122 protein-coding genes, 1 other RNA gene and 1 pseudogene are annotated in these 104677 nt (G+C 70.2%); 47 read left to right on the forward strand and 77 right to left on the reverse strand.

The window, feature by feature from the left end; all coding sequences use genetic code 11:
• Window positions 1-364, forward strand: a 364-nt coding sequence (locus tag Mth01_RS07935) for an HNH endonuclease signature motif containing protein (protein WP_204013770.1), incomplete at its 5' end; no start/stop codon positions are given.
• A gap of 106 nt (window positions 365-470) precedes the next feature.
• Here Mth01_RS07935 and Mth01_RS30100 read toward each other — a convergent pair.
• The 3 genes from Mth01_RS30100 to Mth01_RS07945 are packed head-to-tail and all read right to left on the reverse strand — an operon-like array spanning window position 471 to window position 4063.
• Window positions 471-596: a hypothetical protein gene (locus Mth01_RS30100; protein WP_275408901.1), complete on the reverse strand. Its 126-nt coding sequence runs from the start codon at window positions 594-596 to the stop codon at window positions 471-473.
• Between the two features lie 12 nt (window positions 597-608).
• The gene (locus tag Mth01_RS07940) at window positions 609-1481 is read right to left on the reverse strand and encodes an ABC transporter permease (protein WP_308440774.1); all 873 of its coding nucleotides are present in this window, start codon (window positions 1479-1481) and stop codon (window positions 609-611) included.
• Window positions 1478-4063, reverse strand: a complete 2586-nt coding sequence (locus Mth01_RS07945; RefSeq protein ID WP_204013773.1) for an alpha/beta fold hydrolase — start codon at window positions 4061-4063, stop codon at window positions 1478-1480. Before Mth01_RS07945 ends, Mth01_RS07940 begins: the two co-directional genes overlap by 4 nt.
• Window positions 4064-4184: 121 nt before the next feature.
• Between Mth01_RS07945 and Mth01_RS07950 the strand changes: the two genes are divergently transcribed.
• Window positions 4185-5444, forward strand: a complete 1260-nt coding sequence (locus Mth01_RS07950) for a hypothetical protein (protein WP_204013776.1) — start codon at window positions 4185-4187, stop codon at window positions 5442-5444.
• A gap of 85 nt (window positions 5445-5529) precedes the next feature.
• Here Mth01_RS07950 and Mth01_RS07955 read toward each other — a convergent pair whose 3' ends face one another.
• The 6 genes from Mth01_RS07955 to Mth01_RS07980 form a co-directional block, all read right to left on the reverse strand.
• The gene (locus Mth01_RS07955; protein WP_204013777.1) at window positions 5530-6864 is read right to left on the reverse strand and encodes a sensor histidine kinase; all 1335 of its coding nucleotides are present in this window, start codon (window positions 6862-6864) and stop codon (window positions 5530-5532) included.
• A gap of 333 nt (window positions 6865-7197) precedes the next feature.
• Window positions 7198-8262 carry a copper resistance D family protein gene (locus Mth01_RS07960; RefSeq protein ID WP_204013778.1) on the reverse strand — a complete coding sequence of 355 codons (1065 nt, stop codon included), beginning with the start codon at window positions 8260-8262 and terminating at the stop codon, window positions 7198-7200.
• Window positions 8259-8855, reverse strand: coding sequence for a copper resistance CopC family protein (locus tag Mth01_RS07965; protein WP_204013779.1), 597 nt, complete (start codon window positions 8853-8855; stop codon window positions 8259-8261). The genes Mth01_RS07960 and Mth01_RS07965 overlap by 4 nt, the downstream gene beginning before the upstream one ends.
• A 304-nt stretch (window positions 8856-9159) precedes the next feature.
• A complete protein-coding gene (locus tag Mth01_RS07970; RefSeq protein ID WP_239089471.1) occupies window positions 9160-11739 on the reverse strand; it encodes a chitinase C-terminal domain-containing protein in 2580 nt (859 codons plus the stop codon).
• 372 nt (window positions 11740-12111) lie between these two features.
• Window positions 12112-14058, reverse strand: a complete 1947-nt coding sequence (locus Mth01_RS07975; RefSeq protein WP_204013780.1) for an alpha/beta fold hydrolase — start codon at window positions 14056-14058, stop codon at window positions 12112-12114.
• A gap of 55 nt (window positions 14059-14113) precedes the next feature.
• On the reverse strand, window positions 14114-15124 hold the full coding sequence (locus Mth01_RS07980; RefSeq protein WP_204013781.1) for a LacI family DNA-binding transcriptional regulator: 1011 nt from the start codon (window positions 15122-15124) through the stop codon (window positions 14114-14116).
• A 129-nt stretch (window positions 15125-15253) separates the two neighbouring features.
• Here Mth01_RS07980 and Mth01_RS07985 point away from each other — a divergent pair, with 129 nt between their 5' ends.
• Window positions 15254-15430 (forward strand): carbohydrate binding domain-containing protein, encoded by a 177-nt coding sequence (locus Mth01_RS07985; RefSeq protein ID WP_204013782.1) that lies wholly within the window; start codon window positions 15254-15256, stop codon window positions 15428-15430.
• A 211-nt stretch (window positions 15431-15641) separates the two neighbouring features.
• Window positions 15642-16838: an NAD(P)/FAD-dependent oxidoreductase gene (locus Mth01_RS07990; protein WP_204013785.1), complete on the forward strand. Its 1197-nt coding sequence runs from the start codon at window positions 15642-15644 to the stop codon at window positions 16836-16838.
• Here the strand turns inward: Mth01_RS07990 and Mth01_RS07995 are convergent.
• From Mth01_RS07995 to Mth01_RS08015, 5 genes are read right to left on the reverse strand one after another with little or no spacing between them, the layout of a single operon-like run.
• Window positions 16801-17733: a hypothetical protein gene (locus tag Mth01_RS07995; protein WP_204013788.1), complete on the reverse strand. Its 933-nt coding sequence runs from the start codon at window positions 17731-17733 to the stop codon at window positions 16801-16803. The genes Mth01_RS07990 and Mth01_RS07995 overlap by 38 nt on opposite strands.
• A gap of 24 nt (window positions 17734-17757) precedes the next feature.
• Entirely contained in the window at window positions 17758-18774 is a 1017-nt protein-coding gene (locus tag Mth01_RS08000; RefSeq protein WP_204013791.1) for an SCO2521 family protein, read from the reverse strand.
• A 22-nt stretch (window positions 18775-18796) separates the two neighbouring features.
• On the reverse strand, window positions 18797-19729 hold the full coding sequence (locus Mth01_RS08005) for an SCO2522 family protein (RefSeq protein WP_239089477.1): 933 nt from the start codon (window positions 19727-19729) through the stop codon (window positions 18797-18799).
• Window positions 19730-19734: 5 nt separating this feature from the next.
• Window positions 19735-20649: an SCO2523 family variant P-loop protein gene (locus tag Mth01_RS08010; protein WP_204013796.1), complete on the reverse strand. Its 915-nt coding sequence runs from the start codon at window positions 20647-20649 to the stop codon at window positions 19735-19737.
• Complete coding sequence (locus tag Mth01_RS08015) at window positions 20650-22485, reverse strand: SCO2524 family protein (protein WP_204013799.1); 1836 nt, start codon at window positions 22483-22485, stop codon at window positions 20650-20652.
• Window positions 22486-22749: 264 nt separating this feature from the next.
• On the opposite strand from Mth01_RS08015, the gene Mth01_RS08020 reads away from it, so the two are divergent.
• Window positions 22750-23760, forward strand: coding sequence for a 2-hydroxyacid dehydrogenase (locus Mth01_RS08020; protein ID WP_204013802.1), 1011 nt, complete (start codon window positions 22750-22752; stop codon window positions 23758-23760).
• Between the two features lie 73 nt (window positions 23761-23833).
• Entirely contained in the window at window positions 23834-25441 is a 1608-nt protein-coding gene (locus Mth01_RS08025) for a 5-guanidino-2-oxopentanoate decarboxylase (protein WP_204013805.1), read from the forward strand.
• 15 nt (window positions 25442-25456) lie between these two features.
• Here the strand turns inward: Mth01_RS08025 and Mth01_RS08030 are convergent, their stop codons facing one another.
• Together Mth01_RS08030 and Mth01_RS08035 are read right to left on the reverse strand one after the other, a co-directional pair.
• Window positions 25457-26824, reverse strand: a complete 1368-nt coding sequence (locus Mth01_RS08030; protein WP_204013808.1) for a sensor histidine kinase — start codon at window positions 26822-26824, stop codon at window positions 25457-25459.
• A gap of 66 nt (window positions 26825-26890) precedes the next feature.
• Window positions 26891-27997 carry a M20/M25/M40 family metallo-hydrolase gene (locus Mth01_RS08035; RefSeq protein WP_204013811.1) on the reverse strand — a complete coding sequence of 369 codons (1107 nt, stop codon included), beginning with the start codon at window positions 27995-27997 and terminating at the stop codon, window positions 26891-26893.
• 97 nt (window positions 27998-28094) lie between these two features.
• Here Mth01_RS08035 and Mth01_RS08040 point away from each other — a divergent pair, with 97 nt between their 5' ends.
• From Mth01_RS08040 to rnpB, 4 genes are all read left to right on the forward strand, one after another.
• Entirely contained in the window at window positions 28095-28955 is an 861-nt protein-coding gene (locus Mth01_RS08040; RefSeq protein WP_204014078.1) for a Nif3-like dinuclear metal center hexameric protein, read from the forward strand.
• Window positions 28952-29692, forward strand: coding sequence for a zinc ribbon domain-containing protein (locus Mth01_RS08045; protein WP_204014080.1), 741 nt, complete (start codon window positions 28952-28954; stop codon window positions 29690-29692). The genes Mth01_RS08040 and Mth01_RS08045 overlap by 4 nt, the downstream gene beginning before the upstream one ends.
• Window positions 29693-29697: 5 nt before the next feature.
• On the forward strand, window positions 29698-30882 hold the full coding sequence (locus Mth01_RS08050; protein ID WP_204013814.1) for a bifunctional RNase H/acid phosphatase: 1185 nt from the start codon (window positions 29698-29700) through the stop codon (window positions 30880-30882).
• Between the two features lie 48 nt (window positions 30883-30930).
• Window positions 30931-31323, forward strand: an RNA gene (rnpB, locus tag Mth01_RS08055) — RNase P RNA component class A.
• A 297-nt stretch (window positions 31324-31620) separates the two neighbouring features.
• On the opposite strand, the gene Mth01_RS08060 is transcribed toward rnpB, so the two are convergent.
• Entirely contained in the window at window positions 31621-32262 is a 642-nt protein-coding gene (locus Mth01_RS08060) for a nucleotidyl transferase AbiEii/AbiGii toxin family protein (RefSeq protein WP_204013817.1), read from the reverse strand.
• On the reverse strand, window positions 32262-32582 hold the full coding sequence (locus tag Mth01_RS08065; protein ID WP_204013820.1) for a hypothetical protein: 321 nt from the start codon (window positions 32580-32582) through the stop codon (window positions 32262-32264). The genes Mth01_RS08060 and Mth01_RS08065 overlap by 1 nt, the downstream gene beginning before the upstream one ends.
• Window positions 32583-32704: 122 nt before the next feature.
• Between Mth01_RS08065 and Mth01_RS08070 the strand changes: the two genes are divergently transcribed.
• The 3 genes from Mth01_RS08070 (at window position 32705) to Mth01_RS08080 (ending at window position 35622) form a co-directional block, all read left to right on the forward strand.
• The gene (locus tag Mth01_RS08070) at window positions 32705-33043 is read left to right on the forward strand and encodes a hypothetical protein (RefSeq protein ID WP_204013823.1); all 339 of its coding nucleotides are present in this window, start codon (window positions 32705-32707) and stop codon (window positions 33041-33043) included.
• 297 nt (window positions 33044-33340) lie between these two features.
• On the forward strand, window positions 33341-33496 hold the full coding sequence (locus Mth01_RS08075; RefSeq protein ID WP_204013826.1) for a hypothetical protein: 156 nt from the start codon (window positions 33341-33343) through the stop codon (window positions 33494-33496).
• A 617-nt stretch (window positions 33497-34113) separates the two neighbouring features.
• The gene (locus Mth01_RS08080) at window positions 34114-35622 is read left to right on the forward strand and encodes a DUF2079 domain-containing protein (RefSeq protein WP_204013829.1); all 1509 of its coding nucleotides are present in this window, start codon (window positions 34114-34116) and stop codon (window positions 35620-35622) included.
• 241 nt (window positions 35623-35863) lie between these two features.
• Here Mth01_RS08080 and Mth01_RS08085 read toward each other — a convergent pair whose 3' ends face one another.
• The 7 genes from Mth01_RS08085 to Mth01_RS08115 form a co-directional block, all read right to left on the reverse strand.
• Entirely contained in the window at window positions 35864-36172 is a 309-nt protein-coding gene (locus tag Mth01_RS08085; RefSeq protein WP_204013832.1) for a hypothetical protein, read from the reverse strand.
• Window positions 36169-36468, reverse strand: coding sequence for a type II toxin-antitoxin system Phd/YefM family antitoxin (locus Mth01_RS08090; protein WP_204013835.1), 300 nt, complete (start codon window positions 36466-36468; stop codon window positions 36169-36171). Before Mth01_RS08090 ends, Mth01_RS08085 begins: the two co-directional genes overlap by 4 nt.
• A gap of 127 nt (window positions 36469-36595) precedes the next feature.
• Window positions 36596-37342 (reverse strand): aminoglycoside N(3)-acetyltransferase, encoded by a 747-nt coding sequence (locus Mth01_RS08095; protein ID WP_239089472.1) that lies wholly within the window; start codon window positions 37340-37342, stop codon window positions 36596-36598.
• Between the two features lie 191 nt (window positions 37343-37533).
• On the reverse strand, window positions 37534-38565 hold the full coding sequence (locus tag Mth01_RS08100) for a Rossmann-fold NAD(P)-binding domain-containing protein (RefSeq protein WP_204013842.1): 1032 nt from the start codon (window positions 38563-38565) through the stop codon (window positions 37534-37536).
• A 76-nt stretch (window positions 38566-38641) separates the two neighbouring features.
• Entirely contained in the window at window positions 38642-40339 is a 1698-nt protein-coding gene (locus tag Mth01_RS08105; protein ID WP_204013844.1) for a hypothetical protein, read from the reverse strand.
• Between the two features lie 183 nt (window positions 40340-40522).
• Entirely contained in the window at window positions 40523-41068 is a 546-nt protein-coding gene (locus Mth01_RS08110) for a YbhB/YbcL family Raf kinase inhibitor-like protein (RefSeq protein ID WP_204013846.1), read from the reverse strand.
• An 11-nt stretch (window positions 41069-41079) separates the two neighbouring features.
• Complete coding sequence (locus tag Mth01_RS08115) at window positions 41080-41268, reverse strand: ABC transporter permease (protein ID WP_204013848.1); 189 nt, start codon at window positions 41266-41268, stop codon at window positions 41080-41082.
• Between the two features lie 28 nt (window positions 41269-41296).
• On the opposite strand from Mth01_RS08115, the gene Mth01_RS08120 reads away from it, so the two are divergent.
• The 4 genes from Mth01_RS08120 (at window position 41297) to Mth01_RS08135 (ending at window position 44083) form a co-directional block, all read left to right on the forward strand.
• Window positions 41297-41818 carry a PH domain-containing protein gene (locus tag Mth01_RS08120; protein WP_239089473.1) on the forward strand — a complete coding sequence of 174 codons (522 nt, stop codon included), beginning with the start codon at window positions 41297-41299 and terminating at the stop codon, window positions 41816-41818.
• Window positions 41815-43443: a PH domain-containing protein gene (locus tag Mth01_RS08125; RefSeq protein WP_204013850.1), complete on the forward strand. Its 1629-nt coding sequence runs from the start codon at window positions 41815-41817 to the stop codon at window positions 43441-43443. Before Mth01_RS08120 ends, Mth01_RS08125 begins: the two co-directional genes overlap by 4 nt.
• Window positions 43444-43631: 188 nt before the next feature.
• A complete protein-coding gene (locus Mth01_RS08130; RefSeq protein WP_204013852.1) occupies window positions 43632-43853 on the forward strand; it encodes a type II toxin-antitoxin system HicB family antitoxin in 222 nt (73 codons plus the stop codon).
• A complete protein-coding gene (locus tag Mth01_RS08135) occupies window positions 43850-44083 on the forward strand; it encodes a type II toxin-antitoxin system HicA family toxin (protein WP_204013854.1) in 234 nt (77 codons plus the stop codon). Before Mth01_RS08130 ends, Mth01_RS08135 begins: the two co-directional genes overlap by 4 nt.
• 1275 nt (window positions 44084-45358) lie before the next feature.
• Here the strand turns inward: Mth01_RS08135 and sepH are convergent.
• The 3 genes and pseudogenes from sepH to Mth01_RS08150 form a co-directional block, all read right to left on the reverse strand.
• Window positions 45359-46147, reverse strand: a pseudogene (gene sepH / locus Mth01_RS30360) (septation protein SepH); the annotation flags it as partial.
• A 406-nt stretch (window positions 46148-46553) separates the two neighbouring features.
• On the reverse strand, window positions 46554-47867 hold the full coding sequence (locus Mth01_RS08145; protein ID WP_204013857.1) for a D-arabinono-1,4-lactone oxidase: 1314 nt from the start codon (window positions 47865-47867) through the stop codon (window positions 46554-46556).
• 94 nt (window positions 47868-47961) lie between these two features.
• Entirely contained in the window at window positions 47962-49158 is a 1197-nt protein-coding gene (locus Mth01_RS08150; protein WP_204013859.1) for an MFS transporter, read from the reverse strand.
• A 159-nt stretch (window positions 49159-49317) separates the two neighbouring features.
• Here Mth01_RS08150 and Mth01_RS08155 point away from each other — a divergent pair, with 159 nt between their 5' ends.
• Window positions 49318-50535, forward strand: a complete 1218-nt coding sequence (locus Mth01_RS08155; RefSeq protein WP_239089475.1) for a lytic transglycosylase domain-containing protein — start codon at window positions 49318-49320, stop codon at window positions 50533-50535.
• Here Mth01_RS08155 and Mth01_RS08160 read toward each other — a convergent pair.
• Window positions 50526-51566, reverse strand: coding sequence for a ferrochelatase (locus Mth01_RS08160; protein WP_204013862.1), 1041 nt, complete (start codon window positions 51564-51566; stop codon window positions 50526-50528). The genes Mth01_RS08155 and Mth01_RS08160 overlap by 10 nt on opposite strands.
• Before the next feature lie 79 nt (window positions 51567-51645).
• On the opposite strand from Mth01_RS08160, the gene Mth01_RS08165 reads away from it, so the two are divergent.
• Together Mth01_RS08165 and Mth01_RS08170 are read left to right on the forward strand one after the other, a co-directional pair.
• On the forward strand, window positions 51646-53658 hold the full coding sequence (locus tag Mth01_RS08165; RefSeq protein WP_204013865.1) for a S9 family peptidase: 2013 nt from the start codon (window positions 51646-51648) through the stop codon (window positions 53656-53658).
• Window positions 53651-54499 carry an inositol monophosphatase family protein gene (locus Mth01_RS08170; RefSeq protein ID WP_204013868.1) on the forward strand — a complete coding sequence of 283 codons (849 nt, stop codon included), beginning with the start codon at window positions 53651-53653 and terminating at the stop codon, window positions 54497-54499. Before Mth01_RS08165 ends, Mth01_RS08170 begins: the two co-directional genes overlap by 8 nt.
• Before the next feature lie 27 nt (window positions 54500-54526).
• Here Mth01_RS08170 and Mth01_RS08175 read toward each other — a convergent pair whose 3' ends face one another.
• Window positions 54527-54691, reverse strand: a complete 165-nt coding sequence (locus Mth01_RS08175; RefSeq protein ID WP_204013871.1) for a hypothetical protein — start codon at window positions 54689-54691, stop codon at window positions 54527-54529.
• 209 nt (window positions 54692-54900) lie between these two features.
• On the opposite strand from Mth01_RS08175, the gene Mth01_RS08180 reads away from it, so the two are divergent.
• From Mth01_RS08180 to Mth01_RS08200, 5 genes are all read left to right on the forward strand, one after another.
• Entirely contained in the window at window positions 54901-55554 is a 654-nt protein-coding gene (locus Mth01_RS08180; RefSeq protein ID WP_204013874.1) for a response regulator transcription factor, read from the forward strand.
• Window positions 55555-55567: 13 nt separating this feature from the next.
• A complete protein-coding gene (locus Mth01_RS08185) occupies window positions 55568-56842 on the forward strand; it encodes a sensor histidine kinase (protein ID WP_204013878.1) in 1275 nt (424 codons plus the stop codon).
• Between the two features lie 261 nt (window positions 56843-57103).
• Complete coding sequence (locus Mth01_RS08190; protein WP_030454398.1) at window positions 57104-57403, forward strand: DUF4193 domain-containing protein; 300 nt, start codon at window positions 57104-57106, stop codon at window positions 57401-57403.
• A 25-nt stretch (window positions 57404-57428) separates the two neighbouring features.
• A complete protein-coding gene (locus Mth01_RS08195; protein ID WP_239089476.1) occupies window positions 57429-58169 on the forward strand; it encodes a hypothetical protein in 741 nt (246 codons plus the stop codon).
• A 175-nt stretch (window positions 58170-58344) separates the two neighbouring features.
• Window positions 58345-59742, forward strand: coding sequence for an alpha,alpha-trehalose-phosphate synthase (UDP-forming) (locus Mth01_RS08200; protein WP_204013881.1), 1398 nt, complete (start codon window positions 58345-58347; stop codon window positions 59740-59742).
• A gap of 18 nt (window positions 59743-59760) precedes the next feature.
• Here Mth01_RS08200 and Mth01_RS08205 read toward each other — a convergent pair whose 3' ends face one another.
• Window positions 59761-60054, reverse strand: coding sequence for a DUF4235 domain-containing protein (locus Mth01_RS08205; RefSeq protein WP_204013884.1), 294 nt, complete (start codon window positions 60052-60054; stop codon window positions 59761-59763).
• Window positions 60055-60200: 146 nt separating this feature from the next.
• Here Mth01_RS08205 and Mth01_RS08210 point away from each other — a divergent pair, with 146 nt between their 5' ends.
• From Mth01_RS08210 to Mth01_RS08230, 5 genes are all read left to right on the forward strand, one after another.
• Entirely contained in the window at window positions 60201-61448 is a 1248-nt protein-coding gene (locus tag Mth01_RS08210; RefSeq protein ID WP_204013886.1) for an AI-2E family transporter, read from the forward strand.
• Between the two features lie 67 nt (window positions 61449-61515).
• The gene (gene dut, locus Mth01_RS08215) at window positions 61516-61953 is read left to right on the forward strand and encodes a dUTP diphosphatase (RefSeq protein WP_204013888.1); all 438 of its coding nucleotides are present in this window, start codon (window positions 61516-61518) and stop codon (window positions 61951-61953) included.
• A gap of 31 nt (window positions 61954-61984) precedes the next feature.
• On the forward strand, window positions 61985-62659 hold the full coding sequence (locus tag Mth01_RS08220; RefSeq protein ID WP_204013890.1) for a DUF3710 domain-containing protein: 675 nt from the start codon (window positions 61985-61987) through the stop codon (window positions 62657-62659).
• Between the two features lie 29 nt (window positions 62660-62688).
• Window positions 62689-63081 (forward strand): OB-fold nucleic acid binding domain-containing protein, encoded by a 393-nt coding sequence (locus tag Mth01_RS08225; RefSeq protein ID WP_204013892.1) that lies wholly within the window; start codon window positions 62689-62691, stop codon window positions 63079-63081.
• 16 nt (window positions 63082-63097) lie between these two features.
• On the forward strand, window positions 63098-63772 hold the full coding sequence (locus Mth01_RS08230; RefSeq protein ID WP_204013894.1) for a DUF3159 domain-containing protein: 675 nt from the start codon (window positions 63098-63100) through the stop codon (window positions 63770-63772).
• 51 nt (window positions 63773-63823) lie between these two features.
• Here the strand turns inward: Mth01_RS08230 and Mth01_RS08235 are convergent, their stop codons facing one another.
• Entirely contained in the window at window positions 63824-64483 is a 660-nt protein-coding gene (locus Mth01_RS08235) for a potassium channel family protein (protein ID WP_204013896.1), read from the reverse strand.
• Window positions 64483-65151: a potassium channel family protein gene (locus Mth01_RS08240; protein WP_204013898.1), complete on the reverse strand. Its 669-nt coding sequence runs from the start codon at window positions 65149-65151 to the stop codon at window positions 64483-64485. Before Mth01_RS08240 ends, Mth01_RS08235 begins: the two co-directional genes overlap by 1 nt.
• A gap of 103 nt (window positions 65152-65254) precedes the next feature.
• On the opposite strand from Mth01_RS08240, the gene Mth01_RS08245 reads away from it, so the two are divergent.
• The 3 genes from Mth01_RS08245 to Mth01_RS08255 all read left to right on the forward strand — a co-directional run bounded on the left by Mth01_RS08245 (window position 65255) and on the right by Mth01_RS08255 (window position 69175).
• Window positions 65255-67306, forward strand: a complete 2052-nt coding sequence (locus Mth01_RS08245; protein WP_204013900.1) for an APC family permease — start codon at window positions 65255-65257, stop codon at window positions 67304-67306.
• Complete coding sequence (locus tag Mth01_RS08250) at window positions 67306-68559, forward strand: class I SAM-dependent RNA methyltransferase (protein WP_204013903.1); 1254 nt, start codon at window positions 67306-67308, stop codon at window positions 68557-68559. The genes Mth01_RS08245 and Mth01_RS08250 overlap by 1 nt, the downstream gene beginning before the upstream one ends.
• Before the next feature lie 196 nt (window positions 68560-68755).
• Complete coding sequence (locus tag Mth01_RS08255) at window positions 68756-69175, forward strand: hypothetical protein (RefSeq protein ID WP_204013906.1); 420 nt, start codon at window positions 68756-68758, stop codon at window positions 69173-69175.
• A gap of 64 nt (window positions 69176-69239) precedes the next feature.
• Here the strand turns inward: Mth01_RS08255 and Mth01_RS08260 are convergent, their stop codons facing one another.
• From Mth01_RS08260 to Mth01_RS08275, 4 genes are all read right to left on the reverse strand, one after another.
• Window positions 69240-69725 carry a GntR family transcriptional regulator gene (locus Mth01_RS08260; RefSeq protein WP_204013908.1) on the reverse strand — a complete coding sequence of 162 codons (486 nt, stop codon included), beginning with the start codon at window positions 69723-69725 and terminating at the stop codon, window positions 69240-69242.
• Between the two features lie 242 nt (window positions 69726-69967).
• Window positions 69968-70363 (reverse strand): hypothetical protein, encoded by a 396-nt coding sequence (locus Mth01_RS08265; RefSeq protein ID WP_204013910.1) that lies wholly within the window; start codon window positions 70361-70363, stop codon window positions 69968-69970.
• Window positions 70360-71451, reverse strand: a complete 1092-nt coding sequence (locus tag Mth01_RS08270; protein ID WP_204013913.1) for a hypothetical protein — start codon at window positions 71449-71451, stop codon at window positions 70360-70362. The genes Mth01_RS08265 and Mth01_RS08270 overlap by 4 nt, the downstream gene beginning before the upstream one ends.
• 6 nt (window positions 71452-71457) lie before the next feature.
• Entirely contained in the window at window positions 71458-71688 is a 231-nt protein-coding gene (locus Mth01_RS08275) for a hypothetical protein (protein ID WP_204013915.1), read from the reverse strand.
• 196 nt (window positions 71689-71884) lie between these two features.
• Here Mth01_RS08275 and Mth01_RS08280 point away from each other — a divergent pair, with 196 nt between their 5' ends.
• Genes Mth01_RS08280 through Mth01_RS08295 form a run of 4 tightly spaced genes read left to right on the forward strand, consistent with a single transcriptional unit; the run spans window position 71885 to window position 72655 of the window.
• A complete protein-coding gene (locus tag Mth01_RS08280) occupies window positions 71885-72157 on the forward strand; it encodes a hypothetical protein (protein WP_204013917.1) in 273 nt (90 codons plus the stop codon).
• A complete protein-coding gene (locus Mth01_RS08285) occupies window positions 72154-72309 on the forward strand; it encodes a hypothetical protein (RefSeq protein WP_204013920.1) in 156 nt (51 codons plus the stop codon). Before Mth01_RS08280 ends, Mth01_RS08285 begins: the two co-directional genes overlap by 4 nt.
• Window positions 72306-72467: a hypothetical protein gene (locus Mth01_RS08290; protein ID WP_204013924.1), complete on the forward strand. Its 162-nt coding sequence runs from the start codon at window positions 72306-72308 to the stop codon at window positions 72465-72467. The genes Mth01_RS08285 and Mth01_RS08290 overlap by 4 nt, the downstream gene beginning before the upstream one ends.
• Complete coding sequence (locus tag Mth01_RS08295; protein ID WP_204013926.1) at window positions 72464-72655, forward strand: hypothetical protein; 192 nt, start codon at window positions 72464-72466, stop codon at window positions 72653-72655. The genes Mth01_RS08290 and Mth01_RS08295 overlap by 4 nt, the downstream gene beginning before the upstream one ends.
• A 7-nt stretch (window positions 72656-72662) precedes the next feature.
• On the opposite strand, the gene Mth01_RS08300 is transcribed toward Mth01_RS08295, so the two are convergent.
• Window positions 72663-73070: a GntR family transcriptional regulator gene (locus Mth01_RS08300; RefSeq protein ID WP_204013928.1), complete on the reverse strand. Its 408-nt coding sequence runs from the start codon at window positions 73068-73070 to the stop codon at window positions 72663-72665.
• Window positions 73071-73172: 102 nt separating this feature from the next.
• Between Mth01_RS08300 and Mth01_RS08305 the strand changes: the two genes are divergently transcribed.
• From Mth01_RS08305 to Mth01_RS30105, 10 genes are all read left to right on the forward strand, one after another.
• Window positions 73173-73397, forward strand: a complete 225-nt coding sequence (locus Mth01_RS08305) for a hypothetical protein (protein WP_204013930.1) — start codon at window positions 73173-73175, stop codon at window positions 73395-73397.
• Window positions 73394-73687, forward strand: a complete 294-nt coding sequence (locus tag Mth01_RS08310; protein ID WP_204013932.1) for a hypothetical protein — start codon at window positions 73394-73396, stop codon at window positions 73685-73687. The genes Mth01_RS08305 and Mth01_RS08310 overlap by 4 nt, the downstream gene beginning before the upstream one ends.
• 80 nt (window positions 73688-73767) lie before the next feature.
• A complete protein-coding gene (locus Mth01_RS08315; protein WP_204013934.1) occupies window positions 73768-74703 on the forward strand; it encodes a DUF2637 domain-containing protein in 936 nt (311 codons plus the stop codon).
• Window positions 74700-75005, forward strand: a complete 306-nt coding sequence (locus Mth01_RS08320; RefSeq protein ID WP_204013936.1) for a hypothetical protein — start codon at window positions 74700-74702, stop codon at window positions 75003-75005. Before Mth01_RS08315 ends, Mth01_RS08320 begins: the two co-directional genes overlap by 4 nt.
• The gene (locus Mth01_RS08325; RefSeq protein WP_204013940.1) at window positions 75002-77161 is read left to right on the forward strand and encodes an FtsK/SpoIIIE domain-containing protein; all 2160 of its coding nucleotides are present in this window, start codon (window positions 75002-75004) and stop codon (window positions 77159-77161) included. The genes Mth01_RS08320 and Mth01_RS08325 overlap by 4 nt, the downstream gene beginning before the upstream one ends.
• Window positions 77162-77468: 307 nt before the next feature.
• The gene (locus tag Mth01_RS08330; protein WP_204013944.1) at window positions 77469-77711 is read left to right on the forward strand and encodes a hypothetical protein; all 243 of its coding nucleotides are present in this window, start codon (window positions 77469-77471) and stop codon (window positions 77709-77711) included.
• A gap of 17 nt (window positions 77712-77728) precedes the next feature.
• Window positions 77729-77896: a hypothetical protein gene (locus Mth01_RS08335; RefSeq protein ID WP_204013947.1), complete on the forward strand. Its 168-nt coding sequence runs from the start codon at window positions 77729-77731 to the stop codon at window positions 77894-77896.
• A gap of 81 nt (window positions 77897-77977) precedes the next feature.
• Entirely contained in the window at window positions 77978-78205 is a 228-nt protein-coding gene (locus Mth01_RS08340; protein ID WP_204013950.1) for a hypothetical protein, read from the forward strand.
• The gene (locus Mth01_RS08345; protein WP_204013953.1) at window positions 78202-78849 is read left to right on the forward strand and encodes an NUDIX domain-containing protein; all 648 of its coding nucleotides are present in this window, start codon (window positions 78202-78204) and stop codon (window positions 78847-78849) included. Before Mth01_RS08340 ends, Mth01_RS08345 begins: the two co-directional genes overlap by 4 nt.
• An 85-nt stretch (window positions 78850-78934) precedes the next feature.
• The gene (locus Mth01_RS30105) at window positions 78935-79063 is read left to right on the forward strand and encodes a hypothetical protein (RefSeq protein ID WP_275408905.1); all 129 of its coding nucleotides are present in this window, start codon (window positions 78935-78937) and stop codon (window positions 79061-79063) included.
• Between the two features lie 64 nt (window positions 79064-79127).
• On the opposite strand, the gene Mth01_RS08350 is transcribed toward Mth01_RS30105, so the two are convergent.
• From Mth01_RS08350 to Mth01_RS08540, 39 genes are all read right to left on the reverse strand, one after another.
• Entirely contained in the window at window positions 79128-79349 is a 222-nt protein-coding gene (locus Mth01_RS08350; RefSeq protein WP_204013956.1) for a holin, read from the reverse strand.
• A 44-nt stretch (window positions 79350-79393) separates the two neighbouring features.
• Window positions 79394-80179, reverse strand: coding sequence for a peptidoglycan recognition protein family protein (locus Mth01_RS08355; RefSeq protein WP_204013959.1), 786 nt, complete (start codon window positions 80177-80179; stop codon window positions 79394-79396).
• 2 nt (window positions 80180-80181) lie between these two features.
• Window positions 80182-80499: a hypothetical protein gene (locus Mth01_RS08360; RefSeq protein ID WP_204013962.1), complete on the reverse strand. Its 318-nt coding sequence runs from the start codon at window positions 80497-80499 to the stop codon at window positions 80182-80184.
• Entirely contained in the window at window positions 80496-80714 is a 219-nt protein-coding gene (locus Mth01_RS08365; protein WP_204013966.1) for a hypothetical protein, read from the reverse strand. Before Mth01_RS08365 ends, Mth01_RS08360 begins: the two co-directional genes overlap by 4 nt.
• Window positions 80711-81049, reverse strand: coding sequence for a hypothetical protein (locus Mth01_RS08370; protein ID WP_204013969.1), 339 nt, complete (start codon window positions 81047-81049; stop codon window positions 80711-80713). The genes Mth01_RS08365 and Mth01_RS08370 overlap by 4 nt, the downstream gene beginning before the upstream one ends.
• Window positions 81046-82995 carry a hypothetical protein gene (locus Mth01_RS08375; protein WP_204013972.1) on the reverse strand — a complete coding sequence of 650 codons (1950 nt, stop codon included), beginning with the start codon at window positions 82993-82995 and terminating at the stop codon, window positions 81046-81048. Before Mth01_RS08375 ends, Mth01_RS08370 begins: the two co-directional genes overlap by 4 nt.
• 1 nt (window position 82996) lies before the next feature.
• Window positions 82997-83416, reverse strand: a complete 420-nt coding sequence (locus tag Mth01_RS08380; RefSeq protein ID WP_204013975.1) for a hypothetical protein — start codon at window positions 83414-83416, stop codon at window positions 82997-82999.
• 69 nt (window positions 83417-83485) lie between these two features.
• The gene (locus tag Mth01_RS08385; RefSeq protein ID WP_204013978.1) at window positions 83486-83962 is read right to left on the reverse strand and encodes a hypothetical protein; all 477 of its coding nucleotides are present in this window, start codon (window positions 83960-83962) and stop codon (window positions 83486-83488) included.
• A gap of 10 nt (window positions 83963-83972) precedes the next feature.
• The gene (locus Mth01_RS08390; protein ID WP_204013981.1) at window positions 83973-84890 is read right to left on the reverse strand and encodes a hypothetical protein; all 918 of its coding nucleotides are present in this window, start codon (window positions 84888-84890) and stop codon (window positions 83973-83975) included.
• The gene (locus tag Mth01_RS08395) at window positions 84887-87613 is read right to left on the reverse strand and encodes a hypothetical protein (RefSeq protein WP_204013984.1); all 2727 of its coding nucleotides are present in this window, start codon (window positions 87611-87613) and stop codon (window positions 84887-84889) included. Before Mth01_RS08395 ends, Mth01_RS08390 begins: the two co-directional genes overlap by 4 nt.
• Before the next feature lie 2 nt (window positions 87614-87615).
• Complete coding sequence (locus tag Mth01_RS08400; RefSeq protein WP_204013987.1) at window positions 87616-89469, reverse strand: phage tail tape measure protein; 1854 nt, start codon at window positions 89467-89469, stop codon at window positions 87616-87618.
• 131 nt (window positions 89470-89600) lie between these two features.
• Window positions 89601-90038 (reverse strand): hypothetical protein, encoded by a 438-nt coding sequence (locus Mth01_RS08405; RefSeq protein WP_204013990.1) that lies wholly within the window; start codon window positions 90036-90038, stop codon window positions 89601-89603.
• A gap of 5 nt (window positions 90039-90043) precedes the next feature.
• The gene (locus tag Mth01_RS08410; protein ID WP_204013992.1) at window positions 90044-90541 is read right to left on the reverse strand and encodes a hypothetical protein; all 498 of its coding nucleotides are present in this window, start codon (window positions 90539-90541) and stop codon (window positions 90044-90046) included.
• Window positions 90541-90957, reverse strand: a complete 417-nt coding sequence (locus Mth01_RS08415; RefSeq protein ID WP_204013994.1) for a phage tail protein — start codon at window positions 90955-90957, stop codon at window positions 90541-90543. The genes Mth01_RS08410 and Mth01_RS08415 overlap by 1 nt, the downstream gene beginning before the upstream one ends.
• A gap of 29 nt (window positions 90958-90986) precedes the next feature.
• Window positions 90987-91730 (reverse strand): hypothetical protein, encoded by a 744-nt coding sequence (locus tag Mth01_RS08420; protein ID WP_204013996.1) that lies wholly within the window; start codon window positions 91728-91730, stop codon window positions 90987-90989.
• A 15-nt stretch (window positions 91731-91745) separates the two neighbouring features.
• On the reverse strand, window positions 91746-92177 hold the full coding sequence (locus Mth01_RS08425; protein WP_204013998.1) for a hypothetical protein: 432 nt from the start codon (window positions 92175-92177) through the stop codon (window positions 91746-91748).
• Window positions 92177-92761 carry a phage head-tail connector protein gene (locus tag Mth01_RS08430; RefSeq protein ID WP_204014000.1) on the reverse strand — a complete coding sequence of 195 codons (585 nt, stop codon included), beginning with the start codon at window positions 92759-92761 and terminating at the stop codon, window positions 92177-92179. The genes Mth01_RS08425 and Mth01_RS08430 overlap by 1 nt, the downstream gene beginning before the upstream one ends.
• Complete coding sequence (locus Mth01_RS08435) at window positions 92761-93021, reverse strand: hypothetical protein (RefSeq protein WP_204014002.1); 261 nt, start codon at window positions 93019-93021, stop codon at window positions 92761-92763. The genes Mth01_RS08430 and Mth01_RS08435 overlap by 1 nt, the downstream gene beginning before the upstream one ends.
• A gap of 12 nt (window positions 93022-93033) precedes the next feature.
• Complete coding sequence (locus Mth01_RS08440) at window positions 93034-94428, reverse strand: hypothetical protein (protein WP_204014004.1); 1395 nt, start codon at window positions 94426-94428, stop codon at window positions 93034-93036.
• A gap of 120 nt (window positions 94429-94548) precedes the next feature.
• Window positions 94549-95316: an HK97 family phage prohead protease gene (locus Mth01_RS08445; RefSeq protein ID WP_239089478.1), complete on the reverse strand. Its 768-nt coding sequence runs from the start codon at window positions 95314-95316 to the stop codon at window positions 94549-94551.
• Window positions 95317-95318: 2 nt separating this feature from the next.
• On the reverse strand, window positions 95319-96488 hold the full coding sequence (locus Mth01_RS08450) for a phage portal protein (RefSeq protein WP_204014010.1): 1170 nt from the start codon (window positions 96486-96488) through the stop codon (window positions 95319-95321).
• Entirely contained in the window at window positions 96485-96640 is a 156-nt protein-coding gene (locus Mth01_RS08455; protein ID WP_204014013.1) for a hypothetical protein, read from the reverse strand. The genes Mth01_RS08450 and Mth01_RS08455 overlap by 4 nt, the downstream gene beginning before the upstream one ends.
• 22 nt (window positions 96641-96662) lie before the next feature.
• A complete protein-coding gene (locus tag Mth01_RS08460) occupies window positions 96663-98201 on the reverse strand; it encodes a hypothetical protein (RefSeq protein WP_204014016.1) in 1539 nt (512 codons plus the stop codon).
• Window positions 98167-98388 carry a hypothetical protein gene (locus tag Mth01_RS08465; protein WP_204014019.1) on the reverse strand — a complete coding sequence of 74 codons (222 nt, stop codon included), beginning with the start codon at window positions 98386-98388 and terminating at the stop codon, window positions 98167-98169. Before Mth01_RS08465 ends, Mth01_RS08460 begins: the two co-directional genes overlap by 35 nt.
• Before the next feature lie 7 nt (window positions 98389-98395).
• The gene (locus Mth01_RS08470) at window positions 98396-98599 is read right to left on the reverse strand and encodes a hypothetical protein (RefSeq protein WP_204014022.1); all 204 of its coding nucleotides are present in this window, start codon (window positions 98597-98599) and stop codon (window positions 98396-98398) included.
• Window positions 98599-98823, reverse strand: a complete 225-nt coding sequence (locus Mth01_RS08475; RefSeq protein WP_204014025.1) for a hypothetical protein — start codon at window positions 98821-98823, stop codon at window positions 98599-98601. The genes Mth01_RS08470 and Mth01_RS08475 overlap by 1 nt, the downstream gene beginning before the upstream one ends.
• A gap of 203 nt (window positions 98824-99026) precedes the next feature.
• A complete protein-coding gene (locus tag Mth01_RS08480; protein ID WP_204014028.1) occupies window positions 99027-99314 on the reverse strand; it encodes an HNH endonuclease in 288 nt (95 codons plus the stop codon).
• A gap of 325 nt (window positions 99315-99639) precedes the next feature.
• The gene (locus tag Mth01_RS08485) at window positions 99640-100449 is read right to left on the reverse strand and encodes a hypothetical protein (RefSeq protein WP_204014031.1); all 810 of its coding nucleotides are present in this window, start codon (window positions 100447-100449) and stop codon (window positions 99640-99642) included.
• Complete coding sequence (locus tag Mth01_RS08490; RefSeq protein WP_204014034.1) at window positions 100446-100625, reverse strand: hypothetical protein; 180 nt, start codon at window positions 100623-100625, stop codon at window positions 100446-100448. The genes Mth01_RS08485 and Mth01_RS08490 overlap by 4 nt, the downstream gene beginning before the upstream one ends.
• A 133-nt stretch (window positions 100626-100758) precedes the next feature.
• Window positions 100759-101034, reverse strand: a complete 276-nt coding sequence (locus Mth01_RS08495) for a hypothetical protein (RefSeq protein ID WP_204014037.1) — start codon at window positions 101032-101034, stop codon at window positions 100759-100761.
• The gene (locus Mth01_RS08500) at window positions 101034-101432 is read right to left on the reverse strand and encodes a hypothetical protein (RefSeq protein ID WP_204014040.1); all 399 of its coding nucleotides are present in this window, start codon (window positions 101430-101432) and stop codon (window positions 101034-101036) included. The genes Mth01_RS08495 and Mth01_RS08500 overlap by 1 nt, the downstream gene beginning before the upstream one ends.
• Window positions 101425-101625, reverse strand: coding sequence for a hypothetical protein (locus Mth01_RS08505; protein WP_204014043.1), 201 nt, complete (start codon window positions 101623-101625; stop codon window positions 101425-101427). Before Mth01_RS08505 ends, Mth01_RS08500 begins: the two co-directional genes overlap by 8 nt.
• Complete coding sequence (locus Mth01_RS08510) at window positions 101618-102076, reverse strand: hypothetical protein (RefSeq protein WP_204014045.1); 459 nt, start codon at window positions 102074-102076, stop codon at window positions 101618-101620. Before Mth01_RS08510 ends, Mth01_RS08505 begins: the two co-directional genes overlap by 8 nt.
• Window positions 102069-102407 (reverse strand): hypothetical protein, encoded by a 339-nt coding sequence (locus tag Mth01_RS08515; protein WP_204014048.1) that lies wholly within the window; start codon window positions 102405-102407, stop codon window positions 102069-102071. The genes Mth01_RS08510 and Mth01_RS08515 overlap by 8 nt, the downstream gene beginning before the upstream one ends.
• Window positions 102400-102690, reverse strand: coding sequence for a hypothetical protein (locus Mth01_RS08520; RefSeq protein WP_204014051.1), 291 nt, complete (start codon window positions 102688-102690; stop codon window positions 102400-102402). The genes Mth01_RS08515 and Mth01_RS08520 overlap by 8 nt, the downstream gene beginning before the upstream one ends.
• Window positions 102691-102731: 41 nt before the next feature.
• A complete protein-coding gene (locus Mth01_RS08525) occupies window positions 102732-102929 on the reverse strand; it encodes a hypothetical protein (RefSeq protein WP_204014054.1) in 198 nt (65 codons plus the stop codon).
• A gap of 139 nt (window positions 102930-103068) precedes the next feature.
• Window positions 103069-103317 carry a hypothetical protein gene (locus Mth01_RS08530; protein ID WP_204014057.1) on the reverse strand — a complete coding sequence of 83 codons (249 nt, stop codon included), beginning with the start codon at window positions 103315-103317 and terminating at the stop codon, window positions 103069-103071.
• Window positions 103314-103889 (reverse strand): zinc finger domain-containing protein, encoded by a 576-nt coding sequence (locus Mth01_RS08535; RefSeq protein ID WP_204014060.1) that lies wholly within the window; start codon window positions 103887-103889, stop codon window positions 103314-103316. Before Mth01_RS08535 ends, Mth01_RS08530 begins: the two co-directional genes overlap by 4 nt.
• A 1-nt stretch (window position 103890) precedes the next feature.
• The coding region (locus tag Mth01_RS08540) for a hypothetical protein (protein WP_204014063.1) at window positions 103891-104677 on the reverse strand (787 nt) is incomplete at its 5' end.

Here is a 104677-nt window from a genome sequence, read left to right on the forward strand (position 1 = left end):
TTCTCTCATCCGCCTGATCATGAACGCCCAAGGGCAGGTCCTGGACATGGGCCGCAAGGTCCGCCTGGCCACTCCCGCCCAACGCCGGGCCATCGCCGCCCGTTACGCCACCTGCATGGTGGACGGCTGCCCCCTTCCCGCGAGCATGTGCCAGGTCGATCATGTTGACAACTGGAGCGAGGGCGGCCGCACCGACCTGGCCAAACTCGGCCCCATGTGCCAGCACCACAACCGCGACCGCTACCGGCGCCCCGACCACTACCAACGCCGCCGGATCGGCCCCGATCGCTGGGCCTTCACCTATGTCGGCCCCTCTCGCGCCGGAACACGTGGCATCCGGTCCGCGGGGAGCCGAGCCAGGTGAGCACATCGCACACGATGTGTTGATGATCTTAAGGTAGGCGACCGTTGCCGCATGACGGCGAAACTTCAGCTAGCACGGCAACTTCCGCGGTATGGCCCGCGCAGCCTCACCGAGTCGGCGGACGAGCCGTACGCAGGCGCGGGGCCAGTGGCTCTTCTCCCGCGCAGTGCGGCGTTGCGACGGTCTGGTTGAGGTCCACGTCGATCTTCTCGACCTGCGTGCTCGCCTGCATCACCACCAGGCGCTAGGAAACTACGTCCTTGCGGCGGAAGCGGCGGAAGGCGAGGGCGATCAGGATCACCGAGTACGTCACGGAGACCGCCACGCCCTTGATCATTCCGCTGTAGTCGGGCTGCGGGGCGAGCGCGTCGAGCCAGGCGGCGTTCCAGAACGTGGGCAGGAACTCACGCAGCGAGCCGAGCGCCTCCACCGCCTGGAGGATGCTGCTCACGATGACCAGGCCGACCGCCCCGCCGACCGCGCCGAGCGGCGAATCGGTGCCCACCGAGAGCAGGAAGGCCAGTGACGCGACCACGAGCTGGCTGACCAGGGCATATCCGATGACGACGGCGAACTTCGGCAGCACGTCGGCGGCCGGGATCAGCTCTCCCGTGCCGGGCACCCGGATGTCGTGCCAGCCGAAGGCCAGCGTGCCGGCCAACAGGGCCATCAGCGGGAGCACGGTCACGGCGGCAGCGGAGTAGCCCAGCGCCACGATCAGCTTCTGCCGCAGCAGCCTGCTCCTGGGCACCGGCGCGGCCAGCAGGTAACGCAGCGACGACCAACTCGCCTCGCTCGCCACCGTGTCGCCGCAGAACAACGCCACCGCGACGACCAGCAGGAAGCTCGCCGACACCGACAGTGCGAAGGCCGCGAAGTTGAGCCCGCCCTGGGTGGCGAGGTCCGACAGCCGCAGCGAGCCCTGGTCGCCGCGCTGTGGACCGAGCTGGAAGGCCACGACGAGGAGCCACGGCAGCGCCAGCAGCAGGCCGAACATCACGAGTGTCCGGCGTCGTTTGAACTGGCGCAGGATCTCCACCCGCAGCGGCAGCGTCCGCCCGGGAGCGTAGCCGGGCGCCTGCCCGAGGTCCTGGGACTTCTGCGTCAACGGGCTCAACGGCTCTCTCCGATCAGGTCGAGGAACACGTCCTCCAGCCGCGGACCGGAGCCGTTGGCCGCCCTGGCCGCGCCGAGCAGGTCGCCCACCGGCCCGGCGGAGACCAGCCGGCCGCGGTGCATGACCACCACGTGGCTGCAGGTCTGTTCGACCTCCGCCAGCAGGTGGCTGGAGACGATGACGGTGCGCCCGTGCTCGGCGTACGCCCTGAGCACCTTGCGCATCTCCGCGATCTGCGGCGGGTCGAGGCCGTTGGCCGGCTCGTCGAGCACCAGCAGGTCCGGCAGGCCGAGCATGGCCTGGGCGATGGCCAGCCGCTGCCGCATGCCCTGGGAGTAGGTGCGGACGGCGCGGTCGAGTGCCGCGCCGAGCCCGGCGATCTCCAGCGCCTCCTCCAGATGGGCGTCCTGCGCCGGCCGTCCGGTGGCCCGCCAGTAGAACTCGAGGTTGGCCCGGCCGGTGAGGTGCGGCAGGAAGCCGGGTCCCTCCACGAACGAGCCCAGCCGCGACAGCACGGGGGCGCCGGGCACCACCCGGTCGCCGAAGATCCTGATCTCGCCCTCGTCGGGCAGGATCAGGCCCATCAGCATCCGCATCGTGGTGGTCTTGCCCGCGCCGTTGGGACCGAGCAGGCCGAGCACCTGGCCCTTGTCCACCCGGAAGGACAGGCCGTCCACGGCCTTCTCACCGTTCCGGTAGCGCTTGCCCAGACCGCTGATCACGAGCGGCACCTCGGCGAGGTCCGTCCGGCGGCCGTCACGGGCCCGGGCCTGTGTCCCGGCACGGCCGGCGAGCAGCAGCGCGGCGGCGACCGTGACCGCGGCGAGCGGCAGCGCCCATACCCACCAGGCCGGGCCGGTCCGTGGGGCGGCCAGCGCCGTGTCCCGGGGCAGCGTCAGGTCCGGTGAGTCCAGGCCGATGCGGTAGACGGCGGGGGCGGCCGGCGTCGCGTACGCCAGGTCGGTGGTCGAGACGACCACCCGCAGCCGGTGTTCGGCGTCGAACCGCCGGTCGATGGCCGGCAGCGTGACCGTGACCGGGGTCCCGGCCTCGGTGGCGGTGACCCGCAGCGGTGCGACGAGTCCGGACGGAAGCACGGCCGGCGCCCCGCCGGAGGAGTCGTAGAGCTTGGCGAACAGCGTCGCCTCGCCCTCGCCGTACACCCGGATCCGGACCGTCGGGCCGCCGGTGACCTGGAGCGGCGCGGTCAGCGGCGCGGACTCGAAGACGGCGGCCTGGCCCGGCATGTCCAGCGCGGCCGAGACGCTGCCGCCCAAGCCGCCCAGCAGGCCGCCGAAGCCGGGCACGGATGAGATGGACGGGGGAGATCCGCCGGGCGGGTTGGCGACCGGCTGGTCGGGGCCCGAGATCGTGACCGTGGCCGGGTCGGTGCCGGACAGGCCGGGGTAGCGGTCCGCCACCGTGTGCACCAGCACGCGCTGCCGCGTCCCCGGGTCGCGTCCCCCGTCCCTGGAGACGGTGAAGGCTCCGGCTTCGGCGGCGCCGCCCGGCTCCCCGTCTCCCTTCAGCCAGCGGTCGAACCAGCCGGCCGTACGGTCGAAGACCCAGTCGGGCTCGCCGTCGCCGCCGTCGTGTCCGCCGCTCAGCCAGGCCACCTCCACGGGGGCGCCGGTGGCGGCGATGGCCCGCGCGTTGGCGTCGGCGTGGGAGAGCGGGAACAGCGAGTCGCGCTGTCCCTGGATCAGCAGTGTGGGGATCTTGATCTTCCCCGGCACCGAGATCGGACTGGAGCGGCGCAGGAGGTCGATCGCGGCCTGGGTGGCCCGCCCGGTCTCGGCCACCTCCTGGTACATGTCGCAGATCTCCGGAAGGAACCGCCCGCACCGCACCTGTTCGGCGGTCGGCACCCGTGCTCCGCCGCCCGCACCCGGGTCGGCGGCGGCGATTTCCGGGAGGCCTCGACCCGAGGCGAAGGCGCCGCCGCCGGACCCGAAGAAGATCCCGGCCCACATCTTCTTGAACACACCGTTCAGCGGTCCCTGTCCGGTGGCGTCGGGGAACAGCGCGTCGGCCAGGTCGTGCCAGGTGATCTGCGGGACGATCGCGTCGATCCGGCCGTCGTAGGCGGCCGTCATCAGCGCGATGGCCCCGCCGTACGAGCCGCCCGCGACGCCCACGCGCGGGTCGCCGGTGGCGTCGAGGCGCACCTCGGGCCGTTTCGCGAGCCAGTCGACGAGTTGGCGGACGTCCTTGACCTCGTAGTCGGGCGAGTTGAGCGCGATCTGTCCGGTCGAGCGGCCGAACCCGCGGGCCGACCAGGTCAGCACCGCGTAGCCCCGCTCGGCCAGCCGGGCGGCCGACGATCGCATGTCCTCCTTGCTTCCGCCGAACCCGTGGGCGAGCAGCACCGCCGGGGCCGCACCACCCGAGGCCGGCGGGAAGAAGGCGGCGTCGAGGGTCACTCGCTGGTCGCCGGCCGGCCCGTCCATGACGGGGATCGCGACGTCCTGGCCCCTGACAGGTGGTGGGGACGGCCACAGCGCCCAGGCCAGCACACCGGCCCCGAGGAGAACGAGCGCGACCAGCGCCGCCAGGGGCCGTCGCCCGTCCGGAAGTCTCATGCGGCGATGCTACTGGCCCGGACAGACAGTGCCTCCGATGCCGGCGCGTGCCGAATCGTGATGATGCATCGGGGAAGTCCCTGATTGCGTGGCCAGTCACGGGACCGGCATCATTTCGGGCGTGGCAACAGGAACGATGTTCAGGCTACTCACCGCACCCGTCCGCAGGTGGGGGTACGCCGTTCGCGCGCTGGTGCTCCGCGTTCTCGCGTGGGCGCTTCCCTACTGGACCCGTGGGGAGGCGGGCCGGGAGACCCCGGCCGACCTGTTCCGGGTCCTCTACCTCGGCTGGCTGGCGGCGTTCCTGCTGAAGGTCCTCGGATCGAGCTGGGACGTGTCGTGGCACTTCAAGTGGCTGCGCGACGACCTGGCTCCGCCGCACCTGCTCAACACGGTGGGCACGGTCATCGCGGTCGGTCTGGCGCTGGTGCACTGGTACACCGGTTACGGCGTGGACCGGACGGCGTCCCGCCTGATCGTGTGGGGCACCGGGATCTTCCTCATCGCGATCCCGCTCGACCTGATCAACCACCGGGTGAACGGGCTCGACATCACCGCATGGAGCCCCTCGCACGCGCTGCTCTACATCGGGACCGCGCTGATGCTCGCCGGGGCGATCCGGGGATGGTTCGTCGGCGCCGGGCCGTACACCGGGGTCTCGGCGCGGCGGCGCACGCTCGTGCTGGGCGGCCTGTTCGCGTTCTTCCTGGAGAACGTCCACTTCGCGCAGCAGCAGCAGGAGTACGGCGTGCTGGAGATCGCCTCATGGGACCGGGGCGACCCGTACGCCGAGCCCAGCCTGCTCGAGTTCGCCGCCCAGCAGATGGGCCGGGCGGTGGACCGTACGATGGTCGTCAAGTTCTCCCTGCCGATCCCCGAGTGGGTTTACCCGGTCTACGCCGTGGTGGTGGGCATGGCCGTCGTGGTCTTCGCCCGTCTCATGGTCGGGCGGCGCTGGACGGGTACGGCCGTGGCGGCGGCGTACGTCGGGTACCGCTGCGTGATCTGGCCGCTGCTCGTCGGGGGCGATTTCCCGGCGTCGGCCGTGCCGTTCTTCCTGGTGCTGGGCGGGCTCTGCGTCGATCTGGCGTTCCTGGTGCGGGTGCCGTACCTGCGACCGGTGCTCGGCGCCGTGCTCGTGACGGGCGGGGTGTACGGCGGTCTCGCCGTACAGGCCCGCCTGCAGACGCCGCCGTACGCCGTCGAGTCGTGGCCGGTCGCCCTCGCCGGGCTGGCGGTCGCCTGGCTGGCGATCGAATGGTTCGCCGGCAGACACCGCCTCACGGCCCCTGAGCCGGGCGCGATGCCGCCCGAGACGCAGGCCGCCCCGCAGTCGGAGGCCCCGCAGCCGGAGGTGGTCGTGCCGGCCGCCGGAACCTGAGCTTCCGGACCCTGCGAACCCTCCGAAACCTCCGAACCTCCCAGGCCTACGAAGCCTGAGTCCCGCAGCCGGCCCGGTCCCGTGATCAGGATCGCGCCGGCTGCAGCTCTTCGTCCGGCTGAGGGCTCGGCCGTAGGTCCGTGAGCGGCAGGCGGAGCACGAAGCGCGCTCCCTGCGGCGAGTCCTCGACCGCGAGGGAACCATGGTGGGCCCTGGCGGCCTCGCGGCAGATCGCCAGACCGAGCCCGCTGCCCCCCGGGTCGCGGCGCAGTCCGTCCGCCAGCCGGACGAAGGGTTCGAAGACCCGCTCGCGGTCCTCCGGCGCGATGCCGTCGCCGTCGTCCTGGACGATCAGCACGGCCTGGTCGCCGGAGCGTTCGACGGTGACATCGACGCGGGAGTGCGCGTGCCGCTGTGCGTTGGCCAGCAGGTTGCTCAGGACGCCCAGCAGATGCAGCCGGATGCCGAACACGGTCAGCCGTTCGGAGGCGGCGTGCAGCAGGACCGGCTTGCCGTGAGGGGGCCGCGTGCCGAGCTCCGCCCGCACCATCGCGGTGAGGTCGACGGGTTCGGGAGCCGACGTGCCGGTCCGCTTCACCCGGGTGTAGGCCAGCAGTTCGTCGATGATCCGCTGAAAGCGTTCCGTCGAACGCAGAGCCCCACGGAGGGCCTCGTGCGGATCCACATCGTCGGGATAGAGGAGCGCCTCCTCGACCTGGGCGCGCAGAGCGGCGGCGGGGGACCGGAGCTCGTGGGAGACCATGGAGGCGAAGCGCCGCTGATCGGACACGAGCTTGTCCAACTGGTCGAGAAACCGGTTGCTCGCGCGGGCGAGCCTGGCGATCTCGTCGTCGCCGGGCGGCTCGGGCAGTCGCAGGCTCACGTCCCGCACCGTGGCCTCGGAGACCTTCTCCCGTATCGCCGCCACCGGCCGCAGCGTCCGCCCCACCACCAGCCAGATGATCCAGGCCGAGAAGGCGGAGGTGAGCAGGACCAGGGCGGCGGTCGCGGCTTCCAGGCGGATCCCGGCCAGGACGCCGGGCTCGTCCGCCCCCGAGTAGACGTAGTGGGGCTCGCCGCTCCAGAGCAGGGAGGCCGCCTGCGGAGTAGGCCGCATGGCCGTGAGAAGGACGCATCCGCCCGGCGAGGAGCACGTTTTCAGGTACTGGATCCGGTCGTGGACGGGTGGCCGGATCGTGCTCAGCGGCGGCCTGTCCGCCGCCGCTGAGCTGGCCGCCACCACACGCCCTCGGGAATCGACGAGTTGGAGGAGCCGGGCTCGATCGGCCGGACCATCGGCCCGCGGCGTCCCGTCGGGCCGCATCGACGACATCCAGTCCATGGCGGCCTGCTGCGTCGTGTTGAAGACGTGCGACTCGATGGTCTTGCGGATCACGAAGTCGGAACCGGCGCCGATCACCGCGAGAATGATCAAAGAGACCAATCCCGCGGTGAGCGTGAAGCGACCCCTGATGGAGCGCGGGCGCGGCAGGCGCACCCCCCTGACCTTCAAGGTAGATCCCCCGTGTCCAATAAAAGAGCCAAGTGCACTAAATATTACTTAACGGCACCCCATGTCCGGGCTCTATGGAAATTTTGGGCTAGATCTATATTGAAACCTGGGAGAGGTATTACGTTCTCTTTATTCGAGGTTTTCCGAGTGATGAGAATTAGGTGGAGATAGTGGCCGATGTGTGCATCGGTGCCGCGGATGCTCCTGGTTTTGCAGGGAGCACCCGGGCATGCCGATCCATCAGATCACGGGGGTTCTGGTGATGACGACGGCGACGCCGTACGCGAGGCCCATGATGGTCAGCTCGAACACGGCCCAGGCCGCGAACGCGGTGCGCGACCGGCGCTCGATCGCCGGCATGAGACGCCATCGAATGTTGGCCCCGAGCAGCGCGATGATCCCGCTGAGGACGGTCTTGGCCACGATCAGCCAGCCGTACCGGGTGGTCAGCAGCGACCCCGGGAAGCTCTCGCCGGGCGTGAGCAGCAGCACCACCACCCCGTTGAAGATCCCGGACAGGCTGACGATGATGAGCGCGTAGGTGGCGAGCCGGGAGAAGCGCGGCAGCGTGGCCGCGAGGAGGTCACGCCGGCGGACCAGCAGCACGGCGAGCGCGACCAGTCCACCCGTCCAGGCCGAGGCCCCGATGACGTGCAGTTCCATGGCGACCATGCTGAGGTCGTGCCAGTACCAGTTCGAGGCGTGGCCGGTGACCGGGAGCGGCAGCAGCCCGAACCCGGCGACCAGCACCCGCAGCTCGGCCGGGACCTTCTCGCCGAACCGCACGGCGAGCATGCCCACGGCGGCACTGAGCAGGGCGAAGGACGTGCTGATGATCAGGCCTCGGCCGGACGGGATGCGGGCGACATAGGTCGCGATGTCGGGCATCTGCCCGGGGGTCAACTCGGCCGCGCTCAACACGGTCGACACCAGCGCGGCGGCGCCCCAGACGAGCGAGGCGAGCACGGCCCAGTGGCGGGCGCGCGCGGCCACCGGTTCGGTCCGCTCGGGGTCGTCGAAGCCGAGCAGCTTGGGCAGGAGACTGAGGCCGAGGGCCGCCGTCGCGGCCAGATCGAGCACCAGCCGGACGATCGGCAGGCCGTAGTCGACGGCCAGGCTCGGCATGGGGATGCCCGGGGCGCGTCCCGGCAATGTCAGCCACGTGGCGATCACCGCGGCGAGCAGGCCGGCCGTGATCAGTCCGGCGATCGGGAACCGCGGCCGGTCGGCAGGCGACGTGCGCTCCGACGTGCGCTCCAACGGCGTGGGGTCCGGCGGCGTGCGCCGTACCGTGGTCGAGGTCATGCCGCGCTCCGCTGCCGATGGTCATGCCGCACCAGCACGTAGGCGCACAGCGCGAGCAGCGAGGCGGTCATGGTCAGCAGGACCCACACCCAGCCCCCGCCGCCGGACTTCGACACGGGAGCTCCCGGCGGGGCAGCGCCGGGCGGGGGCGTGCCGGGCGGGGACGCTGTCACCGGCGGCCCGCCCGTCGCCGCGGCGCCGTCGCCCGTCACGGTGCCGTCGCCCGTCACGGTGAAGTCGATGGTGCCGGTGATGGGATGCCCGTCGTTCGACACGATGCGGTAGCCGATGGAGTAGGCGCCCGCCGGCGCCGGGGACCGGACGCCGATGAAGACGGTGGTGCCGTTCACGGCCACCTCGCCCTGCTCGTAGCGGGCGCCGTCGGGACCGGTGACGGCCATCCTGGCGAAGTCGGGACGTACGGGCTGATCGAAGGTGAGCGTCACCCGGGCGGGCATGGCCGCGAGTGTCGCACCGTCCTTGGGATCGCTGCCGGTCAGCACGTTGTGCGCTCGCGCGGGCGCCGTGAGCAGCAGCAGGGCCGCGCACACGGCCAGCGGGACCACCAGCGCGCGTATAGCCGCCCGCCTCATCTCCAACACCTGCTTTGCCTCCAATTGGCGGGGTCTTGCCACGCAATGGTCCCACTGATCACGGCTGATCGGTCCCCCGGCGTCTCAAGTGCAAGATCACGCGGAGGGGAGGGACAGGGAAGCGGGGGTGGACATGAGGGCGCCCGGCGGTCCCTTGTGGGACCGCCGGGCGGCGGTTGGGCTCCGGACCGCGAGAGTGTCACCGGTCTCGCGCGGTCCGGAGGTTTGTGGGCCGGGCGGCTGGGGGGTCTTACGCACCGCCCGACCACGTCTCAGATCGCGACCTCGGGGCCGGGGCCTCGGGTCACAACTTCTTCCACAGCGCCGCCACGTTCGGCGGCTCCCACCCGGCGAGTGCCGTGTGCGCCTGGAGGCACTGGTAGTTCGAGCCGCCGTAGCTCACCTTCGCCCCCGCGGTGTAGCTCGTGCCGGCCTTCCAGGCGGGGTTGTCGCCGCCGGGTGAGCTCGGGCTCGGTGAGGGGCTGGGCGACGGGCTCGCGCTCGGGCTGGGCGACGGGCTCGGGCTGGCGCTCGGTGAGGGGCTGGGGGAGGGGTTGTCGTTCCCGCAGGTGCCCCTGTCCTCCCAGACTCCCGCCGTGCCCGGGGTGTCGCCCTGGGTCCACCACTTGGCCCGCCAGGTGTGGCCGTTGTGGGAGACCAGGTTGCCGCCCGTGTAGACGGTCGTGGCGGACCAGGGGGCGGCCGCGCAGGGGGTCCCGGACGGCGACGGGGACGGTCCTCCCGGCGAGCTCGACGGGGACGGCGACGGCGAGGCGACGGTGCCGCCGCGGGCGAGGTCCTGGAGGATGCCGTAGGAGTTGCCGCCGAACGTGACCGTCCAGTTCGACGGGGTCGAGGTCGGCAGCTGGTACACGAAGGCGAGGTCAACCGAGCCGCCCGGCGCGAGCGTCTGCCAGCTCGGGAGCTTGAACGACACCCGGTTGTAGTCGCCCTTGAGACCACCGACGTTGTTGGGCGCGTTGTGGTCCTTGCGGATCACCGTCATCCCGAAACCGGACTGGTCGGAGGCGGTGCCCGGAGCCGAGCTCGCGTAGTCGAACTGGAACTCCGTGCCGCCCGGCAGGGTCATCGACGACTTGTTGGTGATGTGGATCTTCGGGTTGATCGGGTAGTTGTTGTCGCCGAGCGCGAAGTCCCGGAACTCGACCGAGAGGTCCAGCTTCTGCGCCGGGATCGCGGTGGTCGCCCGCACGTTCGTGTACGGCGTGGCCGTCTTGAACTTGTCGTACATGAGCGTGGTCAGCGTCGTGCCGGGCTCGTACTGTCCCTTGGCGGCGTTCCAGCCGTAGTCGCCGGCGAGCTCCCAGATCATGGTGCCGCCGAGGCCCTTGTCGATCACGTAGTCGGCCTTGGCGCCGACCGACTGCTCGTCCTCGGTGGACAGGAACACCCTCTTGGTGGAGTTCCACAGCCAGGGGGCGGTGAGCGTCGAGCTGTAGTTGCGGGTGTAGGTGCCGGTCAGCGTGGCGTCCCCGAGGCCGTAGGAGGCCAGGTAGTCGCCGAGGATGCCCTTCTCCAGGTTCTTGGCGTGCCACATCGGGTTGGAGCCGGCGGGGGACTCCTTGCCGTTGTCGTCGAGGTCGTGCCAGAGGTTGTCGATGCCGACCGCGCCGTCACCGCAGCTGGTCAGGCCGGAGCCCGCCGGGCAGGTGGTCCCGGGGGCCGTGCCCCACAGGCCGTTGGTGCCGCCGTTGACGTTCTTGAACCCGCGTGTGTAGTACGGCAGGCCGATGTTGATCCGGCCGGGCTGCATCGCCCCGCGGAAGTAGTGGTAGGCCCAGTCGGTGTTGAGGTAGCCGATGCCGCCGTACTGCCCGGCCCCGTAGACGCCGCCGGCGGCGAGCTCGCCGTCCTTGCCGTCGTCGTACAGGGAGGCGTTGGGGCCGACGTACTGGTTCCAGGCGCCGTGCAGGTCGTACGACATGATGTTGAGGTAGTCGAGGTACTGCGTGACCTGGTAGGTCTCCATGCCGCGCAGCAGCCAGCCGGAGGCGGGCGCGGCGACGGTGAGCATGTAGTACCTGCCGTCGGCGGCGGAGGCGCGGTCCAGCTTCTCGCGCAGCGTCTTCATCAGCGCGACGTAGCCCTTCATGAGGGTGCCGCGCTTGCCGTTGGCGATCGGCCAGTCGAGGGGGTTGCCCGCGTCCTTGTTCGACGTCGCGTACTCGTAGTCGATGTCGACGCCGTTGAAGCCGTACGTCCGAAGGAACGACACGACGGAGTCGGCGAACGTGTCGATGCTCGCCTGGCTCGCGGTCATCGTGTAGAAACCGCCGCTGGCCTGCCGCTTGCCGGAGTCGTCGAAGTAGCCGCCGGTCTCCGCCCAGCCGCCGACGCTGACCAGCGTCTTGGTGTTCGGGTACTGCTTCTTGAACTTGCTGAGCAGGTTGAAGTGGCCCTTGTAGGAGTAGGCCGGGTCCATCTCGGCGCCGGCGACGCCCGGCCAGGTCATGCCGATTGCCGCGTTCTCCGGCCTGTTGGACCCGACCGAGATCTTGTTGTCCGCTCCCACGTGGGCGAACGCGTAGTTGATGTGGGTGACCTTGCCCCAGGGGATGTCGCTCGCCAGGTAACGGGTCTGCCCGTTGCCGCCGTCACGCCAGCCGGTGAAGTATCCGATGATGCGGCGCGCGTGGTCCGCGCCCATCTTCTCCCGCCCCTCCCCGTCATAGGTGAGGCAGTACGGAACGTCCACACCGGGGGTCCGGTAGAGGCCGTCGGGGCGGCAACTCTCGTTGTCGGCCGCCGCGACCGCGCCGGTCGCGCCGCCGACCGCGGCGAAGCCGGCCGCCACTCCCGTGAGGAGGGCGAGTAAGGCCGCTCCCGACGCCGCGCGCAGGCGCACGGCATTGCCCTTCAGCACAGGGCCACCTCCATAGGCGAAGTGCCAAGTCGTACGAACACCCCGGCCGCCAGGGGCTTGACCCGGAAACTAATCCCGCTGGAGCAGGGCAGTCAATGGGTTCTATTAATAAAGTTTCCTGTTAATTGCTTCTTAAGCCTCGCCTGACCCTGCTCTCAGCCTCATCAGCGGAGAGTGAAAAGGTCGTGACGTCACGTGGTATCGCTGAGAGCATCCATCCATGCGTGAGCACCTCTTGAGTGACGCGGGCGTGGACGGTGAAGGCCCGCGGCCCGGCGTGGACCCGGCTGACCATGACGAGATGCGGGAGCTCGCGTACGGCGACCGCCTGTGATCGCTGCTTTGAAAGTTTCGGAGGAGGGGGTGAGGTCTTCAGGCGACCAGCCAGCCGTAGAACCAGGCGAGGCAGGCCAGTCCCGTCAGGACGGGGACGATCCGTACGGCCCTGGCGTGCAGCCGGAAGGCCTCGATGCCGGACAGCACGGTGGCCACGACGATGAGCAGGCCGTACCACGCGACCGCCGGCGGCACCCCGATGGCGAGCATGGCCGGCTCGGCCCGGCCGGACACATCCAGCGCGGACAGGCCGCCGAACGCGACCCCGGCCAGCCCGGCGAGCACCGACAACGCGGCCGGTGCGCCGCGCCGCCGGGCCGTGTTTCGGGCGGCCCTCCGGACCGGAGCGACCAGTCCGGCGAGCAACTGCACGGCCGCCACGATCACGAACACGACGCCCGGCGCGAGCAGCGCCGGTGTCACGGTCGCCTGATAGGCCGACGGCGTCAGCAGCACGTCCCCCGGCCGCACCAGCGGACGGGGCGCCTTCCCGGGCTCGCAGGCCGCCGCGCCCGTCGACGCGGGATCGTCGAAGAACGCGGCGATCGTACGGCGGCCGCAGTCGCTCGACAGGAACACGGCGTGGCCGACGCCGGCGAACTCCGTGAAGCGGGCGCCGGGGAGCGCGGCGGCGGTCCTGCCCGCTGACTCGGGAGGGGCGGCCGGGTCGAGTTGCCCACCGACGACGAGGACCGGCGCGGCGACCTGTGCGGCCGCGTCCTGCTGCGCCCAGCCGTTCCGCGACGGGGGCAGCCGCCATGCCCCGCACACGGCGGCGTCGGCCACGACGGCGGACAGCCGCGGCCGGGCGTCGCCGGGGAAGTCGTTGAACGGCGCCTCGTCCTGGCACTGGACGGCATAGTAGAGCCCCCAGTCACGTGAGGTCAGCCTCTCACCCATGCGGTCCACGAGCGGCCGGAGCAGGCCGGTACGGCCGTCGGCCAGGCCGTCGACCAGGGCAGGGACGATCGGGACGAGGTCGGCGTCGTGGAGTGCCTCCTCGACGAGCGTCGCCACGTCGTCGCCGGTCAGCCGTAAGGAGATCCGCCTGCCGTTGATCGGGTCGCGGGTGTCGAAGACGGCCGGGACGGCGTTGAACCGGGTCACCATCGCCGCGAAACGCGCCGTGCCGCCCAGCTTGGCGATGGTCGCCGCGAGGTTGGGCGCGGCGTCGTCGTACCGCTTGGCCTCGGCAGGCGGGAACGAGTCGAGCACCACCGCCCGGGTGCCCTCCGGGTCCAGCGCGGCGGCTCGGAGCGTCGGACGGGTGGAGTAGCCCACGCCGAACAGGTTCCACCGCTGATAGCCCAGCGCCCGGCGCAGATCCACGACGTCGCCGGCGATCTCGGCGGTGCGGTAGCCGCGCAGGTCGACCCCCTCGCGCTGGAGGCGGACCAGACAGGCCTCGGCCTCATCGAGGATCCCCGGATAGATCTCGGTGGCAGCCCCGTCTCCGGCCTCGCCGGTGTCTTCGGGCATGTCTTTCTGCGTGTCTTTCTGCGTGTCTTTCGGCGTGTCCGTGGGCGTGCCCTTGGGGGGCGCCGTCAGTGTCGCCACCATGCCCCGGGCGATCTCCGGGCAGCTCAGCCGAGGCTCGGAGTAACGGCCGCCGCGCTGCTCGATCACCACCACGTCACGGTCCGGGAACATGCCGGCGAGCAACCCGGTGAGCGGTGACGACGGAGAGCCGGGGCCGCCGCCGGTGAAGACGACGGGATCTTCGGAGTCGCCGGAGGGGGGCGTCGCACGGCGGACGGCGAACCCCACCTTGATCGTCCTGCTGTTCGGCACGTCACGCCGCTCGGGGACGAGGAGGAACCCGCAGGTCGTGCCCGATGGCATCGCGACCGGGCACGGCCGCTCCTCGACGCCGCCCCATGCGTCGATTGCATCGACGGCCTGGGCCGTCGCCGGGACCCCGAGGAAGGTCAGTACGAAGGCCGTCACCAGGGCCGTGACGGCCGCCCCATGCCAACTGCGCAACCGTCAGCCCCGTCCCGCGAACCCGGCGATATCGGCAGAAACCTTAGCGCGAATATCACCGCGGCGGTGCGGTGCTCTCGCGGATCACCAGGTCGGTGGCGAGTTCGACCCGGCGCGCCTCCGCGCCCTCGCCGCGGCCCATCGCCAGCACCATGCGGGCGGCGAGCGCCGCCATCTCCTGGAGCGGCTGCCGCACGGTGGTCAGCGGCGGCCAGGCCGAACTCGACAGCGGCAGGTCGTCGAAGCCGACCACGCTGAGGTCCTCCGGCACGCGCAGGCCGCGCTGGCGCGCCGCCTCGAACACGCCGAACGCCTGCAGGTCGCTGCCCGCGAAGATCGCCGTCGGCGGGTCGTCGAGCGAGAGCAGTTCGTGCCCGTAGTCATGGCCCGAGTTGACCAGGAAGTCGCCGTGCTTGATCAGGGCGGGGTCGATGGCGACCCCGGCGGTCTCCAGGGCGGCCCGGTAGCCGTCGATCCTGGCCCGGCTGCACAGCATGTCGGGCGGTCCCCCGATCATGCCGATGCGGGTGTGGCCGAGATCGAGGAGGTGCCGGGTGGCGGCCAGGCCCCCGTGCCAGTTCGTCGCCCCCACCGAGGCGACCCCCGGCGGCGGCTCACCCTCGGGGTCGACCACCACGAACGGGATCGATCTCGCGCTGAGCTGCCCCTGCTGACGCACCGACAGACGCGAGGTCACGATGATCACACCGTCCGTGCGTCGCGCCGCGATCCGTTCCAGCCAGTCGCGTCCCGGACCGGCGTGGGTGTGCAGCACGGAGATCACGACGCTTGCCGCCGCCTCGTGCGCCGCGGACTCGGCGCCGCGTACCAGTTCCATCGCCCAGGGGCTCTCGATCTCCGAGAAGACCAGGTCGAGCAGCCCGACGGGGCCGTCGCCATGCCCGGTCCTGCGCTGGTAACCGTGCTTGTGGAGGAGTCGTTCGACCCGCTGCCGGGTCTCCGGGGCCACCTCGGGTCGGCCGTTGATCACTTTGGACACCGTTGGGACGGAAACCCCCGCCTCCTCGGCGATCAGGGCGATCGTCACCCGCCTTTTCCCTGCCATGAGACCACAGGATATCCGAAACTTTCGGATCCATCGTGTGCAGGGTCTCCCTGGAAGCTCTTGCCGCCCCACCGCGGTTCTCTCGATCCTCCGGGCCTCGAAACATTCGAATTTGTAGCGAAAATTTCATTGAACGGGGTCGATCAGCGGCTCACGCCGGTGCAGCCGGCAAGGGCGACGCGCGCGTCGGCCTCGCTCGCCACGACCACGGAAGTGGCGCACGGGGGCTCGCGCAGCCTCGCGGTGACCGACCGGTCGGCCTCCTGGGACGGCCCGGCAGTGTCCTGGCATGACGTCCTGGCATGACGTCCTGGCCTGACGTCCTGGCCTGATGTCCCGGCGTGAGCGGAGCCGTCGCCGCGGCTGCGACGGCTCCGCCTGAATGGCGCGGAGATCCACCGGTGAGGCGCTCATGGGAGATACCCTTCCCCTCAGGCCACTCCTGTGTGACCTTTTGGAACGTCCCGGCCTCGCCTACTTTCGAATAGGGGGTCCGGTGGAGCATTGGGAGTCACGCGTGCTTGAAACCTGCGATGTCGCGATCATCGGTGGCGGCGTGATCGGATGCGCGATCGCCCACCGGCTCGGCTCAGAGGGCCGGACCGTCCTCCTCGTCGAGGCGGAGTCACGCCTGGGCCAGGGCGCCTCCAACGCCGCGATGGGCGGCATCCTCACCCAGACCGAGCCCTCCTGCCTGGGGCCGCTGACCCCTGTGATCAAGCGCAGCCGGGATCTGTATCCGGACTGGGTGGCCGAGATCGCCGAGATCTCCGGTGTGACGGTCTCCCTGCTCGAAGGGGGCGACCTGCAGGTCGCGGTCGACGACGCGGAGATGGATCGCCTGAAGAACCAGGTCCTGCCGAGGTGGCGGGAGTCGCCGTTCCCCGTCGAACAGCTCACCGGAGCCGAGGCCAGAGAGCTGGAGCCGATGCTGAGCGAGGCGGTCGTCGGCGGGTTCCTGCTGCCGGACGAGCTCGCGCTCGACCCACGTGAGCTGATGGGGGCCCTGTGCGGGGCGCTCGACGGCATGGCCGCGGCGATCCGCGTCCGGACCGGCGTACGGGCCGAGCACCTGGCGGAGCTGCCCGGCTCCGCCGAGGTGCGCCTCGACGACGGCACCCGGGTCTCGGCCGGGACGGTGATCGTCGCGGCCGGCTGCCTCAGCGGTGGATTCCTGCCCGACCACCACCGGCATCTCTATCCCATCAAGGGCGAGGCCTTCGACACCCGTCCCCCCGGAGGAACCGGATATCCGCTGCGCCACCACATCTTCGCGGAGATCAGGGACGGCGACTTCGAGGGCTACCCGTACCTGGTGCCCAGGCGCGACGGCAGGGTCGCGATGGGCGTCACCTACGAGCCTCACGTGGGAGACGTGACGGTCACCGCCCGCGCCCGCGAGGAGATCCTGCGCGGGGTGGGCATCGTGATGCCGCAGGCCGCGACCTGGCCGATCGAGCGGAGCTGGGCCGGGCTGCGGCCGGGCAGCACCGACCACATCCCGATCATCGGTTACACCGGCGAGCGGGTGCTCGCCGCCACCGGCCACAGCGGGCTGGGCATCACGCTCGCTCCCGTCACCGCCGAGCTGGTCTCGGCCGTCCTCAACGGGAACGCCGACGACGGGACGCGGCAGCTGCTGGGTGTGTGCCGCCCCGACCGGGAGTTCGTCCCCGTCATGCCGGGGGAGACGCCATCTCCCACAGCTCCTTGAATCGTTCGATCCGCTGCCGCACCCTGGGCTGCTCCAGCACCAGCAACGTGTGCACGAACGTGTGGGTGGTGATCTCGCCCACCTGTGGAGCGGAGGGGGTCACCTCGTAGCTGAGCACCTCGTCGAAGACGATGAAGTCGAACAGCCCCAGCGGGCTCGCGAGCTGCTCGGGCGTGAGGATGCGCACCTGGACGCCGATCTCCGAGTGCATCTTGCAGACTCGCCGGAATATCTCCGCGCCCAGGCGTTCCGAGCTGTCGACGAAGAAGATCCGGCGGATCCGGACGCCTTCCCGGATCCGGTCGCGCTGCGCGTCCAGATATCGCTGACCCGCGTCGGTGGTCCAGAACCCCCCGTCGAACTCGCTCGGCCCCTGGTCCACGACGTTGAGGCTGAGCGCGTCCAGGCTGTGCTGCGTGTTGTGGGTCAGGCCGAGCAGCCAGTCCCGATCCTCTCCCTCGTAGATGACGTTGCCCTCCCCGAGCTCCCGCAGGAGCGTGGAGATCCTCGCGATCTCCCACTGGGCGAAGGCCTGGACCAGGGTGGGCATCTCCTTGTCGACCCGCGTCGCGTTGCGGACGAGCTGGGTGACCACGTCGGCCTGTACCGCCGACTCCTCCACCAGCCCGAACAGCTCGGTCGCCTCGTTGATCCGCGACAGGCCCGACCCGACCTCCTCGCGCAGCGTCTCCAACTGCCTGTCGACCTCGATGAGGTACTGCACCACGAAGACCACGGCACTGATGAAGACCGTGAGGATGATGCCCCACGCTTTACGCGGCTCGCCGGTGCCGATGAAGGGGCCGTCGTCGTCGGTCAGGAGGTACGTGGGAACGCCGACTGCCGCCGTGATGAGGAACTTGCGAAGGGTGCGCGGAATCAACTCGCGGTTCACTCGGGATCCCTCCGGAGTCGTCATCTACCACCCGCCTTTTCTGATGAGGAGGGTCAGCATGTTGACCGAGATCTGGTCGCGGATGCGGTCCACCAGCGACTGCCACTGCCGGGTGAACCCGGGATATCGCTCCAGGCTCTCCCACAGCGGGGTGAGCGTCTCGTCGACCCGTGCGGCGGGCATCCACAGGTGCAGGAGGTGGTCGACGGCCGGGGTCAGCTTGGCGACCGCCTCCGGCCCCGGCGCGCCGCCGGTCAGTGCCCGTTCGACGATCACCAGCAGCGTCGTCAGCAGCCAGTCGTGCAGTGCCAGGTCCTCGCACAGCTCGGCGACGGCGGGCGTGAACTCCCCGTCATGGACCAGGCGCAGTGTGCGCAACTGATCGTTGTGGAGGGTGAAGCGGATGGCCGGGGCGCCGCTTTCGGACGCGCTCTCCGCCACCCAGCGCAGGCGGGTCCGCGGGATCTTGAAAGGAGCTCTGCGATCGAGCAGCGGCGACGACTGGACCAGGTCCACGAACCTGCCGCTGATCGCGCCGAGATCGAGGGGAGCCGAGCCCGACCAGCCCGGGCCCCGGTCCCCGCGAGCAGGGTCCGGGCGAGCAGGGTCCGGGCGGGTCCGGCCAGCGGACGCGCCGCTCAGACGGTCGCCGGGGAGGTCATCGGTGAACCCGTCGGAGAGGTCCCGGGGCTTCGCCTTCCCGAGCACCTCCATCACCCCCGGACGGGCCAGATAATGCGACCACGGCAGGCGGCGGTCGACGGCGGCGCGCACGATCCGGACATAGGACGAGCCCTGGACCACCCGGCCACCGGTGATCGAGCACCGGGTCAGCACCGTCCCTACGCCCCTGACCCGCGACTGGGATGCGGAGGGAAGGCGGCAGTCCACTCCGGTCAGCCGGTCCGGTGACACCGCGTGGACGATCGGACGACGGGAGACCCGTACCGTCTGTCCCGCGAGCAACCCGAGAAGCCGCCGGCAGGTGGATGCGGCGACCTCCCCCGAGTTCTGCAGCAGCCCTGTGTGGACTTCCCCCATGACCAGCATCGAATGCGCTTCCCTAAATGAATACGTAGGAGATGCGGTCGACGAGCTCTTCCTCCAGCCGGATGCCCTCGCCCTCACTACGGCCGGCCACCTGCTCCAGGACCTCGGCGTCCACCGCGACCTGGCTGAGGATCGTGCGCACGGCCAGTTCGACGGGCAGGAACCGGGGGGACAGGACGGACATGGTGGTGTAGGCGGCGAACGGTGGAGCATGATCGCCCAACTGGACGATGGGGGACAGCGCGTCCCAGTCGGTGGGCCAGGCCTGCGGCCGGAGCTCCGGTCGTAACGGCAGCCGGCCCCCGTCGCGCAGTAGCCCGAGCCGCAGGAGCTGCCAGACGGCCGCCAGGAACGGACACGACCAGGTGCGGTGCGGTCCGGTCTCATCCCACAACTCCACGTCCACGAAGATCGAGTGCCCGCGTTTGGCGTTCTGGGCCGGCGGCGCCCACCGCTGCGCCCTGCCCATGGCCTGTACGGCTCCCGCCTGCGAAGAGCGCATGCCGTTGCAGAGCCAGCCCGTCTCCTTGACGGGCGGACGCGAACCGTTGGCGCCCGGTGGCGGGTCGTCGACGAGCCGATCCTCGACCAGTCCGGCCGGCTCGGCGCAGGCCGACTCCCGCGCGAGGTAGTCGATGGTCAGGTCGCTTTCCGCCGCCGCCTCGAGAACCATCGGCACCAGTTCCGCGGGAGAGCTGAACCGGCTGAAGTAGTCATCGATGAGGAAGCACGTGCTGACTCTCGCCCGCCGCCCGGGCACCTGCTCCTCCCAGGTCGACCGGACGGCGCCGGCCCAGGGGGCGACCCGGCGGAACATCCGGCGCAGCCGGTCGGGGCCGGCCTCGAAATCCTCCATGTAGAGGTGCCCGAGCTCGATGGACACATGGGACAGGGGCGCGGCGGCGATCCGCCGCTCCGCGGTGACCTCGCCGAACATCGCGTTCATCGGCGTCACAGTCCCTCCCATGCGCTGTCGTCCATGATCTTTTTGGCCAGGTCCTCGAAAGCGGCGGCCGTCTCCGCATTCGCGATCTTGGTGGCCAGCACGTCCTCGTCGGAGATGAGCTGCTCGCGCCACTGCAGGATCGGGTCGAGCGGAACCTTGCCGAGCATCGCCGTACGGCCGACGCCGTGGCGGCCGGCGAGTTCGCGCAGCTCGCCGTCGTAGGCGCTCAGCCAGGCCCGCTGTTCGTCGCGCAGGCCCACGAGCTCGGCCGCCTCGGATTCGAGCACCGCCGTGCGGACGAAGCGGATCCGCTCGCGCAGGACCTCCGGGTCGTGCCCGAACCGGGCGCCGACGTCGAGCAGCCCGTCGGCTCCGTTGACGAGGCCGTCGGCCGCGATGATGTGCTGACGCGTCCAGCGGTGGTAGACCAGCCAGCGGAACGGCACCGCGGGCAGCCGTACCGTGGCCTGCAGGATCATCTCGGCGGTGAACGAGCGCCCCGCGCTCACGTCCACCACGCACAGATCGAACTCCTCCTCCAACCGGCTGAAGAGCTGAACGCACCTGTTCGCCATCTCGTCGTCCACCGTGGACAGCTCGCCCCCGCCCTCGCTGCCCGGGAGCAGCACGAGCCGTCCCGCGCCGGGGGGCTTGACCCGCAGCCCCTCCCTGTCGGACTCCGCCCACACGTCGATGCGCTGCGGTTCGGTGAGCTCGCCCCGCAGGTACTCGTGCAGTCCGCCGGCGCGGGTGCCGCGTGCCACCGAACTCACGCTGAAGATCGCACCGGCTGTCGGAGAGCCGAAGTCGAAGTCCAGGTAACAGGCGTCGTTGCCCTGGAGGGCGTGCCGATAGGCGATGTTCGTGCTCGTGACCGAGCGCCCTGTCCCGCCCTTGTCGGAGATCGCGAAAACCAGCATCTAGATGGCCTCCGCCGCGTTGTCGCGGGCGGCGGCCAGCCGCTCGAGGTCGAGCAGGGCATCGTAGACCAGAGCTTGGGCCGTCGCGGGCCGCTCGTCGATGATCGCCCTGGCCCGCTGGAGCGCGGCCTGAATGCCGCGCAGCTTGGGCTGGATCGTCTGCCCGGCCGTCAACGGCCGTAGGACCAGCTCCTGATCCAGCAGGTGCTCGGCCTCGCCGAGCATCTCGTACGCCATCTCGACGAGCCGTGGGTTGCGCAGCGGCGGATCGCTCCTGGCCTGGGTCGCCGCCACGAGGAACTCGACAACCCGTTCGCTGAAATACCACGACGGGTCCTCCGAATGCGCGTCGAGTCCGGCGAACACGTTGCCCGGCTGGTCCCACAGCCCGCGTGCCCGGCCGCTCGTGCACCGGCGAGCCGAAACGTGCCGCCAGATCTGGTCGGCGAGCCCGAGCAGCTTCTCTTTGGTATGGGTGTTCTGCACGATCGACGCGGCCCAGATCGTCCGCTTGAGCAGCGTGATCGCGAAGTCGGAGACGATCCAGATCAGGTTCGGGCCGAGATCCTCCGCGCCGCGCATGTTGATCGCGACTCCGGGGGAGTGCATGGAGACCGAAGGGTCCCCGGGCACCGCCCTGCGGATGATCCTGGCCCGCACGGCCAGCTCTTCCAGCACGTCCGCGACCCGGCCGAGGTCGACGTCGGCCGCCCGGCTGTTGACGAGGCTCTGCACCACCATCGCGGTGACGCCGAGGCTGTAGTATTCCGACTCCTTCTCGTCTGTCGTCTTCCACGGGATGTCCTGCAGCGGCCATTGGCCCCGGCCGTACATGGCGATCGTCCGCCAGTAGATCTGGGTGAGGTCCCAGCGGCGCTGGATGGCCTGTGCGAGGGTCTGCTGGGGGTCGTTGAGCAGGCCGAGCACGCGGGTGCGCTCGGAGAACAGGTCGGCGATGCCGACGAGGGCGTTCACGGTGAAGTAGAGGAAGGGCGTCTCCTTCGCCACGCCCTTGGGCTGCGGGCCGATGTCGTGCGGAGTGGCGACCTCGGGGGAGTCCTTCACGATGCCCCAGGTCCATCCGCATTCGAACAGCAGGTTCTCGTTGTCGAGGTCGACCTGGCTGCCGGATCCGATCGTGAGGTCTCGCAGTCCCGCCCGTACCGGACGCAGCTCACGCCGCAGATCGTCGAGGACCCGGCGGTCCGGGGCCCCCGCCTGGTTGACGGTCCGCACCAGCGCGCGGCCGGAGGGCGAGCCGGGATCGAATGCGTTGACCGTGAAGCTGCGCAGCATGCCCACCATGGCGGCCGTCAGCCGTTTGCTCGCGAGATCCTCCAGCTCCCGGATCTCGGCGCGCAGCGACTGCCTTCGCACGCTCTGCCGGAAGACCTTGAGGAAGCCGAGCGTGGACAGCGCGAGCGTGACCGACATGGAGAAGGAGTCGACCACGTCGAGCTGGAGCTGTTCGGGAGCGGGCTTGCCGTCGGGGGCGGCGGCGCGGAAATAGCTTCCGCCCGAGAAGATCGGCCGCCCGTCGTCCGCCGTGTACTTCCGCAGGTACTGACCGATCACCTGCAGGAGCAGCTTCGGGATCTCGACGGAGTCGCCCAGCCGGGCCAGCGCGGCCAGGACGTCGTCGGCGGTCTCGTCCGGCGTGTCGAGCCGGAGGCCCGGCAGCTCCGCCGCCGGGTAAAGGAAGCACAGGAGTTGCTCGGCGTCCGAGATGGAGTTCGACCCGTCTCGCCCACCCCACGTCCACACTCCGTCGCGGTACGAAGCTCGGGCGGCCGCCTCCCAGACATCCAGGAGCTGCTGGCGCGGCTGAAACTTCATCTACGAGAGCCTTTCTGTACGGTCGGACCCTTTCCGCACGGTTCAATGACCCGATGGCTGGCGGGAAGATGTACAAGGGGCTACACGACCCTTATATCATTGAGACGCTGCTCCGTCGCCTGGATGACCGGTGAGATTTCGCGTTGTCTGCTCATCGTGCTAGCACAGATGCAGATGAGCAGAATCAACATAAATGCCTAATTCCTGAGAGATCAAATGTCCCAAACAGCGGCGTTCAGGGATATATCGGACCATCTCGTGGCGGTGCGGGACTTCGTCGGAGAGACGGCGGCGATGGACGGGACGATCCTGGTCACGGGGGCGGGCATCGACATGTCGCTGCTCGAGTCGCTGCGTGAGCATGGGCTGCGGATCCCGGACAGGCCGATCCAGCCGCTGACGGAGGAGGAGCTGATACGCGGGCTGCGCGGTGCGGTGGCCTACGTGCACGGGGGCGAGGAGCGGGCGACGGCCGGGGTGTTGGCGAGCGCGCGGGAGACGCTCAAGGTCGTCGCTTTCCTGGGTGTGGGCTATGAGAACTTCGTCGACGTGGCTGCGGCGGACGGGCTCGGGATCGTCGTCACCAGCACGCCGGGTGCGGCGACGGACTCGGTGACCGAGCTCACCATCGGTCAGATCATCAATGCCAACCGGCATATCGGACAGTTTCTCGGCGACCGATATCCCGGCTGGCGGAGCCCGGAAGAACTGCCGCACGAGCTGAGGTCACGCAGGGTCGGCATCGTCGGACTGGGCGCGAACGGCACCCGGATCGCGGAGGTCCTGCGGGCGTTCCACACGGACGTCGCCTACTTCAGCCGCACGCGGAAACCCGACGTCGAGGAGCGGCTGGGCCTGTCTTACCTGCCCCTGCCCGAACTGGCGGGCCGCAGCGACATCCTCGTCGTCATGGTCCCCTGCACCGCGGAGACCAGGTTCATGATCGATGTCGACGTCCTGAAGCGGTTGCGCCCGGGGGCGGTCTTGATCAACACCGCACGCCCGGCCGTCGTCGACCCCCACGCGCTGCATGAGGCCATGAGCGCGGAGCGTGTGGGCATGGCCGTTTTCGATGGATTCTATGACCGAAATTCAGAGATCGCGGCTAAATTGCTGAGTGACTTCGGTGACCGGCTCCTCGTCACCGGTCATATCGCCTCCCACACCCGGGAGGCCATGGACCGCATGGTGAGCCAGGCCGTCGGTTCCATCAAGAACGTGCTGTCCACGGGGGCCGACGAGTACGCCGTCGGAAAACACGGCGGAATTTCCTGACTTCAAAAGGCGTATGAGATTACAGGGAAGGGCAAACGTATTGTGAAGCCCTCTCCCGACCCCCGGATGGATCATGACGCCCAACGGAGCCCGGATCCTCGTCGAGGCACTCCGGCTGCACGGCGTGGACATCGTCTTCGGCATCCCGGGCACGCACAACCTCGCGATCTACCGTGAGCTCGGCCGAGCGGATATCCGGTGCGTCACCCCGCGCCATGAGCAGGGCGCGGGGTACGCGGCCGACGGGTACGCCAGGGTGACCGGCCGGCCGGGGGTGGTGCTCACCACGACGGGTCCCGGGCTGGTCAACGCCTACACCGCCATGGCGCAGGCCTACTCCGACTCCTCGCCGGTCCTGGTCGTCTCGCCGGGCGTTCCCGGCGACCACCCCCGTCACGGCCGCGGCTACCTGCATGAGAGCAAGGACCAGTCGGCCGCGGCCGACGCGCTGTGCGAGTGGAGCCACCGGGTGAGCTCGGTCCGGGAGATCCCGGCGGCCGTGGCACGCGCGTTCGGCCGTTTCGCCGAAGGACGTCCCCGGCCGGTCCACATAGAGATCCCGGTGGACCTGCTCGAGGCCGAGGACGACGTCAGGATCGCCCCGCCGTACCGGATCATGCCCCGCGTCCCCGATCCGGGCGTGCTGGACGAGGCGGCGCGGCTGCTGGGCGACGCGCGGCGCCCCGGGCTCGTGCTCGGCGGCGGCGTCCAGCGGCCGGGTGACGACGAGTCGCCCGTGGGCCGTACGGCCATGCGTCTGGCCGAGCGGGTGGGCGCCGCCGTGGTGACGACGGTCAACGGCAAGGGATCGGTGCCGGAGAGCCACGACCTGGTGCTGGGGGCCACGCTGCACCTGGAAGCCGTACGGCACTGGCTCGCCGGGTGCGACGTCGTGCTGGCCGTCGGCACCGAGTTGGGCCCGGCCGATCTCTGGGACGACGAGTTCGCCCTGACCGGAAGCCTGATCCGGGTGGACGTGGACCCCGGTCAGATGTATGGCGATCATGTCGCGGACGTCGCGATCGTGGCGGACGCCGCACTCGCCCTGGAAGGTCTGAGCGAACGGCTCGACGGAGCGGAACGGCAGCCCGTTCCGCCGCCTGGCGCGGCAGCCGTACCCCGGCCTCGCCACGACCGGGAGCTGGGCGAGCTGACCCGCCGGTGGACGGGACACCTGGCGGCGCTGCGCCGGGCCCTGCCGCCGGAGGCGATCCTCGTCGGCGACAACTCGATGATCGTCTATCACGGGGCGCTGCTCGCCGTCCCCGTGGACCCGCCGGGCCGGTTCCTGTTCCCGACCGGGTTCGGCACGCTGGGATTCGCGCTGCCGGCCGCGATCGGCGCCAAGCTGGGCAGGCCGGACCGGCCGATCGTGGTCCTGGCCGGGGACGGCGCATTCCAGTTCAGTGTGCAGGAGCTGGCCACCGCCGTGGAGCTGGGGCTCAACCTGCCCATCGTGGTGTCGGTCAACGGCGGCTTCGGGGAGATCAGGGAGGAGATGGCCAGGCAGGGCACGACCCCCGTGGCCGTCGACCTGCACGGGCCGGACCTCCCGGCGCTCGCGCGGGCCTATGGGGCGCTGGGGCGGGCCGTCAGGACGCCGGACGAGCTCGAGGACGCCGTGGCCGAGGCGCTCGGGGCTCCGCTCCCGACGGTGATCGCCCTGCCTGAGGACGGGTGAGGCCCAGGCGGCCGCTTACTCGGCGGCGGCCGGTCCGGTGGGCGCCACCGGCAGCCGCAGGACGAAGCGGGCGCCGACCTCGCTGTCCTCGATGGTCAGGGCGCCGTTGTGAGACTGGGCGACCTGGCGGGCGATCGACAGGCCGAGACCGCTGCCGCCGGCATCCTTCTTGCGCGCCTGCTCCAGCCGGGTGAAGCGCTGGAACACCACCTCCCGATATTCCGGGGGAATGCCGGACCCGTCGTCCTGCACCTCCAGGACCGCGTCCGGATCCTCGAGGCGGACGGCGACCCGCAGCATGGACGCGGCGTGGCGCTCGCCGTTGTCGAGCAGGTTGCCCAGCAGCCGGGCCAGACTCAGCCGGTCCCCGATCACGATCACCCCGGACGCCAGCTCCCGTACCACGTCCACCTTGCGCGGGCGGCGGTCCAGCTCCCGCGCGGCGAGCTCGGCCAGGTCGATGCGCTCCAGCGTCGGCCGGGTCGCCCCGGCGTCCAGCCTGGCGAGATGGAGGAGGTCGGCGACCATGGCCTGCAGCCGGTCGAGGCTTTCCAACAGGGCCTCGCCGGTGGCGCGCCAGTCGGCGTCGTCGGGGTGCAGCATCGCCCCTTCGATCTCGGCGCGCATCGCCGTCAGCGGGCTGCGCAGGTCGTGGGACACGTCGGAGGCGAATCTCCGCTGCTGTTCGACCGCGAGCTCCGCCCGGGCGAGGGTCTGGTTGGCGGCCTCGGCCAGCCGCCGCAGCTCGTCCCGGAACTTCGACACCGGCACGCGTCGGCTCAGGTCGGTGGAGGAGATCATGGCGAGCCTCTCGGTGATGGCGCCGACGGGTGCGAGGGCTCTGCGCACGGTCTGGTACATGCCGAAGGCGGTGAGGGCCGTCAGCGCCGACGTGATGCAGACGAGCGTGGTCAGCAGCCGGTTGTCGACGTGCCAGGGCACGTCGTAGTCGGCCGCGTAGACCGTCCACACGCCGTCCCGTCGCGGGATGCGGAATGCCGCGACGGTCACGCATCTGCCGGGGAAGGCGGGCGACCGGCACTCGGACCGCCGTGCCTGCGTGCCGGACCCGTTCGGCTGGAAGTCGGCCATCCTCGGCCGCCCGGCGATGCCCGCCGTCGTCGACGCGATCCGGCCTCTGGGGTCGATCACCTGCACGCCCGCCACCGCCTCGTCCAGCATCACCGGCGGCAGCCGCTCGTGCGCGGCCGCGTACCCCAGCCGCTCGGCCGTGTCCACGATCGCCTGGGTCGTGTACGTCTGTGCCGTTATGCGTACGGTGAACAGCACGGCCACCGACGCGGCGACGCACATCAGTCCCATCACCACGCTCGCGATGACCGTCAGGCGAGTCCTGACGGACCGGCCCTGCCACAATCTCACCCGATCCCCCCGGTGACCAGATGATCACATTAGGTCAACCTGTCGCCAATCCAGGGAGATCCCGTTTTAAAACTGGACAAACCTCCGGACGAGCTCCGAGACCAGCCGGGCCCTGGCCGGCATCTCCGCCACGATCACGTGCTCCCCGGCCGCGTGCGCGCCTCCGCCGACCGCGCCCAAACCGTCCAGCGTCGGGCAGCCGGCCCCCGCGGTGAAGCAGCCGTCGGAGCCGCCGCCCACCGTCGCCCCGCGCAGCGGCCCGATGCCGAGTTCCTCGGCGATCCGGACGGCCGCTTTGAACAGGTCGGCCGAGGACGCCGGGTCGAGGGGCGGACGGCCCGGACCCCCACGCAGCTCCAGGCGAGTGCCCGGGACGCGGGGGACCAGCTCGCGCATCAGCTCGTCGACGCGCGCCTGGGCGGCCGCGTCCGGCACCCGTACGTCGATCGCGACCCGGCCCAGCGCAGGCACCGTGTTCGTGCTGGTCCCGGCCGACAGCATGGTCGGCGTCACCGACACCATGCCCGCCTCGGAGGACGACCGGATCCGCGCCGCGATATCGGCGATCGCGATGATCTGGTGGGCCAGCTCGACGCCGGCGTTGGCGCCCAGTTCGGGTTCGAGGCCCGCGTGGGCGGCCCTGCCGTACACGGCGAGCTCGTAGCGTGAGATGCCCTTGCGCGCGGTCTTGAGCGCGCCGCCGTCGGCGCTGGCCTCCAGCACGAACGTCGCCGCGCAGCCCGCCGCGATCTCCTCGGTGAGCGGCCGGGACGTCGGCGAGCCGAGCTCCTCGTCGCCCACGACCAGCACGCTCAACCCGTCGCGGGACGGCAGCGCGGCGGCCGCGTGGAAGAGCTGCACGAGCCCGGCCTTCATGTCGAAAACGCCGGGCCCCCGCGCCACTCCGTCGCGCAGCGACCACGGGTGGTCGCGGAGCGAGCCGATCGGCCAGACGGTGTCGTGATGGCCGAGCAGCAGCACCCGCGGCCTGCCGAACGTCCAGCGCAGATGCGGCACGCCCCCGATCACGATCGTCTCCGGCTCGGCCCCCAGCAGCCGGCGCCCCTGCTCGGCCACCACCCGGGCGCTGCGGGCGAGTGCGGCATGGTCGGAGGAGTACGACTCGCAGAGCACCAGCTCCTCGAGGTCGGCCAGCATCGCGTCCAGGTTCACCCTATGGGCCCGTCCTTGTCCGGAGAGGTGTCGTCACAGGGACGGTACCCGGCTCCACGCTCCGGGACGCGCCGCGCGATAGTGTGCGCGGGTGGCAATGATCTCCTGCACTCTCGCCGAGGTCGTCGCGGAGATGGAGGCGATGTACGACCCCGCCTGGGCCGAGCCCTGGGACGCGGTCGGGCTCGTCTGCGGCGACCCGGACCAGCCCGTACGGAAGGTCCTGTTCGCGGTGGACCCGGTGGCGGCAGTGGTCGACGAGGCGCTCGACTGGGGAGCCGACCTGGTCGTCACGCACCATCCGCTGTACCTGCGCGGCACCACGAGCGTCGCCGGCACCACCTTCAAGGGCCGGGTCGTCCACCGCCTGATCCGCGGCGGCGTCGCCCTCCACACGGCGCACACCAACGCCGACGTCGCCGACCCAGGCGTGTCCGACGCGCTCGCCCGCGCGGTCGGCCTCACATCCGAGCTGCGCCCCCTCCAGCCGTCCGCCGACGATCCCCGGCGGGGACTCGGCCGCGTCGGCACGCTCCCGGCGCCCGTTCCGCTGCGCGAGTTCGCCGTACGGGCCGCCGCCGGGCTGCCCCGTACGGCGGGGCCGCCGCGCGTGGCGGGAGACCTGGAGCGGATGGTGCGGACGGTGGCGGTCTGCGGCGGATCGGGAGACTCCCTGCTGGGCACGGCCCGGGCCGCCGGGGCCGACGTCTTCCTCACCGCAGACCTGCGGCACCACCCGGCCAGTGAGCACATGGAGGCCGCCGACGGTCCGGCCCTGATCGACGCCGCCCACTGGGCCACCGAATGGCCATGGCTCGCCGACGCCGCCCGGCGGCTGACGTCGGCAATGGAGAACAAGGGCATTACTGTTGAGGCGCGTGTCTCCGACACCGTCACGGACGCGTGGACGGCGACGACCACCGACTTGGACCCCCGAGCATTTGAGGGATGGGGATGAAGGCCGCACCGGAAGCACAGAAGCGTCTGCTCGACCTGGCGGAGATCGACGCGGGTCTCGACCGGCTCAGGCACCGCCGCCGGTCCCTGCCCGAACTCGCCGAGATCGACGACCTGTCCAAGCAGCTCGCCGCGCTCGCGACCCGGGTCATCGCCGCCGAGACCGACGCCGGTGACCTCGCCCGCGACCAAGCGAAGGCCGAGTCGGACGTGGACACCGTACGGACCCGGGCCGAGCGCGACCAGAAACGCCTCGACTCCGGGCAGATCTCCTCGCCCAAGGACCTGGCGAGCCTGCAGTCGGAGATCGCGTCACTGCGCCGACGTCAGGGCGACCTGGAAGAGGTGGTGCTGGAGATCATGGAACGCCGGGAGGCGGCCGAGGCCCAGGTCGCCACGTTCAAGTCGGAGCGGGACAAGGTGACCGCCGAGCTGCGCGCGGCCGAGGACCGGCGCGACGCCGCCCTGGCGGAGATCGACAAGGATGCCGCCGAGCTGCGGGATAGGCGGCCGCCGATCGCGGCCGACATCCCCGCCGACGTGCTCGCGCTGTACGAGAAGCTGCGCGAGCAGTCGGGCATCGGGGCCGCGATGCTGCACGGCGGCCGGTGCCTCGGCTGCCGTACCAGCCTGTCGATCGCCGACCTGAGCCGCATCCGGGCCGCCGCCCGCGACGAGGTGGTCCGCTGCGAGGAGTGCCGCAGGATCCTGGTCCGCACGGCCGAGTCCGGCCTGTGACGGCCATGACCTGTGTGAGATTCGTCGTCGAGGCCGACGGCGGATCCCGGGGCAACCCGGGACCCGCCGGATTCGGCGCGGTGGTCAGGGACTCGGCGGGACGGGTGCTCGCGGAGGTCGCCGAGTCGATCGGGACCGCGACCAACAACGTGGCCGAGTACCGCGGCCTGATCGCCGGCCTGCGAGCCCTGCACGATCTCGGCGCCGAGGGCGAGCAGGTCGAGGTACGGATGGACTCCAAGCTGGTCATCGAGCAGATGGCCGGCCGCTGGAAGGTCAAGCACGAGGGCCTGCGGCCGCTCGCCGCCGAGGCGGCCGCCCTGGCCGGGAGCTTCCGGGTGACGTGGCGGTGGATCCCGCGCGAGCAGAACAGCCACGCCGACCGGCTGGCCAACGAGGCCATGGACGCGGCGGCCCGGGGCGAGACCTGGCAGGCGAAGACCGTCTCCTCCGAGCCCGCGCCCGGCGGCCCGGAGGTCCTGAGCCCCTCGGCCGAACCCCCGAACGTGGACGCCGGCCCGGCCCCCGTGAAGGACCTCCGGCGGGGGCCCGGCTGGATGCCGTCTCCGGCCCGGACGCCCACCTCACTGCTGCTGCTGCGACACGGTCAGACGCCGCTGTCGATCGACAAGCGGTTCTCCGGACTCGGCGACCCCCTGCTCACCCCGGCCGGCATGGCCCAGGCGGAGGCCGCGGCCGCGCGGCTGTCGCGTGAGCCGTACGAGATCGACGTGATCGTGAGTTCGCCGCTGAAGCGTGCCAGGCAGACGGCTGAGGCGGTCGCCGTACGGACCGGTCTGACGGTGGAGGTGGACGAGGACCTGCGCGAGACCGACTTCGGCGTGTGGGAGGGGCACACGTTCGCAGAGGTCCAGCAGCGGTGGCCCGACCAGCTCGCGGCGTGGCTGGCCGACCCGGACGTGGCCCCGCCGGACGGGGAGAGTTTCGCGGCCGCCGCCCGCCGGGTGGATCGGGCGAGGGAGCGGATCGTCAAGGCGTACGAGAGCCGACACGTCCTCGTGGTCTCCCACGTGACACCGATCAAACTGCTCGTCCGTTTCGCGCTGAACGCCCCGCCGGAGGCGCTGTACCGGATGCATCTCGACCTGGCCTGCCTGTCGGCGATCGACTACTACGCCGACGGCCCGGCCGTCGTACGAACCCTGAACGACACCGCCCATCTGCATTAGCTCGGCGGGAATGCATGGGGGAGCCGCTAGGGTTATGGATACGGCAGACGAGTCGGCCGGGCGGCCGCGTCAGGATCTTCGGATCCTGCCGAGGAAGGTCCGGGCTCCACAGGGCAGGGTGGTCGGTAACGCCGACCCGGGGCGACCCGCGGGAAAGTGCCACAGAAAGCAGACCGCCCCCTGTTCGCAGGGGGTAAGGGTGAAAGGGTGGTGTAAGAGACCACCAGCGCCCACGGTGACGTGGGTGGCTCGGTAAACCCCACCCGGAGCAAGGTCAAGAAGGGGCGTTCTCCGGAACGCCCCGCGCGCGACGTTCGAGGGCGGCCCGCCCGAGCCGCGCGGGTAGACCGCACGAGGCCGTCGGCAACGACGGCCCTAGATGGATGGCCGCCGGTCAGCGACAGCTGATCACAGAACCCGGCCTACAGGCCGACTCGTCCGCCCTCATCCCGGTTGAGCTGGGCCGACTTCCGGCTCACTCCTGATCGGGGCACATCGGGGGCACATTGAGTGCGAAACGGAACGCGGCATCCAGCGCCGTACGAGCCCGTTCGGAGGCCTCCGGCACGAGGTGCCCGTAGAGATCGACGGTCGTCGTGATGTACTTATGGCCGTCAGCGGGGCGGTACGGCAGTGCCGGACGGCAAACGACGTGCGGCGCTATCGCGGGGCGACGCCTGGGAAATGCGGCCTGGGCTGCGCGAAGAGTCGTCAGTGGGCAGTGTCGCCAGGTCTTGATCAGTCGTTGGTCAGTGCCGCTCGCCAGTCGTTGAACCGGGATCGGAGCCGACGGACCTCGGGCTCGGTCAGGCCGTAGGCGACGAATTCGCCATCCGGGTATAGCTCCAGAGCTGAGAGCATCTCAGCGAAGACGGTTCTGTCGAAGCCGAGGTCGCGGGATGCGGCGAGGTCGAGCAGTTGTTCGCGGGTGAACCTGCCGGTGGTCAGGAGGGCGTCGATGTCTATGAAGTCGCGGACCTCGGCTCGGGTGAACAGGGCTTCGACCTTGCCTCCCGCGACGTCGTCGAGGTGGACAACCGGACCGATCTCCATCGTGACCGGTGGGTGTGAGCGGAGGTCGGCGGCCAGTTCCACCTTGCTTGTCCGGCCTGTGGCGGGATCGGAGACGCTGAGCCGTACGAACTGAGGACTGTCCACGTCAACTTTGATCATCAGGCCGTATTCAATGTAGGCGTTGGAGATCTTCGCGACTCCTTCGGTGAAGTCGTCGCGAACACTGGAGGTGAACAGGTCGATGTCCTCGCTGGGCCGCTGGAGCACGCCGTGAGCTTGCACGGCGTAGCCGCCCGCCAGGGCGAAACCGTGATCGCTGGCTGCCGTCAGGGCGATGCGGGCCAGACGACGATGGAAGTCGTCCATCAGGCGGCTTGACGCTGAAGCTCGGGGAATCGGTTGTGCCACAGGGCGCGGACGCGTGGGGGCAGGACCAGTTCGGGCCAGAGCTTGCGCAAGAGCGATGCGTTGAGGAAGCGTCGCAGGTCGTCAGGTGTGGCGCTTTCCCGGATTACCCGCATGTACAGCAGTCGCGCGTCGGCGATCTGGTCCAGGTGGTAGCTGCGCTCCGGCCCCCAGTCGAGATGCTTGGGCAGCATGATGACGCCCCTGACTGGTCCGGTGAGCTCTTCCAGAGTCGCGGGAACGACGTAAGGGCGGAGCGCGCCATATCCCCTGGCATCCATGCCTCCAGTGTGACCGATCCAGCGCTGATCGTCAGGTCGATCTCTCTAACGCGGTTGCTGACTGCAGCCTTGGACAGCCATCGAATCCCGCGGTATCCGCATCACCGACGCACTCCGCAACGATGGCCCGTTCGTCCGAGTCCACGACGGAACGCACCTGCTGTAGCCGTCTCAAAGATCACCACCGGCTGACCTGTTACGGATTTCCCTACGGGTTCAAGCCGCCGCCCGATGGGCGGCGGCGGCGCGGCGCGTTCGGACGCGGCCGGGCATGCGGCCTCTTCGGGCCGGTCCCGACCGCGCCGCCGCCAGCCGCGCCCAACGGGCAGACGCATGACAACTGCGGAAAGCTCGACCACCAGGACGACGACCGCGACACCGGCCACCGCGACCAGAAGGACGCGCCGCAGCGGGCCGAGGTCTTCTTTTGCCTCCGGCGGGGATCTCCGGCCCCGAGGTGATCGCGGAAAGTCGAGGTTCGTGGGTGGCTGGGGGAGCCCTGATCGCCTCGCACGCCATCGACCCAGGCGAGCCCAGCAGACCGGCTCCTACGGCTCAAGCCCGGCCGTGCAGGTTGGCATCCAATGACCGAGGAACGACGACCGGTTGACGTACACGCGAGGCCGGGCTTGCTCCTCCGTCGTCGGCCCGCTGCCGCTCCGCGGTGGGTCGACGGCGTACGAGGTGATCAGTGCAGGGAGAGCACGTGCGGAGAGGGCAACTGGCAAGCGTGAAGAGATCGACGGGAGCATCTACACGTGATCGACGGCTTACCTGCAGGCGTCCGGCTCGGCACGGTCGCGGCTGCCCGAAGGGGGACGATGGAAGAAAAGGTGGATCTTGCCAGAAGTTACCTATCGAGTCAAGATCTTGAAAAAGATTATCGCATCAGACAGGATTTAGAACGCAATTGACCGATTAGGGCCACGGGCGGGACTTTGCCCAAGACCATCGCCCGTGACCCGACTTCAGCAAGGAGAATTTTACTCCAATGCGTCACAAGCTGGCTACAGTCATCGCGGCCTGTTCGCTGACCGCGCTTGGCTTCGCTGCGACCCCGGCCTCTGCGGCCTCGCTTTCGGACACTGCCCCGATCTCGAACGAGCCGGGTAGCAGCGCACCGAGCGACATCACTCCTCTCGGAGGGAACGGGAGGTGCTACACCAACTGGACGACCAGCACCCAGGCCAACGTCTGGTGCGATGGGACCGGACCAGAGCGGTACGGAGCAAGCATCGTCTGCGCGAAGGGGTCGAAGACAAAGCAGATCGACTATAGTAACGGTCCGTGGTTCGGAGATCGTCGAGGCATTACGATGACCTGTCCGTCGGGCTGGACGCGTGCGACGCAGTGGGGCTGGCCCGCTTGACCTAACCGTGAACACGTCAAGGCCTGACTAGGGCTTTGGAACGTTCTCGCTATTGGCGGGAAACCAGAAGCGCCCTCGGGCGCCGGCTTGTCATCGCGGCAGGACGGACCGAGGGCGCTTTCTCCTCGCTGGTGAATACCGGCCAGACACCGGGAAGCGCGCATGCTCCGTCTTGTTCCTCAGCGGCGATTTCCTGCCGGTTTCCGTCATGGATATGCGGTGGGAGCACTCGGTGCACTGGCATTTCTGGCATATTCGCTACTCGGGCTGGTCAAGTTCGCGACGTTACGGACTGGCATCTACGACCTGGTCATCTTCGATCAAGGCATCCGAGGATATGCGAACTTCGAGCTACCGATGTCGTACGCGAAGGGAAACTGGCAGGAACTCGGATCGGCGTTCTCTCTGCTGGGGGATCACTTCTCGCCGATCCTCGTGTTACTGGCCCCGCTGTACTGGATCCATGACGGCCCCGAGACGCTCATCGTGGTCCAGGCCGCTCTTTTCGCCCTTGCGGTGCTGCCGCTGTGGGTCTACGTGCGACGGCAGCTCGGCGCCGAGGCCGCATATCTGCTTGGCACCGCCTACGCCCTGTCTTGGCCGGTCGCTGAGGCGGTGAACTTTCATTTCCATGAGTATGCGTTCGTCCCGTTGCTCACGGGGATCCTGTTCGAACGGTTGCAGGCGGGACATCGAGGCCATGCCCTGGCGGCGGCCGCAGCCTTGCTCTTGGTCAAGGAGGACTTGGGGATCTTTGTGGCTGGTCTGGGGGTCGGTCTTCTATTCATCAGCCGATGGCGCCGTATCGGGACCCTGATGGTCGTCGGGGGAGCGGGCTTCCTGCTGCTGGCCAGTCATGTGATCATCCCTGCGTCCGGCGGTGATCCCGATCGTTACTGGTACTTCAACGGATGGGGCCGGACCCCGGGTGAGGCGATCGAGCGCATCGTGACGCGGCCGCAAGAGGTGCTGAGCGTTCTCGCCACGCCTGACACGAAAGTGTGGACGATCCTGCTGCTCTTCGCTCCGTTGCTCTTCCTCCCACTGCTCTCGCCGTATGCGCTGGCGCCCGTGGCCTTGCTGGCCGAACGCATGCTCGCCACCGACCCCGGTGCGGCCGGCTGGTGGGGAACGCGTTACCACTACAACGCCGCGATCATCATGGCTCTCTTCTGCGCCGCTGTGGATGGTGCGACACGGCTTCGCCGGATGATTAAAGGTCGGCGAGTGCGGCAGTTCACCCGCTCCTGGGCGGCCGTCACGGCGATCGTGACATTGGGGATCATGCCGTTCTTCGCGCTGGGTGACTTGCTCAAGCCGAGTTGGTACCAAGCGGGTCCCCGGTTCGCCATGGCCACGGAAGCTATGCGCCGGGTGCCGGACGGCGTCCTCGTGGAGGCGGCCAATGCTCTCGGTCCGAACATTTCGGCGCGGGCCAAGGTCGTGGCCTGGGCAGCGAAGACCGCCGAGCGCCCCGCCCGTGCACCGTGGATTCTGGCCGATCTCCGGGACAGACAACCGCACTTCGACTCGCTTCAGGACCAGGTTGCGGACGTGGAGCGGCTTCGGCGGCGCGGATACCGTGAAGTCTTCGCGCGAGATGGATATGTCGTCCTATGCGATCCATCCTCGGTGTACCAACTGGCACAGGACAAGCTGTGCCCAAAATGAGTCCTGGGCCTCACCACGGAAACGCGTTGAAAGCCCAACGCCGTTCATGGTCTGGGTAGCAGCCGCAGGCCAGCCATACGGGCGGATTAGACGGGATCGATCTTGTTAACGTCATCACCGATCAGACCACAGCCGAAGCCATTCAGCTCGCTATCGAGTACGACCCGCAGTCGCCCTTCGACGCCGGATCCCCAGCCAAGGCGTCGCAGGATGCCAAGGACCTTCTTGCACGCGGGTTCGGTTAAGGCCGATAGATGTTGTGATATCCGATGGCCAGCCAGGTGACTATCGGTTGGCCGGCTTCGTCGTCCTCCACGATGAAGGTGAACAGCGCTCGCCCGTCAGGAGAAGCGAAACTCCAGGTCAGTGAATAGACCTCGTCGACTCTGTGGATCCGCAGCCGCCGCGGCCAGGGGACCCTCCCGGTATGCGCGCCCTGTTCCAGCGCGGGGAGGAAATGGTCGAAGACCACCTGCTGGAACATCTTGCGGTGCTCGGCCGGCAGTTTGCGGTAGTCGTTGTCGAACTGGGCGGTGCGGCGATATTTCACCCCTCGGTCTCCAGATCGGCGAACATCTCGTCCATCGAGCCGAAGGTTTTGGTGCGCCCCTCGGTGATGTCGTCCTTCGCTCGCGCGAGCTTCTCCTGCCACTGTGGGGTGTAGAACCAGGCATCCTCTTCCGGGATGATCCGGGCGAGACGCCGTCCGTCCCTGGTCAGGATCGTGTGCACGTGGCCGTAGACCGCCTGGTTGACAAGTTCGGCGAGGTCCTTGCGGGCCTGGGTGGTGCTGATTTCCTGGACCGTGTAAGGCGGCGGTGGGAACTCGGGTGCGGGCTCACTCATGTACGTAGTGTACGTCCTGTACATCCGGGGAGAGAAGGGCTCGCGAAACGCTGTGCTCCCGGCGGCCTGCGAACCACCAGGCATGAGGGACGTCTGGTCTGCCTGACGTACGGACAAGGACATGGCTTCAGCGCGCTGTTGCCGCCGCGGGACGGTGGGCAGCCATCCAGGCGGTCGCGAAGTCGACCAGCGCGCGCTGACCCATCAGACGCGCGGGCGCGTCACCGACCCGGCCGATCACTGCCGCGCCCGTGGCCTCGAAGTCGGCCCCGAGCTGATCGAAGTCATCTTCGTCGGGGACCACGTCGACCCAGGTGGTCCACTGGCTCGCTCCGTCAGGCCGCAGGATCGCCGAGCCCGTGCGGGCGCGTGGCGGCGACACCTGCCGCCACTCGGCCAGGTGCAGCGACGTATTCGACGCGTGCCCACACCCCAGCAGCAGCACCCGTCCATCCAGCCGGTACACCGCGCCGAGCGGTGAACGCTCGCCGAGTGCGTCGTCGAGTTGGTGCCCGCCCACGATTTCCGAGGCATGCCGTCCGACCGTGGCGAAGGAGACCTGCGGGTGACCGCTGCGCAGGGCGCCAGGCCATGTGCGGGCCGTCTCGGCGATGACGCCCATCCATCGACTCGGGGTGCGTAACGGGTCGAAGCCGGGCGTCCCCTCACGTATCACCGGCCACCATGCCTCGGGGACGGGTGGATGCCGCCAGTCGGCGGGATCGGTGTTCTCGGGCGTGTGGGTCGGAACGACGAGAGTGCCCCCGGGACCGAGCACATCCAGCAACGCCTGCACGACACCCTGGGCGCCGCCGGCGACGAAGCCGAGGCTTCTCATCGATGAGTGCAGCAGCACGACGTCGCCCGCCGTCAAACCGAGCGCATGCAGGTCCGCCGAAAGAGACCGAACCGTGTGAGGGAGAGACCGATCCACTCGGCGGAGTCTACCCAGCGAGACGGCATCCGCCCGAGGCGCGGCTCGGACTCGAGGCTGCGTGGTGCGGCCGCAGGCCGGGGGCCAGGGCGAGGGCGTGGCGATCCGGACCGGCAGGTGCCGGTGCTCGGTCATTCATGAGCCGATGCGCTCCATTCCGCCAGGACGTGGGCCTCCTTGTCGGGGTCGATGCCGTGGCGCAGGTTCCGTACCCCGAAGCTGCGCCGCTCCTCCGGGATGTCCTTCAGCCACTCCCACGTGTCGCGTACGGTCTGCGACATCGGGCGGCAGGTCAGGCCGGCGGCCAGCGCCTTGGCGGAGGAGGTGGCCCAGACGTCATCGCTTGTCGACCACAGGGGAAGCTCGGTCCACTGCCCGACGCCGTGATCGATCAGGAACGCGTCGTCGATCCACACCAGTTCGGCGTCGGAGCCGGTGACCTCGACGCATTCGCGCAGCCAGCTTCCGTAGGTCTCCCTGCCCGGCACGCCGCCGGTCAGGAAGCGGCCTGTTGTGCTCTCGGCGACCTTGTCGAGGGTGAAGGCCGCGATGTCGCGGGCGTCGATGAGCTGGATCGGCCGCTCGGGGTCGCCGGGCGCGACCACCCTGCTTCCGGGGGCGGGCGCCCGGCCTCCGCGGGCGATGCGGGTGAGCCACCAGGGCAGGCGGCCGACGTTCTCGTGCGGCCCGAGGATCAGGCCAGGCTGGATGACCAGGACCGGACCGTCGAAATGCTCCTCGACCGCCCGCTCGCACCCTGCCTTCAGCACGCCGTAGTCGCCGTAGTCCGCGTCGGCGTCCGGCGGGCACTCGAATCGGGCGAAGCTCTCGTCGATCCCCGGCTTCTCACCGAAGTCGGCATAGGCGGAGATGCTGGAGATGAACGTGTAGTGCCCGACGTGTCCGGAAAGCCGCCGCACCGAGTCGAGGACGACCCGCGGGGTGAAGCCGCAGACGTCGATCACGGCGTCCCACCACTCGCCGTCCACCAGCCGGTCGAGGTCGGCGGAGACCTCACGGTCGCCGCGGACCGCCGCCACGCCCGGCAGGTCCTCCCCGCTCCGGCCGCGGTTGAACGTCGTGACCTCGTGCCCCCGGCGCAGCGCCTCCGCCGCGATCGCCCGGCCGAGGAAGACCCCACCACCGATGATCAGAAGTTTCATGGGGCCATCCTCGGCCGGATCGGGTGATCCGTCACCGCCGTTTCACCCTTGGCGGATCCTCGCTGAGCGAACGGGATCAGCGGTAATAGTCGGGGTAGTCGGTCTCCGGTTCGCTCCGGTGGCTGCCCCGGCGCGCGGTGGTCGGCTTCTGCGTGTCGCCGTACATCTCGTCGTAGGTGGGCCAGTTTCCGCCGGTGTTCTGCTCCTGCCAGGACGACGACGCGGCCTGCTCGGTGCCGTACCCGCCCTGCTGCTGCTCATAGCCGTAGTAGTTGCTCTGTCCGGAGGGGACGTCATACCCGGCCGACTCGTACGGCGAGGCCGTCGGCACCGCACCGGTAACGGTGTCGGACTCGTCTATCGTCGCCCAGCCCGCACTCACCTCGTACGACGAGGGCGTCGACGGCGGCACGGAGCCGTAGGCGACGCCGTCGCCGGGTGCGGCGGCGGTGGCCGAGTAACCGTCGTAGGCCGACGGGACCGGTGACGGCGGTGGTGTCTGAGTCTGGGGCATCTGGTACGTCTCCACCGCCGGCCAGGACGAGGAGGCGGGGCGCGGCGGCTCCGGCTCGTCGAGCACGTCGCGCATGCTCGGCCAGCCAGGTGACGTGGTGGAAGCCGGGTTGGAGCCGGCCTCGTGGTTCGCGGAGGTCGGAGGGGTCACGGGGTAGGACGGACCGGTGTCGGCAGGGGAGAACGGCCCGGTCGCGTTCCGGGACAGGTCGTAGGCGTCACCGTGGGGCGAGTCGTAGGCCGACGGTTCGTACGCCGACGGCCAGGTCGACGCCGAGCCGGTCCCGGCTGCGGGGGTGGCCGCGGTGGGGGGTGTGGCCTCGAACGGGCCGGTGCCGAGCGGGGTCTCATAGGAGCCGGCGCTGAACGCCCCGGTTGTCGGCATCGGAGTGGCGGGGCTCGTCATCGGAGCGGATGGTGCCTCGAAGGAGCCGCTGGCACTCGTACGGCCCGCCTCGGCGGCCGCGGCCGAACGCCGCCCGCCGGACCGCGTTGATCGGGACCCGGCGCGTGAGGACCGGCCGCGCGAGGGACTGGTCCCCAGCGCATCCGGTGTCGGCGTGGGCGCGGAGAACGTCACGGTCTTCTGCTCGGCCAGTGCCGAAGCGGACATGGAAGCGGAGGCGGTGGACGTGGAGGCCGCAGGAGTCTGCTTGGCCCTGCCCCTCGAGGTGCCGGCCGCGGTCTGGGAGGTCTCCACCAGGTCGGCGAGCCCGGCGGGGACCGGACGCTGCGGCAGCGGAACCTGCATGGTCGCCGCGTTGGGGTCGGCGGCCGCGCCGGTCGTCGCCTCGGCCTCGGCGGGCTGCTCGGCCGGCCGCGGGGTGGCTACCCGGGCGGCGATGCTGCCGCCGAAGCCGCCGTCGTCGGCGCGGACGCGGGACCAGTAGTCGTCGTCGTAGTCGTCGTGCTCGCCCCATTCGTCGACGCCGCGCTTGCCGCGCGCTCCGGCAGCGGCGGCCTGTTTGCCGCCACGCTCCGCGGCGCGCGCCTGCCGGCCACCGCCCTGGCGGGCGGATCCGGGGCGCGGCTGCTTGGCCGGTTCGGCGGGCTCCTCGAAGGCGTCGAAACCCTGGGGGAAGCTCTCGAAGAACGTCTCCTCCGCCGGCCGCCGAGGCTTGGGGCCCTTGTTCTCGGCCATCGCCTTGATGCGCTCGGCGGACAGAGCGCTCTCCCTGCGATTCATCGACCGCATGCCCAGCGCCACAACCATCAGCACCACGAGCACGACGGCGACAAGGCCCGAAATGACCCCTATCATCGCACCACCCTTAAGGCCATGGCCTTCCAGCGGCGCCGGTGAGATCGCGCGGCCATCGACGCGATCTGCCCCCTTTGATCACCTGCGCTCAGCAATCGGATCCGATTCTGCTCGACCACGATGACCGTTGTCACACCCTACGTGAAGATTCGTGTAGCACGACTACCTCCGGTGTTCAACGGATCACTCGATGGTGGCCGCCGTGAGGCGGCCGCGAGCGATCGTGTGATCGGCGATGTTCTCCAGGGTCTCCGAGAGGGGGGCGCCCTGTTGGAGATCGAGTTCTGAGTTGAGGGCGTAGACAGTGAAACGGTAGCTGCCATCGGCCTCGCATGGAGGCGTATAGCCCACTTTCCCGTTCGTCGTCTGGCCCTGCCTCGCGCCCCTGGGGACGTCGTTCTCGCCGAGTTCGGTGGTGTTCGGATCGATGTTGAACACCACCCAGTGCACCTCCGCGCCGGTGCGGGGGTTGCTGTCGTCCACCACCAGGGCGACCGACCTGGCCCCAGCCGTACCAGACCAGCGCAGCGGCGGGTTACCCTGCCCTCCCTTGCACGAGTAGTCGGGTGGCAGGGGGGCGCCGTCGCGGAACCGCGGGCTCGACACGCTGATCAGATCGAGGTTCCTGGGCGATCCGCCGCCCAGGATCCCGCAGCCTGACGCGAGCACGGCCGCCGCCGTTGTGGCGAGGGCGACTCGCGCGACCGCTGATTTTCTCGGCGACCCCATGCCCGATGATGCTACGCGGAATATACGGGTGCACCGACCGGATGCGCCACAATCGAGGCATGAGGGGGCGACGGCAGCCCGCGGACCGCGTCGGCGAGGTGGGTGACCGGGTCGATCTCCACCCATCGCCGCGGCCACTCCGGCATCGTCTTCGTCGGGACGAACGCGCTGAGCCCGGTCACCAGCCGCTGACGGATCACTGACGGGCCTTCCAATTAGGCTGGAAACGTGAGAGGTCAGCGAGGACCGCTGCGTGATCCGTCCGAACGGGTCTCGCGCCGAGCCATCGTGCTCTGGCTGATCGAGGCCCTGATCGGGTTCGTGCTCCTGGTCGGCGGGGCCGTCATGGTCGCCGGCTGGATCGGGCCGGACTGGAAGATCGTTCCCGGCTGGCTGTCGGGGAACGTCTGGATCCTGCCCGTCGCCGCCGGCGCCGTGATGCTGCCCTTCGTGATCATCGAACCGCTGTGGCGCTATGCCGTACATCGCTGGGAGTTGTCCGGAGACGTGGTTTACGCCCGGTCTGGATGGTTGAGTCGGGAATGGGTGTTCGTGCCCGTCAGCCGCATCCAGACGGTGGACAAGGCCCAGGGCTGGTTCGAGCGGGCGCTCGGTCTGGCCACTGTGGAGATCCGTACGGCTTCGCACGCCGGATCATCGACGATCAAGGGCCTCGACTACGAGGTCGCCGCCCGACTGGCAGAGGAACTCGCCCGCCGCGCCCAGGAACTCCGGGACGACGCCACATGACGCCCTCCGACCACTCCGATCCCAGTGACCCCGGCGACGCCGGCTTCGGTCCTGGCCTTGGTGGCGGCTTCGGGGCGGGTGCCGGGCCGTACGGCGCCCGGCGGCTCAGCCCCCGGGTCCTGCTGATCGATCCGATCCGCCTGCTGCCCTCGCTCTTCCTCCCCCTGGCGGGCGTGCTGCTGGTCGGCGGGTTCTCTCCGGCCTCGTTCGGCTGGGCGGCGCTGGCCGTCGTCGCGTCGGCGGTGTACGCGGTGGTGCGCTGGGCCACCTTCACCTACGACCTGACCGGGGACCGTCTGGAACTGACCCGAGCCTTCATCGGCCGAACGGCCAAGACCATCCCCCTCGAGCGCATCCGCGGGATCGACATCACCGAGCCGCCGCTGCATCGCCTGCTCGGCCTCGCCGTACTGAAGATCGACACGGGTGCCGGGGGCAACGACCAGGAGGGCACCCTCGACGCGGTGACGATGGAGCAGGCCCGCGCGCTCCGTACGGCGCTGCTCGCCCGGCGGCCCGCGACACCCGTGCCGGCGGAGGCCACCGGGCCTACCGACACCGGCCCTGAAGCGACTGAACCTGGCGTGACGGCCGGGGCCGGTCCGGAGCCCTCCGGTCCCGAGCGGGCCGGGCGGGTGCTCGCCAGGGTGCCGCGGCGGTGGCTCAGGTACGGCCCGCTGTCGGGGGCCTATCTGCTGACCCCGTTCGCGCTGGCGGCCGGTGCGGCCGGGCTCGTCTTCCAGTGGGGCGAGGAGCTGGGCCTGACCGAGCGATCGGCCAGGCAGGCCCTGGAGTGGGTGTGGGCGCATCCCCTTCTGCTGGTCGCCGTCGGCGCGCTGCTGCTGACGGCGATGCCGATCGTCGGCGCCGTGATGTACGCGATCTTCAACTGGGACTTCACGCTGCGAACCCGAGACGGTTACCTGGTGGCCGAGCGCGGCCTGCTCACCCGGCGTACGGTCTCGCTTGAGCGCCGCCGGATCCGGGGCTACGAGATGACCGAGGCGCTGTTCGAACGCTGGGCCGGGGTCGTACGGCTGTGGGCCGTGGTCACCGGGCTCGGTGACTCGGCGACCAGGGGGCAGTTGCTGCCCGTGACGCCGAAGGCTTTCGCCACCGGGGTCGCGAGCGAAGCCGTCGAGCCGTTCGTCACGCCGCTGCGGCCGCATCCGCCCCGGGCGCGTCAGCGCAGACTGGTGCGGGCCATCGTGCCATGGCTGGTGCTCGCGGCCGTGGCGTTCGCGCTGGGCTGGGCCGTGGCGGGGGTCGTCGCCCTCGGCCTGGCGGTGCTGGGAATCCCGCTCGGGCTCGATCGCTACCGGGGCCTCGGGCACGCCTACGACGGCGCCTGGCTGTCGGTCAGGTCCGGGTCGCTGCGGCGGGTGCAGGCCGTGGTCGAGCGCCGCGCCGTCGTCGGCTGGACCCTGCGGCAGACGGCGTTCCAGCGGCTGGCCGGTCTGATCACGGTGACGGCGGGTGTCGGCGCCGGCAGCGGCGGCTATCCGGCCATCGACACCGGGGAGACCCAGGGCGTCGAGTTCGCCGCCGAGGTCACCCCTGACTGGCTCCACCCCTTCCTTACGGATCCGCCGCCCCCGCCCGGCGACCCCTCACAGGGGCGATGAGGACACTCGATCCCACACGGTGAAGCCGCAGGTCGCCTTGTGCAGTACCGGTGAGTCAGCCGGAACCTGGGAGGTCTGCTGCAAAGCCATGATCGAGCACGTGGAGGAGTACCACCGGACCTGCTTCGGGGCTTACAGGGGACGTGGCGCACCAGGGGCGGCCCAACGGTTTGGCGTAAACTGATCGGGTGAGTAAGACCTTGAGGCTGACCGCGACCATTGTTCCGGACGAAGAGGGTTGGTATGTGGCCCGCTGCCTACAGGTCGAGGTCGCCAGCCAAGGCCGGACGGTCGACGAGGCGTTGAGTAGTCTCCGAGAAGCCTTGGAGCTCTATCTCGAGGACGGTGTTATTCCCGAGGCCCCGCAGCAACCGATCGTCGCGCCGATCGAGATCCGGCTCTCCGCGTGAGCCCACGTCAGTTTCCTGTCTGCTCTGGCGCACAGGTCGTACGCGCGCTGGAGAAATGCGGATTTGACGTCGTCAGTACCAGGGGTAGCCACTGCAAGCTACGCCAGCAGCTTGACGAGGAAGCCCTTACGGTGATTGTTCCCCTGCATGCCACGCTGGCTGTCGGCACGATCGCTTCCATCGTCCGCCAGGCCGGACTTACCCCAGAGCGTCTCCGCGACCTGCTCTGACCATGTCGCGCCTACGGCAACCTCGTCGCCCGCGAGAAGTTGACCCCTCGTAGGGGCGATGAGGACCTCGGCCCCCTTCTCGCCCGGCTTGAATCGGGCTCCGCTTCAGTCCGGTTTGCGGGCGCCGAACATGATCTCGTCCCAGGTGGGGACGGAGGCGCGGCGGCGGGACTTGCGCGGGCGAGGTTTCGGCACGGGCGGGGTCAGTTCCGGCGTGGCGTCCGCCGCGGCCCCCTGCTTCTGAACGGCGTCGGTCCCCGCGGCGGCCGCGCTGGCGGCGGGAGCGTCCGAGGCGGGACGTGCCGCCGGGACGGTGGGACGCGGCCTGGGCTTCGGCCGCGGCGGCGCGCCACTCGGCACGGCAGGCCGAGCGGCTGCGGGGTTGGTCGCGGCGGGCGTGGTGACCGCGGCCGCGACACCCGGCTCGGCAGCGGGGGCCGGTCCGTCGGTCCCCGCCTTGTCAGTCCCGGCCGTCGTGGTCGCCGAGGTCTTCTCGACGGGGTCGGAGGAGACGGGCTTGCCGGTCGCCGGGACGTCAGCCGTTGCGGGCGTCACCTCCGGCGTCCTGTTCTCGGCGACGGGTTCTGCAGCCCGCTCGGCGGCTGTCGTGTCGGCGGCGGGCGTGGGCGCCTCGGACGGGGAGACCGCCGCGTCGGGGGCGGCCTCAGCGGAAGCGACGGGGGCCGGGACGGTGGGCTCGTCTTTCTCGCTCGCGGCTTCGGTATCCGTAGCGGCCGACGTGTCGACGGTCGTCGGCCGCTCGGTGGTCACGGGCCCGGCGGTGGTCACGGGCTCCGTGGTGGTTACGGGCTCTCTGGTGGCTATGGGATCAGCGGTGGCTGTGAGATCGGCGGCGGTCGGCGGCTGAGTGGTGGCCGGGTCGGGCTCGGCTGCGGCCGGCTTGGACGTGGCTGTGGCCGGCTTGGACGTGGGGTCCGGCAGGTGTACGGGGGCCTCGGACGTGGACGCGGCGGACACAGCGGTGGACACGACGGTGTGGTCCACCGCCGTCGCGGCGTTCACCTCGGAGACGGCTTCGTGAACAGCCTCGGCGCTCCGGTCGGCGGGAGCCACCGCGGGGAGGCCGATCACAGGGTTGCCGCGGTCGGCCGCACCGGCCCGGCCGTGAGAAGCGTGGCCGTGAGAATCCCGGCCGTCGGCGTCGTGGTCCTTGGCTGCGGGCACGTCCAGATCGGCGAGCGGGTCCGGCAGGCGGAAGGGCACGGGGGTCAGGTCGGGCCGGAACGCGGCGGGCGGCTCCGTTCGCGGCTCGGGCCGTACGACGGGCTCATGCTGCCAGGCCGCGGGCGGCTCGCGCCGCACAGCGGGCTCATGCCGTACGGAAGGCTCAGGCTGGGCGGCCCTGGGCGGGTCGGCGGGCAGTGACGGCACCGAGGCCAGCTTGGGGGCCGGCTTGGGGGCGAGCCGGGGCACGAAGGGGCGGACGGTGGCGTCCTCCTCCTTCGCCCGCTCCGTGACCGGCTCGACGTAGTCGGCGGCCGACAGGCGCATGGCCTCGTCGTCGTTGGGCGTGATGTGGCGGCGGCGGGGGTCGAACAGCCACTCGGCGTGGCGGGTGTGACCGTTCCAGACGAAGCCGAGCTTCACCCGCCAGAGGTTGTCGTCGCGCTTGCAGGAGTCCCAGTCGATCTCGTCGGCGGGGACGCCGCGCCGGGTGAGCCGTTCGGCGACCAGCTCGCCGAGCGTGGGCCCGGGCGTGGCCTCGCCGGGCAGCCGGACGGGCACCCGCTGGGCCTGCTGCGCCATGTACTCGCGCTCCTGGAGAACCGGTCCCTCGAACCAGCGGACGCGCTCCACCGGGATGCCGGCGGTCGCCGCGATCTCCTCGGCCGTCTCCCCCGCGCGGATGCGCGCCTGGATCTCCTTGGGGCGCAACGGGCTCTCCACTTCGATCTCGTACTGGCCGAGACGGGAGAAGTTGCCGCGGACCGCGGCACGGAGCCGGTCGTCCACGGGAAGCGTGAACCGCGTGCCCCGCCCGGCCGTGGCCAGGACGAGGTACGTTCCGTCCTCACTTACCGCGACGAGACGGAGCTCCTGCATGCGAGTCCCTTCGTCGTCGTGCTGCGTCTTCCCCCGGACCCTCGAGTCTCTCGTGTGAGCCGGCTGCCTTCCAGCACCGTACCCGGCATGTCCGAACTTCGCCTTGCCTGGGGGCGTGGCAGTCGTCGTGACTCCAGTCACTTTTGTCCCGTTCACCTTGCCACAACCCCGTGGTGATGAGAGTCCAAGTCGCGAGAGAGAGGGGCGTGTCGCCCGAGATGGCACGCGCGCCCTGTCGCGTGGAAGGCTTCCACGGCTTCCATCGTCGCTTGCTCCCTCGGTTCGAGTGGCGCGCCGGGTTCGGGCGGACCCGTGCTCCGCAATCTGCCCATCCGAAGGTCTGGCGAGGGCAACGCGACACGCGGGGGCACCGGACCCTGGATCGCGACTTTACGCGCCCTTGGCGTCAGCGTCCGGGCGGCGCGCCGAGGACGCGGTCGAGGTAATCGTTGGCGAACAGTCCGTGAGGGTCGAGACGGTCGCGCAGCGCGACGAATTCCCCAAATCTGGGATAGACCGTGTCGAGGTAGGCGGCGTCGCGGGTGTGTAGTTTGCCCCAGTGCGGCCGTCCCCGGAGCCTCGTCATGATCTCCTCGACGCCCTCGAAGTACGCGGGGTTGGGCGTCGGCTGGTAGACGTGGCAGGCGATGTACGCCGTCGGCCTGCCGTACGCGGTGGACAGCCAGGCCTCCGACGGCGGCGCCACCCGGACCTCGACGGGGAAGCCGATCATCCAGCCCGACCGCTCGACGAGGTCGCGGACCTCGCACAGCGCCTGGGCGAGGTGCTCGCGCGGGACGGCGTACTCCATCTCCAGGAAGCGCACCCGCCGCACGGTCGCGAAGATCTTGTAGGAGGCGTCCACGCACTCCGACGGGCCGAGCGCCTTCGCCGAGACCGCGTTGATGCCGGGGATGGCCCGGGGGAGCCGGGCGCCGAGCGCGCAGGCCGCCCCGAAGAGCGTGTTCTCCAGGAACTCGTTGTCCAGCCAGCGGCGGAAGGCCGACGGCGGTGCGGCCGGCCCCGGGCTGCGGTCGTTCCGCTTGACCAGGCAGGCGTCGGTGTGCGGCAGCCAGTAGAAGTCGAGGTGGTCGGCCTGCTCGGTCAGATCGTCGAGTGACTCCAGGACGTCGCTGAACCGCATCGGCTCGCGCCGCCCACGCAGCAGGAACGCCGGCTCCACCTGCAGCGTCACCGCAGTGATGACGCCGAGCGCGCCGAGCCCGACGCGGGCCGCGGCGAACAGGTCGCCCGCCTCGCCGTCGTCGCCCTCGCGCACGGTCGTGATCGAGCCGTCGGCCAGGACCATCTCCAGCCCGACGACCTGGTCGGCGAGGCCGGTGACGATCCGCCGGCCGGTGCCGTGCGTCCCGGTCTGTACGGCTCCGGCGATCGTCTGGGCGGTGATGTCGCCCATATTGGCCAGGGCGAGGCCACGCCGGTGGAGTTCGTCGTTCAGGACGTGCAGCGGGGTTCCGGCGGCGACCTTGACCCACCCGTCGCCCGCGTCCAGGACGCCGGTCAGCGCGGCGGGCCGCAGCAGGATGCCGTCGGTGAGGGCCACGCCGGTGAACGAGTGGCCGCTGCCGACCATGCGCACCCGCCGACCGTCGCGCGCGGCGTCCCGTACGGCCTGGGCGACGTCGGCGGCCGAAGCGGGCGTGCGGACCTCGGCGGGGGTGGCGGACTGGTTCCGCGACCAGTTGACGAACGCGTCCATGATCCTCCCATCGCAATGGCGCGTCCCCCGATCGCGAATATGAACACTACTCATAATCGGGTCCGTTGCCTACCGATCGCCTACCGATGGGGGGTCAGCCGGTGCTGTGCCCCTCGACCCGCACCAGTGCGGAACCGGCCGCGCCGACGACCGCGGCGGTCAGCGCGCAGACGAGGGCGAAGCCGTAGGCGTTGGCTGTGCCGAACACGTCGGTCAGCCACCCGCCCGCCCACGCGCCGAGGGCCACGCCGAACCCGATGGAGGTCGAGAGCCACGCCATGCCCTCGGTGAGCTGACCGGTCGGGACCATGCGTTCGACCAGCGAGAAGCCGGTGATCATGGTGGGAGAGATCGACAATCCGGCGAAGAACATCGCGATCGCCATCAGCCGGAGATCGTGCATCAGCAGCACCGGGGCGAGCCCCACGGCGAACAGCCCCAGCCCCCGCAGGAACCGGGTGCGCAAGCTGATCTTCCACGGGCGTGAGCCGTACCATAGGCCGGAGATCATGCTGCCACCCGAGATGCAGGCGAGCAGGAGGCCGGCGGCCGCCTTGTTGCCGTGTTCCTCGGCGAACGCCACGGTGACGACGTCGATCGAGCCGAACACCCCGCCGACGCCGAGGAACACGGCCGACAGCAACGCGACGCCCGGGATCGCGATCGGCGAGCCGGAGTGCGTCCGGTGCCGCGTCACCGGCGGCTCCGTGCCGCGCAACGCGGAGAAGGCCAGGGTGCCCGACACGGTGCAGACGATCGCGACGATCAGCCCGGCGTACGGATTGACCGCGACGGCCAGCGCGGTGACGAAGGCGGGGCCGGTGACGAAGATCAGCTCGTCGATCACCGCCTCGAACGAGAACGCGGTGTGCAGTCTCGACGGGTCGTCCCGGAGCGCATGCGACCAGCGGGCCCGCACCATCGAACCCAGAGAGGTGGCCGAGACGCCCGTCGCCACGCCGGTGGCGTACAGCGTCCACTCCGGGGCCTTCGCGTGCGCGCAGAGCATGAGGCCGGACAGCGACGCCGCGTGCGCCAGGGCGAACGGCACCAGCACCTTCGCCTGGCCCAACCGGTCGACGAGGCGGCCGGACAGGGGCGCCGCGATGGCGAAGGCGACCGACACGACGCCGGACACCGCGCCCGCCTTCGCGTAAGAGCCCGTCAACCCTGATATCAGGAGGATGATCCCGATGCCGAGCATCGACATGGGGATCCGGCCTACGAATCCCGCCAGGACGAAGCCCCTGGCTCCAGGCGTGCCGAACAGCCCGCGGTACGGCCCTACCATCTCGTATCCCCTTCGGCAGCCGTGCGGCGGCCTGTTCTTCGGACCGTTCCCCCGGTCGGGCGCGCGAACGGCGTCACCCAGTGCCGACCGTGCCGGGCCCGCCTATCGTGTGGCAAGTGATTTTTCCATCACTGAGACGAAGGGTTTAACGTGGGGCCGGTGCGACATCTTCCCGGGTCCGTGCCGCTTCGCACGTTTGTGGCGGGACTCGCAGTCGCCATCGCCGGGGTGATCGTCATGGGGAGCCTCTTCCTCGTCACCGAGGGTGGGGCGGGCGCGGCCGAGCGCTCTCCTTCTCGGGCGCCGGCGCCGGCTCCCACGCTCCGGCCGGAGGCCGCGCTCGTGCCCGACGCCTCGCTGCCGTCGAGCCGGCCGGTCGTCGCAGTCCCCGCGGAAACCGCGGAAACCGCGAGCACCGGGGGTACCGCGGGTACCGACATCCGGGTGACCCCGCCCAGCCTGATGGCGATCGCGCAGTCGAAGGTGACCGCCAGGACGCTGCGCGAGATGGCCAAGCTCCCGCACGTGACGAAGGCCGCCGCCGTCGACGGCGGCTCCGTCCGCGTCTCCGGTACGGCTCTGCGCCTGCTCGCGGTCGATCCGGCGCGGTTCCGCCAGTGGACGCCCAAGGCGGTGGCGCGGCACCCGGAGGTGTGGCGCGCCCTCGCCGGGGACGAGTTCGTGGCCGATCGCGCGGCCGCCAAGCGCCTGAGCCTGGTCCTGGGCGCGGAGTACCAACTGGACGGCGGGCCCCGGCTGCGCCTGGCCGCCTCGGCGGCCCTCGGGCTTCCGGGCATCGACGGGCTGATCGGCAAGGATCTCGGGAGACGGCTGGGCTTCGCCGAGGGCATCGTGGTGCTGGTACACGGCGAGGACGGCCTGATCGACCGGAATGGGGTGAAGCGCCTGCTCGGCGGCACTGCCGAGATCGTCCCCGTCACATCCTCGTCCGGCGGCGGCCGTACGCCGAGCCGTACCTCCGAGGGACTGGTCGGGCGGCCGGAGAGCTACCTGGAGCTCTACCAGCGGTCGGCCGAGCTGTGCCCGGGGCTGTCGTGGACCGTGCTCGCCGCGATCGGCCAGGTGGAGAGCGGCCACGGGCGCAACAACGGGCCGTCCTCGGCCGGCGCCCTCGGACCGATGCAGTTCATGCCGGCGACGTGGAAGGCCTACGGGGTGGACGGCGACGGGGACGGCGAGACCGACATCTGGAGCGCCTACGACGCCGTGCCGTCCGCCGCCACGTACCTGTGCGCCAACGGCGCCGGGCGCGGCGGCGAGAAGCTCAGGAAGGCCGTGTGGTTCTACAACCACTCCTGGGCCTACGTCGACCGGGTCCTGTCGCTCGCCGACGCCTACGCCCGCACCTACTCCTGACCGTGCTCCGCACCCGGGCCCCGGCCCTGATCCCGTCGCGGCCTGGGACAGCAGGTGGCGGGGCACGCCGCGGGCTCCGGCTCGGCCAGCAGCTCACCGATCATCGCCACGAACCGCGGGTGGACGCCGGCGGTGGCCGCCCGGGTGAGGGCCATGCCGAGCTTGTCCGCGGCGGCGGCCGCCTCCACGTCGAGGTCGTAGACGACCTCCATGTGGTCGGACATGAACCCGATCGGCACCAGCACCACCGCGCCGACCCCCCGGGCGTGCAGCGCTTCGAGGTGGTCGCAGACGTCGGGCTCGAGCCACGGCACCTGTGGCGGGCCGCTGCGGCTCTGCCACACCAGGTCCCACTCCCGCTCCGTGCCTCGGCCGGCGGGCGCCGCCTCGGCCACGATGAGCTCCGCGGTCCTGCGCAGCTGCGCCTCGTACGCGCCGCCCGCGGGCCCGGCCGTACGGGCCATGGTGAGCGGGATGCTGTGCGCGGTGAAGACCAGCCGGGCCGCGTCCCGTACGCCCCCGGGGAGCCTGCCGAGGGCCTCGCGGGTGTGGTCGGCCATCGCGGCGACGAAGCCCGGGTGATCGTAGTGGTGCCGCAGCTTGACGATCTCCGGCGCGCCGGGGACGGCGGCACGGGCCCGGGCGATGTCGTCGAGGTACTGTCGGCAGCTCGAATAGGAGCTGTAGGCCGACGTGACGAAGGCGGCCGCCCTGCGGACCCCGTCGTCCTTCATCCTGCGGACGGTGTCCTCCAGGAACGGGTGCCAGTTGCGGTTTCCCCAGTACACCGGCAGGCCGACGGCCGGTTCCGCCTCGATCGCCTCGATCAGCTGTCGGCACTGCGCGTTGATCGGGCTGACCCCGCCGAACCTCTGGTAGTGGTCCGCCACCTCCAGCAGCCGCTCGCGCGGCACGCCGCGGCCACGTACGACGTTCTCCAGGAACGGCATCACGTCCTCGGGCCCCTCCGGACCCCCGAACGACACGACGACCAGCGCGTCATAGCCGGCGTTACCGGTGGTGCTGTCCATGGGCGTCAACCCTATGCCGCGCCGCGGCCGGTGCGGCCAGCGGCTTGGGGATCACCCGGGAGGCGGGTAGGTTCGAACGGTGAGCCAATCTCCGGACGCCCCGTTCGCCGATCTCCAGGAATACGTCGCCCTGCCCCGAGTGGTGTCGCTGCGGCTCTCGCCCGACGGGACGCGACTCGTGGCCGTGGCCCAGTCCCTCAACCCCGACGAGATCTCGTACGGCACCGCGCTGTGGGAGATCCCCCTGGACGGCGACGGCGAGCCGTACCGGCTGACCAGGTCGGCGAAGGGGGAGGCGGGCGCGGTGTTCGCCCCCGGCGGAGGCGTGCTGTTCACATCGCGGCGGCCCGACGAGACGGTGAAGGACTCCGGCGACGGCGACGTTCCGGCGCTGTGGCTGCTGCCGCCGAGGGGTGAGGCCCGGCGGATCGCGACGCGTCCCGGCGGGATCGGGGGAGTCAGGGCGGCCGGCGACGCGATCGTCTACGCCGCGCAGGTCCTGCCCGGGGACGCCGCGACCGAGGAGGAGCGCCGCAAGGCCCGCAAGGAGGCCGGGATCAGTGCGATCCTGCACGAGGACTACCCGGTCCGCTACTGGGACCACGACCTCGGCCCGGACCAGACCCGCCTGTTCGCCGCGCCCGCCCACGATCTGGCCGCCGCGCGGGATCTCACGCCCGAGCCGGGCGGGGCGATGGACGAGCGCCTGTCGTTCGACGTCACGCCGGACGGCTCGACGGTGATCGCCACCTGGCGGGTCCCGATGTCGAAGGGCGAGCTGCGCTTCGAACTGGTCGCCATCGACGTCGCCGACGGCTCCCGGCGGACCCTGGCCGCTTCGGACTCCCATGACTTCGGCGGGCCGGTGGCGGTCTCGCCCGACGGGCGGCACGTCGCGTGCGTGCGGGAGCGGCACGGCACCGAGGAGATGTCCGCCAAGCTCGAACTGTGGGTGGTCGACCTGACGACAGGAGAGGGCCGGGCGCTGGGCGGAGAGCTGTTCCCCGCGGCGATCGCCTGGGCGCCGTCGTCGAAAGAGATCTTCTTCGCCGCCGACCACCGGGGTCGCCGCCCTGTCTTCCGGGTGGACATCGACTCCGGCGCGGTGGCCCGGCTGACCCCCGACGACGGGTCCTACCTGGAGCTGTGCCCGGCCCCCGACGACTCCGCGCATCCCGGGTCGGTGTACGCCCTGCGCAGCGCCGTCGACTCGCCTCCCAGGCCGGTGCGGATCGCGCCGGACGGCTCGGTGGCCGAGCTGCCCTCGCCCACTCCGCGGCTCGACCTGCCCGGCACGCTGACCGAGGTCGAGGCGACCGCCGAGGACGGCACCCCGCTGCGGGGCTGGCTGGTGCTGCCGGCCGGGGCGTCGGCGGAGGATCCCGCGCCGTTCCTGCTGTGGATCCACGGCGGGCCGGTGTCGAGCTGGAATGACTGGAGCTGGCGCTGGAACCCGTGGATCATGGCGAGGCACGGCTACGCCGTGCTCCTGCCTGACCCGTGCCTTTCCACGGGGTACGGCCAGGCGATGATCGACAGAGGCTGGGGCGAGTGGGGGCCGGTCACCCACGCCGACCTGATGACGATCACGGACGAGTGCCTCAAGCGCCCGGAGGTGGACGATCAGCGGATCGCGGCGATGGGCGGCTCGTTCGGCGGCTACATGGCCAACTGGGTGGCCGGGCACACCGATCGGTTCCGGGCCGTCGTCACCCATGCCTCGCTGTGGAACCTCGACCAGTTCGCCGGGACGACCGACGCCTCCATGTACTGGCAGCGGGAGTTCGGCGCCCCGGGCTCGGCCCGCTATGAGCGGCTGTCGCCGCACCGGTCGCTGCACGCCATCACCACGCCCATGCTCGTGATCCACGGCGACCGGGACTATCGGGTGCCGATCGGGGAAGCCCTCCGGTTGTGGTGGGATCTGCGGCGTTCGGAGGTCGAGTCGAAGTTCCTCTACTTCCCCGACGAGAACCATTGGGTGCTCAGGCCCGGCAACATCGTCGTGTGGTACCGGACCGTGCTGGACTTCTTGGGTCATCACGTGCTGGGCGAGACGACCGGACAGGAGGGAGATGATCGCGATGGCTGACGGGGACGCGCTGCTGGAACTGGCCGTATCGATCGCGCGGGAGGCGGGCGAGATGCTCCTCGCCAAGCGTCCCGCCCGGCCGGAGGTGCTCGCCACCAAGTCCAGCCCGACCGACGTGGTCACCGTGCTCGACCGCGCCGCCGAGGAACTGATCCGCACCCGCATACGCCAGGCCAGGCCGTACGACGCGATCCTCGGCGAGGAGGGCGGCGAAACGCCGGGCCTGAGCGGCCCGAGCGGCGAGGGCAGTACGCCGGGCCTGAGCGGCCCGAGCGGCGAGGGCGGCGTCAGATGGGTGGTCGACCCGATCGACGGCACGGTCAACTTCCTGTACGGCCTGCCGGACTGGGCCGTCAGCATCGGCGTCGAGGTGGACGGCGAGATCGTCGCCGGCGTGGTCCACAACGTCCCACGCGCAGAGATCTTCACCGCGGTCAGGGGCGGCGGAGCCTGGCTGGCGGGTGAGCGACTGCGGTGCAACACCGGCGTCCCGCTCTCGCGCGCGCTGGTCGCCACCGGCTTCGGATACGGCGCCGAGCGCCGCCGAGTGCAGGCCGAGGTGCTGGCCGACGTGGCGCCGGTCGTCCGGGACATCAGGCGGGGCGGCTCGTGCGCGATCGACCTGTGCTCGGTCGCCGCCGGGCGCGTCGACGCCTACTACGAGCGCGGCGCCAACTACTGGGACTGGGCCGCCGCCGGGCTGGTCGCGGCCGAGGCGGGAGCGCGGGTCGCGGGCCTGAACGGCAAGCCCGCCAATCCGGAACTGACGCTGTCCGCCGCGCCCGGGCTGTTCGAGGAGCTGCATGACCTGCTGGCGCCCCTCGATCCCGAGCGCGGCTAACAGCGCCTTGTGATCGGCGCTGTGTGGTCAGCGCCGGATCTGAACGCCGTGATCTTCAGCGAGGCGCCGCAAGTCCTCGATCTCGGCGGTGAGGGTGTCGGCGAGGAAGTCGTCGCCGCTCGAGGTGGCCTCCTCGAGACCCTTGTAGGCCTGGTCGAGCCTGGAAGCGATCGTGGTCGTGAACTCGCCCATCTCACCTTCTCTCTCAGGGAACGAGCTGCCGATACGCCTGCCCGGCGCACGACAATTGGGATGTAGCGGTGCCTTACCCACCCCGGTATGCATCTCAAACCATCGAATTCATGTGCTCTACGTCACGTAGAGACGAGGAACCCACTTACCGGCGTCTTACGGCCGACCCGGCCAGAATGTAGACGTCGTTCCAGCTGAGGAGGACCTTGATGCGCGTTCTTGTGGTGGAGGACGAGCGGGTGCTCGCCGACGCGATCGCCACCGGACTCCGCCGTGAGGCGATGGCCGTCGACGTCGCCTATGACGGCGCCGCCGCGCTCGAGAAGATCGGGTACATCGACTACGACGTGATCGTCCTCGACCGGGACCTGCCCAAGGTCCACGGGGACGAGGTGGCCCGGCGGCTGGTCGCCCAGCGGTCGGCCTCGCGGATCATCATGCTGACCGCGGCCGGTGACGTCGACGACAAGGTCGAGGGGCTGGAACTCGGAGCCGACGACTATCTCGCCAAGCCGTTCGTGTTCGTGGAACTGGTCGCCAGGGTGCGGGCGCTCGGCCGGCGGTCCGCGCCGCCGCTGCCGCCCGTGCTGGAGCGGGCCGGGGTCCGGCTCGACCCCGGCAAGCGGCTCGTCATGAGAGAGGGCAGGGAGGTGCCGCTCACCAAGAAGGAGTTCGCCGTGCTGGAGGAGTTGATGCGCGCCGAAGGCGCGGTCGTCAGCCAGGAGGATCTGCTGGACAAGGCGTGGGACGAGCACATCGACCCGTTCACCAACGTCGTCCGGGTGACGATGATGACGTTGCGCAAGAAGCTCGGCGACCCCCCGATCATCGAGACCGTGCCCGGGGTCGGGTACCGACTGTGATGAGGGTTCAGCTGTGAGCAGGCTCCATACCCCGCCCCCGCCCAGCGGCCCGCCCGCCTGGGACGGCCCGCCGCCCGAGGTCGCCCACCCGGTGCAGCGCAATCTCATCGGCGAGATCAAGGCGCTTCAGGGCAGGATCAGCATCCGCTGGCGGCTCACGCTCACCTACGGCGCGTTGTTCTTCGCTGTCGGCGCCGTGCTCCTGTTCGTGATGTACACCCTGGTCGGCCTGGCGATCAGCACGGCGTGGCCGCCTATCGAGTCGCGCGGGTACCCACCCGAAGTCGCCCAGCAGATCGAGGCCTGGTGGGCCTCCCACCGGGATCTGGCCATCGAGTCCGCGCGTGCCGAACTGCTGAACAGGTCTCTGATGGCGCTCGTCGGAGTGGGGGTCCTCGCGCTGATCTTCGGTTACGTGGTGGCGGACCGGGCACTGCTGCCGGTCAAGCAGATGACCGCGACCGCGCGCAGGCTGTCGGAGACCTCGCTCGCCCACGAGCGGATCGGCCTGCAGGGGCCCGACGACGAGCTGAAAGAACTGGCCGACACCTTCGACGCCATGCTCACCCGGCTCAACACGGCCTTCGACGCCCAGCGGCGGTTCGTCGACAACGCCTCGCACGAGCTGCGCACCCCGCTGGCCATCAACCGGACGGTCCTCGAGGTCGCGCTCGCCGACCCGGAGGCCTCCGAGGACCTCAAGGTGCTCGGCCGTACGCTGCTGGGCACCACCGCGCGCAACGAGCGGCTGATCGAGGGGCTGCTCCTGCTCGCGCGCAGCGACAGGGAGCTGTCGGTACGCAAGCCGGTCGACGTCCGGGAGGTCGCCAGAACCGCCGTCGAGCAGCTCGCGCCGTTCGCGGCGGAGGAGTCCGTCACGATCGAGCACGATTTGCATTCCGCCCCCGCGACGGGGGATCCGGTTCTCCTCGAACGCTGTGTTTCCAACCTCGTCGAGAACGGCATCAAGCACAACTCCGGTCCCAATGGAAAAGTGTGGGTCCGTACGGGAATGGTCGGTAGGGGTGCCGTTGTTCAGGTCGCGAACACGGGACCGCACGTGCCCGCGTACGAGGTGGAGAGCCTGTTCGAGCCGTTCCGGAGACTGAACTCCGACCGGGTGCAGTCCGCCAAGGGCGCGGGCCTGGGTCTGTCCATCGTGCGTGCGATCGCGGGTGCGCACGGCGGCGCGGTCACCGCTGTCCCACGGGACGGCGGCGGTCTCGTGGTGACGGTACGCCTCCCGGAAAGCGGGGCGGCCATCGGCTCGCAGCAGTCGGCGCGCTGATGGCGCGCGCCCGCCGTACATGTGGTTGGATGTGCCGTCGAGCGTGATGGGGTCATACCCTCGATACTGTGGTTTTCGCCATATTTGGCTAACTATGGCCTCGTGTGGAATACCCCTCGCGTCTCGGGAGGTTCAGGGTTCGCCCAAGTGGGTACCGATTGCACGATTTCCGGGCCCCCGTGGGCACAACTACGGCCTCTCAAGCGTTGAAGACGCGCGACGCAGGCGCAGAAGGATAGATGAGGGGGATGGAGCACGCCAATGGCTACCGATTACGACAGCCCGCGCAAGACCGACGACGACCTGAGCGAGGACAGCCTTCAGGAACTCCAGGCTCGGCGTAGTGACAAGTCGTCGGGCAGCATCGACATCGATGAGACCGATCTCGCCGAGTCGCTTGAGCTGCCGGGGGCGGATCTGTCGAACGAGGAACTCTCGCTCCGGGTGATTCCTCGGCAGGCGGACGAGTTCACGTGCTCGCGCTGTTTCCTGGTGCACCACCGCAGCCAGTTGGCCTCGGAGAAGAACGGCCAGCAGGTTTGCCGCGAGTGCGCGGCCTGAGTTAGGAGACCCTTAGGAGGGTCCGTTGAGTCCCGAATCGAAGGACGAGGTTGCCGATCTGGTCGGCAAGCTCGTGGCCCCTGAGGAGACGGACGGGGCCGAGCGGCGTCGGCTGCTCGGCCGCCTCAGCAAAGTGCTCGCCGAGTCCGCTCGCAGGGCGGGGAAAAGGGGACGGGGCCGCTGGCTGGCGGACGTGTTCCTGAACATCGCCCCGCGGTTACCGATCAGGGACTACACGACACTGCAAGAGCACCATTACGGCCTGACCGGCGAGCAACTCGCCGACGATCTGGTCCGCACCGCCGCCAAGGCGACGATGGCGGTAGGCGCGGTCGGGGGAGCGCTCGCCGCCGCCGAGTTCGCCGCACCACCCCTTCTTCTGTCGGCCCCAGCCCAGCTCGTGGCCGAGACACTCGTCGTCGCGGCCATCGAGGTGAAGCTCCTGGCCGAGTTGCACGAGGTGTACGGCGTGCAGATCCCCGGCAACGGCGCCCAGCGCGCCGCCGCGTACACTGTCGCCTGGTCCAAACAGCGCGGCGTCAATCCCCTCGCCCCCGGCTCCGCGACGATCGCCATTGGCACGGCGGCCAAGACGGCGCTGCGCAACCGCCTGATGCGCACCCTCGGCAGGCACCTCACCACCCTCGGCCCGTTCCTCACCGGCGCCGTCGCCGGCGGAGCGCTGAACCGGGCCGCCACCCGCAAGCTCGCGCAGGCCGTACGGGCCGACCTACGGCGCCAGCAGGCCCTGCCGCCGTCACCCTGACTCCGCGGTCAGATAGATCAGTGTCACCCGATTGGTCTAAACCACCGGGGAATACCTGTGACCTGCGGTGAGATCATTCTCACACCCTCTTTAACGAATGCCCAGGTAATGGGCGGGTATGGGCGTGGTTCGGTGCCTTTCGTATGGTGGTACCAGGCGACCCTGGAGGGGCTCAATGCGCAGCACCAGCTCGTTTCTGATCGTCGCGAACCGGCTTCCGGTGGACCGCGTGGGTGAGAAGGAGTGGCGGCGCAGCCCGGGTGGGCTGGTGACCGCGATCGCGCCCGTCATGCAGCGGCGCGACGGAGCATGGCTCGGATGGACCGGAGCGGCGGGGGAGGAGCTCAAGCCGTTCGAGGACGACGGCATGCACCTGATCCCGGTGCCCCTCTCCGAGCGTGAGGTCGAGCTCTACTACGAAGGCTTCTCCAACGCGACCCTCTGGCCTCTCTACCACGACGTCGTCGCCACCCCCGTCTACTCCCGCGTCCTGTGGGACGCCTATCGGGCGGTCAACGAGCGCTTCGCGCGTGCCGCGGCCGAGGCGGCCGCACCCGGTGCGGTAGTGTGGGTGCAGGACTACCAACTGCAGCTCGTGCCTGCCATCCTGCGCAGTCTCCGCCCCGACCTGAAGATCGGGTTCTTCCTGCACATCCCGTTCCCGCCCGTCGAGCTGTTCTGCCAGCTGCCGTGGCGCAAGGAGATCCTTGAAGGACTGCTGGGAGCCGACCTCGTGGGGTTCCAGCGGCCGGGCGGGGCCTCCAACTTCGTCCGATTGTGCCGCCGTCTTCTGGGCCTGCAGAACTCACGCAACGAGATCCAGGTCGACGGCCGCGCGGTACGGGCCGAGGCGTTCCCGATCTCGGTGGACTTCGGGGAGCTGGACCAGCTCGCCCGCGATCAACGCATCCAGCTGCGTGCCAAGGAGATCAGGGCCGAGCTCGGAGATCCCGAGCACTTACTGCTCGGCGTCGACCGGCTCGACTACACCAAGGGGATCGGCCAGCGGCTCAAGGCGTTCGGCGAACTGCTCGCCGACGGCTCCGTCAAGCCCGGGGACGCCGCGTTCGTGCAGGTGGCCACGCCGACCCGGGAACGCGTCGCCGAGTACGTCAAACTGCGGGGCGACATCGAGCTGAGGGTCGGCCGGATCAACGGCGAGCACGGCATGCTGGGAAGGCAGCCGATCTCCTACCTCCACCAGTCCTACCGCAGGGACGAGCTGGCGGCGCTGTACTGCGCGGCCGACGTCATGGTGGTCACGCCCCTGCGCGACGGCATGAACCTGGTGGCCAAGGAGTACGTGTCCTGCCGCCACGACCTGCGGGGGGCACTCGTGCTGAGCGAGTTCGCCGGGGCCGCCGACGAGCTGCGCCAGGCCTTCCTGGTCAATCCGTACGACATCGCCGGCATGAAGCGGGCCATGCTGGCGGCGATGCGCGCCACCCCGCACGAGCTCGCGCGCCGGATGCGCTCCCTCAGGCGCAGGGTCGCCGGACACGACGTGGACAGGTGGGCCGGGGACTTCCTCTCGGCCCTCGAATCCCCGGCTTCCAATCCCAAGTCAGGCTAGAGCTAGATGGTCGCGACACTAGAGCGCGTCCTTGGCGGCGGCTTCCTTCCACGTGTGCCACTTCTTCGCGGCCGCGCGGGTCGCGACGATCCTGGCGACCTCCATGCCCAGACCCATCACCACCGCGTAGGCGATCGCCTCGCCGAGGCTGATGTCCGGTGAGTCCGCGTTGGCCGGAGGCTTCCTGCCCGTGGCCTTCTCCCAGGCGAACCCGAGCACCTTGCGCGAGGCGAACCCCACGGCCAGGCCGATGAGGCCGCCCAGGATCCGCCACTGCAGGTCCGGTTTCTCAGCGCTCTTGTCGTCCGACATGATTCCTCCTCAGTGCTGACCCTATCCGCCCGGGCCGCGCGCACACGCCTCATCACTCCTGACGGCCTGCCCGGCACCACCATGCCCTCGTTTTGAACCGGTAAAAGGGGTGCGCGCCCGGAAGAGGAACGTGCCAGTCTGGACATGTGATCTCGCATAAGAGGCGTGAGGCCGAGGGCGTGCCTCCTGTGCTCGCCACCCTGGCCGCCTGGAGCTGGCGGCTGCTGCTGATCGGCGCGCTGATCTACGTCCTGGCGCTGATCATCGGCAGGCTCAACTTCGTCGTCCTGCCGCTGGCGGTGGCCTTCCTGCTGACCGCGCTGCTGCACCCGCTGACCCGGCGGCTCAGGACCGCCGGTTTGCGCCCGATCTATGCCACGTGGATCACGATGCTCCTCGGGCTCGCGGTCATCGTGGGCGTCGGCTTCATGATCGGCGCCAGGGCGAACGAGGAGTTCCCCCGACTGGTCGAGCAGATCCAGCTCACCGCTCGCAGCGTTCAGGACTGGCTGCTGCACGGACCGCTCCATCTCAAGGAGGCGCAGCTCGCCGACATCGTCGACGAGCTGGGCAAGCAGATCAACGAGCGGCGCACCGAGATCACGGGGACGGTGCTCAGCGGTGCGACCGCGGTCGTCGAGGTGCTCGCCTCCATCGTGCTGATCCTGTTCGTCACGTTCTTCCTGCTCAAGGACGGCGATCGGATCTGGTCGTGGTTCCTGCGCGCGTTCGGCCGCGCCACGCCGCGAGTGGACCGGGCCGGGCGCGCCGCCTGGGTCACGATCTCCCAGTACGTGCACGGCACGGTGGCCGTGGCGGCGATCCACGGGTTCATCATCGGCGTGGTCCTCGCCGGAATGCAGGTGCCCCTGTGGGCGCCCCTGGCAGTGCTGATCTTCTTCGCGAGCTTCATCCCGGTCGTCGGCATCTTCTTCGCCGGCGGCATCGCCACCCTGGTGACCTTCGGATCGCAGGGCTGGGTGTATGCGTTGATCTTCGTGGGCATCCTCGTGGTCGAGCAGCAGCTGGAGAACCACGTGCTGCAGCCGTTCATCGTCGGCAGGGCCCTCGCCTTCCACCCCCTGGCGATCATCCTCGTCCTCGCGGTCGGCGGTGTGCTCGGCGGGATCGCCGGCGCCGTCGTGGCCGTGCCGTTGACCGCGGTCATCTACCGGGCGCTGCCCGAACTGCGCCGCGATCCCGAGGCGCCGATCGCCGAACCCCCGGACTCCGCCGCGCCTCCCGCCAGGCCACTCGTCGTGCCGCACACCGTGCCGCACTCCGAGCCGTATTCCGAGCCGCACTCCGACCAAGAGAAGTCCGCCGTGCCGCCGGCCACATCAGAGGCGGCAGAGGAGACGGAGAGGGTGACACCGCAAGGCAAGGGACAGTAACCCGGCGGGCACGCCGGTGCGGGTGCTCACAAACAAACGCCCAGTGGTGGCGGTAGGGTTTTTCGTCATGAGTGTGGAGGTGCTGATTCAGCGGCTCGATCCGGAGCTTCCGATGCCGTCGTACGCCCACCCGGGCGACGCCGGCGCCGATCTCTACGCGGTGCGGGACGTAGAGTTGCTGCCGGGGGAGCGGACAGTCGTCGGCACCGGGATCGCGATCGCGCTGCCCGACGGGTACGCCGCCTTCGTGCATCCCCGCTCGGGACTGGCCGCCAGGCTCGGAGTGACACTGGTGAACGCGCCCGGCACGGTCGACGCCGGCTACCGCGGCGAGATCAAGGTGACGCTGATCAATACGGACGCCAAGGACGCGGTACGGCTCAGGCGGGGCGACCGCATCGCCCAGCTCGTCGTCCAGCCGGTGGAGAAGGCGGCCTTCCACGAGGTGGATCGGCTGCCCGGCTCGGTCCGCGGCGCGAACGGCTTCGGCTCCACCGGAACCTGAAGCCCGCACATATTCAAGGAGAGTGAACGAAGTGTTCCGACGTCGGCGACACGCGGAGGAGGAGACGGCACCGGTCGTCGCGGAGGTCGCTGAGGAGCCCACCGCCCGGACATCGGGCCCCTGGGACGCGCAGGACGCCTATCCGGAGGCCGAGCGGGTCGATCTCGGTGGGCTGCTGCTGCCCATCGGCCCGCGCTTCGAGATCCAGCTCAGCGTGACCGGGGACCACATCGACGGGGCGATCGTCCTGGTCGAGGAGAGCGCTCTGCGGGTGCAGGCGATGGCCGCGCCCAAGCGGAGCGGGATCTGGGGCGAGGTGCGCGCGGAGATAGCGCGAGAGGTGACCGCCGCCGGTGGCACCGTGCAGGAGCAGGAAGGGCCGTTCGGGGCCGAACTGGCGGCGAGGATGCCGCAGGCGCCCGGCGAGGCGCCCCAGCCGGTTCGCTACCTCGGGATCGACGGCCCCCGATGGCTGCTGCGCGCGATGATCAGCGGCCGGGCGGCCCTCGACTCCACCGCGGCCGAGATCGTCGAGAACGTGGTGCGTGACATCGTGGTCGTCCGCGGCGACGAGCCGATGCCTCCCCGGGAGACCATCCACCTGCGGCTGCCGGCCGAGGCTCGGCAGGCGATGGAGCAACAGGCGGCCCCGCAGGGGGAGCTCCGGCCGTTCGAGCGTGGCCCGGAGATCACCGAGACCCGGTGACGTATCCTGCGAGCGGAGGTGAACGACCGATGAGCACGCCGGAGCCCGCCAAACCGGGCGGCCTGCGCGGATTCTTCCGGAGGCTGACCACCAGTCAGGCCGAGCTGGAGGCCGAAGAGCTCAGGGAGGACACGGGACGGCAGGGCGCGACGCCCATCGCCTCGTGCGGCGAGCGGCGGCGGTTCTGTGTGGCCGGGACCCTCCGTACCGTGACTTTGCGGCCGCGGGGCGGCGCCCCGGCCCTGGAGGCGGAGCTGTACGACGGGTCGGACGTGATCGACCTCGTCTGGCTCGGCAGACGTAAAATCGCCGGAATCGAGCCGGGTCGTGTCGTGCGCGCCGAAGGTTTGGTCAGCGTCCAGGACGGCCGCAAGGTCATGTTCAATCCGCGTTACGAGCTGCGCCCCGCCGACGGGCAGTGAACTACCGGGAGACCATATGAGTACAGCGGACATGGCGGCCGCCCCGGCGGCGCACGCGACCGTTGAGGCGGCCGTACGTGCCCAGCTGGCCAAGGCACTGGGCGGCAGGCGCGGCATCGTCGAGGCGGCCGTCCCCACGATCGTCTTCACGGGAATGTGGATCGCCACCAGCCAGCTGAAGGCGTCTCTGATCGTCAGCGTCGCCGCCGCGGTGGTCCTGCTGCTGGTCCGGATCGCCCAGCGCACCACTCCGCAGTTCGTGCTCAACAGCCTCTTGGGCATCGGTATCGGCGCGTTCTTCGCGATGCGGTCAGGTGACGCCAAGGACGTCTTCCTGCCGGGGATCTACTACAACGCCGGCTACGCGGCCGCGATGCTGCTGTCGATCGTCGCACGCTGGCCGGTGGTGGGCTTCCTCATCGGCTCGGTGACCGGCGACCCCACGGCCTGGCACCGGGATCCCGGCCTGGTCCGCCTCTGCTCCCGGCTGACCTGGCTGCTGATGCTGCCGTGCCTGATCCGGGTGGTGGTGCAACTCCCGCTCTACTGGGCGGGTCAGGTCACCGCGCTGGGCATCGCCAAGATCGCACTTGGCTGGCCCCTGCAGGTCGCCGGCCTCGCGGCCATGGCCTGGGTGCTGGCGCGGGGCCGCACTCCCATCCCGACTCCCAGCCGGCAGCCCGCGGAGTGAGTCCGGCGCCGGCGGTGAGACGACGTCAGTAGCCAGAGAGGGCAGAGGGCGTCAGTGGCCGGAGAGCAGGTGGGCGAGCTGACGCTCGACCTCCTGGTTGGCCACGAACAGCAGTTCGTCGCCCGCCTCCAACGGGTCGTCGGCGGAGGGTACGAGGACCCGGCTCTCGCGCAGGATCGCCACGAGGGCGGCGTCCTCCGGCCAGGGAACCGACCCGGCTCGTTGGCCCACCACCGGCGCGTCCTCGGCGAGGGTCAGCTCCACGAGGTTGGCCTGTCCCTGCCGGAAGGTCATCAGGCGGACCAGGTCGCCCACGCTGACGGCCTCCTCGACCAGCGCCGACAGCAGGCGCGGTGTGGAGACCGCGACATCGACCCCCCACGATTCGTTGAACAGCCACTCGTTCTTCGGGTGGTTGACGCGGGCGACCACACGCGGCACGCCGTACTCGGTCTTGGCGAGCAGCGACACCACCAGATTGACCTTGTCGTCGCCGGAGGCGGCGATCACCACCTGACAGCTGTTCAGCCCCGCCTCGTCAAGTGAGGAGATCTCGCACGCGTCGGCGAGCAGCCATTCGGCCCGGGGCACGCTCTCGATTTTGATCGCATGCGGATCGACGTCGACGAGCAGGACCTCATGCCCGTTCTCAAGAAGTTCCGCCGCGATCGAGCGGCCGACGGCCCCGGCGCCGGCGATGGTGACCCGCATCAGTTCTCCTCGTCGGAAGGCGGCCCGGACAGCATCTTGTTGATCCGGCCCATGTCGCTTTCGGCCGCTACCAGGTGCAGGATGTCGCCTTCCTGGATCACGGTGCCGTCCTTGGGCACGAGCGCCTCGCCCATACGGTTGATGAAGGCCAGCCGGGCGCCTGTGGCGTCCTCGGCGGCTCTGGCCCGGACGCCGATCCAGCAGGGGTGGAAGGGCACCTCGGCGAGGACCACCGTTCCGGTGGTGTCCCGCCACAGCGGTTCGGCCCCCTCGGGGAGCACCCTCCGCAGGATCTGGTCGGCTGTCCAGCGGACGGTGGCGACGGTCGGGATCCCCAGCCTCTGGTAGACCTCGGCTCGGCGGGGGTCGTAGATGCGGGCCACCACGTTCTCGACGCCGAACATCTCGCGCGCCACCCGGGCTGAGATGATGTTGGAGTTGTCGCCGCTGCTGACGGCGACGAAGGCCGCGGCCGACTCGATGCCGGCCTCTCCCAGCACGTCGCGGTCGAAGCCGACGCCGGTCACCCGACGGCCGTGGAAGCCGGCGCGCAGCCGGCGAAAGGCCTGCGGGTCGCGATCGATGATGGCCACCGAGTGGCCGTTGTCTTCGAGGATGTGGGCGAGGGTAGAGCCGACCCGGCCACATCCCATGATCACAATATGCATGCTTCCCCGCCGTCGCTCGTGGCGGTCTCCCAAGGAGACAGTATGTCGCGCCGGGACGCATCACGTGCGCCTGGCATCGGAACGGGCACTAGGCTCTGCAGTCGTGTCCAAGGTGACAGATCTTGTCAAGCGGCTTCTCGTTGGCCGGGCGCTGCGCAGCACCCAGCTCCAACACCAGCTGCTGCCCAAGCGTGTGGCGCTGCCGGTCTTCGCCGGTGACGCCCTGTCGTCGGTCGCCTACGCCCCGCAGGAGATCCTCGTCATCCTGTCGATCGGCGGGGTGGGTCTTTACGGCTACGGCCCGTGGGCGGCGGCCGGGGTCGTCCTCGTCATGCTCACCGTGGTCGCCTCCTACCGGCAGAACGTGCACGCCTACCCGAGCGGCGGCGGCGACTACGAGGTGGCGACGACGAACCTCGGGGCGAACGCCGGTCTGACCGTGGCGAGCGCGCTGATGGTCGACTACGTGCTTACCGTCGCCGTCTCGGTCGCCAACGGGGCGGACTACGTCGGCGCGACCATCCCCTTCGTGGCCGAGCACAAGGCGCTGGTGTCGATCGCGATCGTCATCTTGTTGACGATCATGAACCTGCGCGGCATCAGGGAGTCGGGCGTCGCCTTCGCCATTCCCACCTACGCCTTCATGGTGGCCGTGCTCGGCATGGTCGCGTGGGGGCTGTTCCGGCTGTTCGTGCTCAGTGACCAGTTGCACGCGCCCACGGCCGACTACCAGATCGTCGCCGAGCAGGCGGATCTCGCCGGGTTCGCGATGGCGTTCCTGGTGTTGCGCGCCTTCTCGTCCGGGGCGGCCGCGCTGACCGGTGTGGAGGCCATCAGCAACGGCGTGCCCGCCTTCCGGAAGCCGAAGAGCAAGAATGCCGCGACGACGCTGCTGATGATGGGCGTCATCGCGGTCACCATGTTCAGCGGCATCATCTTCCTCGGCCTCAGGTCTGGCGTGAGGCTCAGCGACCCGGCCACCGCCGCCACCCACGTTCTGATCGACGGTCACCCGGCCGGCCCCGACTACTACCAGCAGCCGATTATCGCGCAGGTCGCGTCGGCCGTCTTCGGTGACGGCTCGTTCATGTTCGTCGTGATCGCTGCGGTGACGGCTCTGATCCTGTTCCTCGCGGCCAACACCGCGTTCAACGGCTTCCCCGTGCTCGGCTCGATCCTCGCCCAGGACCGGTACCTGCCGCGCCAGCTCCACACCAGGGGCGACCGGCTGGCGTTCAGCAACGGCATCATCATCCTCGCGGCCGGGGCCTGCCTGCTGATCTGGGCGTTCAACGCCGACGTGAGCAAGCTGCTCAACCTCTACATCGTCGGCGTGTTCGTCGCGTTCACGCTGAGCCAGATCGGCATGGTCCGGCACTGGACCCGCCATCTCAAGACCGAGACCGACCCCCTCGCCCGTTTCCAGATGATGCGCTCCCGGCTCATCAACGGCTTCGGCGGCTTCATGACCGGGATCGTCCTCGTCGTCGTCCTGCTGACCAAGTTCACTCATGGTGCGTTTATCGTCTGCATCGCGATGCCGGTGCTCTTCCTGATGATGAAGGGCATCCGGCACCACTACGACCGGGTCGCCGAGGAGCTCGCCGCGCCGGAGGAAGGTGAGATCGACGAGTCGATGCTGCCCGCACGCAACCACGCCATCGTCCTCGTCTCCAAAATCCACAAGCCGACACTGCGTGCACTCGCGTACGCCAGGGCCACCCGGCCGTCGAACCTGGAGGCGGTCACGGTCGCCGTGGACTCCGAGGAGGCCGCCAGGCTGCGGGAGGAATGGGACAGCCGGGGCATCGCGGTGCCGCTGAAGATCCTCGACTCACCCTATCGGGAGATCACCGGACCGATCCTCGAGTATGTCAAGTCGCTGCGCCGCCGTTCGCCACGTGACGTGGTGACCGTCTACATTCCGGAGTATGTGATGGGCCGCTGGTGGGAGCACCTGCTGCACAATCAGAGTGCGCTGCGGCTGAAGGGGCGGCTGCTGTTCAAACCGGGTGTGATGGTGACGAGCGTGCCGTGGCAGCTCGCCTCCTCCGACCGGCTGAAGGGCCGCCGCGAGCCGATGGGGCCCGGAGCCGTCCGCCGATCCTACGGAACCGGGCGGGACGAGCATATGAAGACAAGAGGAGGGTCGTGATGCCGGTTGAGCTCACGGTGGGGAACGTCGCCAACGGCGGCTGGTGCGTGGCCAGGCACGAAGGCCGTGTGGTGTTCGTCCGGCACGCCCTGCCCGGCGAACGGGTGCTCGCCGAGATCACTGAGGAGACCGCCCGTTTCCTGCGCGCCGACGCCGTCGAGATCCTGGAGCCGTCACCCGACCGGGTGACGCCGCCCTGCCCGTTCAGCGGTCCCGGCCGCTGCGGGGGCTGCGACTGGCAGCACGCCTCGCTCGACGCGCAGCGCAGGTTGAAGGCCGATGTCGTCGCCGAGCAGTTGCGCCGCCTCGCCGGGATCGACAGGAAGGTCGTGGTCGAGGAGGTGCCGGGTGCGCCCGGCGCCGCCGGGGAGGGCCTCGGCTGGCGCACGAGAGTGCAGTTCGCCGCCGACCGGGACGGCCATCTCGGCCTGCGCCGCCACCGCTCGCACGAGATCGAGTACATCGACGCCTGCCCCATCGCGCACCCGGCCGTCGAGGAGGTCGGCGCCGAGGTCCGTAACTGGCGCGGCGCCGAGGCGGTCGAGGTGGTCGCCTCCTCCGCGGGCGACCACGCCGTGATCGTACGGCCCGAGCCGCGCCGGCGGGTCGCCGTACCGGACGTCGACGCGGCCGTCCTCCTCGACGAGGGCAGGCGCGGCACCCGGAAGCTGAAGGGAAGCGCGACGCTGACCGAGCGCGTCGGCGACCGCGACTTCCGGGTGACGGCGAGCGGCTTCTGGCAGGTCCACCCCGGCGCGGCGGCGACCCTGCTCGACGCCGTGCTCACCTTCGGGCTGCCAGAGCCGGGGGAGTGGGCGCTCGACCTCTACTGCGGCGCCGGGCTGTTCGCCGCCGGACTCGCCGAGGCGGTCGGCCCGGACGGTGCCGTGCTCGGCGTCGAGTCGGAGGCGCAGGCGGCGGAGGACGCCCGGTGGAACCTGCGTGATCTGCCGCAGGCCAGGATCGAACGGGGCAAGGTCGAGGAGGCGCTCGACCGGCTGGAGATCGAACGCGCCGACCTCGTCGTCGCCGACCCGCCGCGCGCCGGGCTGGGCCGCGCCGTCGTCGACCGTGTCGCCGAACTGGAGGCGTCGCGCATCGTCTACGTGTCCTGCGATCCCGCCACCATGTCACGGGACATCGCCTGGTTCGCCCCGTACGGCTACCGCCTGGCCGATCTGCGGGCATTCGATCAGTACCCGATGACCCACCACGTGGAGTGCGTGGCGCTGCTGGTCAGGGAGTCGATCTAGGCTCTGACCTGGTGTTACGTCTCCGGTTATCGTCCAGTGGTCCCCAGTAGTACCCAGCATCAGCCAAGATCCGCGCGCATGGAGAGCGCACGATCTTGGAAGCGTGTTGGAGCCCCCGACACTCGAGCGCCGGGGGCTCCAACCATCTTCAGGATTTCTCCCGTTGTAGCGCTCGCTACAATGTAGCGTTTGATACATGCAGACGATAACCAGAGACGAAGCCGCGGCCCTCCTCAAGGACTGGGCCAGCACTGTCGCCCGCCGCGACATCCTCGTCCGGGCCGCCTACGGCGCCGGAGTCGGCAAGAGCCGCATCCACGCCATCACCGGCATCGCCCGCACCACCATCGACCGCATCCTCGTCAAGGAGCAGGCCGCGATCGTCCTCGACATCGTCGTCACCCTCCACCCCGCCGACGATGGCGAAGAGATCTCCGCCAGAGACGCCCTGCAACAGTGGATCGACTACGCCGAAATGGAGGACCTGACCGTCGAGATCGTGTCCTATGACGGGCCCGACCCTGACAACGACGTCGGGATCGTCGAGGTGGGCGGCGCTCGGTACGCGATCCGCCTGTGCGAAGACGAGGTCAGCGCCGTGCCCATCGAGCAGTAGCCCCCGGGCACGACGAATGCGCCCCGCTGCCATCCAGGCGGCGGGGCGCTCTCATGCGACGGCCTCAACCATCCGGCCACTGGTTGACCGGGCTCACGTACGTTCCGCGACGGGCGACGGTGTACACCCATCCCTGTTCGCGCAGCAGCGCGATCGCCCGGCGGACGGTTTCCTTCGCCACGCCGTACTCCTGCATCAGGTGCTGCTCGGACGGCATGACGCGCTCTGGCCGCCAGGTCCCTGCTCGGATACGGTCGGCGAGGTCGGCGGCGATCTGCCGGTAGGGCGGCAGGCCGGCTGTCTCGCGCGGGGCCGCCTCGGGGCTCGCGCCGGCGAACGTCCCCTCGCCGGGGATCGTGTAGACCAGGCCCTCGGCCTTCAGCTCCCGGATGGCCCGGCGGGCGGTGGTGCGGGCGATGCCGTACTGGCGGACCATCGCGGGCTCGGACGGGATCGCCTGCCCCGGTGCGAGCTCACCGGAGAGGATCTGCGCGCGCAGGATCGCCGCGAGCTGCTGATAGACGGGCGTCGACGATCCATGATCGAGCATCCCCGGAGGTTATTGATCTAGGTCGTCTCTCCCTTGACGTCCTACATCCCTCCCGTGAGCAGATACAGGGGGTAGGTCAGTAAACCGAACCGCTGATCGAATCGTCATCTCGTCGGGGCGCTCTCGCGCCGAGGCGATCCCCTGGTGGCCCCGCCCCTAAATTTCCGGGAGGGACGCGGGGCCACCACCCCGGACGTACGGCCGCAATGGAGCCGTTGAGCTGGCAGGTCGTTGCGAGGGGATCACGTGCAGTCGATCGTCAGTTCGGTCACGTGTCGTGCCCCGTCGCTGTCAATGGCCAGGTCGATCTGGCCGCTTCTGCTCTTGCCGGGCTGGAGCGGCTTTTTCAGGGCCGCGCTGTCCCATCCGCTGTAGTGGCCGGAGGGGTCGGTGGCGTTGAGCGTGCAGGTGGGGGTGCCTGTCTGGCTCCCGGTGTTGGTGACGGTGAAGGTCACGCGCAGGTCGGACGGGTTGACGACCGTGACGGACCCGCCGGGCGTCCAGCCGCCGGCTGGGGCGGTCAGGGGCTGTCCGTCGGCCAGGGCCGCGCGGTAGGGGCCGCCGTTGCCTTCGCTGCCGCATCCGGTGAGCAGCAGCGCGGTTACGGCCGCGGTGATCAGTAACCGGCTTGTCTTCATGAGTCCTCCTTGGGTCGTGCGGTGACTTGAACGTAACGGCCGACTACTGATCGTGTCCGGAAATCCGGAGTAGCGCGGTCTGGCGTGGGCGGGCCTGGTGGCTCTGCGGGGATGCCACGGCGGCACAGCGGGCACTTTGAAGGGCCGCCGGGGGTTCCGTGGTCGCATGCGGCCCGGACTGTGGCCTGGTAGTCGGCGAAGGTCGGCACGGTGCCCGCGTGGTCGGTTCGGCGAAGCTGGGCGAGGCGTCGGGGGAAGTCGTGGCGTCCGGCGTGGCTGGCGAGCCAGGCGGGAGGGTTGCGGATGCCGTCGCGTTCGGCGGCGGCCAGGACGCGGGCGACCTCTTCGGGTGTTGCTCCGGTGGCGGTGGTGACGGCGCGCATGAGGTCGGGCGGTATGGGGCTGTCTGCCGCCGTGTCAGCGGGCGGCCCGGCCTCGGGAGGAAGGTCTCTCGTCTCCTCCTGAGCGGCGGCCGGGTCCGTGAGGAGAGATGAGGAGTCCTTGAGGAGATATGAGGAGAAGGGGGACCCGTCAGGGGTCCCACTCGGCCCCGGCCGGGTCCCCTCTTGGTCCTCAGCGGGGTCCCTCTCGACCTCTTCCGGGGTCCCTCTTGGCTCCAGTGGGACCCCTGACGGGGTTCCTGAGAGGGGACCCGGCAGGGGTCCCACAAGCGCCGGGCACTCACTTTCGGTCGGAATTCGGTACGTCGTCTCATGGCCCTCGTAGGCAAAGACAGGGCGTCCGTTCTTATCCATGATCGGACGCCCGTTTCTGCTGATCGGGACACGTAGCTCAACCCGGTTTCCGGCAAGCCTGATGATCGTCTTCCGGACCTGCTTCTCGTTCGCATAGCCGGTTCGACGAGCGACGAGCGTCAGGATGCCCTTGCCGTACGCGAGGCGGGTGTCATCATTGGCCTGGTCTGCGATCTCCAATGCGACCAGCCGTTCCCCCGAGGAGATCTCGGCAGGCAGCCGGTCGGCAAGCCAACGACGTAGTTCGTAGCCCAAGGGGCTCTTCCTCCTGGTGATGACAGGTAGTGATCTACAGCCTGGCCGGTGTTGGTAGCACCCGAGAGGCTTGGACATGTGCGGTTAGGTGCGATCGGGTGGCTGGCGACCGGTTTTCTCGGCCCAGTCGAGGATGTCGGCGAGCCACCACCAGGCGCGGTTGGAGATGCGGCCTGCCGGCTCGGGGAACTTCTCGACTCTCACCCAGTCGGCTGAGCGGCGACGCCAGGCCATGACGGTGTTCTCTGTGACGCCTAGTTCTGCGGCTATCCCGTCGATACCGACGGGGACCCAGGGCGGTTCTGGTCGTGGCATGCGATCAGTGTATGGCTACTCGCACTGTCTGACTACTCGTAGTGCGTCGTTATCCTTGACACCCCTTGAAGCTTCCGTTTATGGTCAGGTCAGCGCAACGAAAGCGGGCCTGCCCGGTGCTACCAACACCGGAACAGGCCCTTGATCAACCACCTGTCATCACCAGGAAGGCTGACCCATGCAACAGGGTATCGCCATGCCCGGCACTTGTGCCTACAAGTGCCCGCCGTGGTGCACCGACCACGCCAACGGCACACCGCCCGGCCGGAACCCCCACCCCGCCGACCAGCTGTGCCGCACCGTCGCCCGCAACCCCGCCTACGGCGAGATCACCCTCACCAGCGACACCGACGACGGCCCGGTCATCTGGCTCCACAACACCCGCGAGGAGCTGACCCCGGCCGCCGCCGAACAGCTCGCCTACGCCCTGCTCGCCCAGGCCGCCGCCGCACGGGAGGCCACGCGATGAGCAGGCTCGACACCTTCAAGGCGCGCAAGCAGGAGCTCCAGGCGTCCGGGATCGGCGCCGTCGAGGCGCATCAGATCGCCTGGGGCGAGGCCATGCGGGATCTCCACGACGCCGAGCAGGCCCTGCTCGACCAGATCGAGGCGGCCCCATGAGGCAGATCAGCGACCTGGACTGGGAGCTGTACCTGGTCGAGCGCGCTGCCGTCGCTGCCGAGTGGCAGCGCCTCCGCCAGGCAGAGATGCTGCTCGCCGACGTCGACGCCCGCCTGGCTCGGATGCGGCAGATCCTCAACGACTGGAGCACCTCGTGACTACCGCTGTCATCACGTTCGTCCTCGGCATCATCGCCGTGGCGACCTTCATGATCAAGGGCCGTCAGTGGCCCACGTTCATCACGGCCGTCCTGTTCGGCCTCTACCTCGGAACGACTCCCGTGGGCGAGTTCATCAAGGGGATCGTGAAGAGCTTCTTCACCGCCCTGACGGGATGGCTGCACTGACCCGCCGTCACCGGCCGGTGATGAACACCTCATCGGCCGGCAGCGTCCGGGGCGGCTCGCCCTCGGTCTCGATGACCGCCAGGCCCACCCCTTCGTCGATGCGCAGCTCGACGCGCTCGGCAGGGGTGGGCTGCCGGAACCAGACGCGGGTTGTGGCGTCGATGACCAGGGGCTGGCGTTCGGGCTGGTGGCGGACGCGGGTGCTCTCACCTCGCAGGGTGACGATGAGCGCCTCGGCGCGCAGCACGCCGAGCGCCTGCCGTACGGCGGGGCGGCTGATCTCGTACTGCCGGGCCAGGTCGTGTTCACCCGGCAGGACCGTGCCCGGCTGGAGCTCCCCGGAGTGGATCTTCTCTCGGAGGATGTCCGCGAGTTGCTGGTAGACGGGCACGTAGCTCCTCGGGTTGATCTCCACAAGCCACACGGTAGACGACAGACAAGCATCTTGTGATCTTGTCATCGTGTCAACATACCAAAGCTGTTCCCCTGTAAGTACAAGGTCGGTAGTGTCGAAGATATGAACCTTCAGGACCTGATCCAGCAGTACGGCTCCGACTGGGTGATCCGGCCCGGACGGGCGGGCGGCGATCCGTCGGCGACGCGCCGCAAGCAGCTACCCGCCTCGGCCCTTCGCGGCACCGCCCTGTCTATGACGGTGTTCGCCTCCGACCTGACCGAGCTCGCGCGCAAGCTCGCCGACCAGACGGCCGAGGCCGAGCGGACCGCCGGGAGGGGCGCGTGACCGGCCTGCCTCCGTGCCCTGGCACGCACCTGCCGCCGGCCAAGCCTGGCGCCGAGGAGCTGCGGTGGATCCCGGACCACGGCAGGAGCGACCGCGTCCGGGTGCTGGCACACACCTGCACCCTGTGCCGGGTCGTGTCGTATGAGCTGTGCTCGGCCGGGGGATTGCACTTCATCCGCCGCATCGAGCGCACGCGGTCGGACGCGGTGATGGTCCGCGAGACCGAGCGCCTGCCCGCCGCCCGCATGGAGCCGATCTGGGCGCGGCTGCTCAAGGGGAACGCCCGCTGACGTAAGCGGTCCCCGACCGGTGATCCAAGCACCGGCCGGAGACCTCACCCAGACCACCTACCTAGAAGGAGATCAGGGCTGTGAGTGACCTTAACGACAGTGACAACAGCACACCAGAGAACACGGGTTCGAGGCGGTGGCGGTTCCCGCGCCTGACCATCCGCCTGCCCCGGCGTACGGCTTCCGCGCCCGCCATACTCCCGGTCTCGGTCCGCTCGACGTGGGCCGTCCTGGGCGTCGGCGTGCTCGGCCTCCTGGTCCTCGCGATCGTCGCGGTCGGACTGCACACCGCGCTCGGCCCACTACGGGACACCGCGCTCGCCGCACACCTCGAGCCCGAGGCGGCGAAGCTGTATTGGATCGGGGTGGACGGCCTGATCGTGGTGGCCATCATCGCCGCGATGATCCTCCGACATGATCGGAAGGCGCGCCGGTACGCCCTCGGCATCGTCGGGCTGTTCACGATCGCGTCCGGGGTGTTGCAGTATCTGCACGGGCTCGGCTGGACCACCCCTGACCGGGTGTCCGGGGTGATGCCGCCGCTGCCGTGGCCCGTCGTGGTCGTTGTGGCCGGACTGGTCATCGGGACGGTCTTCTGCGGCACGCACCTGTTCGTGTACGTGCTGCGTCAGCTGTTCCCGGGATCGCCCTCTGAGCAGCGCGGACACGCCCCAGGTGGGGAGGGCGGCGAGGCCTCCGGCGCCCAGGGCGGTACCGGCCCGGAACGGCCCGAGCAGGGTGGCCCGCTTGACCCGGAGACCGAGCGTGAGATCCGTAAGTGGTTCGCCGCCGTCGCGGTCGGCCTTCTCCTTGAGAACGGCGTGAAGCCCAAGCGGAAGACCCTCGCGACCCACTTCGGGATCAGTGAGCGGCAGGTGGGCTACGTCATCGCCGACGTCGAGCGGGAGCGGGACGCGGCGGCCGAGCGCACTGCCGCCCAGGCTGCTGCGAAGACGACTCCGATCAATGGTCAGGTGCCTGCGCTGACTGTCCCCGGATCGGGGGTGACCCCGTGATCTGGGCCCTCATCGCCCTGGCCGTCGCCCTGGTCTTCACCGCTCGCCGCGAGGTGGCCCCCGAGGCGCGCACGCCCGCCCAGCTCGCCGCCGCGGTCCGCGCGCTCGGGTGGCGGGCACCGCTGTACGCGGCGGCCGGCTTGGCCGTCGTACTCGCCGTGACCGCCGGAGCACTGGCCGTCGCCGCATGCGGCACGGCGGTCAAGACCCTCAGCGGGATCGCTCTGGTCATCGCGGCGTGTGGCTGGCATGTGGCCGGCCTCATCGGCTGGCACCCGGTCCGCCTCCGGGAGGCGCGATGACCGAGCCTCAGCCGCGCCGCCTGCAGATCGTGCGCGATGGTGCCGACGCCCCCGACCTGCCGCTGCCCGCCACCATCCCTGAGCCTGCCGAGGTCGGGCATGGCGGCGAGCTGGAGCCGGCGGTCTATGACGGTGAGGTCGTCGACGAGCCCAGTGCCGCGTCCCCGGTGGTGCGGCTGCCGGTGACGATCGCCGGGCGTGCCATCGCGGTGCAGCCGTCCGAGCGGACCGTCAAGGTTGCCCGAGTGACCGCCTCTGTGGCGGTTACCGCTGGTCAGGGCTGGCATTCGTGGCTGACTAGGGCGTGGGATGCGCTCACGCTCGGAGTGCATCGCCGTCAGATCCGGGCGGCCGAGGCCATGGGGGATCACGTGCGGCTGGCCGAGTGGCTGGAGCGCAAGCAGGCTGCGGCGATGCACCGCCACCAGCGGTTGATGGAGGCGCCGAAGCTGGCGTTGCGGGTGCTCGCGTTCGCTGGGCTCGGCTGTGGCGGGTTTCTGGTGTTGCTGGTGCTGCTCAGCCTGGGCGTGTGGCTCACCGGGGTTGGTGAGTTCGGCGCCGTCTTCCGGTGGATTGGCGGGGCGATCCGGGTCGTGCTGCTGATGCTGGGGTTCCTCTGGCCCGTCCTGGTGGTTGGGACGCCGGTCGTGGTGCTGGTCGCGGCGCACCGCGAAGGGCGACGTCGAGGGACGCCCGTGACGTGGCTGATGCCCGCCAGCCAGCGCGACACCTCCGGCGCTCCGATCACTCCGTCCGTCGTGGTCACCGCGCTGCGTGACTTGGGTATCGCGCCGCTGCGCAAGGCCATCGCCGAGATGGGGGACGCCGGGGCGGGCATGCTCGGCCCGATCCGCATCGCCGGGTGTGGTGTCGAGGTGGACGTGATGCTGCCCTCGGGCGTCTCGACTGAGGAGGTTCAGAAGCGGCGGCGGAAGCTTGCCGAGAACCTTGGCCGTCACGAGCATGAGACGTTCATTACCATCCCTCAAGCTGCCCGTACGGTGCGTTTGTGGATCGCCGACTCGGGCGCGCTGGATGAGCCGATCGGCCCGTCTCCGCTGGTCACCGACCCGGACATGAAGGCCGACTACAAGTCGGGCCGGGCGCCGTGGGGTCAGGATCTGCGGGGCGACGCTGCGCTGATCAGCCTGTTCCAGCGGCATCTGCTGATCACCGGTTTGTCCAACCAGGGCAAGACGGCCGCCCTGCGGGCTCTGGCGTTGTGGCTGGCCTTCGATCCGTCGGTGCGTTTCCGTATCGGCGACCTCAAGGGCGCCGGCGACTGGGCGATGTTCGAGGATTTGGCGGACGTGCTGATCCAGGGGCCGACGGATGAGCATGTCGCTGCCGTGACCAGGGTGGTGGAGTGGGGCGTCGGCGAGATGGAACGCCGCCTTCAGGCTCCTGCCGGGACCCGGTTCGATCCCGTCGTCATCATCGTCGATGAGGCGCAGGTGGCGTTCATGTGCCCGGAGAAGGACGAGATGGGCTGTCCCTATGGCGGGACCAAGGCCACGTCCAGGTTCTTCATGGCCGCCCGGAAGATCCAGAATCAGGGGCGGGCCGTGGACGTGCTCCTGTGGGAGGGCACGCAGGACCCGACCGACCAGAACCTGCCCAAGCTGGTCCGGGAGGGTGCTCACATTCGGGCGTCGCTGGCTGTCGGCACTGAGTCGCAGTCTCGGATGGCGCTGGGCGACAAGGCCGTGGACGGTGGCGCGTCGCCGCATCTGCTGCGGCAGGGCCTCGACAAGGGGACGCTCGTCAGCAACGGCGAGGGATCGGACGTGCCGCCCGGCCAGTCGTCGATCACGATTCGCACGCACTACGTCTCGACCGAGGAGGCCGCCGAGGTCGCGGACCGGGCCAAGGCTCGCCGCACGAAGGTGACCACAAGGGCGACCGTGGAGGTCGAGCAGCCGCGGGATCTGCTGGCCGACATGGATGAGGTGCTCGGTGAGGAGCGGGTGCGCCTGGCCGACGTCCCCGCCTTCCTGCGGGACCTCGCCCCGGCATGGCGGCCGTATGAGTCCCTGACCGGCACTGAGCTGGCGGCCGTCCTCAAGCGGGAGGGCGTCCGGGTCACGAACACCGGCAACGTGCTCCGGCTGGATCCGGCTGATCTGCGGCGGGTGCTGCGAGAGGCGAGCGAGTGAGGTGGCCGGCTTCTCGGCGAAACCCGCCTCTGACGCCCTCTGGCGGCTCTCGGCAGACAGCGCCTCACCGGCTAACTCGGGTCACTTTTCGCAGGTCACGGCCAGGATTAGGCCGCTGCGGGCTGCGAGGGGGATCACTAACCCCTGTCGCCGGACCTAACCCACTGTTCGGATCTTGATGTGGGCGTTGCGGGTGCTCGGCCAGCCCCTCGGCCGGGCGCCCGGAGCGGCCAGCTCCACACGACAAATGCCCCGGGGCGGCCACGACCAAGCACCCGCCCCGGGGCCCCATGAAGGGAGCACCAGCATGGCACGCGACAGGATGACGCCCGAGCAGCGCGCCGCGGCGAAGGCCAAGGCCCAGGCGGCGAACGATCTCGACCGGCTGGCGCGCACGGCGCTGGGGGACAACGCGACCTCCGTCGAGCAGCGGAAGGCGCAGGCCGCCCTGGAGCGGCAGGTCGGCCGGCGGAAGGCCGAGCAGCTCAAGGAGCGCGAATTGCGGCGCGCGGGGGCCAAGGCCAAGGGGCTTGGCCGCTGGTTCGGCTGACCGGAGAGGAGACCGAGATGGCCAAGAAGATCAGCGTGAAGCGGTCCCCGGACCTGGGGGACTACGCGACCGGGAAGAAGGACGCCTCCAAGGTCCGGTGCGCTCTGTGCACGAAGGCCCCGTGCGCCTGCCCGCCGTTCGGGACGCCCGAGTACTTCGCCCTTATTGACAAACGCCACGGCTGAGCGGCCGTTGCGGGTCCTCACCGGTCTTGGCCGGTGGGGTGCCCGGGGCGACCGCCCCGACCATCACCAAGAGGAGAGATCATGGGCAAGACGAACTACACGGACAGCGGCTACACGGCCATCCAGGCGGGCAGCATCGGCGCGGGGGACGAGGACAACGCCCGCGAGGAGAAGGTCAAGGCCGCTATGGAGAAGGCTGAGCGGGCCAAGGCGAAGGTCCAGAACATCCGTTCCGGTAACGCCCGCGTCGGCCTCCAGGCGGACGGCGTCATCGGCAACGTGGACATCCGCATGGACGGCCGCTCATGAGCCGCGAGTACACCCACCCCGACGTGCTGACCATCGGCGTCACGCAGGGGTGGGCCGACCCGGAGACCGACCCGGCCCGCATCGACTGGGCACCACGACAGGCCGCCGCCGCGATCCCGTTCGAGGTGATCGACGGCCGCCCGGTCAACCCGTTCGCCCCGACCGGGATCCGGTACGGCCGGAACGAGCTGGGCCACTGGGGTGAGAAGCTCGCCGCCGACGCCATCGTCACCGCCACCTGCGGGGGCGGCCGGTGGCTGCTGATGGTCGAGCGGGACGACGGGCACGGCTGGGCGCTACCCGGCGGCTGCGTCGACCCCGGCGAGGACCCCGGCGCCGCCGCGGTGCGGGAGCTCGAGGAGGAGACCGGGCTGGTCGTGGACGGCTGGCCCTGGGAGGTGCTCCCGGCGCGGTACGCACCCGACCCCCGCGCCTCCGATGAGGCGTGGATGGTGACGGTGCCCGCCGTGGTCGACCTCGCACCCCTCGCTGTCCTGCCCCCGGTAGCCGGCGCCGACGACGCCCGGCGTGCCGAGTGGATACACGCGGACTCGTACCGGGGCTTGGTCGACGACCTGGAGTCCACCTTCGATGGGCGGGTGTTCGCCGCGCACGTGGCCATGCTGCAAGCCCTGCTCAGCTGAGCGGCTGCGGATCGCGCCCGGCCCGTCCGGGCGCGTGTCCGGAGCAGTCAGCTCCACCCCCATCTCATCGAGAAAGGAGCCTGACATGGCCGACCAGGAGACGACGGTGACCTGCCCCCACTGCGGCGGCACGTTCCGCAAGGCGTTCTACAACCCGGACGTGTGCCCTGCCGACCCGAAGAACGCCAAGAAGCCGGGCGAGCGCACCCGCTGACCTCAGGCATGACGAAAAGCCCCGCCCTCCGAGTGGAGAGCGGGGCTTGCTCGTGCGCGGCGGGTCAGCGGGTCCTCGTGACGAACCCCGCCGTACTCGGGTCGCCCTTGAACCCGGCCGCGACCGACGTCAGCAGCGACACCACGGCGGCCAGTCCGGCGATCGAACCGGTCATCGCCCAGTCGACGTCGAGCAGGCCGGCGACACCGGCACCGAAGACGCCGAGCGCGGCCTGCGCGGCGGTACGTACGGCACGCTCGACAGCGTCCAGTAGCCATTTCTTCATGGCCCCTCCTTCAGGGTTGGCCCGCACGGGGCGGGTGCTTGGGACTAACGGGCGAACGTGGCCTTCCAGGTGAGCGGCCCGACGATCCCGTCATCATCGAGCCCGTGGGCGCGCTGGAGCCTCCGGCACACCCCTCGGGACTGCGGGCCGTACGCGCCGTCGATGTCGAGGTCGTAGCCGAGCTTCTTGGCCTGCCGCTGCCAGGTGTAGACGTCGGCCCCTCGGGTGAGCGGCGGGTAGCGCAGGAGCCGGCCGGGCCATGCCGGGGCGCGCGTGCCGGGCTTCGGCTGCATCGCGCTCGCGGCCGGGCGGGTCGTCGTGCCGCCCGGCCTGGGTGCCCCGCGCTGGATCCACGAGTAGAGAGGGCCGCCGGGGCAGTCGGTGGAGTAGCCGTCGCGGTGGCCCTTGATCTCGTGTCCGGCTCCGCCCTGGGCACGGAGGTAGTCGATCGCGTCGAGGATCGCGTGCAGCTGCTCGTCGCTCGGCTGCACCAGGCCCTCGTTGCCGACCAGGGCGAGCACGGCGTAGTGGCCGGTGTTGAGCCCGGGACCGTTGGCGGCGGGCAGACGATGAGGGCCGCGGCCGGTGAACACGAGCCGGTGCGGGCAGGCCACGAGGCTGTAGCCGATGTCGATCCAGCCGTGCCCGTCCATGTGGAACGCCTGGATGTCCCGCACCAGCTCGACGCACCGGTCGTGGTCGTCGATGATGCGCGGGTCTACCCGGCCGCCGGTGTAGTGGACCTTGGTTCCCTTGGTCGAGCCGAGCGTGCTGTAGGTGCCCTTCGGGGCGCGTGCGCCCCATTCGGCGCGGGTGACGATGTCGGCCACGGTCAGTCCTCCAGGCTCTCCAGGTGGGCGGTCAGCTTCGTCTCGATCCGCTTCACGGCGTCCTTCAGTGAGCTGCCGTCGTTGGTGACGACCTCGTGCTCGATCACCGCCTGGCTTTCCTCGAGCGCCGCCAGGCGTGCCATCACCCCGGGGCGCGCCTCCACGCCGTCCCGGGCGGGGGTGCCGCGCCAGTCGCCGAGGAATTCCTCGGTCTGGCCGAGCATCCGCCAGGCGCGCCGTCCGCCGTGGCCGAGCAGGGTCAGTAGGCCGAGGCCGCCGCTGATGACTCCGGCGGCGGCGAAGACCTCCATCACGCTCACGTGAGCCTCTGGGCCTGCCGTTCGCCGGCCGCGTCGCGTACCCAGACGACTCCGTCGGTGTCGGCGCGGATCCAGATGACGCGGCGGCCGTTCACGGTGTCGCGGTAGGCGGGCTGCCAGTCGCCGTCGGCAGGCCGGGCGCCGCGTGGGGCGACGGCGAGGTAGATGGTGGCCAGGTCGGCCGGGTCGTGCTCGTACTGCACGATGATTTTCACGCGATCTCCAGGGCGACGGGGGTGATCCGTACGGGCTGCTCGATCGTGTCGGTCAGGCGGACCCACGGCTGGTAGTCGCCCGGTGTGAGCACGAGGTCGTTGCCGCCGTAGCCGCCGATGAGGCGGGCCACGTAGTAGTCGCCGGTCACGTCGGAACTGGCGGCGTCGTCCCACAGCGCGTGGCCTACGCCGACGACTACGGCGGCGTGCCAGTCGGGCTCGGTGGGCCGGGTTCCGGCGGGCAGGTAGGCGACCTCCGCCCCGACGGTGGGTGGATCTCCGGTGACGCCGAGGTACACGTACTCCGTCGATTCGCGTTGCAGTACGACGCTCAAGTCGCGACTCCTTCCACTGTCCGGCTGGTGTCGGGTCCGGTGACGGTGACCGGCGGGGCGACGGCGGGCCCTGCGATCGGGCGGGCGAGGATGGCGGGGCCGTGGACGTCGGCGCGGATGCCGCGGACGATGAGGATGCTGCTGGTCAGGTGTGCGGTGAGTGCGGGCGCGCTCGCGGCCAGGGCGGCGGCGGTGGCGGCCTGGGCCGCGAGGTCCGCGGTGAGTGCGGGCGCGCTCGCGGCCAGGGTGCCCGTCGTGGCGGCTTCGCCATCGAGGGCGGCGGCGAGCGCGGCGAGGGCTGCGTCGAGGTCGGCGGAGACGGCGGCGGCGGCGGCCAGGTCGGCGGTCAGGGCGGGCGCGGTCGCGGTCGCGTGGCCGGACGTGATGACGTCGCCCTGGAGGTCCGCGCCGAGCGCTGGCAGGTCCGGGGTCACGATCCCGGATGCGACTTGTTCGCCTGCGAGGGCGGCCGTCAGGGTGGCCAGGGTGGCGGTCAGGGCGGCGGCGGTGGCGGCCTGGCCTTGCACGTCGCCGGTGAGTGCGGGCAGGGCGGCGGTCAGGTCGCCGGAGACGGGCGCGGGCCAGAAGGCCGCCCCGTCAAGGTCCGCGCCTAGCGGGGGGAGCGTGGCGTCGAGGTCGCCGGTGAGCGCGGCCACGGCGGCCAGGTCGCCGGTGAGTGCGGGCAGGACGGCGGTCAGGTCGCCGGCCGTGATGGCCTCGGCGTCGAGCAGGGCGGCCAGGCGTGGCAGCACGGCATCGGCGGTCCCGGACGCGGCAGTCTCGCCGTCAAGGTCGCCGGTGAGTGCGGGGAGTAGCGCGGCGAGGTCGCCGGTCGTGCCCGTCTCGGCGGCCAGGTCGGCGGCCAGCGGTCCCAGCGCGGCGGCCAGGTCGCCACTGGTGCGGAGGGTCCCGGTGTCGGACGCGGACAGCGGCGACAGCGCGGCGGCCATGGGCCCGGACGCCGAGGCCACGCCGAAGTACATGTCGTCGATCCAGAACGTCTGACCGGCGGCGGACGCGGACGCGGCGCATGGGACCGGTTCGGCCCAGGCCATTCCGGCCGGGACGGTTACCGTCGCGGCGGCGAACGTCCAGGCGTTCTGCGTCAGCGCGACCGGGCCGGACACCCAGTTGACCGTCTCAAGGGGCGGGTCTTCGGAGCTTCCGTACCAGTTGACGCCCAGGCGGGCGGTCCGCCCGGTCAAGGTGGTGTACACCCACGCGGAGATCGTGTAGGTCTCTCCGGGGGTGACGGCGTACATCCAGCTGTGCCAGGCCCATACGTCCCCGGCGGCGGTGGAGACGAGCTGCAGCGACGCGGACCCGGAGTGGGCGCGGGTCGTCGACCTGGACAGGGTGCCGGACGCGGCCACCCAGTCTTCGATCGACGTCTCCAGGTCTGAGGCGTTCGCCGACAGGCGGTTGCCCGGCATGTGCTTGGTCAGGGCGGGCAGCATCGCGGCCAGGGCGCCGGTGACATCCACCGTCCCGAACCACATGTCGTCGAACCAGAACGTCTGACCGGTCGCGGTGGAGACCGCCCACGGCAGGAAGACCCGTGCGCTCACGGTCCCGGCCGGGACGGTCGCGGTCATCGTGACCCGCGTCCAGGTGCTCGCGGTGAGCGCCTGCCCGGCATGCGCGACGGTGGAGATGGTCGCGCCGCCCGAGCCCAGCCAGTCAACCCCGACCTTGCCGGTGATCCCCGACAGGGAGGTCCAGGCCCACGCCTCCAGGGTGTAGGTCTTCCCGACGTCACCGGCGGGGATGGTGACGATGGAGGCCAGGTTGCACCAGGTGTTCCCGACGACCGTGGAGACGATCTTCAGGCTGGCCGGGGCCGAGCGGGAGCCGGTGGCATCCCGGCTGAACGTGCCGCTGCCGGTGGTCCAGCCGGACGCGTCGACGTCCAGGCTGGACTGGTTGGGCGTGAGGAGATTCGGCACGTCAGTTACTGGCGGGCATCGTGACAGTGCCGGAGGAGATCGTGACCGTGATACCCGCGGACAGCGACGTCGCGGACAGGATCAGCTCAGCCCCCGACCCGGACAGGCCGACCGCGCCGTCCATGACGGCTGTGCCGGACGAGTCGACGATGCGGAACCACGCGGCGGTCCCGGTGCCGGACGCCGTCGCCGACAGCGGCGTCCCCGCCAGCGTCACCACACCCGCGGCCGCCGCGCCGAACGCCGGCTTGGCCAGGGCGATCTCCGCCAGCAGCGTCGCCCCGCCGATGCCCGAGTCCGGCCCGGCCGGCTGCGTGCCCGCGTAGATGCGCAGCTTGCCGCCCGTGCCCGCGTCGGGCAGGACCCGGACCGCGTCAGCGGCGGCGTTACGAGCGGAAGCAGAAATGCGGAAGGTACCCACGGTTTCTCCAATCGGGTGACGTGCCCTGCGCCCCAGGTCGCAGGCAGATGAGCCAGACGCGCAGTCGCGTCAGGAGACCGGGATCACGGTGATGTCCCGTGCCCCGATGTCGGCCTTCGCCGACGGAGTCCCACCAGACGGCGGGACGATCATGTGCACGACCCGGGCGTAATACGTCGCGCCCGGCGTCAGACCACTCAACAGGCTGGTCCGGGAGGCGTAGTGGAACGCCTTGTCCGCCGCGACCGACCCGAGCCCCCGGCCCGACGCCGACGGCGCGAGCACCTCCGACCCCGTGGCATCCGTCCCCCGGAACACCTGCGGCGCCAACATCACCTGGTCGACGGCCGCGCTGTCGCGCATCCCCCCGCCGACGATGAGCAGCACCCGGCCCGACGTTGGCGCGACGAACGTGACGGCGACCACGGGGGAACCCGCCTGATAGGAGGTGTTCGACAGCTGCGTCAAGCCCGCGTCGTCACCATCAGCCGCTGACGGGGGAAAGTCCGCGCCGTACACGATCGCGCCGTCCGTCAGATTCGGCATGCGCGCCTCCTCAGCTCACCGGGACGACGGTGATCTGCCTGCACGCGATGTCCCCGACAGCCGCGCCGCCGTCACCGGCCATCACATGCATGACCCACGCGTAGTAGAACGCCCCCGGCGTGAGCCCCTCCAGCAGCGTCTCCCTGCTGCCGAAATGGAACCCCGAGGCAGAGCTATGCGCGGCGAACCCCCGGGCGGGAACACCCGGCGCGAGGACCTCCACCCAATCGACGCCCGACCACCACCACACCTGCGGCGACAGGAACACACGGTTTCCCGCCCCGTTGCCCAGCCCCCCGCCGACGATGAGCAGCACCCGGCCACTGGTAGGCGCGATGAACTCCGCGCCCACCTCCGGCGTGCCCGACGTGTAGGAGGTGTTGCCCGGATTGTTGATCTGCGTCGTATCAATCGCCTGCACCGCCGGAGGCATGTCCAGCGCGAGGATCTCGCTGCCGGCGCGGCCGCCACCCAGCGGGACCGGGACCACGGCGATGTCCCGGGTCGCGATGTCGGCGCTCGACCCGCCGGAAACCTTGTGCCGCGTCTCCGCGTAGTACGTCGCGCCCGGCGTCAGACCACTCAACAGGCTGGTCCGGGAGGCGTAGTGGAACGCCTTCGCCTCGCCCACACTACCCACGCCGCGCGTGGTCACATCCGCGGCCAGCACGGTAGTCCCGCCCGAGTTTCCGAGCCGCACCACCGGAGCGAGATGGGCACGATTGACACCGCCATCGTCCCGGGCGCCCATCCCCACCGTCACCAGCACCTGCCCCGACGTCGGCGCGACGAAGGCGACGGACACGGTCGGCGACCCGGTGATATACGACGTGGACGTGATGTTGTTCTGGGCGGTGGAATCCGACGCACCCACCGTGGGCGGGTAGTCCGCCGCCCGGACCTTGGCCCCGGCGCGAATGTCGGTCACAGCGCCCGGATCCCGGGCTCGGCCAGCACGACCGCGGCCCCAGAACTGTGAGCTTTGGTCACGCCATTGGCGGCCCTGATGACGGTGAACGTCTGCGGGCCCGTGCCCGTGATGCTCGTGACGGTCATGACCTCGCCCCCGATCACAATGTCGAATGGGAACTCGGCCGGGTCTGTCGTCCAGATCAGGCCGTCGGGCACCGACACGCTCAGCGTCGCCGCCGCACTCGTCACTCCCGCCGCGAGCGTGGAGCCGGCCAGGCCATACCGGGCCGTGCCGTACCGCGCGACCCGCCAGGGCGACTCCGGGGAGCACGCCACCGTGATGTCCCAGTCGAACGGGCCCAGGCGTTCGGCCAGGCCCCGGGCGATCTGGCTGACCTGACCGGGCGGCAGCCACGACGGCAGGTTGTCCACGGTGATCCGGTCACCGGCGTCCAGGCGGCACATGGCCGATGCCAGCGCCTGGTCGGCCCGCAATGCCTCGGCGGTCAGATCGACCGTGATGGACGGATAGCGGGCCTCATCCACTGTGCCCAGATGCAGCCGCCACCCGGCCTGATCGGGCAGCAGCGCGTCCGACTGCACGCCGACCGTGACCTCTTCGCCGTACCGGCCGACACCGGCAGGCGGGGCGGCCACCGACAGCGGCCCGCTCTCCCGCACGGCACGCGCCGACGACCCGCCCTCCCGCTTGACCGTGACGTCGTTACGCGTGGCCTGGTCGTCGTCCACCGGCTCCAGCGGCGGCACCAGATGCCCGGCCGCGTAGTCCAGCGCGACCGCTGGACGCTGCCCGTACAGAGTCTTGCGGGTGCGGTAGAGCAGGCCGAGCCGATCCCGAGGCTCGGTCAGGATGCCCATGTCCGCGGCGGCGGCCTCGGTGAGCAGATCCAGCAACGTCGCCGGCCGTTGCGGGCCGGCCATCGCCGTGTCGGACCAGCCGCCGATGACGACGATCGGGATGCCCTCCTCATCGCACAGACGGCGGATCCGCTGCCCTGCCTGCTCGCCGTCCCAGGCATTGAGCTGCGAGGCCAGGTCGTACAGGCTGGTCACGGCGGTCTGCATGACGACGTGACCGAGAGCGGTGTCTCCCAGGCCGCCGCCGGGAGCGACCGTCACCCCCGCGACGGCGCCCACAGTGTGACCGTTGAGCGTGCCGGTCCAGGTGCCGCCGGTCGTCTGCCCGACCACCAGCGCGGAGATCGCATAGCTGACGTTCGGCCCGTTCTGCGTCAGTTCCGCGCTGACGCGCAGCAGTTTCCCGTTGGCGGCGAACGTCACGTAGTCGGTGTTGAGGACCTGGGCGTTCTCCCCGCTGTAGGCGCGCAACGCCAAACCGCCGAACGAGCTGAGCACCACCTCCCACCGGCTCGCGCTCCCCGATGTGCGCCACCGGAAGACCGTCCGCCCACTGGAATCACTCGCCTCGCCACCGGACGGGACCGCCAGCAGGAACCGCAGCTGCGTCTGCCCGGTCACGGTGTACGCCGGGATGGTCCCGGACCATTCGCTGCCCTTCAGGACCGGAATCGGCTCCGAGCAGGCGAACCCGGTGTATGCCGCCAGGTCGGGCGACCCCTTGACACGCATCGGCGAGCCACCAACAGCGGAGGCGAGCGACGTCGCCCCGGCGGCGTCCTCGCACGACCAGTACGCCACCACATCCGTCGTCAGCCCCGGAGAGGTGAGGCCCCGGTACATCGTCGACTTCAGCGGTGAGGCGCCCTGCCCGAGACGACGCAGGATGCCCGCGGCCTCGATCGGGACCGTCACGTCCGCCCCGGCCACGTCCCACCGCGGCGGCCACGCCGACGCCTCGCCGACGAACCGGACATCCTTCGCGGTCACCTCGGCCGCCGGAGGCGTCACCGTCCACGTACGCCCCGCGCTGTCGGTGAACGAGGTAGTCCCCTCGGCCAGGGCCCTGAAGTCCGGCGCGGCCACCACTGTGCCGCCGATGCCGTCGCGCACCTCGGCCCGGTAGATACGGCCGGCCATCGCCGACGCGACGTCACCGCGGACGCCGAGGGCCAGTGGCGTGCTGTTCGTGTTGACCGCCTCGGTACCGGAGCCGGTCGCCGGATCCCCGAACTGGGTCCAGGTGACGCCGTCGGCGGAGGTGTAGAACGTCGTGGTGTGCCCGCCGGCCCCGTTGTCACGGTCGTAGGTGACGCGCACCCACTGCGCCGAGCCGTCGGCGAACGTCACCGGCGTGGAGCGGGCGGCCCGGTAGACGCCTCCCGAGGTCCACTCCAGGCGCAGCCGGTCGGACTCATCTTTGCCGAAGACGTACGCGCCGAGGTGCTTCCCGATGAACGTCTGCGCGTTCGCGGACGACCACCGGGACAGCTCGACCAGGCATCGGATGTCGAGGTCGCCGGTCAGGTCCAGGGCGGGCACGGCGGGAGTGGTCGCGGCCACCTTCTCTTCCCCGGTCAGGTTGAGCGCCATGCCCAGCCTGGCCACCGACACGCGGATCGGGGTGTTGCGGCCGATCCGCCCGTAGTACGGCGACGCGGGGTTGCGCGGGCTGTACTTCCCGTCACGGTTGTCGATGGTGAGCGTGCACTTGGCCGGGTCGGACCGGGAGCCCTCATCGGACTGTCCCCGCCGGATCGACAGCCCAGACGACACCCGCACGTCATCGGTGATGTCCACCCACGCCCCGTCGAGGTACAGGTCGGTGCGGACGTCGAGCGGATCAGCCGGGAACGCCATCCTCACCCCCTCCCGGTGCCGAACGCCGTCTGGACGCTGCCCCGGCCCTCGACCCGGACCAGCTTCCGCAGCAGCCGCAGCAGTTCGGCGTCGGCCCCGTCGGCGACCAGGCGCACGGTCACCTCGCTCCCGCCCCGGCTGAGCGGAGACACCTGGGCGCCGCGAGGCAGGCTGACGAGCTCGGGGCCGCGCTCGCCGACCACGGCCATGCCGGCCCCGGTGACCGTGCCGCCCTTGGCCAGGTAGGGGATCTGGGGCACGCTGAACCGGCCGCCGCCGACCTTGCCGATGCCGGGCAGGTCGATCTCCGGGATGCCGAAGGAGATGCCGTTCCACTTCCCGATGATCCAGTTGATCGCGCCGCGGAATCCGTCCTTGATCCCGTTCCACAGTTTGGACCCGATTGAGGCGATCTTGCCGGGAAGGCCCCTGAAGAAGCCGATCACGTTGTTCCACGCGACCACGATCTTGTCTTTCAGGGCGACGACGCCACCGGAGATCTTGTCCCACACGCCCTTGATCCACGGCCATAGGGTGCCCGTGAACCACGCTCCGACGGCCTTGACCTTGTCCCACACCCACTGCCAGGCAGCAGTCACGATCTTGCGGAAAGTCTCCGAGTGCTGCCAGGCCAGCACGACGATCGCGATCAGCGCAATGATCGCCAAGACGATCAGCCCGATCGGGTTGGCCATCATCACCACGTTCAACGCCGTCTGCACGATCGTCCAAATCTTGGAGATGGCCACGATCGCCGCGATGATCCCGACGATCGGCCCGAGCACGATCGCCAGCGTCTCCACCAGCCCCGAGTTCTTCTCCAGCCACCCCGCCACCCCGGCAAGCGCGTTCGTCAAGCCCATCTCAAGCTTCCGCTTGAAGGCCTCCACCTTCGCGCCGGCTGACTGCTCAAGGGTGTCTCCGGCCCGCTGGGCGGCCCCCTGCAGATTGCCCAGCCCAGAGACGGCCTTGGAGGGATCGAGCGCGAGCAAAGCGCGACCCATGTCCTCGGCCTGCGTGCCGAACAGCGCCACGGCCGCCTGAGACTGCTTGACCGGATCCTTTATCCCCCGAAGCTTGTCGAGCGTGAGCTGAAGGCCGGCCGACGCGCTCTTCCCGCCCTTCGCGATCTGCGCGGCCATCTGGCTTGCGTTCAGGCCCAGCATCGCGAACCCTTGCGCAGTCGTCTTACTGCCGTCCACCGCACGGATCGAAAACTCTTTCAATGCGTCCGCGACTATATCCGAATCCCGCGCGCCCGCCTGCAACCCCTGAGAAATCAGACCCATCGCCTGCTGACCCGACAATCCCAAATTACGGAAAAGCGTCGGATATTCATTAAACGTATCTAACAGATCCTGGCTCTTGTTGGCGCCCCGCTGAGCCCCGGCCGCCAAGATGTCGAACGCCTCCTGAGCACTGGAGGCCATCCCGGTGCGGAGCATCTGCGAGACGGTGGCCGATACCCGGGACGCGTCCTCCTCCATGATCGCGCCCATGTTCGCGACCATCGCGCCCATCTCCGCGATCGCCGCGCTACCCGCACCCTTCGGCACCAGCGCGTTCTGGATCGCGCCCTTGATCGCCGCGTTGCCCGTCTCGATCGAGTCGACCACGCCCCGCGCGTACAAGTCGCCCGACGCCTGACCGAGCGAGGCCGCCACCTCCGGCCCGGCCCCCAGCTGAGCGGCCAGCAGCGCGTCCGACTTCGTCTTCTGCATCGCGCTCGAAAGACCCGCCGACAGCGCGACGCCGATAGCCGCACCGGCCACCGCCGCCTTGCCTTTCAGGGAATCGAAAGTCTTCGATGCCTTGTCCCGCGCCAGAATGTTGAAGACGAGCGAGGTATCCGCCACAATTCACCTCCGCCTGGCCTCGTCGGCACGCTTGTTCATCTCGTCGATGTAGTCGCACGCGGCGGTCAGCTCATCCGCCGTGAGAAGCTCCCGCTGCTCCCACGGCCGAATATGCAGGACCTCGGAGATAGCTAGGGAATATCGGCGGCGCCGCTCTTCGAGGGGGCTTTTCCCTCCGGCTCCCCGAAGTGCTCTTCCCGCTCCATGGCCGCCGTGATCTCCGTGTCGAGCGCGGTGAAGACGTCCTCCCGCTGCTCGGCCGACACGTTCGACTTGGCCACCCGATCCCGGATCTCCCGCAACTCGGCCACGCTGTGCTCCACCAGCAGCTCACCCGAGTAGAAATCCGGCACGTCTTCGAGCCGCAGGCCGTGATGCTCCAGCGTCAGCAGATGCCACAACAGGACGCGGCGGGCGCGCATGTTCCCCGACTGGACGGCGAACAGCCACTTCTCCCAGTTGTCACCGAACCGCTTCTCGATCATCTCGGCCTTGGACGCGCGGACCCGTTTCGAGTCGAACGTCCACCGCTGCTCATCCCCGTCCTCGGGGCAGTAGGTCACGAACACCCGTGTCAGCCTTTCTTCGCGTTCGCGGCGATCCGCGCCGCCATATCGTTCATGGCCTGCAGCACCGCGGTGCGGAACTGCGCCTTGCGGCCCCGGAGCGGATCGTCGAAGTAGCCGGGCTTGCCGACCTGCTGCACCCACACGTCCCGGCCGTACACCCGGTGCCGCCACCCCTTGCGAGAGTTGAGCCGCTTGGGGGCGTTGGCGAAACCCCGCACTGCCGGGGTGCGGCGGGCCTTCACCCGCACCCCCGTCCCGAACCCGGACAGCTTCGCCTCGGCCCGGATCTTCCGTCCCACCGACGCGCGCAGCGGCTCACCTTCGGACGGCAGGCCGCCCGACCCGATCGACATCAGCCCGGACTTGATCTCCGCGATGGCGGGCGCGAGCGGTTTCTTCAGCTCCTTCAGCAAGTCCCGTCGCAGCGCCTTGCCGTCCGCCTCTTGCTTGAGCGCCCGGCCGAGCGCCTGCAACGCCTCCTGATCGGCCGACAGCTCGATCATCAGGACGTCGCCCGCGCGATCGCACCCGAGGTCGGCCAGGACGCCTCCGCCTCGGCCACGTCACCGACCGCGCCCGCGAGCGGCTTCCACTCCTTGATCAGAACCTTGCCCGTCCACTTCGGATTGGACGCGGAAGCGGCAGCCTGATCGGCGCGGACCTCGAAATCGACCGGCACCCGGCCGAGGAACAACGGCCACATGATCGCGTCAATCTGGGCCGCGGCGTAGTCCTGCTGCAACGTGACCGCCAGCTCGCCCGACGCCAGGCCGCCGAGCAGCTCCTGCCAGCCGAGACTCTTGAACGTCGTGACGTCCTTGTCCTCGACCTCCGCCGAAAGCTCGATCTTGTTGCAGTGGTCGGACAGGTCATTGCCCGCGATGCTCACGTAGGACGCGAGCAACACCATCTTCGCCATGTTGATCTCCTTACGCCAGGAACGGCTGTCTATGCGACGGCGACGGCGCCCATGAAGAGAAAAGACGGCGCGGTCCCCGAAATGGTCCACGCCAGCCGCCACCAGGTGTCAGTCACCGGCCCGGCCACCCGGGCGACCTGGCCGCCCGGCGTGCCCGCCGCGGCGAACGTCGCCCGCGTCGTCGCCGTGGCGAACCCGCTGGTGCCGCTGGACTCCACACGCGCCGTGATCACAGGCGCCGCCGTGCCCGCCACCGACAGCACATGCAGGGACGCGCACACCCGCTGCCCGGCCGTCAGCGCCCCCAGATTCAGCGCCACCCCCGAACCCGACGCCGTACGAGCCGTCCCCGGCGGATGCGCCACCTGACCGCGCAGCAGCGGCGCCGTACCCGACGCCTGCGCCTCCCACGGGGCGACCTCGCCGACGGCGTCACCCAGCGTGTACTCCGTCCGCAACGCCTCGGCGACCCACGCCAGCTCCCCCACGGCCGCCGACACCGGGCAGATCGTCCACGGATGGCGCGACCGCCCGGCCAGGGCCGCCCACGACTCGTCATCGACCCGGCCCGGATCGCCGGCCTCCCACTGCCCCGAGGCCGAGATCGACGTCGACGCCAGCCCGCCGAGAACCTCCGCCCACCCGGCATCCGGATCACCCGCCGGCTTGAACGCCGTGACGTCCTTGTCCTCCACCTCGCACGCCAGCTCGACCTTGTTCGACTGGCCCGTCAGGTCGGCCGCCCCGGCGAAAATCCGGGAGTTCAATAGCACCAGCCCGGGCATACGTCAGCCCTTCCCGATCACACGAACCGTGATCTCCGCGCCGTAGTACTCGACCTCGCCGACCGTGTACAGCCGGTAACCCTGCACCCGCACCACGTGCACATCGTGAGCAAGGCCACCGAGGGCGGGCACGCCCGGGGCGCCCCGGGCCGCCTCGATCGCCGTCTTGAGGCTGCCCGGACCCGACCCGGCGAGGTAGGCGTCGAGCGCGGCCTGGCCGCTCTTGTCATCGGCCCGGCTGACCAGGACCCGGCACGTGACCCGCACCTCATCCAAGCCACGCCCGAACGCCCGGTCGAAATCGATCTCGACTTCGCCCGCGTAGAAACACGGCACGGGCACCGAGTCGGGGACGTAACCGAAACAGGACAGCCCGGGAATCGCGGCGGCCGACACCGCGTCGGCGAGCGCCTGGCGGATCGCGCCGACGTCCATCAGGCGAAACCCCCCAGCTCATACGGCGCGACCAGCGCCTGAACGTCCGGATCCAGCCGCGGCAGCCGCATCAGCCCCCACTCCGCCGACCCGGCGACCCCTTCCGGGCTGTCCTTCCTGCGGTAGAGCCGGGACGCCTGCAGCCGGGCGGCCAGCTCGATGTCGTCTGGCACCGCCGGCCAGCCCCACCGCGCCGTGACCCGCACCCGGCCGCCGCCGGACCCCCAGCCTCCCGCCACCCGCAACAGCCCCGTCACCGGGTCGCCCTTGGCCAGGGCGTTGCCGGGGCGGGTCTCATACGCGGTCACCGCCGTCCACGTGCCGCCGCCCGTCTCGACCGTCAGGCCGTCACCGCTGCCGATGTCGTCGACCAGCAGCACGTCCCCAGAACGCTCGCGCGCCACACGGCCGCACGGGTCGAACACCCGGGCGGTCGCCGTGCCCGCGAGCCCGAACGTGCGGCCGGTCCGCTTGTCGATCGCCCGGCACGCCGCAGCGATCGCCCGCGTCAGCAGCTCATCCCGGCCCGAGTCGGTGATGCCGAGCGCCGACTTGAGCGTAGGCAGGTCGGTGTAGTCCGCCATCAGGACCGCCGGGCCGCCGTCCTGCCGCTCCCGCCCTCGGCGGTCTGCCGCCCGCCCTCGGCGTTACGACCCCGCGGCGACCTCGCCACAGCGGCCGGGCCGGCGTCCCGCTCCGCCTCATAGCCGTAGTGCTTGAGCTGCTCATCCACCTGAGCCACACGGTCGGCCATGCCGTGCCGGACGTAGCCCTCACGCTCCCGCAGCAGCGCCGCGACCATCGTCTCGTCGGTTGCGGCGAATGTCTCGATGTTGCAGGCCATCGGCGCTCCCTACTACTGGCCGCTGAAGGTCGGCGTGGCCAGACCCGTCCCGGCGATCTTCCGAGCCTGCGCATACCTGGCATGCGTGTACGCGAAGTACCCGTACACCACGAACAGGATCTGCACGCTCGCCGCCTTGGTCTCCTCGGCCCGGATGAAGAACGGCGCGTCCGGGTCCTCCCACAGGTGGCACTCGTCCCGGCTGAGGACGTACACCTCGTCCTCGTTGGTGCCCGTGCCCAGACCGGCCGGCACGTTGGCGTCCACGACCACCGGCGTGCCATCCGGCAGCAGCCCGCGGAACCCGCTGCCGTACACCTCGCCGTAGTTGAGGCCGCCCGACCGCGCGTCCATGCCCGGCTGCTGGATCAGCGGCCACTTCGAGGTGAGGGCCTGATTCATCCACCGCCACCGCCGCGGATGCATGACCGCCAGGAACGAGTCCGCCGTCACCTGATCCAGCAGCGCCGTCTCCACCCCGGCCAGACCCTCCTGGATCTTCGGCCAGAACTCCTCCACCGTCGGCGTCGTGTCCGTGTACGTCACGGCGGTCGCGACGGCACTCAGGCCGGTCGTCGCCTGGTTGATCAGCGTGTGGTCGAGCTTCGTGCCATACGCCCGGAACAGGTCCTCCATCGTGACGTCCAGCGCGCCGGACGTCCGCTCGACCGCCTGCCGGGACATCGTCTGCTGACCCGCGTTCGTCTGCACCGGGATGGTCAGCAGCGTGTCGTCAAAGCCCTGATCGGTCGCCGCGTCACCCTGAGCGGACTGCACACCGGTGTCCGTGCCCGTCGTGCCACGCCCGATGTACACGTTCATGCCCTCGGCCGGCAAATCGTGCGACCTGATCGCGTTCGCGAACGGCCGGCCCGCCTTGGCGTGCTTGGCGAACATGTCCGTCAGATACTGCGGCACGGTCAGGCCGTCGAAGTTCCCGGTGCCGGTGGCCCGGTTCATGTACTCGCCACGCTCCACCCGCTCCTCACGCAGGTGCGCCATCAGGCGGTCGGTGGCGGCGAAGTCCCGCATCACGAACGCCCGCGCGACGTCCCGCAGGAACACCTGGCCGCGCGGGTCGAGGTCGGGCCGATAGGTACGCGCCTCGGCGCCCACCCGGGCGACCTGGTCGTACCGCGGCTTGTCGGCCCCCGGCGTGACCTCCCGGGCCAGCCGGTCGGCGGCGTCGTCGCGGGCGAGCTCCGCCTCGTACTCGGCGGCCCGCGCCTGCATCTGGTCCAGCTCGGCGTCCAGGTCGTCCTTCGCTTTGCGCAGCTCGGCGACCCGCGCCTCATCGGGGTCGTCCTGCCCGCGGAGCGTGGCCAGCTCCTTGGCGTGCGTGTTGCGCTGCTCCAGCTTGGAGGCCATCTGGCCCCGGAGCTGCGCGAGCAACTGAGCGAGCGTCATCTCGTCGTCCTTTCGCGTGTGTTCGGGGAAATGGCCCTGCAGGCGACAGGCGGTGACACCCCAGGCCAGGCGTGAGCGCGGCGCGAGGTGGTCATGCGCGAAGCGGGCAGGGGATGCGCGTCAGCGGATGACGCGCTCGCGGACGTCGTCATCGGTGATGACGACCCGCGAAGTCGTGGGAATCTCCCGGCTCGGCGGGGCCAGCCGCGCGGACAGCGCGGCCAGGACGGCGCGGGCCCGGTCGTCGTCCAAGCCCTCGATCACCTTCAGCGGATCCATGGACCGCAGGGCGGCATCGGTAGCGGGGTTCGCGCCATAGCCGACGATCGCGACGTCGCCCCGATGGATGTCATACCGGGTGATCCGGTACTCCATGTAGTCCGGGCTCCATTGGCCGGCCTCGATCCGGAACGCGAACGACATCTCATCGACCAGCCCGGCGCGGAGCTTCGGCGCGATGTACGCCACGTCATAGTCGGCCGGGTCGAGCGCCGGGGCGCGGACCGAAAGGCCGGTCTCATCCTCGGCCAGGGTCAGCGTGCCAGTGGTCGTGCGGGCGATCCGGCGGAGCTGGTCATGCGCGAGGACCAGCGGCACGTCCAGGTCCGCCAGCGCCAAAGACTCGGCACCGGCGCCAGCCGACACGATCTCGGTGTACGGGCCGTACCAGTCGTACATGGTGTAGCCGTGCTCGTACACCGAGGCATGGCCGACGAACTCCAGCAGCCCTGATCCGCCCGGCGTCTCGCGTAGTTCGATGGAGGCCGGCACACGGGCGGCGGCCCGAGATCCGGGCTGCTCGGCGCACCTGCGCTGAGACGGCCGGTCCGCTGGGGCGCGCACGCCTTGCGCGCGGCGCGTGGCGGCATCACGAAGATCACTCAACATCGTCAACTGTCCGCTCCTGACTTGGCGGGGGTAGGCGTGGCCGCCTTCGGCGGGCCGAACAAACGATCGAACTCGGCGAGCTGCTCGTCAGTGAACGGCGGCCGGTTCTCCAGCTCCCGCGCCTCCGACGGAGCGAGCACACGAGACTCGACCTGCGTACGGAACATGTCGGCCCGCGCCTTCGAGTCCATCCGCAACAACGCATCCGTATTGATCTTCACGTAGCGGGGCCTCGGCAGGAGTCGCCCCAGCGCGGTCTCCCGGCGCACAATGCTCGGACCCAGATGCATCACCAGGAAGTCCAGATGCCGCTGCGTGATCGACGCATAGGTGATGCTGCCCGACGACACCGCGGCATCGATCAGATCACCCGGCACATCGAAAAACCGGGCGACATCCCCCACACCGAACTGCTTGGCCTCAATCCACTCCCGGCCTGTCGCCTCGGCCTGCAGCATCTTGTACTCCCAGTCCGAGCCGGTGACGAACACGCCGCCGTTCTCCACGCTGGCCTTGAAACGCTTCTTCGTCTCGTCGGCCTGACCTGTCGTCAGCGTCTTCGCGGTGTTCTTCAGGTGCGCAGCCGGCACCGCGCCACGACCGAACCAATCCGTCGCGAACTCCTGAATGCTGAGGTACTCACCGATGCTCCAGGCCGCATACGCGATCGGCGACAGACCCACGTGCAGACCAGGGACTGTGTACTGCCGCTCATGCCACACATCGGCCGGGTCGTACTCCCTGCCCCGGATCCGATACTTGACCAGCTCATAGTCCCGGACGATCACCGAGACGTCGGCCAGCGGCATCAGCTCGATCCGCGCGGGATACCCCACCCCATCCCGGGCCGTGACCAGACCGAAGCAGTTGCCGCCCCGATCCAGATCGAACTGGGTCGAGTACATCCACTCCACCATGTCCGCCCGGCCGTCCGGAGTGACCAGCACCGGCGGCTTGGGCACCTCCACCTGGACGCCCGCCACCCGGCGGAACACGTCGATCGGCAGCGTGCTCACCACGTTCGCCCGCAGCCGGCAGCACGCCCACACCGCCGAATGCCGCAGAGCGCTGTCATTCGTCACCGCCACCGACCCGCGCACCGCCGGGGGCCGCGCCGGAACCACCGACCCGTCCTGCACCGACCGCGACGCGCGCCACGCGAACAAGCTCACGCGGCACCAGCCATCCGCGCCGCCAGCGCCGACCCGCCGAGCACCACCACCCCGCCCGCCGCCAGCGCCCACCAGCCGACAGCCGGCCACAGCCCGCCTGCCACCCCGGCCGCGACCAGCAGCAGCCCCAGCACGTCAAGCAAGGTCGTCACCAGCTCCCGCACGCCGTCTCCTTCAGTACACCGAGTCGAGCGGGTCGTAATCGTCCCGGCCCGCCTCCGCCCGCGACACCAGCGCCCACCGGGCCAGCGTCACCGCATAGAACGGGCCCACGTCCGCCAGAGAGCGCCGCCGATCCAACGTCCACGCATCACCACTCGGACGCGTCCGCGCCCCGGACACCGCGGCCGTCAGCTCCGCCTGGTCCCGATGCACGGCCGTACCCTGATTGATCGCATCGGCCATCTGCCCGCACGCCTCGACCAGGTCACCGGACCGCATGACAACCAGGTCACCCCGGCGCGGACGCTCCTTGTCCTCCGGCGCCGTCACCCCGGCCGCGATCAGGCCGTCGATCAGCGACGCCGACGGCGACCCCGACGCGGCGACCGCCACCGCCACCGGATCCCACAGCTCCCGCAACCGCACAACCGCCGGGATCACCCAATCCGTGCCCGGCCGCCGGTCCACCAGCTCCAGGTGCACGCGCCCGTCCTCACGCGCCGCCGCCAGGGCGATCGACGACCACGCCCGGTCCTGCGACACCTCGACCGCGAACGCCAGCTCCGGCCCCGCCTGCGAGACGGGATCGGCCAGACCCTGCCACGCCGCCACCGGCACGTTCGGATCCTGCGGAGGGGTCGACTTGCGCGTCCGGTTCAGGTACGCCCGATCGAACTCACCCGGATCCAGCTTCTCCAGCTCGGCCCGGATCGTCGCCTCGGTCACCGTGAACCCCAGCGCGGGCAGGCACATCCGCCACGTCGCCGGATCATCCCGCGGCAGGTCGTCCGGAGCGAACCACTCGAAGTACGCGATCCGAGGATGCACGCCCTCGGCCCACAGCCGCTCGACGATCTCCCGCCCGGCGGCGCGCTTCTTGTTCAGCCACGCGCTCTTATCGGTGCCACCCGCACTCGCCCACCACAGCTGCCCCATCGGCCGCGTCAGCATCGCCGGAGAGAACGCCTGCTCCAGCCGGTCATCCTCATGCGCGAACGCCTCATCGATCACACCCAGATCCAGCGGCGGACCATGGCCGGCCTTCTCCGTGTTCGCCGTGATCCCCATCTTGGAACGGGTCTTCCGCCAGATGATCGCCTCGTGGCCGTTCGACTTCCGCGCCCGATACTTGCCCGCAAGGCTGGAATCGTCCAGCGTGGCCAGGAACTCGTCCTCCCACCGCTGCCGGGCCATGCCCCGCGTCTGCGCCGCATACACGATGTTCTGCCGAGCCCAGGCCATCGCCCGATGCACCTGCACGCCGAGGATCTGCTGCGTCTTGCCCTGCTGCCGGCTGACGCTCAGCCCGACCTCGCGGTAGGCGAAAAGCCCCGTGGCCGGGTCGATCTCCAGCGCGACGTCCAGCACGTACCGCTGCCACGGCATCGGCGGGAACCCCAGCCGCTCCATGACCTTCCACGCCTTCGGCCCCAGGCTCGGATACTCCGGTCGACGCGGCGTCCCCCACCGCGGCGGACACGTCAGCCCGTACAGCTCCCGGCACTGCTCGGCGAACTCACTCGGGGGCTGCCAGATCTCCGAGGTCGTCATCGTCCTCCTCGGGAGCCCTGGCGGCCAGCAGCTGAGCGAGCGTCTGACGCAGCTCCCGGTTCAGCTGGGGGAGGAGCTTGCCGTCGTCACCTCCGCCGTCGATCTCCCGGGCCAGCCGGTAGGCCATCTCCGACAGCGACGGCTCGACCCCGACCAGGTCGCCGAGGTCGGCGACGTCGTCACGCACAGCCTTCTCAACCGGCCCCATGCGTCACCGCCACCTGATCGAGCGCCTGTTCGGCGAGCTTGCGGCGTTGCGCTGGGATGCCGGTGTCGCAGCAGGCCTCACGCCAGAGCAGGGAGCCCGACGGCGGCTCGGTGTTCTCGCCGTGGTAGATGCACTGCGCGGGCAGCGAGTCCAGCGCGGCACGGATGGTCCTGAGCTGCTCCGAGGCCATCAGGACTTGTCCAGCGCGGCGCGGACGAAGCAGTCCTTCGCCTCCAGCAGCTTCCGCAGCCCGGCCGTCAGCTCCGGACCGTCCGGCAGGGCCGCGATCATCAGCGCGGCGAGATCACCGCACGGCCGGGAGACGGCCTGCAGGTGCTCGGGCAGGTGGTCGTAGGCGAAGTGCCGGGCGATCTGCACGGTGCCGGGGTGACGGCCTTCGAGGGGCTGGGACATGGGTCCTCCTTGGATGGCAGGGATGGGTGAGGCCCCGGGAACGGGCCAGAACACGGGGCCTCACGACTTGGGAACTACTCGCCACTGACGACGCACCAGGACACCGCCACACCTCCAAGATCACCCCTGATGATCGTCCCGGGGAGAGAAAAAAGAAAGGGTCGCCTGGGGCTGTGGAAATGTCCGATTTTAAAAAATCTTGGTCACGGTCCCGAATACCAGTCACGTGATGTGATCAAGTGTTTGACCTCGGACAATGGCTTGTCGCTCTTCTCGCGGTTGCATTTGCGCAGGCAGGTGGGGCAGCCGTTGTCGCCGTGGATGGGGGCGAGGTTGCCGGGGTCGAGCCGGGGGCCGCCGCGCTTGACGGAGATCACGTGGTCGACCGCGTCCGCGCTGCCGTGCCCGCACAGGATGCACACGTCCGAGGTGGCGAGGATGCGCGCGCGTAGCTTGCGGTAGGCGTAGCTGGTGAGTTCGGCGCGGTCCATCGTCCCTCCCAGGGTGAGCGGGCGGCAGGTCCCGTGCCCCTGCCGCCCTGCCCCATCCCCAGCCTTCCGACCCCAATCGGAAGCCTTGATGTGCCCGGCACCCATCCGTGGTGCGGCGCCGGGGTCTTGCATGGTGGCGGCGGGGAGACAGGGAGCCACTTACCGGTTGTGGCGACCGGCCAGCACTGCGGCCACGGGCCGGGGCTGGTCTACCCATCCCTGAGCGTCCCCCCTAGTGGGAGCCCTCGGAGACGACGCAGGCCCGCACGGTGGCGGGCCTAATCGTCGTAGCTGATCACATGGTCGCGTTCGCCCTGGTCGCCCGTCAAGCCGACACGAGGGCCAGGACGTCACCGACGCGGTACAGGGGGCGACCGTGCTCGTCGGTGCCGTGGGCGGCGAGGCGGCCGCGATGGGCGTACCCGCGGACCATGGACGGGGTCAGCGCGTGCTGGAAGCCGTGCAGGGCGCGGGCGATTTCCGTGGCCGTGCCGAGGTGGTCGGCCACCTGTGCGAGTAGCCACTCCTGGCGGGCGTCGGCGTCATGCGTCGCCCGGCACTCATGGCAGCGGATGACGCGGGCGCCGTGGCGGGCGTACAGGTCCGCGGTACAGTCCGCGACTCCGCAGGGCCCGGCGTACCACAGGCCGGGGGGCAGGTCGATCGCGCGCCGGGCGTGGCGTACGGCGGCGCGGATCTCGTCGACGGCCTCATCGGCGGCCGGGTGCCCGGTGAGCCAAGCGCGGTGACGGGACAGCCACCGGGACAGGGCCGGGAGCGTGTCGGCGGGCGGGTGGGCGAGGGTGATGTACGTGCAGGAGCGGTGGCCGCAGTCGCCGGGACAGGTGGGGCCGGGCGTCTCGCGGACGCCGTCGGCGAGGACGCGAACCCACCCGACCAGCGTGGAGCGCAGCACGGCGGAGGCCTCGGCGGCGCGCTCATCCCACGGCAGCGCATCGGCCGAACGCGGCCCGCCGCCGTCGCCGATGCGGGCCTGGCGGGCGATGGCGACGTCGAGGTGCAGAGCGAGGGATGGCACGTCGGCGAGGTCACGGGCGAGGCCTGCCGCGCATGCCCGGCACACGCGGTGGTGGCCGGGCATGGGGTGGGCGCAGACGGGGCAGTTGAGGGTCACGGGCGGCTCCCGGGCGTGCCGGTTTCGGGGGCGAACAGGCGGCGAGCGGCCTCCCATGGGCCGTGCTTGGCGGTCAGCGCGGCGAGTTCGGCCAGGACCTGCCCCTCGGGCGTCGCCACGGCGGGCCTGCGGGCCGGCCAGGCCGTGCGGAGCAGTTGGCGCAATCCGGTGTTCACGGGCGTCTCCTAGGTTGCGGGGCTGTGAGGGCCGTAGAGGCCCGTGGGAGGGTGGCTGACGATTCGTCACCCGCGAGGGGCGGGGTTCGGCCGTCTCCGTTGCGTACAGGGCCGCCCACGGGGTGACGGGGGCTCACGGGGTCAGCTCCTCGTCAGGCTCGGCGCGCGGAGGGCAGAGCTGGCCGTCGGCGAAGTGAGCCCACTGCCCGCCGTCACACTGCCGGATCAGCTCGTCGTGGGCCGCGCACTGGCGGATCACGTGCCGGGCGAGGTACGGCTTGTCGGCATCCGGGCACGGCTCAGGTGTGAGGCGCTGCCGGTGGGCGGCCTGGCGGGCGAGGAGCCGCTGCCCGACGTCGCGGGGGATGTCGGGGTCGGTGATGACGGCCCAGACGTCGATGATCGGCATCAGATCCCCCCGTAGCGGCGCATCCACCGCCGCCAGTCCTTGCGCGTCGCGACCACGACCGGGTCGTACACGGCCACCACCCGGGCCGACGTGACCGCCCACGACGGCGCGGGATCGTCCACGCCGGTGGTCTCCTCCAGCTCGCCGAGCGGCTCCACGACGTACAGGCCGCCGCGGGGGTAGCCGGCGGCGTAGACGCGGGCGTAGTCGCGGTCGGTGGTCACGTAGATCCGGTCGGCGCGGGCGTGGTCGTCGGCGAGGGGTTGCCCGGCCTTACGGGCTTCGCAGCGGGGGCAGCCGTCCACGAGGTGCCGCCGGTCGTCGCCGGGGCGCGGTTCGATGAGGTCCCCGGGGGTGAGGCCGGGGGCTCCGCCGTGCCAGTAGCGCAGGTCAGGCATCGTCGTCCTCCAGGATCACGGCGGCGATGGCGTACCGCTCGCGGCGGCCCACCCGGGCGGTCTCGGCGGCGAGGTCCTCCATCTCGGCGCGGGCGTCGTCCACGCTGCGGTGCAGGGTCACGGCGCACGGCAGGTCGGGCATGCGGGATGCCTGGTTGTACTCGACGACGACATAGCCGATCGCCTCACCCACGGCGGCCTCCCCGCAGGGCGGCGTTGATGGTCATCCCGGCGATCATGAGTAGCTCGGCGACGTACGCCCCCTCCTGACCTTCGGGGATCGCCTCGAACAGCGCCTCGAAGGTGCCCTGGTCGTCGTTGGCGCGGGCGACGGCGAGCTGCCCGCACCATGCGATCGAGGGCCTGACCTGGTGGGCGTCCTTGGTGTGCTGCCCGGTGTCGGCGTCCCGCCAGGCGGGCACGGCCATGCCCTTCGCGCCTGGGGGCTTGGCGTAGTCGAGCATCGTGTCGAGCCAGGCGAGGGCGGCCATGTAGATGCCGTCAGCGCCGAGTTCGCGGCTGATCTGCTCGATGAGCTGCTTGCAGGTGGGCCAGTCCTCGCGTTGGGAGGCGTGCAGGGCGGCGCGGGCGAGGGGGGTCACGGCGTCGATCAGGGTGCGCTCTTCGGGGGTCAGGTCAGCCACGGTCACCCTCCAGGGCGGCGTTCAGGCGGGTGATCACCTGGCAAATCGAGCCGCCACACTCCGGCAGCCCGCACGTGTCGGCGCCATCGGCGAGCAGTTCGATGGCGTGGCGGAGGTCGTCGGCGGGCACGACCACCAGGCCGGTCTCGTCGGGCGGCTCCGGTGCGGGGATGACGAGCGCCGGACCGTAGCCGGTCTCCTCGTTGAGCAGGTGCCCGGTCGTCAGCACCTGGCCACGCTCGGCCCAGTGGGCGGCGGCGGTCTCGATGGCGTGGGCGACGAGGGTGGCGGGTGCGGGCATCGGGATCACCATCAGCGGCGGGTTAGCCACGGTCGCCTCCGAGGATGACGCGGGCCACGTCCAGGGCGTGCGCATGCACCTGCTCCAGCTGCTCGATTGACGCGCGGACGTCGATGTGCGCCTGGATGCCACGGGCGGTCTGCTCCAGCCAGGCGGCGAGCGGCTCGGCTAGGGCTTGAGTGACGCGCCAGCATTTACCGGGCGGGGTGTTGACCGTGAACTGGATCAACTGGAGCACGGTCTCGTCCTCGCGCAGCCGGGCGGCGGCGGCGCGCAGCTGCTCGGCGGGCGTCTTCTCGGTCACGGGTTCCACGGGGTTACTCCTCGGTTCGGTTGGCGATGGGGTTCGACAGGTCAGCTCTCGGCGGGCGGGATGAGTCCGGCGTTGATCGCTGACTCCAAGTAGTTGCGGGCGTCGGGCAGTGAGCCCTCCCGCTCCTCGTCGGTCAGCTCCTCCCAGCTCGGGCAGTATGCGCAGTCGTGGGCGAGCTGCTGGCGGGCCTTGGCCAGGGCCAGGACGCGCGGGTCGTCGAGCGGGATCTGGGGCAGCATGGCGTTCTCCTTCAGGGAATTTGAACTGGTCAGCGGACGCGGGTCTTGGTCCGGCCGCACGGGCACCGGTAGGTCCAGGCCCGGCCGTCGACGGCGATGACGGTCCAGCGGTGGACGTGGAACGGCCAGAAGCGCGGGGTCATGCGAGGTCCTCCGAGGCGAGAGCACGGGCAACACGGGCCTGGACCATGAAGTCCGGCACGGGCTTCAACGGCGGCTTCCAGCCGGGGCCGGCCACGAGCTCGGCGATGATCCGGCGGACCAGGTCGTCGCGGCTGACCTCGGAGACGTAGGGCCGGATGAGGGCGTCGAGGCCCTGGCGGAGGTCGGTCCAGGCTTGGCGGATGTCGGGGTCGTCGCTGGCGGGGCCGAGGCGTTCGTGGGTCATGACAGGCCCGCCGCTTCGATCCGGGCGTCATGCGCGGGCTTGCCCTTGAGGGGCGTCGTGGTGCCCGACAGGACGCAGGGCTTGCCGGGGAGGGCTCCGCAGTGCGGGCAGGCGACTCGGAGGGCCGCGCGGCGGATCGTGGCGTCGGCGCCGTCGTCGTCGTCCATGGCGTCGCGTGTCCGCTCGAACTCTGTCGGTGGTGGTCCGGGGCGGCGTTCGCCGGGGGGCAGAGCGGGCAGGTTGTTCACGGCCTTGCCGTCAGCGATCTTCTTGATCTGCTGCTGGAGCCAGGCTTGGGCGGCGCGGGCGTCGTCGGACAGCTCGGCCGGTGGCGGTGCGGTGATGCTGCGGTCGAGGCGGTCGGCGCGGATCCGCTTGACGCCGGTGACGATGTGCACGGGCATGAGGTAGTCGGTCGAGGTGGCGAAGTGGTGGGCGGTGGCTTGGAGCGCGTCGTCGAGGTCGAGGTGTCCGAGGATCATGTGCCAGGTATTGACCTCGGTCTGTCCGATCTTGCGTTTGTCGATGGCGGCGATCGCGGACAGTAGGTCGATCGTCTGGTGTTTGTCCATGTCAGCTCCCTTCGGGGTAGAGGGCTTTGAGGGCTTGGGTTTCGGCGAACCGCTGGTCTCCGGTGGAGCGGTAGCGGGGGGTGGGCGCTCGCGGGGCCAGGTCGGTCGTGGTGGCCGGGCGGCGGGTGGCGAAGTCGTGGGCTTGGCGGATCCACTTCTGCCAGGCGGCGTGCCAGTCGGCCATGCGGGTGCCGTGGGCGCGGTGGTGGTCGCGGAACTTGGCGGTTTCGTGGTCGGCGTCGAGGCCGGGGAAGGTGGCGGCGACCCAGCGGCGCATGGCGTCGGTGATGGGGAAGTCGTCGGGGAGGGCCGTCTTGGCGGGGCCGCTCGGGGCGGGCCGGGTGGTCGTGCGGCCGGTGCGTGCCTCGTAGGCGTCGATCAGCGAGGGGGGCAGGAGTTCGGCGGCGCGGCCGGTGTCGCCGAGGCGGCGGATGGTGGTCTGGACGTAGAGCAGGGGGTTTCCCGCTGCGGTCGGCCGTCCGGCGAGGAGCCGGTGGCGGAGGTCGGCGGCGTGCCGGTCGTCGATGGTCAGGCCGGTGATGTCGGCGACCATGCGGGTGATCTCGGCGTCGATCGCGGCTGGGGCGTCGGGCCGGGGGTGCGGGAGCGCCGAGGGCGCTCTCTCTCTGGTCTTCTCCTGGTCTTCTTTGGTCTTCTTATAAGACGTGCCGGGGACGGATTTTCCGCCACCGGTTGCGACCTGCGGAAACGTGCCTTGGTGGGTGTGTTCGCCCAGGTCGGGACCGGTGGCGGGAAATCCGTCTGCGGTCTGACCTGCGGAAACACCC

The sequence above is a fragment of the Sphaerimonospora thailandensis genome (assembly GCF_016863115.1).
GTDB classification, from domain to species: Bacteria; Actinomycetota; Actinomycetes; order Streptosporangiales; family Streptosporangiaceae; genus Sphaerimonospora; species Sphaerimonospora cavernae.

Excerpts from the sequence above, each read along its gene's own strand:
- Mth01_RS08145 (WP_204013857.1), bottom strand. The coding sequence starts at position 47,867 with ATGGACGCGTTCGTCAACTGGTCGCGGAACCAGTCCGCCACCCCCGCC.
- Mth01_RS08525 (WP_204014054.1), bottom strand. The coding sequence starts at position 102,929 with ATGCTGCCCCAGATCCCGCTCGACGACCCGCGCGTCCTGGCCCTGGCC.
- Mth01_RS08350 (WP_204013956.1), bottom strand. The coding sequence starts at position 79,349 with ATGAAGAAATGGCTACTGGACGCTGTCGAGCGTGCCGTACGTACCGCC.
- Mth01_RS08495 (WP_204014037.1), bottom strand. The coding sequence starts at position 101,034 with ATGCCGATCATCGACGTCTGGGCCGTCATCACCGACCCCGACATCCCC.
- Mth01_RS08170 (WP_204013868.1), top strand. The coding sequence starts at position 53,651 with ATGGCTGACGGGGACGCGCTGCTGGAACTGGCCGTATCGATCGCGCGG.
- Mth01_RS08060 (WP_204013817.1), bottom strand. The coding sequence starts at position 32,262 with ATGGACGACTTCCATCGTCGTCTGGCCCGCATCGCCCTGACGGCAGCC.
- Mth01_RS08270 (WP_204013913.1), bottom strand. The coding sequence starts at position 71,451 with ATGTCCAAGCCTCTCGGGTGCTACCAACACCGGCCAGGCTGTAGATCA.
- Mth01_RS08190 (WP_030454398.1), top strand. The coding sequence starts at position 57,104 with ATGGCTACCGATTACGACAGCCCGCGCAAGACCGACGACGACCTGAGC.
- dut (WP_204013888.1), top strand. The coding sequence starts at position 61,516 with ATGAGTGTGGAGGTGCTGATTCAGCGGCTCGATCCGGAGCTTCCGATG.
- Mth01_RS08335 (WP_204013947.1), top strand. The coding sequence starts at position 77,729 with ATGGCCAAGAAGATCAGCGTGAAGCGGTCCCCGGACCTGGGGGACTAC.
- Mth01_RS08275 (WP_204013915.1), bottom strand. The coding sequence starts at position 71,688 with ATGCCACGACCAGAACCGCCCTGGGTCCCCGTCGGTATCGACGGGATA.
- Mth01_RS08470 (WP_204014022.1), bottom strand. The coding sequence starts at position 98,599 with ATGGCCTCGGAGCAGCTCAGGACCATCCGTGCCGCGCTGGACTCGCTG.
- Mth01_RS08260 (WP_204013908.1), bottom strand. The coding sequence starts at position 69,725 with ATGCTCGATCATGGATCGTCGACGCCCGTCTATCAGCAGCTCGCGGCG.
- Mth01_RS08230 (WP_204013894.1), top strand. The coding sequence starts at position 63,098 with ATGAGTACAGCGGACATGGCGGCCGCCCCGGCGGCGCACGCGACCGTT.
- Mth01_RS08090 (WP_204013835.1), bottom strand. The coding sequence starts at position 36,468 with ATGAGTGAGCCCGCACCCGAGTTCCCACCGCCGCCTTACACGGTCCAG.
- Mth01_RS08065 (WP_204013820.1), bottom strand. The coding sequence starts at position 32,582 with ATGGATGCCAGGGGATATGGCGCGCTCCGCCCTTACGTCGTTCCCGCG.
- Mth01_RS08110 (WP_204013846.1), bottom strand. The coding sequence starts at position 41,068 with ATGGGGTCGCCGAGAAAATCAGCGGTCGCGCGAGTCGCCCTCGCCACA.
- Mth01_RS08070 (WP_204013823.1), top strand. The coding sequence starts at position 32,705 with ATGGCCCGTTCGTCCGAGTCCACGACGGAACGCACCTGCTGTAGCCGT.
- Mth01_RS08385 (WP_204013978.1), bottom strand. The coding sequence starts at position 83,962 with ATGCCGAATCTGACGGACGGCGCGATCGTGTACGGCGCGGACTTTCCC.
- Mth01_RS08430 (WP_204014000.1), bottom strand. The coding sequence starts at position 92,761 with ATGGCGGACTACACCGACCTGCCTACGCTCAAGTCGGCGCTCGGCATC.
- Mth01_RS08435 (WP_204014002.1), bottom strand. The coding sequence starts at position 93,021 with ATGGCCTGCAACATCGAGACATTCGCCGCAACCGACGAGACGATGGTC.
- Mth01_RS08150 (WP_204013859.1), bottom strand. The coding sequence starts at position 49,158 with ATGGTAGGGCCGTACCGCGGGCTGTTCGGCACGCCTGGAGCCAGGGGC.
- Mth01_RS07965 (WP_204013779.1), bottom strand. The coding sequence starts at position 8,855 with ATGAGGCGGGCGGCTATACGCGCGCTGGTGGTCCCGCTGGCCGTGTGC.
- Mth01_RS08050 (WP_204013814.1), top strand. The coding sequence starts at position 29,698 with ATGACCTGTGTGAGATTCGTCGTCGAGGCCGACGGCGGATCCCGGGGC.
- Mth01_RS08235 (WP_204013896.1), bottom strand. The coding sequence starts at position 64,483 with ATGCGGGTCACCATCGCCGGCGCCGGGGCCGTCGGCCGCTCGATCGCG.
- Mth01_RS07960 (WP_204013778.1), bottom strand. The coding sequence starts at position 8,262 with ATGACCTCGACCACGGTACGGCGCACGCCGCCGGACCCCACGCCGTTG.
- Mth01_RS08345 (WP_204013953.1), top strand. The coding sequence starts at position 78,202 with ATGAGCCGCGAGTACACCCACCCCGACGTGCTGACCATCGGCGTCACG.
- Mth01_RS08080 (WP_204013829.1), top strand. The coding sequence starts at position 34,114 with ATGCTCCGTCTTGTTCCTCAGCGGCGATTTCCTGCCGGTTTCCGTCAT.
- Mth01_RS08285 (WP_204013920.1), top strand. The coding sequence starts at position 72,154 with ATGAGCAGGCTCGACACCTTCAAGGCGCGCAAGCAGGAGCTCCAGGCG.
- Mth01_RS08205 (WP_204013884.1), bottom strand. The coding sequence starts at position 60,054 with ATGTCGGACGACAAGAGCGCTGAGAAACCGGACCTGCAGTGGCGGATC.
- Mth01_RS30100 (WP_275408901.1), bottom strand. The coding sequence starts at position 596 with ATGCAGGCGAGCACGCAGGTCGAGAAGATCGACGTGGACCTCAACCAG.
- Mth01_RS08330 (WP_204013944.1), top strand. The coding sequence starts at position 77,469 with ATGGCACGCGACAGGATGACGCCCGAGCAGCGCGCCGCGGCGAAGGCC.
- Mth01_RS08415 (WP_204013994.1), bottom strand. The coding sequence starts at position 90,957 with ATGGCGAAGATGGTGTTGCTCGCGTCCTACGTGAGCATCGCGGGCAAT.
- Mth01_RS08180 (WP_204013874.1), top strand. The coding sequence starts at position 54,901 with ATGCGCGTTCTTGTGGTGGAGGACGAGCGGGTGCTCGCCGACGCGATC.
- Mth01_RS08240 (WP_204013898.1), bottom strand. The coding sequence starts at position 65,151 with ATGCATATTGTGATCATGGGATGTGGCCGGGTCGGCTCTACCCTCGCC.
- Mth01_RS08000 (WP_204013791.1), bottom strand. The coding sequence starts at position 18,774 with ATGGGGGAAGTCCACACAGGGCTGCTGCAGAACTCGGGGGAGGTCGCC.
- Mth01_RS08025 (WP_204013805.1), top strand. The coding sequence starts at position 23,834 with ATGACGCCCAACGGAGCCCGGATCCTCGTCGAGGCACTCCGGCTGCAC.
- Mth01_RS08175 (WP_204013871.1), bottom strand. The coding sequence starts at position 54,691 with ATGGGCGAGTTCACGACCACGATCGCTTCCAGGCTCGACCAGGCCTAC.
- Mth01_RS08040 (WP_204014078.1), top strand. The coding sequence starts at position 28,095 with ATGATCTCCTGCACTCTCGCCGAGGTCGTCGCGGAGATGGAGGCGATG.
- Mth01_RS08480 (WP_204014028.1), bottom strand. The coding sequence starts at position 99,314 with ATGGACCGCGCCGAACTCACCAGCTACGCCTACCGCAAGCTACGCGCG.
- Mth01_RS08395 (WP_204013984.1), bottom strand. The coding sequence starts at position 87,613 with ATGGCGTTCCCGGCTGATCCGCTCGACGTCCGCACCGACCTGTACCTC.
- Mth01_RS08160 (WP_204013862.1), bottom strand. The coding sequence starts at position 51,566 with ATGGACAGCACCACCGGTAACGCCGGCTATGACGCGCTGGTCGTCGTG.
- Mth01_RS08340 (WP_204013950.1), top strand. The coding sequence starts at position 77,978 with ATGGGCAAGACGAACTACACGGACAGCGGCTACACGGCCATCCAGGCG.
- Mth01_RS08535 (WP_204014060.1), bottom strand. The coding sequence starts at position 103,889 with ATGGACAAACACCAGACGATCGACCTACTGTCCGCGATCGCCGCCATC.
- Mth01_RS08440 (WP_204014004.1), bottom strand. The coding sequence starts at position 94,428 with ATGACGCTCGCTCAGTTGCTCGCGCAGCTCCGGGGCCAGATGGCCTCC.
- Mth01_RS08530 (WP_204014057.1), bottom strand. The coding sequence starts at position 103,317 with ATGACCCACGAACGCCTCGGCCCCGCCAGCGACGACCCCGACATCCGC.
- Mth01_RS08200 (WP_204013881.1), top strand. The coding sequence starts at position 58,345 with ATGCGCAGCACCAGCTCGTTTCTGATCGTCGCGAACCGGCTTCCGGTG.
- Mth01_RS08225 (WP_204013892.1), top strand. The coding sequence starts at position 62,689 with ATGAGCACGCCGGAGCCCGCCAAACCGGGCGGCCTGCGCGGATTCTTC.
- Mth01_RS08265 (WP_204013910.1), bottom strand. The coding sequence starts at position 70,363 with ATGAAGACAAGCCGGTTACTGATCACCGCGGCCGTAACCGCGCTGCTG.
- Mth01_RS08250 (WP_204013903.1), top strand. The coding sequence starts at position 67,306 with ATGCCGGTTGAGCTCACGGTGGGGAACGTCGCCAACGGCGGCTGGTGC.
- Mth01_RS08325 (WP_204013940.1), top strand. The coding sequence starts at position 75,002 with ATGACCGAGCCTCAGCCGCGCCGCCTGCAGATCGTGCGCGATGGTGCC.
- Mth01_RS08445 (WP_239089478.1), bottom strand. The coding sequence starts at position 95,316 with ATGTTGAGTGATCTTCGTGATGCCGCCACGCGCCGCGCGCAAGGCGTG.
- Mth01_RS08305 (WP_204013930.1), top strand. The coding sequence starts at position 73,173 with ATGAACCTTCAGGACCTGATCCAGCAGTACGGCTCCGACTGGGTGATC.
- Mth01_RS08255 (WP_204013906.1), top strand. The coding sequence starts at position 68,756 with ATGCAGACGATAACCAGAGACGAAGCCGCGGCCCTCCTCAAGGACTGG.
- Mth01_RS08010 (WP_204013796.1), bottom strand. The coding sequence starts at position 20,649 with ATGCTGGTTTTCGCGATCTCCGACAAGGGCGGGACAGGGCGCTCGGTC.
- Mth01_RS30105 (WP_275408905.1), top strand. The coding sequence starts at position 78,935 with ATGGCCGACCAGGAGACGACGGTGACCTGCCCCCACTGCGGCGGCACG.
- Mth01_RS08100 (WP_204013842.1), bottom strand. The coding sequence starts at position 38,565 with ATGAAACTTCTGATCATCGGTGGTGGGGTCTTCCTCGGCCGGGCGATC.
- Mth01_RS08410 (WP_204013992.1), bottom strand. The coding sequence starts at position 90,541 with ATGATCGAGCTGTCGGCCGATCAGGAGGCGTTGCAGGCGCTCGGCCGG.
- Mth01_RS08500 (WP_204014040.1), bottom strand. The coding sequence starts at position 101,432 with ATGCCTGACCTGCGCTACTGGCACGGCGGAGCCCCCGGCCTCACCCCC.
- Mth01_RS08045 (WP_204014080.1), top strand. The coding sequence starts at position 28,952 with ATGAAGGCCGCACCGGAAGCACAGAAGCGTCTGCTCGACCTGGCGGAG.
- Mth01_RS07980 (WP_204013781.1), bottom strand. The coding sequence starts at position 15,124 with ATGGCAGGGAAAAGGCGGGTGACGATCGCCCTGATCGCCGAGGAGGCG.
- Mth01_RS08475 (WP_204014025.1), bottom strand. The coding sequence starts at position 98,823 with ATGTCCCAGCCCCTCGAAGGCCGTCACCCCGGCACCGTGCAGATCGCC.
- Mth01_RS08015 (WP_204013799.1), bottom strand. The coding sequence starts at position 22,485 with ATGAAGTTTCAGCCGCGCCAGCAGCTCCTGGATGTCTGGGAGGCGGCC.
- Mth01_RS07945 (WP_204013773.1), bottom strand. The coding sequence starts at position 4,063 with ATGAGACTTCCGGACGGGCGACGGCCCCTGGCGGCGCTGGTCGCGCTC.
- Mth01_RS08105 (WP_204013844.1), bottom strand. The coding sequence starts at position 40,339 with ATGATAGGGGTCATTTCGGGCCTTGTCGCCGTCGTGCTCGTGGTGCTG.
- Mth01_RS08425 (WP_204013998.1), bottom strand. The coding sequence starts at position 92,177 with ATGGACGTCGGCGCGATCCGCCAGGCGCTCGCCGACGCGGTGTCGGCC.
- Mth01_RS08290 (WP_204013924.1), top strand. The coding sequence starts at position 72,306 with ATGAGGCAGATCAGCGACCTGGACTGGGAGCTGTACCTGGTCGAGCGC.
- Mth01_RS08005 (WP_239089477.1), bottom strand. The coding sequence starts at position 19,729 with ATGAACGCGATGTTCGGCGAGGTCACCGCGGAGCGGCGGATCGCCGCC.
- Mth01_RS08460 (WP_204014016.1), bottom strand. The coding sequence starts at position 98,201 with ATGACGACCTCGGAGATCTGGCAGCCCCCGAGTGAGTTCGCCGAGCAG.
- Mth01_RS08125 (WP_204013850.1), top strand. The coding sequence starts at position 41,815 with ATGACGCCCTCCGACCACTCCGATCCCAGTGACCCCGGCGACGCCGGC.
- Mth01_RS08280 (WP_204013917.1), top strand. The coding sequence starts at position 71,885 with ATGCCCGGCACTTGTGCCTACAAGTGCCCGCCGTGGTGCACCGACCAC.